Annotated in this window: 83 protein-coding genes, 3 rRNA genes and 5 pseudogenes (2 of these 91 only partly in view); 23 read left to right on the top strand and 68 right to left on the bottom strand. The window is 69.1% G+C overall.

Annotated features, from left to right (window positions below; translation table 11 throughout):
• On the top strand, positions 1–273 hold the 3' portion of the coding sequence (locus ACO0M4_RS05680) for an anthrone oxygenase family protein (RefSeq protein WP_399078736.1). The gene continues 174 nt to the left of window position 1, outside the view; 273 of the gene's 447 nt are visible here — the last part of the coding sequence; its start codon lies beyond the left edge, outside the window; its stop codon occupies positions 271–273.
• Positions 274–398: 125 nt separating this feature from the next.
• Here the strand turns inward: ACO0M4_RS05680 and ACO0M4_RS05675 are convergent.
• From ACO0M4_RS05675 to ACO0M4_RS05655, 5 genes and pseudogenes are all read right to left on the bottom strand, one after another.
• Positions 399–1,419, bottom strand: a pseudogene (locus ACO0M4_RS05675) (IS5 family transposase).
• Between the two features lie 815 nt (positions 1,420–2,234).
• Entirely contained in the window at positions 2,235–3,743 is a 1,509-nt protein-coding gene (locus ACO0M4_RS05670; protein ID WP_430368523.1) for an ABC transporter ATP-binding protein, read from the bottom strand.
• Entirely contained in the window at positions 3,740–4,585 is an 846-nt protein-coding gene (locus ACO0M4_RS05665; RefSeq protein WP_430368522.1) for an ABC transporter permease, read from the bottom strand. Before ACO0M4_RS05665 ends, ACO0M4_RS05670 begins: the two co-directional genes overlap by 4 nt.
• Positions 4,582–5,589, bottom strand: a complete 1,008-nt coding sequence (locus ACO0M4_RS05660) for an ABC transporter permease (protein ID WP_430368520.1) — start codon at positions 5,587–5,589, stop codon at positions 4,582–4,584. The genes ACO0M4_RS05665 and ACO0M4_RS05660 overlap by 4 nt, the downstream gene beginning before the upstream one ends.
• Positions 5,586–7,130, bottom strand: a complete 1,545-nt coding sequence (locus ACO0M4_RS05655; protein WP_430368519.1) for an ABC transporter substrate-binding protein — start codon at positions 7,128–7,130, stop codon at positions 5,586–5,588. The genes ACO0M4_RS05660 and ACO0M4_RS05655 overlap by 4 nt, the downstream gene beginning before the upstream one ends.
• 331 nt (positions 7,131–7,461) lie before the next feature.
• Here ACO0M4_RS05655 and ACO0M4_RS05650 point away from each other — a divergent pair, with 331 nt between their 5' ends.
• From ACO0M4_RS05650 to ACO0M4_RS05630, 5 genes are read left to right on the top strand one after another with little or no spacing between them, the layout of a single operon-like run.
• Positions 7,462–8,457, top strand: a complete 996-nt coding sequence (locus tag ACO0M4_RS05650; RefSeq protein WP_430368518.1) for a TauD/TfdA family dioxygenase — start codon at positions 7,462–7,464, stop codon at positions 8,455–8,457.
• Between the two features lie 21 nt (positions 8,458–8,478).
• Positions 8,479–9,504, top strand: coding sequence for an ornithine cyclodeaminase family protein (locus tag ACO0M4_RS05645; RefSeq protein WP_430368516.1), 1,026 nt, complete (start codon positions 8,479–8,481; stop codon positions 9,502–9,504).
• A gap of 20 nt (positions 9,505–9,524) precedes the next feature.
• A complete protein-coding gene (locus ACO0M4_RS05640; protein ID WP_430368515.1) occupies positions 9,525–10,886 on the top strand; it encodes a Y4yA family PLP-dependent enzyme in 1,362 nt (453 codons plus the stop codon).
• 26 nt (positions 10,887–10,912) lie between these two features.
• Positions 10,913–11,938, top strand: coding sequence for a cysteine synthase family protein (locus tag ACO0M4_RS05635; RefSeq protein ID WP_430368514.1), 1,026 nt, complete (start codon positions 10,913–10,915; stop codon positions 11,936–11,938).
• A gap of 8 nt (positions 11,939–11,946) precedes the next feature.
• Positions 11,947–13,368, top strand: a complete 1,422-nt coding sequence (locus ACO0M4_RS05630) for an MATE family efflux transporter (protein WP_430368512.1) — start codon at positions 11,947–11,949, stop codon at positions 13,366–13,368.
• Positions 13,369–14,157: 789 nt separating this feature from the next.
• On the opposite strand, the gene recD2 is transcribed toward ACO0M4_RS05630, so the two are convergent.
• The 8 genes from recD2 to ACO0M4_RS05590 form a co-directional block, all read right to left on the bottom strand.
• Positions 14,158–16,476 carry an SF1B family DNA helicase RecD2 gene (gene recD2 / locus ACO0M4_RS05625; RefSeq protein WP_430368511.1) on the bottom strand — a complete coding sequence of 773 codons (2,319 nt, stop codon included), beginning with the start codon at positions 16,474–16,476 and terminating at the stop codon, positions 14,158–14,160.
• A 234-nt stretch (positions 16,477–16,710) separates the two neighbouring features.
• On the bottom strand, positions 16,711–17,229 hold the full coding sequence (locus tag ACO0M4_RS05620; RefSeq protein ID WP_430368510.1) for a GNAT family N-acetyltransferase: 519 nt from the start codon (positions 17,227–17,229) through the stop codon (positions 16,711–16,713).
• Positions 17,226–18,479, bottom strand: coding sequence for an IS256 family transposase (locus ACO0M4_RS05615; RefSeq protein WP_430368509.1), 1,254 nt, complete (start codon positions 18,477–18,479; stop codon positions 17,226–17,228). The genes ACO0M4_RS05620 and ACO0M4_RS05615 overlap by 4 nt, the downstream gene beginning before the upstream one ends.
• A gap of 270 nt (positions 18,480–18,749) precedes the next feature.
• Positions 18,750–20,729 (bottom strand): collagenase, encoded by a 1,980-nt coding sequence (locus ACO0M4_RS05610; RefSeq protein WP_430368508.1) that lies wholly within the window; start codon positions 20,727–20,729, stop codon positions 18,750–18,752.
• A gap of 207 nt (positions 20,730–20,936) precedes the next feature.
• Positions 20,937–21,929, bottom strand: a complete 993-nt coding sequence (locus ACO0M4_RS05605) for a LysR family transcriptional regulator (RefSeq protein WP_430368507.1) — start codon at positions 21,927–21,929, stop codon at positions 20,937–20,939.
• 141 nt (positions 21,930–22,070) lie between these two features.
• The gene (locus ACO0M4_RS05600; RefSeq protein ID WP_430368506.1) at positions 22,071–23,096 is read right to left on the bottom strand and encodes a homoserine dehydrogenase; all 1,026 of its coding nucleotides are present in this window, start codon (positions 23,094–23,096) and stop codon (positions 22,071–22,073) included.
• 30 nt (positions 23,097–23,126) lie between these two features.
• The gene (locus tag ACO0M4_RS05595) at positions 23,127–24,476 is read right to left on the bottom strand and encodes an MFS transporter (RefSeq protein ID WP_430368504.1); all 1,350 of its coding nucleotides are present in this window, start codon (positions 24,474–24,476) and stop codon (positions 23,127–23,129) included.
• A 185-nt stretch (positions 24,477–24,661) separates the two neighbouring features.
• On the bottom strand, positions 24,662–26,317 hold the full coding sequence (locus ACO0M4_RS05590) for an alkaline phosphatase family protein (protein ID WP_430368503.1): 1,656 nt from the start codon (positions 26,315–26,317) through the stop codon (positions 24,662–24,664).
• Positions 26,318–26,802: 485 nt separating this feature from the next.
• Here ACO0M4_RS05590 and ACO0M4_RS05585 point away from each other — a divergent pair, with 485 nt between their 5' ends.
• Entirely contained in the window at positions 26,803–27,594 is a 792-nt protein-coding gene (locus ACO0M4_RS05585; protein ID WP_430368502.1) for an SDR family NAD(P)-dependent oxidoreductase, read from the top strand.
• 25 nt (positions 27,595–27,619) lie between these two features.
• Here ACO0M4_RS05585 and ACO0M4_RS05580 read toward each other — a convergent pair.
• The 20 genes and pseudogenes from ACO0M4_RS05580 to ACO0M4_RS05485 form a co-directional block, all read right to left on the bottom strand.
• Positions 27,620–28,585, bottom strand: a pseudogene (locus tag ACO0M4_RS05580) (IS256 family transposase); the annotation flags it as partial.
• 15 nt (positions 28,586–28,600) lie between these two features.
• The gene (locus ACO0M4_RS05575; RefSeq protein ID WP_430368501.1) at positions 28,601–29,803 is read right to left on the bottom strand and encodes an IS110 family transposase; all 1,203 of its coding nucleotides are present in this window, start codon (positions 29,801–29,803) and stop codon (positions 28,601–28,603) included.
• 203 nt (positions 29,804–30,006) lie between these two features.
• A pseudogene (locus tag ACO0M4_RS05570) lies at positions 30,007–30,296 on the bottom strand (transposase); the annotation flags it as partial.
• Between the two features lie 771 nt (positions 30,297–31,067).
• Entirely contained in the window at positions 31,068–32,318 is a 1,251-nt protein-coding gene (ectB, locus tag ACO0M4_RS05565) for a diaminobutyrate--2-oxoglutarate transaminase (protein ID WP_430368500.1), read from the bottom strand.
• A gap of 387 nt (positions 32,319–32,705) precedes the next feature.
• Positions 32,706–32,933: a hypothetical protein gene (locus tag ACO0M4_RS05560; protein WP_430368498.1), complete on the bottom strand. Its 228-nt coding sequence runs from the start codon at positions 32,931–32,933 to the stop codon at positions 32,706–32,708.
• A 3-nt stretch (positions 32,934–32,936) separates the two neighbouring features.
• The gene (locus ACO0M4_RS05555; RefSeq protein WP_430368497.1) at positions 32,937–34,193 is read right to left on the bottom strand and encodes an amino acid:polyamine antiporter; all 1,257 of its coding nucleotides are present in this window, start codon (positions 34,191–34,193) and stop codon (positions 32,937–32,939) included.
• Complete coding sequence (locus ACO0M4_RS05550; protein WP_430368495.1) at positions 34,193–35,494, bottom strand: SidA/IucD/PvdA family monooxygenase; 1,302 nt, start codon at positions 35,492–35,494, stop codon at positions 34,193–34,195. The genes ACO0M4_RS05555 and ACO0M4_RS05550 overlap by 1 nt, the downstream gene beginning before the upstream one ends.
• A complete protein-coding gene (locus tag ACO0M4_RS05545) occupies positions 35,491–35,856 on the bottom strand; it encodes a GNAT family N-acetyltransferase (RefSeq protein ID WP_430368494.1) in 366 nt (121 codons plus the stop codon). Before ACO0M4_RS05545 ends, ACO0M4_RS05550 begins: the two co-directional genes overlap by 4 nt.
• Before the next feature lie 65 nt (positions 35,857–35,921).
• On the bottom strand, positions 35,922–37,046 hold the full coding sequence (locus ACO0M4_RS05540; RefSeq protein ID WP_430368492.1) for an NAD(P)/FAD-dependent oxidoreductase: 1,125 nt from the start codon (positions 37,044–37,046) through the stop codon (positions 35,922–35,924).
• Positions 37,043–39,016 (bottom strand): class I tRNA ligase family protein, encoded by a 1,974-nt coding sequence (locus ACO0M4_RS05535; RefSeq protein WP_430368491.1) that lies wholly within the window; start codon positions 39,014–39,016, stop codon positions 37,043–37,045. Before ACO0M4_RS05535 ends, ACO0M4_RS05540 begins: the two co-directional genes overlap by 4 nt.
• 576 nt (positions 39,017–39,592) lie before the next feature.
• Positions 39,593–40,147: a DUF3291 domain-containing protein gene (locus ACO0M4_RS05530; RefSeq protein ID WP_430368489.1), complete on the bottom strand. Its 555-nt coding sequence runs from the start codon at positions 40,145–40,147 to the stop codon at positions 39,593–39,595.
• Between the two features lie 195 nt (positions 40,148–40,342).
• Entirely contained in the window at positions 40,343–41,326 is a 984-nt protein-coding gene (locus tag ACO0M4_RS05525; RefSeq protein WP_430368488.1) for a DMT family transporter, read from the bottom strand.
• Between the two features lie 46 nt (positions 41,327–41,372).
• Complete coding sequence (locus ACO0M4_RS05520) at positions 41,373–42,626, bottom strand: NAD(P)/FAD-dependent oxidoreductase (protein ID WP_430368486.1); 1,254 nt, start codon at positions 42,624–42,626, stop codon at positions 41,373–41,375.
• A gap of 46 nt (positions 42,627–42,672) precedes the next feature.
• Complete coding sequence (locus ACO0M4_RS05515; RefSeq protein WP_430368484.1) at positions 42,673–43,365, bottom strand: rhodanese-like domain-containing protein; 693 nt, start codon at positions 43,363–43,365, stop codon at positions 42,673–42,675.
• Positions 43,356–45,002 carry an AMP-binding protein gene (locus ACO0M4_RS05510; RefSeq protein WP_430368483.1) on the bottom strand — a complete coding sequence of 549 codons (1,647 nt, stop codon included), beginning with the start codon at positions 45,000–45,002 and terminating at the stop codon, positions 43,356–43,358. Before ACO0M4_RS05510 ends, ACO0M4_RS05515 begins: the two co-directional genes overlap by 10 nt.
• A 105-nt stretch (positions 45,003–45,107) precedes the next feature.
• Positions 45,108–46,022 (bottom strand): alpha/beta hydrolase fold domain-containing protein, encoded by a 915-nt coding sequence (locus ACO0M4_RS05505; protein WP_430368481.1) that lies wholly within the window; start codon positions 46,020–46,022, stop codon positions 45,108–45,110.
• The gene (locus tag ACO0M4_RS05500; protein WP_430371262.1) at positions 46,015–47,670 is read right to left on the bottom strand and encodes an amino acid adenylation domain-containing protein; all 1,656 of its coding nucleotides are present in this window, start codon (positions 47,668–47,670) and stop codon (positions 46,015–46,017) included. Before ACO0M4_RS05500 ends, ACO0M4_RS05505 begins: the two co-directional genes overlap by 8 nt.
• Positions 47,671–47,687: 17 nt before the next feature.
• On the bottom strand, positions 47,688–48,161 hold the full coding sequence (locus ACO0M4_RS05495) for an N-acetyltransferase family protein (protein ID WP_430368480.1): 474 nt from the start codon (positions 48,159–48,161) through the stop codon (positions 47,688–47,690).
• Positions 48,158–48,676 (bottom strand): hypothetical protein, encoded by a 519-nt coding sequence (locus ACO0M4_RS05490; RefSeq protein ID WP_430368479.1) that lies wholly within the window; start codon positions 48,674–48,676, stop codon positions 48,158–48,160. The genes ACO0M4_RS05495 and ACO0M4_RS05490 overlap by 4 nt, the downstream gene beginning before the upstream one ends.
• A gap of 1,439 nt (positions 48,677–50,115) precedes the next feature.
• The gene (locus ACO0M4_RS05485) at positions 50,116–51,285 is read right to left on the bottom strand and encodes an acyl-CoA dehydrogenase family protein (RefSeq protein ID WP_430368478.1); all 1,170 of its coding nucleotides are present in this window, start codon (positions 51,283–51,285) and stop codon (positions 50,116–50,118) included.
• Between the two features lie 192 nt (positions 51,286–51,477).
• On the opposite strand from ACO0M4_RS05485, the gene ACO0M4_RS05480 reads away from it, so the two are divergent.
• Both ACO0M4_RS05480 and ACO0M4_RS05475 read left to right on the top strand, forming a co-directional pair.
• Positions 51,478–53,085, top strand: a complete 1,608-nt coding sequence (locus ACO0M4_RS05480; protein ID WP_430368477.1) for an AMP-binding protein — start codon at positions 51,478–51,480, stop codon at positions 53,083–53,085.
• Positions 53,086–53,089: 4 nt separating this feature from the next.
• Positions 53,090–53,962, top strand: coding sequence for a PaaX family transcriptional regulator (locus ACO0M4_RS05475; RefSeq protein ID WP_430368476.1), 873 nt, complete (start codon positions 53,090–53,092; stop codon positions 53,960–53,962).
• A 125-nt stretch (positions 53,963–54,087) separates the two neighbouring features.
• Here the strand turns inward: ACO0M4_RS05475 and ACO0M4_RS05470 are convergent, their stop codons facing one another.
• Positions 54,088–54,864, bottom strand: coding sequence for an HAD family hydrolase (locus ACO0M4_RS05470; protein ID WP_430368474.1), 777 nt, complete (start codon positions 54,862–54,864; stop codon positions 54,088–54,090).
• Positions 54,865–55,351: 487 nt separating this feature from the next.
• On the opposite strand from ACO0M4_RS05470, the gene ACO0M4_RS05465 reads away from it, so the two are divergent.
• The gene (locus ACO0M4_RS05465; RefSeq protein WP_430368472.1) at positions 55,352–56,005 is read left to right on the top strand and encodes a TetR family transcriptional regulator; all 654 of its coding nucleotides are present in this window, start codon (positions 55,352–55,354) and stop codon (positions 56,003–56,005) included.
• 50 nt (positions 56,006–56,055) lie between these two features.
• Here the strand turns inward: ACO0M4_RS05465 and ACO0M4_RS05460 are convergent, their stop codons facing one another.
• Positions 56,056–57,087 (bottom strand): MDR family NADP-dependent oxidoreductase, encoded by a 1,032-nt coding sequence (locus ACO0M4_RS05460; RefSeq protein WP_430368470.1) that lies wholly within the window; start codon positions 57,085–57,087, stop codon positions 56,056–56,058.
• A gap of 195 nt (positions 57,088–57,282) precedes the next feature.
• Here ACO0M4_RS05460 and ACO0M4_RS05455 point away from each other — a divergent pair, with 195 nt between their 5' ends.
• Complete coding sequence (locus ACO0M4_RS05455) at positions 57,283–57,900, top strand: ScbR family autoregulator-binding transcription factor (protein WP_100602749.1); 618 nt, start codon at positions 57,283–57,285, stop codon at positions 57,898–57,900.
• 136 nt (positions 57,901–58,036) lie between these two features.
• Entirely contained in the window at positions 58,037–59,035 is a 999-nt protein-coding gene (locus tag ACO0M4_RS05450) for a ScbA/BarX family gamma-butyrolactone biosynthesis protein (protein WP_430368468.1), read from the top strand.
• A 61-nt stretch (positions 59,036–59,096) separates the two neighbouring features.
• Here the strand turns inward: ACO0M4_RS05450 and ACO0M4_RS05445 are convergent, their stop codons facing one another.
• Entirely contained in the window at positions 59,097–61,484 is a 2,388-nt protein-coding gene (locus ACO0M4_RS05445; RefSeq protein ID WP_430371261.1) for an FAD-dependent monooxygenase, read from the bottom strand.
• Complete coding sequence (locus ACO0M4_RS05440; RefSeq protein WP_430368467.1) at positions 61,481–62,308, bottom strand: enoyl-CoA hydratase family protein; 828 nt, start codon at positions 62,306–62,308, stop codon at positions 61,481–61,483. The genes ACO0M4_RS05445 and ACO0M4_RS05440 overlap by 4 nt, the downstream gene beginning before the upstream one ends.
• 316 nt (positions 62,309–62,624) lie before the next feature.
• Here ACO0M4_RS05440 and ACO0M4_RS05435 point away from each other — a divergent pair, with 316 nt between their 5' ends.
• Positions 62,625–63,152: an ATP-binding protein gene (locus ACO0M4_RS05435; protein ID WP_430368466.1), complete on the top strand. Its 528-nt coding sequence runs from the start codon at positions 62,625–62,627 to the stop codon at positions 63,150–63,152.
• Here ACO0M4_RS05435 and ACO0M4_RS05430 read toward each other — a convergent pair.
• The 4 genes from ACO0M4_RS05430 to ACO0M4_RS05415 form a co-directional block, all read right to left on the bottom strand.
• Positions 63,115–64,683: an amino acid permease gene (locus ACO0M4_RS05430; protein ID WP_430368464.1), complete on the bottom strand. Its 1,569-nt coding sequence runs from the start codon at positions 64,681–64,683 to the stop codon at positions 63,115–63,117. The two genes, ACO0M4_RS05435 and ACO0M4_RS05430, sit on opposite strands and share 38 nt — an antisense overlap.
• A 156-nt stretch (positions 64,684–64,839) precedes the next feature.
• A complete protein-coding gene (gene argF, locus ACO0M4_RS05425) occupies positions 64,840–65,844 on the bottom strand; it encodes an ornithine carbamoyltransferase (RefSeq protein ID WP_430368463.1) in 1,005 nt (334 codons plus the stop codon).
• A gap of 533 nt (positions 65,845–66,377) precedes the next feature.
• The gene (locus ACO0M4_RS05420) at positions 66,378–67,613 is read right to left on the bottom strand and encodes an arginine deiminase (protein ID WP_430368461.1); all 1,236 of its coding nucleotides are present in this window, start codon (positions 67,611–67,613) and stop codon (positions 66,378–66,380) included.
• A 298-nt stretch (positions 67,614–67,911) separates the two neighbouring features.
• Complete coding sequence (locus ACO0M4_RS05415) at positions 67,912–69,561, bottom strand: MFS transporter (RefSeq protein WP_430368459.1); 1,650 nt, start codon at positions 69,559–69,561, stop codon at positions 67,912–67,914.
• Between the two features lie 95 nt (positions 69,562–69,656).
• Between ACO0M4_RS05415 and ACO0M4_RS05410 the strand changes: the two genes are divergently transcribed.
• Positions 69,657–70,694, top strand: a complete 1,038-nt coding sequence (locus ACO0M4_RS05410; protein WP_430368457.1) for a GlxA family transcriptional regulator — start codon at positions 69,657–69,659, stop codon at positions 70,692–70,694.
• A gap of 46 nt (positions 70,695–70,740) precedes the next feature.
• On the opposite strand, the gene ACO0M4_RS05405 is transcribed toward ACO0M4_RS05410, so the two are convergent.
• From ACO0M4_RS05405 to ACO0M4_RS05350, 12 genes are all read right to left on the bottom strand, one after another.
• Positions 70,741–73,695, bottom strand: a complete 2,955-nt coding sequence (locus tag ACO0M4_RS05405; RefSeq protein ID WP_430368455.1) for a polynucleotide kinase-phosphatase — start codon at positions 73,693–73,695, stop codon at positions 70,741–70,743.
• Positions 73,692–75,482, bottom strand: coding sequence for a 3' terminal RNA ribose 2'-O-methyltransferase Hen1 (locus ACO0M4_RS05400; RefSeq protein ID WP_430368454.1), 1,791 nt, complete (start codon positions 75,480–75,482; stop codon positions 73,692–73,694). Before ACO0M4_RS05400 ends, ACO0M4_RS05405 begins: the two co-directional genes overlap by 4 nt.
• Before the next feature lie 133 nt (positions 75,483–75,615).
• Positions 75,616–76,077 carry an SRPBCC family protein gene (locus ACO0M4_RS05395; RefSeq protein ID WP_430368453.1) on the bottom strand — a complete coding sequence of 154 codons (462 nt, stop codon included), beginning with the start codon at positions 76,075–76,077 and terminating at the stop codon, positions 75,616–75,618.
• Between the two features lie 455 nt (positions 76,078–76,532).
• Positions 76,533–77,456 (bottom strand): LLM class F420-dependent oxidoreductase, encoded by a 924-nt coding sequence (locus tag ACO0M4_RS05390; protein WP_430368452.1) that lies wholly within the window; start codon positions 77,454–77,456, stop codon positions 76,533–76,535.
• 570 nt (positions 77,457–78,026) lie between these two features.
• Positions 78,027–78,482, bottom strand: a complete 456-nt coding sequence (locus ACO0M4_RS05385; protein WP_430371260.1) for a DUF6099 family protein — start codon at positions 78,480–78,482, stop codon at positions 78,027–78,029.
• Between the two features lie 506 nt (positions 78,483–78,988).
• Positions 78,989–79,345, bottom strand: coding sequence for a nucleotide pyrophosphohydrolase (locus ACO0M4_RS05380; RefSeq protein WP_430368450.1), 357 nt, complete (start codon positions 79,343–79,345; stop codon positions 78,989–78,991).
• Positions 79,342–80,781, bottom strand: a complete 1,440-nt coding sequence (locus ACO0M4_RS05375; RefSeq protein WP_430368449.1) for a biotin transporter BioY — start codon at positions 80,779–80,781, stop codon at positions 79,342–79,344. Before ACO0M4_RS05375 ends, ACO0M4_RS05380 begins: the two co-directional genes overlap by 4 nt.
• 55 nt (positions 80,782–80,836) lie before the next feature.
• Positions 80,837–81,226 (bottom strand): cell division protein SepF, encoded by a 390-nt coding sequence (locus tag ACO0M4_RS05370; RefSeq protein ID WP_430368448.1) that lies wholly within the window; start codon positions 81,224–81,226, stop codon positions 80,837–80,839.
• A gap of 760 nt (positions 81,227–81,986) precedes the next feature.
• On the bottom strand, positions 81,987–82,850 hold the full coding sequence (locus ACO0M4_RS05365) for an ABC transporter permease (protein WP_430368447.1): 864 nt from the start codon (positions 82,848–82,850) through the stop codon (positions 81,987–81,989).
• On the bottom strand, positions 82,810–83,817 hold the full coding sequence (locus ACO0M4_RS05360) for an ATP-binding cassette domain-containing protein (RefSeq protein ID WP_430371259.1): 1,008 nt from the start codon (positions 83,815–83,817) through the stop codon (positions 82,810–82,812). The genes ACO0M4_RS05365 and ACO0M4_RS05360 overlap by 41 nt, the downstream gene beginning before the upstream one ends.
• A gap of 83 nt (positions 83,818–83,900) precedes the next feature.
• Complete coding sequence (locus ACO0M4_RS05355) at positions 83,901–84,356, bottom strand: MarR family winged helix-turn-helix transcriptional regulator (RefSeq protein ID WP_430368445.1); 456 nt, start codon at positions 84,354–84,356, stop codon at positions 83,901–83,903.
• Entirely contained in the window at positions 84,296–84,772 is a 477-nt protein-coding gene (locus tag ACO0M4_RS05350) for a PTS sugar transporter subunit IIA (RefSeq protein WP_430368444.1), read from the bottom strand. Before ACO0M4_RS05350 ends, ACO0M4_RS05355 begins: the two co-directional genes overlap by 61 nt.
• Before the next feature lie 272 nt (positions 84,773–85,044).
• Here ACO0M4_RS05350 and ACO0M4_RS05345 point away from each other — a divergent pair, with 272 nt between their 5' ends.
• The 5 genes and pseudogenes from ACO0M4_RS05345 to ACO0M4_RS05325 form a co-directional block, all read left to right on the top strand.
• Entirely contained in the window at positions 85,045–85,578 is a 534-nt protein-coding gene (locus ACO0M4_RS05345) for a hypothetical protein (RefSeq protein ID WP_430368443.1), read from the top strand.
• A 507-nt stretch (positions 85,579–86,085) separates the two neighbouring features.
• Positions 86,086–87,297 carry a cytochrome P450 gene (locus ACO0M4_RS05340; RefSeq protein WP_430368441.1) on the top strand — a complete coding sequence of 404 codons (1,212 nt, stop codon included), beginning with the start codon at positions 86,086–86,088 and terminating at the stop codon, positions 87,295–87,297.
• A gap of 261 nt (positions 87,298–87,558) precedes the next feature.
• Positions 87,559–88,614, top strand: coding sequence for a type III polyketide synthase (locus ACO0M4_RS05335; protein WP_430368439.1), 1,056 nt, complete (start codon positions 87,559–87,561; stop codon positions 88,612–88,614).
• 199 nt (positions 88,615–88,813) lie between these two features.
• Positions 88,814–89,251, top strand: a complete 438-nt coding sequence (locus ACO0M4_RS05330) for a hypothetical protein (protein WP_430368437.1) — start codon at positions 88,814–88,816, stop codon at positions 89,249–89,251.
• Between the two features lie 448 nt (positions 89,252–89,699).
• Positions 89,700–90,543 (top strand): annotated as a pseudogene (locus ACO0M4_RS05325) (lantibiotic dehydratase); the annotation flags it as partial.
• Positions 90,544–90,759: 216 nt separating this feature from the next.
• Here the strand turns inward: ACO0M4_RS05325 and rrf are convergent.
• The 8 genes from rrf to ACO0M4_RS05285 form a co-directional block, all read right to left on the bottom strand.
• Positions 90,760–90,876: ribosomal RNA gene (gene rrf, locus ACO0M4_RS05320) — 5S ribosomal RNA — on the bottom strand.
• A gap of 74 nt (positions 90,877–90,950) precedes the next feature.
• Positions 90,951–94,072: ribosomal RNA gene (locus ACO0M4_RS05315) — 23S ribosomal RNA — on the bottom strand.
• 301 nt (positions 94,073–94,373) lie between these two features.
• Positions 94,374–95,902 (bottom strand): 16S ribosomal RNA (locus ACO0M4_RS05310).
• The 16S, 23S and 5S rRNA genes sit together here, the layout of an rRNA operon.
• A 1,086-nt stretch (positions 95,903–96,988) precedes the next feature.
• The gene (locus tag ACO0M4_RS05305; protein ID WP_430368436.1) at positions 96,989–98,161 is read right to left on the bottom strand and encodes an NAD(P)/FAD-dependent oxidoreductase; all 1,173 of its coding nucleotides are present in this window, start codon (positions 98,159–98,161) and stop codon (positions 96,989–96,991) included.
• A gap of 8 nt (positions 98,162–98,169) precedes the next feature.
• Positions 98,170–98,364: a ferredoxin gene (locus ACO0M4_RS05300; RefSeq protein WP_430368435.1), complete on the bottom strand. Its 195-nt coding sequence runs from the start codon at positions 98,362–98,364 to the stop codon at positions 98,170–98,172.
• Between the two features lie 101 nt (positions 98,365–98,465).
• Positions 98,466–99,557: a cytochrome P450 gene (locus ACO0M4_RS05295; RefSeq protein ID WP_430371257.1), complete on the bottom strand. Its 1,092-nt coding sequence runs from the start codon at positions 99,555–99,557 to the stop codon at positions 98,466–98,468.
• Positions 99,558–99,560: 3 nt separating this feature from the next.
• Entirely contained in the window at positions 99,561–99,698 is a 138-nt protein-coding gene (locus ACO0M4_RS05290) for a hypothetical protein (protein WP_430368434.1), read from the bottom strand.
• Positions 99,695–100,426, bottom strand: coding sequence for a DUF3159 domain-containing protein (locus tag ACO0M4_RS05285; protein ID WP_430368432.1), 732 nt, complete (start codon positions 100,424–100,426; stop codon positions 99,695–99,697). Before ACO0M4_RS05285 ends, ACO0M4_RS05290 begins: the two co-directional genes overlap by 4 nt.
• 218 nt (positions 100,427–100,644) lie before the next feature.
• Between ACO0M4_RS05285 and ACO0M4_RS05280 the strand changes: the two genes are divergently transcribed.
• The 4 genes from ACO0M4_RS05280 to ACO0M4_RS05265 all read left to right on the top strand — a co-directional run bounded on the left by ACO0M4_RS05280 (position 100,645) and on the right by ACO0M4_RS05265 (position 103,937).
• Positions 100,645–101,373, top strand: coding sequence for a response regulator transcription factor (locus tag ACO0M4_RS05280; RefSeq protein ID WP_430368431.1), 729 nt, complete (start codon positions 100,645–100,647; stop codon positions 101,371–101,373).
• A 1-nt stretch (position 101,374) separates the two neighbouring features.
• The gene (locus ACO0M4_RS05275) at positions 101,375–102,865 is read left to right on the top strand and encodes an ATP-binding protein (RefSeq protein ID WP_430368430.1); all 1,491 of its coding nucleotides are present in this window, start codon (positions 101,375–101,377) and stop codon (positions 102,863–102,865) included.
• A gap of 389 nt (positions 102,866–103,254) precedes the next feature.
• Entirely contained in the window at positions 103,255–103,542 is a 288-nt protein-coding gene (locus ACO0M4_RS05270) for a hypothetical protein (RefSeq protein ID WP_430368429.1), read from the top strand.
• On the top strand, positions 103,539–103,937 hold the full coding sequence (locus ACO0M4_RS05265) for a type II toxin-antitoxin system VapC family toxin (protein ID WP_430368428.1): 399 nt from the start codon (positions 103,539–103,541) through the stop codon (positions 103,935–103,937). Before ACO0M4_RS05270 ends, ACO0M4_RS05265 begins: the two co-directional genes overlap by 4 nt.
• A 247-nt stretch (positions 103,938–104,184) precedes the next feature.
• On the opposite strand, the gene ACO0M4_RS05260 is transcribed toward ACO0M4_RS05265, so the two are convergent.
• The 7 genes and pseudogenes from ACO0M4_RS05260 to ACO0M4_RS05230 form a co-directional block, all read right to left on the bottom strand.
• Positions 104,185–106,362 (bottom strand): hypothetical protein, encoded by a 2,178-nt coding sequence (locus ACO0M4_RS05260; protein WP_430368427.1) that lies wholly within the window; start codon positions 106,360–106,362, stop codon positions 104,185–104,187.
• A gap of 2 nt (positions 106,363–106,364) precedes the next feature.
• Positions 106,365–107,213: a hypothetical protein gene (locus tag ACO0M4_RS05255; RefSeq protein WP_430368426.1), complete on the bottom strand. Its 849-nt coding sequence runs from the start codon at positions 107,211–107,213 to the stop codon at positions 106,365–106,367.
• Complete coding sequence (locus ACO0M4_RS05250) at positions 107,210–108,046, bottom strand: vWA domain-containing protein (RefSeq protein ID WP_430368425.1); 837 nt, start codon at positions 108,044–108,046, stop codon at positions 107,210–107,212. Before ACO0M4_RS05250 ends, ACO0M4_RS05255 begins: the two co-directional genes overlap by 4 nt.
• Positions 108,047–108,227: 181 nt before the next feature.
• Positions 108,228–111,926 (bottom strand): caspase, EACC1-associated type, encoded by a 3,699-nt coding sequence (locus tag ACO0M4_RS05245; protein ID WP_430368423.1) that lies wholly within the window; start codon positions 111,924–111,926, stop codon positions 108,228–108,230.
• The gene (locus ACO0M4_RS05240) at positions 111,923–112,306 is read right to left on the bottom strand and encodes a hypothetical protein (protein ID WP_430368422.1); all 384 of its coding nucleotides are present in this window, start codon (positions 112,304–112,306) and stop codon (positions 111,923–111,925) included. The genes ACO0M4_RS05245 and ACO0M4_RS05240 overlap by 4 nt, the downstream gene beginning before the upstream one ends.
• Before the next feature lie 65 nt (positions 112,307–112,371).
• The gene (locus ACO0M4_RS05235) at positions 112,372–113,058 is read right to left on the bottom strand and encodes a restriction endonuclease (RefSeq protein WP_430368421.1); all 687 of its coding nucleotides are present in this window, start codon (positions 113,056–113,058) and stop codon (positions 112,372–112,374) included.
• Positions 113,059–114,815: 1,757 nt separating this feature from the next.
• Positions 114,816–115,343: pseudogene (locus ACO0M4_RS05230) on the bottom strand (IS630 family transposase) (it continues 576 nt past the right edge of the window).

Here is a 115,343-nt window from a genome sequence, read left to right as displayed (position 1 = left end):
ATCACCTCGCTCGTCCTCGTCGCGATCTGGGCCATCGCCGGATGGCACCACCCCGGCACCGGCCTCGTCGTCACCGCCGGCGCGCTGCTGATCCTCAGCGTGATCATGTCGATCCTGCTGCTCGTCCCGATCAACAACCGGGTCAAGACGTGGACCCCCGAGAACCGGCCCGCCGACTGGAAGCAGCAGATAAACCGCTGGGACCGCTTCCACTACGTCCGCGTCGCCGTCATCATCGCCGCCTTCGCCCTGCTGGTCGCCGCCCTCGCCTGACCCCGCGGACCGACACCGCGCTGGTGGCGCACGATCCCCACTCCCCGGGCGGCAGCGGGCCACCGAAATCCCGACATCCGGGAATGCAGCTGCCGCTGAGAGCCCGCAACTGCGATCCCGACAAACTACGCCCCTCGACGACCTGCGCGGCTCCCGGCTCTGGTTCGGGTGAGGTCTTTGATCCAGATCACCGAGGCACGCAGGTGAAGCCCGGCGAGGTAGCTTTCCCGGGTCTTGTCGTAGCGGGTCGCGATGCCCCGCCACGCCTTGAGCTTGTTGATCAGGCGCTCGACGGTGTTCCTCTCCTTGTAGAGCTCGGCGTCGTGGTCGACGGGGCGTCCCCCTTTGCGGCCCTCTTCCGGTTGGCGGCCTGGTCCCGTTTCTCCGGGATGACGGCCTTGATGCCGCGCCTGCGCAGGTGGGCGCGGTTGCCGCGGGACGAGTACGCCTTGTCCCCGGCGACCGCGTCCGGCCTGGTGCGAGGCCGCCCCACTGGGCCGCGGACCCGGATCTTCCCCAGCACCGGGATGAACTGAGGGCTGTCGGCCGCCTGTCCCGCGGTCAAGACGAACGCCAACGGCCGGCACTTGCGGTCGGCGGCGAGATGGACCTTTGACGTCTGCCCGCCCCGTGAGCGCCCCAGCAGAGCGGCCTTCAGCCGGAGCCGGCGCCGGACGCGTCGCCGCTCGCCCTGCTCGGGATCGGCACCATCATCCTGCCCGCTTCGTCCCTCGGGACCGCCCCCTTTGACCTGGCCTCCTCCTCTTCGGCGGCAGCCTTCTCCAAAGCGGCGAGCACGTGCTGGCTCGTGTGCATCCCGGCGGCATCGTGATGGGCCCGCACGGTGGTGGAGTCGATACTGACCAGCGACAGATCCACCTCACCCCGCTTTGCGGCCTCCGCGATCAGGCACTCCAGCAGGGCCTCGAACACGCCGGCGTCACGCCACTGCCGGAAACGATTGGACACCGTCGACCAGGCACCGAATTCCTGCGGCATCTCCCGCCACTGCCCGCCGGTCCTGAACCGCCAGACCACGCCCTCGAACTGCTGGCGCAACCGCTCGGGGTACGGGCCATAGTCGCCGATCGGCAGGTACGGCTCGATGAACTCCCACTCCACATCGGTCAGCTGCGTACGCGTCACGCAAGACGATCTACCGGATCGAAGATCAGCACGAGGGGAGAACCCGCTCATTGATCACGACCCGATACGCGCCCTAAGCGCCTGCCCTGACGGTCGCCAATGGCCACACGGTTCAACTCAGCCAAGAACTCTGTAATTCGGCGTGCATCGGCGTGCCGGCGACCTTCCCTCATGGGGCCAGCGAACTGGGCCGAGGCTGGCCGTGATATTTTGGCGAGGTGCCTCCTCACCACTGATTCACCAGCAAGCAAGCCGCAACGCGGGGGTCCAGTGCTTCAAGAGAACACGGCTGCGATTGGTTACTACGTCTACGCCAATTCATACCGGCGACCACTGACAACTGCCCACCCGGCAGGCCACCGCCCGCCGGTCCGATGCCGTATCGCGGACGGGCTTGGCTAAGAAGGTTTCTCGAAACCGAGTGTGGGGCTGGGGGTCCGTACGGGCGAGGTCAGGGCGGCGCAGCGGTTCGCCGGCAGCGACCGGTGGCGCATTCTCTCGATCACATCCGTCCTGGATCCGGAGAAGCTGAGGTCCATGTGCTGCCCAACCCGTTCAGCGCCCGTGGCCGCGGGGTCTACCGGGAGGAAAGGGGCGCGCTGCGCTCTCATACCGCATGTGACCGGGGCCTTCAGGGGTGGCTTGCACCAGATCGCAGGCTGGCCAGATGAGGTTGTAGCGACAGACGGGCTTGTCCCGGCGATCACATTCGGAGCCGTATGACGGTGGCGGTGGTGCGCTGCCGACCCGCGCCACCGGGAGGCCCGTCGCACAGGCTGTGGCGTAACGGATTTCGAAGCGCTCCGGTCCGCCCCCTATGTGGACTGGATGCCGATCCGTTCGATGTCTCTGGAGTGGGATGTGCGTCCTTGGTCCAGCACGTGCACGCTGTCGGTGTAGGTGGTGATGAGGTCGAGCTGGTGGCTGACGAGGACGAGGGTGAGTTGGCGTTCCGTGCGCAGGCGGGTGAGGAGTTCCAGGATTGCGACGGCTGTTGACGGGTCGAGGGCTGAGGTGACTTCGTCGCAGAGGAGGAGGTCGGGTTCGGTGGCCAGCGCGCGGGCTATGGAGGCGCGTTGGCGTTGGCCGCCGGAGAGTTCGTGGGGGTAGCGGTCGGCGAAGTCGGCGGGGAGGTCGACGTCGTTGAGGAGTTCGCGGACTCGGGTGGGCATGTGGGGCTTGCTGACGGTCCGGTGGAGTTGCAGCGGGCGGCTGAGGGAGGCGCCGATGGTGCGGGTGGGGTTGAGGGCGCCGAGCGGATTTTGCGGGATGAGCTGGATGGACCGCTGCTGTTCGCGACTGCGCTTGCGGACGTGCGCGGCGAGCGGGTGTCCGTGCCAGGTGAGGGTGCCGGCATCGGGTTTCCGGAGCCCGGCCAGTGTGCGCAGAAGGGTCGTCTTGCCGGATCCGGATGGGCCGGTGATGCCGGTGGCGGTGCCGACCGGAGCGTGGAGGTGCACGGAGTCCAGGGCCTGGTGCGTGTGGCCGCGGTGGGTGAAGGCGACCTGCAGCTCCGTGGCGCGCAGTCCGTCGCGGGTGGTGACGGTGGTATCGGGGGCGGGGGAGGAAATGGTCTTGGGGAGGGAGGCCGGCGGGGCCATTGCGGCGGGTGGGCTGAGGGTGGTGACGGTATCGGCGCAGGCGTCGACTACGTGGGGGTCGTGGCAGGCGAGGATGACGGCGATGCCACGGCTGGCGGCGAGGTGGCGTAGAAGTCCGGCGATCTCGTCGCGCAGGGCGGTGTCGAGCCCGGCGGTGGGTTCGTCGAGCAGGAGGATGTCGGGCTCCCGGGCCAGGGCGCGGGCCAACGCGAGTCGGCGTTGTTGCCCTCCGGACAGTGCACCGGGGCGGTGGTGAGCGAGCGCGTCGGGGAGGCGGCATTCGCTCATCAGCGCCATGACCGCATGGGGCAAGGGGTCGGTGGCGGCCTCCGTGATCAATTGCGCGGCGGTCATGCGGGGGTTGAGGGCGGAGCCAGGGTCCTGTCCGACGTAGGCGACGCGGTGACGGCGCAGGGCACGCAGGGCGTCAGAGGTGAGGGTGAAGACGTCCTGTCCGAGGATCTGGACGGTGCCTGAGGTGACGTCGGCACCGTTGGGGAGGTCTCCGACGAGGGCCCTTAGGAGGGTTGTTTTGCCTGATCCCGAGGGGCCGGTCAGGGCCGCGATCTGGCCTGCTTGGAGGCTCAGGCTGATGGCGTTCAGCAGGGTCGGGCCGTTGGTCAGGCGGATTTCGAGGTCGGTGACCGCGACGGGCGGCGTCGTGTGGGGCGAGTCCACGTGCATGTCCTGGGGTGTGGGTGCGGGGCGGCCGGTGGTGGTCATCGCAGGGCGGCCCTGCGGGCGGTGGCCGGTGCCAGCGCGTTGGCGGCGAGGTTGACGCTGATCGCGAGCAGACCGATGGCAAGGCCGGGGGCGACGACGGCCCAGGGGTTGAGGAGGATGCCGGGGCCGTTTTCGCGGATCATCAGGGCCCAGTCTGCTTCCGGGGGTTGGGGGCCGAGTTGGAGGAAGCCCGCCATGGAGATGACGTAGACGGCGTCGACGAAGCGGAGGCCGAACAGGGCCAGGATGGTGGCGCGGAGGTTGGGGAGGATTTCGCGCAGGGCCAGATGCGCGATGCCCTCGCCGCTGGCGATGGCCGCTTCGATGAACCCCGCACCGGCGAGCGGAGCGGCAGCACTGGCCACGATGCGCACCGCGTAGGGAGTGCCCAGAACGATGGCGGCGAGCGTGATGGCAAGTCGGCCGCCGCCGGGCCAGGCCAGTGCGAGGAGCATGATGCCCAGCACCGGTGGCAGGAGGATGGCGGTGTCCGCGATGCGTTCGACGAGCTGCCCGAGCCGGGGGCTGAGCACGGCAAAGCAGCCGAGCAGAGTGGCCAGCAGCGTGACGACGACCGCCACGGTCAGGGCGCTGCCGATCAGGGCGCTGCCGCCGTGCAGGAGTCGGCTCAGGACATCGCGTCCGAGCTGGTCACCCCCCAAGGCGGCGTCCGTGCCCGCGGCGCCGTAGGGAGCGGTTACGGGCTGGTCGACGGGATGCGCGGCCAGCAGCGGCCCGAGCACCGCCAGGAGGACGAGGAGGCCGGCGGGGATGACGGGAAGGAGGATCCGTGGCCAGGGGCGGCGTGCGGTCCGTTGGTCGAGGACCGCGGTGGTGGTCATGAGCGGGCTCCCAGCGTGCGGGCGCGGACAAGGTCGGCCAGGAGGAGGACGACGGTGATCAAGGTGGCTGCGCAGGCGACGACTGCGGCGATGACCGGGGTGTCACGGTCGGCAACGGCGCCGGCCAGCACGGTTCCGATTCCCGGGTAGTTGAAGAGGGTCTCCACCACAACCGTGCCGCCGAGCAGCATCCCGGTGGAGGTGGCGATGCCTGTGGCGATGGCCGGCCAGGCGCCCGGCAAGGCGTGGCGCAGCAGCACGCGTCGGACGGGCAGCCCGTCGAGGTGGGCGGCTTCGACGTGGGGGGTCGCGGCCTGATCGGCGAGGGCGGCGCGGACGATGCGGGTGTTCCACCCGGTCTGCGGGACGGCAAGGGCAAGCACCGGCATGATCAGCATGGTCCAGGTGGCCGGCGAACCGTCGGAGCCGGTGACGGTGGCGGCGGGCAGCCAGCCGGTCCACAGGGACAGCAGGAGCAACAGGCCGATGGACACGACGAATTCTGGGAGCGCGAAGGCGGCCGTGGAGGTCAGATCCACCACTCGGTCCACGATGCTCTTGGGGCGGGCGGCGGACCAGAGGCCGAGGGCGAGGGACGCGATGACGGTCAGGACGAAGGCGGTGGTGCCCAGCACGATGGTGTTGGGCAGGGGGGCGGCCAGCAGGTCGCTGATGTGTTCACCGCGGGCGGAGGTGCCGAGGTCGCCGGTGGGCAGCGCGGTGATCCAGTCCCAAAAGCGTTCCCATACCGGGCGGTCCAGGCCGAGCAGGTGCCGTCGGGCGGCGATGCCGGCGGCGCCCTCGCCGCGGTCCGAGGTGGCCGAGGCCGCGTCGCCGGGTAGCAGCTCGACCGCCGCGAAGACCACCGCGAGCAGGATCACCAGCATGAGGAGCCGTTTGCCCAGCACCGCGCCGATGCGCAGGGCGAGGATTCCCGACCGGCGCGCGGCCGAGGCCGCCACGGGCTGTGTGGCGGCCTCGGTGGGCGTAGTGGTGCCGGTCACTGTGCCAGCCAGACGTTTTCGAGCTGGACGCGTCCGTATCCGGGGAGTTTGGGCAGGCCGTTGACCTTGGGAGCGGCCAGGTCGATGCCGTCGGCCATGCCCCACAGCAGGTAGCCGGACCGGTCGTGTTCGATCTGCTGGAGGTCGCGCAGGGCGGAGGCTCGAGCCTTGGGATCGGCGGTGGCGATCACCTTGTGGTAGGCGTCGTCGAAGCCCTTGTCGGACCAGTCGGCTTCGTTCTGGCCGGCGCCGGTGGTCATGGTCTTGGAGGCGAAGAAGACCACCGAGTCGTTGGTGCCCCAGTAGTTGGTGTAGAAGTCGCCCTTGAGCCAGGTCTTGTCGTAGAAGGTGCCGGACTCCTGCTTGGTGACCTTGACCTTGATACCCGCCTCGCGGGCCTGGGAGGCGAACAGCGTCGCGGACTCGGCGAGCCCGGAGATGTCCTCGGTGGTGACCAGCTCGTAAGTCTGGGAGAAGTCGAACTTGGCTTCCGTCAGCAGCTGCTTGGCCCGGGCCAGATCGCGGTGGCGCTGGGGGATGCTCTTGGCATAGTCGGGGTCGGCAGTGCCGAGAATGTCGTTGGCGACGGTGCCGTATCCGGACAGGACCTGCTTGACCATCGCCTCCCGGTCGACGACGAGTTTCATCGCCTCGCGGACCCTGGGGTCGGTGAACGGGCCGCTGGAGGTGCGCATCACGATCGGCATGGCCATGTCGTTCGGGCGCCGGATGACATGGATGTCCTTGCGAGTGCCGGCGGTGCGCGCCGCGACGGCGCCGGCGTTGGAAGCCACGTCGATCTGACCGGACATCATCGCGTTCGCCATCGCCTGGGGGCTTTCGAACATGGTCACCTCGATCGCGTCGAGGTAGATCTGGCCGCCGTGCCAGTGCTCGTTACGCAGCAGCCGGGCGTTGCCGCCGCGATACCAGTCGAGCTTGAAGGGGCCGGTGCCCGGCGCCTTGGCGATCTCCTTGTCCGGGGTGTTCTTCTTCATGATGAACGTCGACAGCCGGGTGAGCATGGGGAGTTCGGCGTTGGCGAAATCGGAGACGAGGACGACGGTGCCCTTGCCCTCGGCGGTGATGTTCTCGGCCTTGATGCCGGGTAGCCGGGCCGCGCCGGCGGGGGTGTTGCGCAGGCGGCGCAACGACCACACCACGTCGTCGGCGGTGACCGGGGTGCCGTCGTGGAAGGTGGCGCCCTTGGCGAGACCGAAGCGCCAGGTCTTGAGGTCCTCGGACGGCTTCCAGGAGGTGGCGAGCCGGCCGACGGTGTTCGCCTTCAAGCCGGGTGCGGTGAGGGTGTCGTAGACGAGGGCGATGATGAGGTAGTCGCTCTCGTTGCCCTGATTGCCGTGCGGGTCGCGGGTGATGGCCGAGGCGTGGCCGAGTGCGCCGATGCGCAGCGTGCCGCCCCTTCTCGGCTTGCCTCCCGAGCCGGAGGGGGCCGCGTTGTCGCCGCCTCCGCAGGCGGCCAGCACAGCGGCCGCGCCTATGCCTCCTGTGGCCCACAGCACCTGTCGCCTGTTGACGTTCACGTCGCCTCGCTCCACTCGGTCCAGCTACTTAGGTTTGCCTACCCTAACGATAACCATTTCCGCAAGGCGTGTGACACCGATTGCCGCGATCCACCTGCCGTCAACTGGCCCTTTATGGTGCAGATTTCCGCAAAACCGGACACCGGGTCGGAAAATGAAGTTAGGTTTGCCTTACCTAAGAGTCGAGGGTACTTTCATCACCGTCCACGGGACACCGGCACGGGGCAAAACCCCCATACCGCTCCTTTGCCGATCCGTTCGGCGTGCTGCGCCATGGAAGCGCGGCATCGCACCGGACCTCCCCGCCCTCAACGGAACGGATTACATCGACATGAGCACGGGAGCCGCACCCGTCCGCCAGCTCGACGCCACCAGCGTTGGGGAACTGCGTCAGGCCGCCGAGAAGATCCTCGCCGAGTTCGGCACCTCTGCCACCTCCCCCGAACTCCTCGCCCGCGTCGCCGAATTCGCCGGCGACCTGAGCGAGCCGATCCGCCACGAGCTGCGTCCCGTCGACACCGACCACGGTCTGTTCGTTCTGCGCGGGTTGGACGTCGACGACAGCGAGATAGGCCCCACGCCCACCAGTTGGGCGACCGCCGGCGACAGTGCCGCCGTCTACGACATCGTGATGCTGCTGCTCGCCACCGTCATGGGCAACCCCATCGCCTGGGAAGGCCAGCAGGACGGCCGCTTCGTCCACAACATCGTCCCCGCCCCCGGCCACGAGACGGAGCAGACCGGCGCGTCCAGCACCGTGCTGCTCAGCCCGCACACCGAGGACGCCTTCCACCCCGGACGCGCCCACCTGCTGATGCTCGGCTGCATGCGCAACCACGACAACATCGCCACCACCGCGGCCAGCATCCGCAACGTCCGGCTCTCCGAGGCCGACATCGCGCTGCTGACGCGGCCCAAGCTGCAGATCCTGCCGGACGACGCCTACACCGAGGCGCAGGGCTTCGAGGGCGGCGAGCCGGCCCGCGTCCCCACCCTCTTCCACACCAAGGACGGGCTCACGCTCCGCTTCGACCCCGCCTACACGCCGCTCGACGATGCCTCCCCCGCGCACCGGGCCGCCTACGAGCGACTGGAGGCGGAACTCGCCCGCGTCTCGGGCGCGGTGAGTCTGAGCCCCGGCGAGGTCCTGGTCGTCGACAACGACCTCGTCGTCCACGGCCGCGTTCCCTTCCAGGCCCGCTACGACGGCACCGACCGGTGGCTCAAGCGTGCCTCCGTCCGTGTCCCCGGGCGCCGCACCCGCCCCCTGGCCGAGGCCGACGAGCACGGCTACGGCCAGGCCGCCATCGAAGCCCACGCCGCCTGAAGACCCGCACGGAGGACAGAGATGAGCGAGACCACCGTGGCCAACGCAGCCCACTCCATATCCGCCGACGACAAGACCCTGCGCGTGCTGTCCACCAGCGACCTCGCGGGGATCGACATCTCCCTGGCCGACGTCGTCGCCACCGTGGAGGGTGCCTACCGCACCCTCCACGCAGGAAAGTCGGACAACCCGCGCAAGCTGACCGTCAAGCCCGAGGACGGACACTCGGTCTCCTACGCGATGCTCGGCCGGGACGGCTCCCGCGATGTCGTGGCGATCAAGACCTCGTACAAGCACGGCCTCGACAAGGGCCGCGACGAGCAGCACTACTACACCGCGCTGACGCTCTACGACGACGTCACCGGCCTGCCCGTCGCCATGATGGACTGCAGCCGTATCGGCTCGCTGCGCACCCCGGCCGCCTCCGCGCTGCTCGCCCGTGAGTGTGCGCGGCCCGGTAGCCGCAGCGCCCTGGTCATCGGCACCGGCACCCAAGGGCGGCTCGCCCTGCCGTTCCTGCTGACGACGCTTCCGGACCTGGACCGGCTCATGCTGTTCGGCACCCACTCCGACGGCATTGCCGCCGTACGGCAAGAACTGCGCACCCACTTCCCCGAGCGGGACGTGGAGATCGTCACCGACCTGCGGGCCGCGGCGGCCGACGCCGACATCATCGTCGCCACCGCCGGCAGCCACACCCCGGCCGCTGTCGAGGCCGGCTGGCTCAAGCCCGGTGCGCTCTCGATCCTCGTGGGCCACGGGCTGGCGCCCTCAACCCTCCACCGGGCCGACCGTGTCGTGGCCACCAGCGAAGCGCAGATGAAGGTCACCGGCACCGACATGGCCGACGACAACGGCGAATTCCCCGCCGTCGACACCGAGTTCCCGCCCGTCATCGCCGGAATCACCGCAGGCCGCCGCGCGGCGAACGAACGCATCTTCGCCTACAACAGCGGACTCGTCGTCACCGACATCGCCCTGGGCCACCGCTTCGCCCAACTCGCCCTCGACCAGGGCCTGGGAGTGCAGGTGCCGCTGTGGCAGTGAGCGACCTACCGACCATGACCATGCCGACGCTCCCAGCCCACCCCGACCCGGACACCGACCGGATCCTGGACAGCGGCTTGCTGCACGAACTGTCCCACGCCTTCGGCGGCCCCTTCCACTTCCTGCTGCCGCACCGCTTCGACGCCAACCTCGCCGCCTTCCGCACCACGCTCGCCGACGCCGGCGTGGAGGGGCGGGTGTACTACGCGAAGAAGGCCAACAAGGCAGCCGTGTGGATCGAACGCTGCGCCGCTCACCATGCCGGCGTCGACGTGGCCAGCGTGGGGGAGCTGCGCGAAGCCCTCGGACACGGGGTGCGCGGCGAGAACATCGTCGTCACCGGCCCCGCCAAAAGCGCCGAACTGCTGCGCCTCGCCATCCTGCAGGGCTGCCTGGTCGCCGTCGACGCGCTCGACGAGTTGGACCTGCTCATCACCCTCGCCCTGACCGGCACGATCCTCCCGGCCCGACTGCTGCTGCGCCGACTGCCACCCGCCCAGCCCCACAGCCGCTTCGGCATGAACGACACCGAGCTGGAGACGGCACTGGACCGGTGCGTGCGCGCCGGAGACGCGGTGCGGATGGAGGGCTTCAGCTTCCACCTGTCCGGTTACGCCACCCAACCGCGGGCCGACCTCGCCGGCGAACTCATCGACCTGTGCCTCAAGTCCCGCGTCCTGGGCCTGCAGGCCGACCGGATCAGCATCGGCGGCGGCTTCGCCGTCGACTACAGCGCAGCCGACCACTGGCACACCTTTCTCGCCGAGCAGAAGCCCGAGCACTACCACGCGAAGAAGACGTTCCGGACGGGGGACTTCTACCCCTACCACTCTCCCGGCGCCGGCGCCGACGCACTGCGCACCATCCTGGCCAGCATCCCTGAAGGCGGACAGGACACTCTCGCGGCAAGGCTCAAGGACACCGGCACTCTGCTGATGATGGAGCCCGGCCGCGCCCTCCTGGCGGGAGCAGGCTCGACCGTCTTCTGCATCCAGGGCGTCAAGGAACGTGCCGGGTACCGCATCATCACCGTCGACGGGACCAGCCTGAGCCTGTCCGAGCAGTGGTTCAACAGCGAATACCTCCCCGACCCCCAGCTGGTGACGCCTTCCGGTCGCGTCCTCGGCGGTGACTCCGGTGACGTGCACCCGGCCTGTGTGGGCGGCGCGTCCTGCCTGGAGTCGGACATGGTCACCTGGCGCAAGGTCCCCTTCCCCGCCCGTCCCCGCGTCGGCGACCTCCTCGTCTATCCGAACACGGCCGGCTACCAGATGGACTCCAACGAGTCCCCCTTCCACGACCTGCCGCTGCCCCCCAAGGTCGTCATCGACCGCCTGGGCGAACGCCCGCGCTGGCGCCTTGACCGCCGCCCCGCATGCTGACCTTCAATCCGCCCAGGAGTCTTCCCGTGAACGAGGCCCTCGTGCGCCCCGCCGTGGTCTCCCGCATATCCGACCTCATCGGATACACCCCGCTACTGGAGTTGTGCCGCACCGAGACCGGCAGCCGCCTCCTGCTCAAACTGGAGATGTACAACCCCACCGGCACCGCCAAGATCCGGATGGCCCGGGCCATGGTCGACGCCGCCGAGGAATCCGGCGAGCTGCGGCCCGGCGGACGCATCATCGAATCGACCTCCGGCAACACCGGCCTGGGCCTGGCCGTCATCGCGGCCGAGCGCGGCTACGCGTTCACCGCCGTCGTCGACAACCATGCCGCCGCCGACAAACTGCGCGGCATGAAAGCCCTGGGCACCGAACTCGTCCACGTCGTCGACGACGGCACCGAGGAACTGGCCACCGCCGCCCGTGAGGAACTCGCCGAGGACATGGCTCGCGGCCAGGACAACACGATCTTCACCGAGCAGCACAACAACCCCGCCAACGGCGTCGGCTACTTCCCCGTCGCCCACGAGCTCCACCAGGCGCTCGACGGGAACATCGACATCCTCATCGGTGCGGTCGGCACCGGCGGAGCCCTGTGCGGCACCACCCGCGAACTGCGCAAACTCGTGCCCGATTTCACCACCATCGGCGTGGAACCCAAGGGATCCATCGCCTTCGGCGGCCCCGCCCACGACTACTACCAGTCCGGCACCGGCACCCCCGAAGGCGCCGAGATCGGCGCGCTCGTCGACTTCGACCTGATCGACGAGGGCGCCAAGGTAGGAGACATCGAAGCCTTCGCCACCGCGCGCGCCGTGGCCCGCACGGGTCTGCTGATCGGCGGTTCGGCAGGCGGAGTCGTCTACGAGGCCCTCACCCGCCTACCTTCCCTCCCGCCGGGCACCACTATGGTCGCCCTGGTCAACGACGGCGGCGAGAAGTACCTGGACACCGTCTTCAACGACGCCTGGATGGACGCCCGCAACCTCATCGACCTCGCCGTAGAGCGCGAGATCGACGAGAAGATCACCAAACTCCGCAGGATTTGATACCCACCATGCCGCTGACCACCCTCCTCCGCGACAGTCGCGCCCTGGCCACCCTCGCCGTGCCCTTGATCCTCACGCAGCTGGCACAAGTGGCACTGACCACCACCGACACCGTGATGATGGGCGCGCTCGGTCCCACCGACCTCGCGGCAGGAGGACTGGCCATCGTCATCTTCAACCAGCTGCGCACCATGGGCGTCGGCCTGGTCACCTCCGTCGGCAACCAGATCGCAGGCGCCTCCGCACGCGCCGAAACGGCACAAGAGACCGACGCGCCGGCCCGTGCCGAGCACGACAGCGACCACGAGGTGCGCCAAATCGTCCGCGCCAGCCTTGCCGTCGCCACCCTCGCCGGCATCGCCGGAGCCGGGCTCATGCTGCTGATCGGACAAGCCCTGACCTTCCTGGGCCAGGAAGCCGACGTAGTCGACCGCGCCCAGGCCATGCTGCTGGCCCTCGCACCCGGCCTGCTGCCCTGCCTGTGGTTCCAAGCTATCCGCCAGTTCACCGTCGGCATGCGCCACCCACAGGCCCTCCTCCAGATAACCATCGCCTCGGTCGCCGTCAACGCCGGAATCAACTGGGCCCTGATCCACGGCACCTGGGGCATGCCGAAACTGGGACTGCCCGGAGTGGGCGTGGCCACCTCCCTGGTCTACCTGCTTTCCTTCCTCGCCCTCTACCTGGCGGCGAAGAAGGACACCGTCCTCGGCCCCCTCCTGAGCCTCAACATCGCCCAGGCCGACCGCGTCACCGTCCGTCGCCTGATCCAGCTCGGCATACCCATCGCCGCGACCTACGGCTCCGAGGCGGGCTTCTTCTCCGTCACCGCCTTGATGGCCGGCACGTTCGGCAGCGCCGCGCTGGCCGCGCACACCGCCGTCAACCAACTCGTCTACATCGTCTTCCAAGTTGCCGTCGGCCTCTCCCACGCCGCGTCCATCAACGTCAGCCGGGAACTCGCGCTCGGCCGTCCCGAATCCGCCCTGCGCATCAAGAACACCGCACTGGCCTGCGCCGGCGCCGTCATGGTCGTTGTCGGCCTGATCTACGTCACACTGCCCAACCTCGTGCTCAGCCCCTTCTTCGACACCAACAGCGCTCGCGACGTGCAAGCCGTGTCGATCGCCACCCACCTGCTCCTCGTGATCATGGTGCTCCAGTTCTTCGACTGCGCCCAGAACATCGGCGTCGGACTCCTGCGCGGCCTGGACGACACCAAGAGCGGCTTCCGCATCACCCTCATCGGCTACTGGATCATCGGCCTCCCCGCCGCCTGGCTCCTGGGCTACGCCGCCGGACTCCACACCCTCGGCATCTGGCTCGGCCTGCTCACCGGCCTCGCCGCCACCGCCATCCTCCTCCTGCGCCGCTACAGCGCCGCCCTTGGCGCGAAGTTCACCGCGCAACAGCCGGTGCCTACGGCCTGATCGTCAGGCCGCTCACTTTTCACCGTCGGCGTCGATCGGGCCCGGACGCCACGTGCTGGCGTCCGGGCCCGATAGACGGTACGACTGCCTGCTGGCGCGGGTAGGGGAAGGGCTGGCCCCCATCCCTTCGTCACCCAGCTAGCCTTTGCGCCCGCACGCAACCACAGGGAGGCACGGATACCTGCGGCGGGCTGTTGTCTGCTCCAGGCTTGGCAGTTCTCACGTCCGAACACAGTGATGGCTGAGTACCGTGGACGGTCGCGGTGACCCGGGCGTCACCGACCTCGATCCCGGACACCGCGTCTGGGAACTGTCCGTCCTCCGGGGCCGTGAGCGCAGGTTCGAATCCTGCCGGGGGCACCGGAAATCAAGGCCCTGACCAGCGGAAACGATGGTCAGGGCCTTTCTTGCGCTGCCAAAACGCACACGGCCAACTTGGCCATGAGCACTCGGTCAGCAGGGCTTCAACCTGCGACTTTATGACGCCAGGTGGACGAAATCCCAAATGTCCGATCCCGCGGAATCGCTTCGCATGGGAAATATGCGGGACGGGAGAACCACAAGGTGGCGCCCTCACCGATCGACACTTGCTGTGACCTGCACCTTTACCGACGGGGACGGTCGGAAAACACACGGAAAAACAGGCCGTTCAACTTTCCCGCGCCCAGCGATCGGCTCTGCACGAGTGCGCGTAGGGACACGCTCCGGCGGCACGGAGCTGGTCGGATCCTGTGGCAGCCCGGAAGGGCCCCTCGGCCAATGTCGTAGCGCGGGAGATCGGCCGTCCGTTCAGTCCCAGGCGAGTTGGCCATTCGAGGGTTGGGATCGTGGTGCCGGGCTGGCGGCGTCGGTGTGCGTGGTGCGGTGGGTGAGGGCTGTGTTGCGACGCTGGGTGCGGTTGTTGGCGATCGCGCGCTCGACGGCCTCGGTTTGGCCGATGAGCATGACGCCGTCACGGGCGCGGGTGACGGCGGTGTAGAGCAAGTTGCGCTGGAGCAGCATCATCCCGGCTGCGCTGACCATGGGGACGATGACGTAGGGGTATTCGCTGCCCTGGGAGCGGTGGACGGTCAGCGCGTAGGCGTGGACGAGTTCGTCGAGGTCGGTGAAGGGGTAGGTGGCCGCCTCGCCGTCGTGCAAGGTGACGGTGAACTGGTGGGTCTCGGTGTCGACTGCGGTGATGGTGCCGCTGCTGCCGTTGAAGACTCCGTTTTCGCCGCGGTGGGGGTTGTTGCGGACCTGCTGGACGCGGTCGCCGAGCCGGAAGGCGGCCCCGCCGTGGTAGTGCTGGGGCTTGTCGTCGGACGGCGGATTGAGTCGCTGCTGGAGACGCAGGTTGAGGTCGGTCATGCCGGCGACGTTCTTCTTGCCCGGGCACAGCACCTGGATGCCCTCCGTGCGGGCTCCGAAGTGCTTCGGCATGAGCTCACAGACCAGATCCACCACCCGCTGGGCGATGTCCTCGGCGCTGGGGACGGGCCGGTTCCAGAAGACCTTGGGGTCCTCCCGGGGAAGTTCACCGCGCAGGATGCGGTGGGCGTTGAGGACGATGGCGGCGCTGTCGTCCTGCTGGCGGAAGACCTTGGTCAGCCGGGTGCGCGGGATGTCCTCGACGTCGAGGAGATCGCGCAGGACGCGGCCGGGGCCGACGCTGGGGAGCTGGTCGGTGTCGCCGACGAGCAACAGGTGGCAGCCGTCGCGGACGGCGGCGAAGAGCCTGCGGGCCAGGGCGAGGTCGAGCATTGACGCCTCGTCGATGATGACAAGATCCGCGGTCTCCAGCACGCCGGCGTGGTCGAAGAGGGAGTCGCCGTCGGGCGGCATGATCAGCCGGTGGACGGTCATCGCCGCCTGGCCGCAGGTCTCTTCCAGACGCTTGGCGGCCTTCCCGGTCGGGGCGGCCAGGGCGACAACCGCACCGGCCTCGTCGGCGAGGTCGACCAGGGTGCGCAGGGTGTGGGTCTTGCCGCAGCCGGGGCCGCCGGTCAGGACCGACAGGGGGCGGGTCAGGGCGGTGAGGATCGCCCGGTACTGCTCATCGGTCAGCCCGGCGGTCTCTGAGCCTCTCAGCGAGGCCAGAAGTTCCGCCCGCGGAGCCAGGCCGTCCAGCGCCGCGGTAGAGGCGAGAAGACGCCGTACGTGGAAGGCGAGTTGCGTCTCGTCGCGGTGCCGGTGCGGCAGCATGGCGATCACGGTGTCCGCCAGGGCGTCAGTGCCGTCCAGGACTGGCAGTGGCAGCGTCTCGGTGACCACCTCGCCCTGACCACGCAGCGCCTGAAGGGCGTGGCTCAGAACCGCGTCGTCGAGGATCTCGGCACTTGCCGGGTCGTCATCGGTCAAGAGCTGACGGGTACGGGCGATCAGAACGCGCACCGGAAGGTGGCAGTGGCCGCTTGCTCCGGCTTGGTCGAGTTCGTGCAGCAGGGCGGCCTGGAGTCGTGCGTCGCTATGCTTGGGGATACCGACGGCGAGGGCGATCTTGTCGGCGTTGACGAAGCCGACGCCGCGCACGTCCCGGCAGAGTCGGTAGGGGGTGCGGCGGACGATGCGCATCGGGTCGTCGTCGGTGTCGGCGTACGTCGTGTAGATCTTCACGGCGAGCGCCGGGGTGATCTGGAGTCCCTGCAGGAACACCATGATCTCGGCGATGGCCTTCTGCTCCTGCCAGGCCGCCGTGATCCGGCCCAGCCGGACCTGACCGATGCCGTGCACCTCAAGGAGCCGCAGCGGTTCGGTGTCGATGACCTTCAGCGTCTGCTCGCGGAAGACGTTCACGATCGCCGAGGCGAGATGCGGCCCGATCCCGCGGATCATGCCCGAGGCGAGGTAGAGGCGGATAGCCCGCTCGTCGGCGGGCATGGTCCGTTCGCACTGTTCGGCTTTGAACTGCCGCCCGTGGCGAGGGTGGTGGACCCACCTGCCGTGCAGCCGCAGGCTTTCGCCGGGCCGCGCGCCGAAGAGCGCCTTGCCGGCCGCCGTAATGCTCTCCTCGTCACCTGTTGTGGTGGTCAGCCGCAGCACCGTGCGCTCGTCGTAGCTGACGTGCAGCAGATGATCGACGACGCCCTCGATCACTTCGCGGGCGTCCAGGGGTGCTTGGTGGGGCACGGGCACCATCTCCAGGGGTAGGTGCGGCTGCGGGTCACGTGATGCTGCTGGGATACGGCAAGGTCAGCATGGGTCCCCGGACAGCCGTCTGTCGCGTCTTTGCGGGATTCCGCTCACTCCTGCGGGCGACATCACCGAAGGCCGGCGGTGCGGCCGACGGCGACGGCCGTGCGGGCCAGACAGAGCGCGTGTTGCCCACAGGGAGTAATAGTCAAGACCTGTGGATTGGTGAAGTTATCGCCTGATACTTCGGCGCCATTGGATCTCGCCTTCGTGCCATTCGTCGGTGGGCGTGAGCCCGGCGGCGGTGGCAACGGCGGCGGATGCCTGATGTGCGGGGTGGATGTGGGCGATGACGGTCTGCACCGGCTGCTGGCTGAGCCAGTCGATGAGTCCTCGGGCTGCTTCGGTGGCGATGCCTCTGCCCTGCCACGGAGTCCCGACCACCCAGGCGATCTCGGCGATGGGGCCGTGGCCGGAGGGGCTGATCGTCGCCTGGACTGTGCCCGTCAGGCAGGTCTCGTGACGAAGCCGGATTACCCAGTTCAGCCAGGAGACGGCCGGATCGGGAGAGCCTGCGGTTATGCGCTGGTAGCGCGAGCGCAGGACTTGCGGGGTGTCCGGACTGCCGCCGATGAAGGTGTGCAGAGCCGGATCGGACAGCACTGTGGCCATCTCCTCGGCATGCTCGACGTGAAGCGGCAGCAGGTCCAGCCGCCCGGTGCTGATGGCCTGGGCCGTGATGGTGTTCACGCCGCGACCGCCTCGGAGCGTTCGACGAGATGCCCGCGTTCAAAGCGGGCTCCGGCGCGGACGAGCGCGACGAGGTGCGGTGCGTTCACGGCCCGCCAGCGGGCCTGGGCGGACTCGATGAGCTTGAACACCATGGCGGGGGCGGCAGCGCGGGAGCCGGCGCCGCGGGTGACTTTCGTGCGCAAGCGGACGGTGGCGAAGGTCGACTCGATGGGATTGGTGGTCCGCAGGTGGATCCAGTGCTCGGCGGGGAAGTCGTAGAACGCCAGCAGCTGGTCCTGGTCGTCGGTGACCTTCTTGACGGCCTTGGGGAACTTCGCACCGTAGAGCTGGACGAACGTCTTGATCGCTTGGGCCGCGTGGTCTCGGTCCTCGGCGTTGTAGATGTCCTGGATCGCCTTCTTCGCACCAGGCTGGGCGGACTTCGGCATGGCGTCCAGGACGTTGGCCGTTTTGTGAACCCAGCACCTCTGTTCGCGGGTTTCGGGGAAAACCTCGGCCAGGGCCTTCCAGAATCCGAGGGCGCCGTCGCCGACCGCGAGGACGGGCGCGCGCATGCCGCGGCGGGCGCAGTCGCGCATCAAGTCGGCCCAGGACTCGCCCGATTCGCGGTAGCCGTCCTTGAGCGCGACCAGCTCCTTCGTGCCGTCGGCGCGCACGCCGACCAGGACTAGCACGCAGGCTTTGGCCTCTTCCAGACGGACGTTGAGGTGGATACCGTCGACCCACACGTACACAAAGTCGACCCCGGTGAGATCGCAGTCCATGAACGCGGCCTGGTCAGCTTGCCACTGCGCCGTCAGTCGGGTGACGGTCGCGGGCGAGAGCCCGGCCGAGCTGCCCAGGAACTGCTCCAGGGCGGGCACGAAGTCGCCGGAGGAGAGGCCGTGGAGGTAGAGCAGGGGCAGCACCTCGCTGATCTTCGGGGACTTGCGGCACCAGGGCGGCAGGATCGCCGAGGAGAACCGCTTGCGTTCGCCCGTGGTCTCATCGACGCGCTTGTCGTTCACCCGCGGGGCCTTGACCTCGACGTTCCCGGCGGCGGTGGTGACCTTCCGCGGCTGGTGGAAGCCGTTGCGCACGACCAGGCGCCGGCCATTCTCGTCCCGCTGATCCGCCAACTCAGCTATGTAGGCGTTGACCTCGGCCTCCAGGGCCGCGGCGAGCATGCGCCTGGCCCCCTCGCGGACAATCTCGTCGATCAGGGAGCCGTTCGGCGTGATGCCATCGGCGTTGACTACGCTGAGCACGGGCGTGCCTTCCCGACCCGCGCTGCGAACGCGGGCCTACTCGGTGACCATCAGGATCATTCGGGAAGGTACGCCCTTCGCATGCCGTCCCGAAGCCCGATCCACAAGACTTGAGCATTGCTCCTTGCCGCTCCGGAGTAATTGTCAATTCCTGTGGCGGCTGCTGGGCGACCTCCAGGACTGGTGGTGAGGGAACCGTACGCAGCAGCACGGGATCCCCGGGCGGACCGGCCGTGGTCTGCCCGGGGATCCCGGTTCGGTGTCGGAGGGTCAGCCCCGAGAGGTGGTGCCGGCGTGGCCGGATGCGGTGTGCCGGCCGGCCGCGTGCGCCTTGCAGCCACCTGATGCGCAGGCGTCGAGCCAGGCGGTGAAGTCGGCGTCGTAGCGGTTGCCGATCTGCTCGTTGTAGACCGCATAGCCGCCGGCGTAGTCGCCGGCCCGGAATTTCGCGAGCATGGCCTGGATGTCGTCGGGGTGCTTCTCGACCATGTACCGCACGGCCAGATAGCCCCATGGGTAGGTGCGGGTCGTGTTGCTGTTGGCGTAGGTGGTCTGCCACAGCGTGCTGAGCGGGTAGGTGTGCTTGCCGGCTTCGGCGACCGCCTCGGTGTCGGTGACACCGCGGTAGCTGTACGAGACGTACTCGGCGAGGCCCTCGATCCACCAGACGTCCGGGACGGTGGTCTCCTGGGCGAAGTCGCCCTTCATGTCGAAGCGGCCGTCGAGGTAGTGCGTGTACTCGTGGTTGAGGTTCCAGATCCGGGCCGGGAAGCCGTCGTCGGAGCCCTTCTGGTACATGATGGACTGGACCTTGTTGTCGGGCTTAGTCGGGTCGCCGGTGATGGTGATGCCGCCGTTGTTCGTGTCGACGCCGAATATCGGTCCCGCGTAGGTCTTGTAGTCGGTCTGGCTGCCGAAGACGACGACCTGGATGGTGTTCTCGTACTGGCCCGGGATCGCGCCGCTGTCCTTCGCCACGCCGTGGAAGAAGGCGTCCTCCTTCTGGAGGCTGGCACAGACGGCGTCGAGGTCCTGGGGGGTCAGCGCCTGCGCCCGGACGGTGCGCGTCTCGTCGCAGGTGTGGTTGGTCGGCAGCGCGGCCTTGGTGAGCTTGTCGGCCAGGTTGCAGGTGTCGAAATAGGAGCAGTTGGCCTTGTCGTAGGAGTCGGCCATGTTGGCCACGCCCACCCACAGCGGGGCGGTCCGACCGGTGATCTGCGAGCTGCCCAGCAGGTCCTTCATCAGGGGCCGCACCTTGTCCTGGAGCGCCCCGGCGTGCTGGACGAAGCGGCCCATCTCGGTGCCGGCGTTGGAGGTCAGGAAGGAGTTGTCGGTGCCCAGCAGATCGAGGTGGTTGCGGGCGAAGGAGTTGAGGGTGTCGATGATGCCGGGGTCGCTGGTGACCGCCTTCACGAAGGCGTCGTTCTGGTGGCCGCGGAACAGCGGGGTGTAGACGTTGTTCACCGCGTTCACCATGGCGGGGAACGCGTTGTACGAGCTGTTGTAGGCGTCCAGGACCTTCTTGTAGGTGCCGAGGTAGCGCCCCTGCTCGTCGGCGCTGTCGGTGAGGGTGATCGCCTCGCCGACGACGGCGCCGTTCGCGTCGCTGACGTCCATGAAGTGCGCGTTGCCGACGAACGCGTCCAGGGCGCCTTCGATGGCGGTGGCCAGGTCCTGGCCGTAGTTGCCGACGTCCTTGGAGTCGTTGTACTGGACGTAGTAGCCGGCGCGCAGGAAGAGGACCAGTTGCTGCACCTTGGTCGAGTCGTCGCCGGGATAGGACGCCGAGGCGCTCTGGAGCGCGTTGGCGACGGGGACCATCTGGGCTTCCCGGAAGACGTCGTGGGCGTCCTTGCCGGTCACGCTGAACAGCGTGTTGACGCAGTCGGCGGTCGCCGCCTTGATGAAGTCGACCAGTTCGGCACCGCTGCGGCTGCCGAAGTCGCCCGGTGCGCAGGATGCCGCACGGACGTGGTGCGCGGTTCTCAACTGCGGTTGCTGAGGCCGGAGTCGGTTGGCGGTGTGCGGCTTGCCCTGCACGTCGGGACGGTCCGTGGCGGTGGTGGCCGGGCCCGTGGGCGGCAGCGGTCGCACCGGGTCGTGGGATCGGGCGGCGGGCTTGGCGGAGGCCGGGCGGACGGCCGGTGAACCGTTCGCCGCGAGCGTCGGGGTGGCCATGAGGCCGATGGTGGTGGCGCAGGCGGCCAGCCCGATGGTCAGGAATCTGTGTGGGGGGTTGCGATGGCGCATTGCGGCTCCCTCGGTGAATTCATGCACCTTGTAGGGGATCAGCAGTTGCCTGAAGGACTGTGCCACTCCCGCGGACCGCAGACCATGGGCTGGGGGACAGCACCGTCCGCGGCTCCGCCACAACATCCGGCACGCCCTGACTACCCGCGCACAACTCGCCCTTCAGACCGGCGCTTTCAGACCAGCAGCACCTTCAGACCGGCGCTTTCAGACCTGCGCCGATCCCCAGCCCGGTGCGCCCTGCCCACCACCCGCCCCGTACGTCCGCGCCGCCCATGCCTGCAAGTGCGGTGAGTGGGCGATGAGTTCGCGGTAGGACGCGGCGGCCGAGCGGAACAGCGTCTCCGCGACCTCGTCGGTCACCCGGTCGCGCCGCCAGACGAGCAGATAGCGGCACCACAGCGGCGTTCCGGTCAGCGGTTTGACGAGCACTCCGGAGATCGGCCGGATCGTCGCCTGGACGACGGAGACCCCGAGCCCGTCGGCGATCATGTTCTGGAGCTGGAGCTGGTCGCCGAGGAATTCATGGACCGCCGCCGGGGTGAATCCGGCCGCCGCGCAGGCCGTGTAGAACACGCCCGGCCAGCCGGCCCCGTCGTCCGGGGTCAGGAACCAGGCGTCGTCGGCCAGATCGGCGAGCGCGACCTCCATGCGGTGCTTCACGCGGTGGTGCGCGGGGACGGCCACGAACGACGGCTCGACGACGATCCCGCGGTGCGCCATGACGGGGGAATGCGGCAGCTCCAGGCCGGGGTAGTCCACGGCGATCGCGGCGTCCAGCTCGCCCTTCTCCAGGCGTTCCACGATCTCCGAGGAGGCATAGACGCTGCTGACGGTCAGCGCCAGCTCCGGCAGCCGGCCGCGGACCCGGACGACCATGCCGGACAGCACCGGCGAGTTGGTCGCGGCCAGGCGGAGGACCTGGCGCACTCCCCCACCGCGGCCACCCCGGCGGCGCCCGATGGCATCGGCGCGGTTGAGCACCTCGCGCGCCTGGGCCAGCACCTCGGCACCGTACCGGGTCGGCTCCACGCCCGACGCCTGGCGCTCGAAGAGCGGTTCGCCGAAGTACCCCTCGATCCGCTGGAGTTGGGCGCTCATCGCCTGCTGCGAATACCTGAGCACCCGCGCGGCCCGGCCCAGGCTCCCGGCGTCGGCGATCGCACACAGGGCCCGCAGGTGCCGCAGCTCCAACTCCATCCGCTTCCGCTTCCCTCCACGTCGTACGCCGCCGGTCGTCCGGCTCCGGGCCGAACGACCCTCAGTACAATCGCACAGGTGTTTAGCCGCAAGATTGTCCTGCGCCGCGGCCGGCGGGATCGGGCCGTACGCCTCGGCGCCTCAGCCGAAGCCGAAGCGTCCGGCCGTCGCGACGTCGAGGGTGTCCTTGACCATGGCGAGCGCCGCGCCGACGGGGCTGGAACGGCCGCCGCTCACGGTGATGTCGCCGGCGGCCGGGCACCCGTACACCACGGCCTTCTCCGGGCCGGTCAGCGCGAACAGGGGGTCGCCCGGGGCCGTTTCCTCCAGCCGGACGCGGACCAGGAGCGGCCGATCCGCCCGTGCGGTTGCCACGGCCCGTAGCCGGCGCCCGTTGGCTGCCGCGGTCAGCGCCGCCCGCGCGGTGTGCCAGTCCACCGGTTCCGTCTGCGTCCGCACGTCCGACGGGTCCCAGCGCCACAGCAGGGCCGCCAGCAGCCGCACCTTCGTGGCCGCGTCGCCGCCGGACAGGTCGGCCGAGGGGGCGGCCTCCGCGATGCCCCGCCGCTGCGCCTCGCCGACCGCGGCGGCCAGGGAGTCGCCCGCGGCCAGGCGGTCCAGTACGAAGGTGGCGGTCCCGTTGGGGCAGGCCCGGATCGACCGGCAGCCGAGACCGCGCACGCCGGTTCTCGCCAGGTCCCCGGCCGGCAGTGCGGCGCCGGTGGCCCCGGAGATCCTGATCAGACTGCCACCGGCCTGCGCGGCGTCGCCGAGTGCGCGCCAGTGGCTGAGCAGATGACTCTTGGCCGCGGTGACGACATGGACCCCGCGGCGCAGCGCCAGGAGGGCCTCGTCGGCGGCCTGCTGACGTACCTGAGGAGAGGAGGGGAGCGCCTGTACCAGCACGCGTGCGCCGGTCTCGTCCAGCGTTTGCGCCAGCGGTGCCGACGGACCCCAGACCGCTCGCGGCGGCGGCTCTCCCCCGTGGGGCAGGCACTGGGCGGCGCCGACGCGGACGGCTCCCAGCCGCAGCCGGACCCCGTGGTCGCGGGCCATCTCGTCGCCCCGCGTGCGCAGTTGCCCGGCATAGGCGCGGCCGACCGGGCCGTAGCCCGACAGCACCACGGTGATGTCATCCGGTGATGGGGGCGCGGTGGCGGGTGCCATGGCCAGGTATCTCCAATTCAACGGCGGGCATTACCGGTTGGCGGACTCGTACGGTGTGGTGGGGGTGGGGCTCTGCGCTGCGGGGCGGGACGGGGGCGGAGCGGGCCGGGCGAGGATGCCGAGCCGCCGCGCGCACGCGCGCCACTGCCAGACCGACACACCGGCGGTGATCGCCCCAAGGGCCAGCCAGCCGGCCGGTCCGGCGGCGAGCACCGCGCCCGTCAGCAGCGGTGGCCCGGCGGACTTCTGGATGGACTGCGCCATGCCGGCCACCCCCAGATACCCGGCGCGCGCGTCCGCCGGGGCGAGCAGGACCGCCAGTTCCCACGAACTCACCGAACGCATCAGCTCCGCCAGTGTGACCAGAAGTGCCGCGGTCAGCAGTGCCGCTGTCGCCCACCCGGTCCCGCCCCGGGCGGACACCGCCACGACCACGCAGGACGCGCCCAGCACGACCCCGTACAGCAGTACCGCACGCGCGGCCCGGCGCGGCCCCTCGGCGCGCGCCGACACGCGTATCTGGAGGGCCACGACCAGCACCGTGTTGACGATGAGGAAGGTCGGGGCCAGGGCGTGCGGCGCCGAGGTTCGGGTGATCAGCCACAGCGGCAGGCCGACGTTGAGGACCGAGTCGTCGATGTTCATCACGATGTCGAGCAGGACGAACCGGAGGTACCCGGGGTCCCGCCAGGGACTCGCGGGCCGGGACGGCGGCGCGTCGCTCCCGCTGCCGGCCCGCGCCGACTCGGCGGCGGCGTCCCGTGGTTCGCGGGTGCGCCACACCAGCGCCGCGGCGACGACGAACGACAGCGCGTCACCCAGGATCAGGGCGGCGTACGCGGCGTGGGTGCCCACGGCGACGCCGATGGCCGCGATGCCGGTGCCGAAGGCGTAGCCCGCATTGGCCGCGCTGCGCGACAGTGCCTGGTAGGCGACGCGCCGCTCCCCCGCGGTCCGGGTGGCGAACAGCATCTCCAGCGTCTTGGCCGCCCGGTCTCCCAGGTAGGTCGCGGCCACGACGGGGAGCAGCGCGCCGAAGCCGGTGCACAGCAGCGTCAGGCTGAGGGTTACCAGGCGCAGCAGGTGACAGCCGATCAGCAGTCCCCGCACCGGGAAGCGGCCGGCGAGCCAACCGGCCAGCGGGGAGCCGAAGATGCCCGCCACTCCGGCCACGCCCAGGAGCACACCCACCTGTTGGGCGCTCAGGTGCGTCACGAACGTGAAGTACAGCACGGCTGCCGAGGTCCACAGCCCGGATCCGGTCCGGTCGAGGCAGAGCGCGAGCAGCATGATCCGGGCGTTCCGGCCGCCTGGCGGCCGGCGCAGCTGGGCGAACAGCCCCTGCCCCGCAGCGTGTTGGCCCTTCTTCTCGTACCGCATGGTGTCCCTGCCCCTCCCGTTCCCGCGCCGTGGTCGACGGCCGACAGGGGGAACCTTGCCGCGAGAATTCACTCGACGTCAAGATACTTGATGTCGATATAGTTTGCGGGGGCGCCCTCCACACCACAGGGGCCGCGCACCGTTCGGTGCGCGGCCCCTGGCGCGGACGCCCGGTGGTCTACCGGTCAGCGGACCGGCAGCACCGGGGTGTGCTCGCGCTGCACGGCCTGGAGTTGCTGCGGGTCGAGGCCGAGCAGCGCCAGGATCGTGGGCGCGATCTGGGCGGTGCGGACCGGCGTCGCGTTGCGCACGCCGGACGGGGTGGCCGCGCCGGAGACGACCAGCGGGACGTCGAGGTCGTCGGCGTGGGCGCCGCCGTGCTCGGCGATCTTCTTGGTGCCGCCGGTGTAGACGACGCCGTACTGGGCGGTGCCGAAGACGTCCGGGACACGGGCGTCCCCGGGCTTGACGCCGAAGTACCCGGCCGCGGCCCGGCCGGCGTAGACCGCGCTCAGGCCACCGTGGGTGAACGCCTTGGGCCGGGCGTTGATGTCGGTACCGTTGCCGCGCTGCGCCAGCAGGTACGTCTTCGCGAACTCGGCGGCCTGCTGGGAGCGGTCGTTCAGCCACAGCAGCATGCCGTCGTCGTCCACGGAGTGCGCGACGAGGGTGCCGGCCTTCGGGTGCAGCTTCTTCCAGGCGGCGTTGAGGCCGTCGAGCAGCGGGCCGTCGTCCACGCGGTTCAGCGCGGCCGGGTCGGTCGGCGACTGACCGTGCTTGGCGGACAGGACGACGGTGGTGCCGGCCTCCAGGTGCCGGTCCTTGATCTCCTTGACCAGCGAGGCGACTTCGCCGTTGACGAAGTCCAGGTTCCTGGCCAGCAGCGGGCCGGGCACGTTCTTCGCCGCGTAGCCGCCCTTGAGGCCGTCGGAAGTCGGCAGCTTCTGGGCGGTGGAGACGGACTGGAAGTTCAGGCCGAAGACCGCCGGGGTGCCGACCTTGTGGGTGCGGCTGTGGTCGTAGCCGTCGATCTCGTTGAGGACGGCCTGCGTCTTGTAGTGGTCGTACTGCTCGGTGGCCTTGTTGTCGGTGGTCCAGTCGCCGCCGGCCCGGTAGCCGGGAGCGGCACTGTTGATCTCCGGGGCGAACAGGTCCTGGATCCCGGTGCCGGACGGGCCGTTGAGGATGTCGTAGGCCGCGTGCTTGTCGGACCACGCGGTCCGCAGACCGGCCTGGCGGGCGACCTCGAAGACGGTGTTCACCTGGAGGTACGCGTGCGGGTGGACCGGCTTGCAGGTCTTCGGGTCGACCGGGAGCTTGCTCGGGTCGAGGAGGCTCTGCGGCTGACCGGTCATCTGCAGGATGCTGCCCGGCAGACCCTTGAGGCCCTGGCCGGCGTCCAGGGACGCCTTGTTCCTGTCCAGGTCCTCGGTGAGGTCCACCTCCACGCCGGGCCGGGCACCCTGGCAGTGGGTGGTACCGGCGGGGAGCAGGGCGTGGTCGTAGGTGTCGTCGTAGTAGACACCGGTGGTGCCCGGACCGCCGCCGGTGACCTGGGCGGCCATACCGGGGAAGGAGTCCGAGGGCGTGGTGGTCCTGGCGTGCGTGTACTGCACACCGCCGTGCACCAGGCGGGCCAGCGCCGACTGCGGGTGCTGGGCGATGTACCAGGCCAGGTCCGACTGGTGCAGGCCGTCGACGGAGACCAGCAGGACGTGCCGCGCGGCGGCCTGGTGGTGCGCGGCGGCATCGTCGGAGGCGGATGCCTGGGCGATGGTCACGCCGGCGAGGGTTCCGGCAGCGCAGAGCGCGGCAGCCAGTCGGACGGAGCGGCGGGTCACGGGTCTCCCCTGATGTTGTGAGTAGCGGAGGGGGGTGGATTAGCGCGCTCATGATGAACCGGGCCGCGTGTAGCAGCGGGATCCGGCACATGAACAACCAGGGAACGGTCGGTATGGCCCGCCTTTGCCGACACCGGCCGTACCGCGCATCGCCCCTACCGCGCATCGTCCGTACCGCTGCGGACGAATTTCCTTACAGGCGTTACTCAACCGTGCGGGAGGGCGGATCGGAACCGGAAAGCCGGTCCGGTAACGCGTCGGCATCCGCCCGCGATTGACGCACGCTTTTCGACCCGCATTCCGCAACGCCCGCCGCACTGCACAGGGGCGGAAGTGCCGCGGCGCCCTACCGATGCGCCCTGTCGCGCGCGGCTCCCCGAGCAGTACGGTATGTGACCGACGCAATCCCCGAACACGCCGCACCGGCCGGTCCGCTGGTTCGCGAGCGTGGATTTCCGCGTGCTTTCCGACAGGGGAGATCGCAGATGGCTGACCAACCCTATCCGTACCGGAGCGCACTGATCACCGGTGCCTCCAGCGGCATCGGTACGGCCCTGGCCCGGAATCTGGGGGCCCGGGGCGTCTCCCTCGTCCTCGTCGCCCGCCGGGAATCGCGGCTGCGGGACCTCGCCGAGGAATTGCGGACGGCGCACTCCGTCGAGGTGGACGTGCTGCCGGCCGACCTGACCGACGTCGCGCAGACCGCGCAGGTGGAGGCCCGCCTCACCGATGCGGCCAAACCGGTCGAACTGCTGGTCAACAATGCCGGTTCCAGCGCGGCCGGAGTCTTCGCCAACCTCCCCATGGACCGGGAGGAAGCCACGCTCCGGCTGAACAACGAGGCGGTGCTGCGGCTCACCCGCTCCGTCCTGCCACGGATGCGGATAGCGGGGCGGGGCGGAATCCTCAACGTCTCGTCCCTGGCGGGCGATTTCCCGTCGCCCTCTCTCGCCACCTACGCCGCAACGAAGGCTTTCCTCACCCATTTCTCCGAGGACCTGGCCATCGAGAACCGCGGCTCGGGCATCCATGTCACCGTGCTGCTGCCGGGCCTGACCAAGACCGGGTGCTTCGCGACGAACGCCTTCGGCCCCGCACCGGTGCCGCGGCTCTTCTGGCTGGAGGCCGACGCGGTCGCCGCCGCGGGGCTCGACGCCGTCGCCGCGGGGAAGCGCCGTTGCGTGCCCGGCGCCGCCTACAAGATCGTGAACACCCTCCTGCCCTTCACACCGCCCCCGCTGAAACGGGCGCTCGGACGCCATCTGTGGCGCCGGTGACGCCGACCGGTCCCGGCGGGGTTGTTCATGCCGCGAGGGGCTGTGGGCGTTCGATGAGCTGACCGCGTTCGAAGCGGGCTCCGGCGCGGACGAGGGCGACGAGGTGGGGTGCGTTCACGGCCCGCCAGCGCGCCTGGGCGGACTCGATGAGTTTGAAGACCATGGCGAGGGCGGCGGTGCGGGATCCGGCGCCGCGGGTGACCTTGGTCCGCAGTCGGACGGTGGAGAAGGTGGACTCGACGGGATTCGTGGTCCGCAGGTGGATCCAGTGCTCGGCGGGGAAGTCGTAGAACGCCAGCAGCTGGTCCTGGTCGTCGGTGATCTTCTTGACGGCCTTGGGGAACTTCGCGCCGTAGAGCTGGGCGAACGTTGTGACCGCCTGGGCGGCGTGATCGCGGTCCTCGGCGTTGTAGATGTCCTGGATCGCCTTCTTCGCGCCGGGTTGCGCGGACTTCGGCATGGAGTCGAGCACGTTTGCGGTTTTGTGAACCCAGCACCTTTGCTCGCGGGTCTGCGGGAATACCTCCGTGAGGGCTTTCCAGAACCCAAGTGCCCCGTCGCCGACCGCGAGAACGGGAGCGCGCATGCCACGGCGTGCGCAGTCGCGCATCAGATCCGCCCAGGACTCGGCGGACTCGCGGTAGCCGTCTTTGAGTGCGACCAGCTCCTTGCTGCCGTCGGCGCGCACCCCGACCAGGACCAGGACGCTGGCTTTGGCCTCTTCCAGGCGGACGTTGAGGTGGATGCCGTCGGCCCACATGTAGACGTAGTCGACCTGGGTGAGGTCGCGGTCCATGAACGCGGTGTGGTCGGCCTGCCACTGCTGGGTCAGCCGGGTGACGGTCGCCGGCGAGAGCCCGGCCGAGCTGCCGAGGAACTGCTCAAGGGCGGGCACGAAGTCCCCGGAGGACAAGCCGTGCAGGTAGAGCAGCGGCAGGACCTCGCTGATCTTCGGGGACTTGCGGCACCACGGCGGCAGGATCGCCGAGGAGTCTCAATGACGAAGTCAAGCCGCCTGCGCGAGCGGCGGGACGGGGGTGAACTCCCGGTTGTCGCGCAGAAGAGCCCAGAGCACGCTCGCTCGTCGGCGGGCCAGAGCGATGACGGCCTGGACGTGTTTGCAGCCTTCGCCGCGCTTCTTGAGGTAGAAGTCCCGGTTCGGTCCCTCGCGGATGATGCTGGTCTGGGCGGACATGTAGAACACCCGTCGCAGGCGGCGGCTGTAGCGCTTGGGCCGGTGAAGGTTGCCGGTCCGCCGGCCAGAGTCGCGCGGGACAGGCACCAGCCCGGCCGCCGAGGCCAGGTGGCCGGCATCCACGTAAGCGGACAAGTCACCGGCAGCGACCACGAATTCCGCTCCCAATATCGGGCCCATGCCGGGCAGGGACTCGATGATCTCCGCCTGCGGGTGACTGTGGAACGTGTCGCGGATCTGCCGGTCGATCCGCTTCAGGCGGTCGTCCAGGGCCAGGATCTGTGCCGCCAGGTCAGCGACGATCTGCGCGGCGACATCCTCTCCAGGCAGCGAGGTCTGCTGTGCCTGAGCCGCCTCCAAGGCCGTGGCCGCGACCGCGTCGGCGCCCCGGACGCTGCGGTTGGCCAGCCACGCCGTGAGCCGGGCCCGCCCGCGGCGCCGGATGGCGGCGGGGGTCTGGTAGCCGGTCAGCAGCACGAGCGCTCCCTTGTGGCTGCTGTAGTCGAAGGCCCGCTCCAGCGCGGGGAAGATGCCGGTCAGCACGTCACGGAGCCGGTTGATCATCCGTACCCGGTCGGCCACGAGGTCGGTGCGGTGGGCAGTCAGCAAGGCGAGGTCGGCGGCGAGCTGGGCGGGCATTTCGATGGTGGCGAAGTCCCGGCGGTGGCGGGCGGTTTCGGCGATGACGTAGGCGTCGCGGGCGTCGGTCTTGGCCTCGCCCCGGTAGGCGCCGGACATGCGGTTGACGGTGCGGCCGGGCACGTAGACGGCCTGCTGGCCGTGGGCCGCCAGCAGGGCCAGCAGCAGCGCGGAGGCCGTGCCGGAGATGTCCACCGCCCAGCGGACTTCGTCCGCCAGGTCCAGGATCTCGCCGAGCGCGGTCAGGATCGCCGACTCGTCGTTGTCGATCTTCTTCGACCATACGGTGGCGCCGGTGTCGTCGACCACGGCCGCCCAGTGGTGTCCCTTGCCTGCATCGATGCCGACCCAGACCTGGGCCCGTCGCTTACTCACTCGCCCCTCCTCGTTCCGCACAGCGTGCCGTCGGCCCGAGGAACACCCCGCTGTCATCTCCGTAAACAGCGACCGCGCAAGGCGCGCACATCTCAATCAGCAGCCAGGGCGCCCCGGAGAGCCGGACGGCCACTCCTCGGGAGCCACTGAAGGCAAGCCCGCATAAGCCACATCCGGCCCTCCCGGGCCGCCTAACAACTTACGGAGAACCGCATGCGCTCGCCCGTGGCCGCATCGACGCGCTTGTCGTTCACGCGCGGGGCTTTGACCTCGACCGTTCCGGCCACGGTGGTGACCTTCCGCGGCTGGTGGTAGCCGTTGCGCACGACCGGACGCCGTCCCGTCTCGTCCCGCTCATCGGTCAACTCGGCTATATAGCGTTGACTTCAGCTTCCAGGGCGGCAGCGAGCATGCGCCTTGCGCCCTCACGGACGATGTCGTCGATCAGGGAGCCGGTCTCGGTCGTTCCCTCGGCATTCACTACGCTCAGCACGGGCGTGCCTTCCCGGCCGACGCTGCAACGCCGGCCTACTCGATGACCAGAAGTCGATCACTCGGGAAGGTACGCCCTTCGCGTCCAACCCGAGGCCGATCCACAGGTCATGAGCATTGCTCCGGACTGCGCTTTCGAGCGGTCACTTCGCGCCGCGCTCCGTCCTTCGTCGACACCAAGGGTTTGACGCTACCGGAACGGCGTCGTCCGTAAAGGCCGGATCGTCGGGATGACGGCCTCGACACACCTAGAACCAGTCGGCTTCAGCGACCTCCACGTGGGCATGTGTCGCTCCTGCTGGCCGTCAACAGGCCGCGGTCCCGTGCGGCATAAGCCGAGCGCCATTCTTCAGGCGCCCAGGATCCGGGTTACGCACCAGCAGCGAGGCTCTGCAGAAGCGTGCGCCGCCGTTCATTCAAGGCGGACCACCGATGCACGAACCCCAGCCCACACCTCACCCCCGAACCCCGCATAGAGCCGAAAGAGTGGCCCTCCCCCTTGGGATCCCTCTGGGACTTCTCTGGGACTTCCGGCCGCATCAACGGGCATGACCGTGAAACGGCCGAAAGGCCATCAGCGCAGGTCAGCGCCCCAAAGCCACCCATCGCGCCAGGTCACGGGGCCGCCTGGTCTCTTCCGGGACATCTGAGAGGTGGATGCCGCCGCACCCTGGCTGACCTGCGCGGACGCGGGTCTGGAGGGGTGCGGCGGCATCTGCGGGATTTCCCTGGGACTTTGGGGTTCCTCCCGGCAGCGCTCCTGGGTGCGCGCTCAGCCGCCCACGGCTGCTGCCACCGCGTCCCGCAGGATGCCGAGGCCCTCGGCCAGTTCTTCGTCCGTGGAGGTCAGGGGCGGCATGAGCTTCACCACCTCGTCGCAGGAGCCCGACGTCTCCACCAGGAGCCCGCGGGCGAATGCCGCGTCAGCGACCTGCCTGGCCATGTGCGACTCCCGGAAGTCTAGGCCCCACACCAGGCCACGACCACGCGACGCCGCTACGTGCGCCGCGTGCCGATCGGCGAGCTCGCCCAGCGTCTCCGCGAACAGGACGCCCCGTGCTTCGGTCTGCTTCTCCAGGGTGCTGTCCGCCCAGAACTCCCGCAGGGCAGTGGCTGCCGTCACGAATGCCGGGTTGTTGCCGCGGAACGTGCCGTTGTGCTCGCCCGGTTGCCATACGTCCAACTCGGTGCGGAAGAGCGTGAGGGACATCGGCAGGCCGTATCCGCTGATGGACTTGGACAGGCAGACGATGTCCGGGGTGATGCCTGCGGCCTCGAAGCTGAAGAAGGGCCCCGTGCGGCCGCAGCCCATCTGAATGTCGTCGATGATCAAGAGGATGTCTCGGCGGCTGCACAGCTCCGCGAGGTCGGCGAGCCAGGCCGCGCCGGCCGGGTTGACGCCGCCCTCGCCCTGCACGGTCTCCACGATGACGGCTGCGGGGAGGTCCAGGCCGCTACTGCTGTCGGCGAGCATGCTGTCCAGCAGGTGCAGCCCGGACACCTGGTCCTGGGAGAACCCGTCGTAGGGGATGCGCAAGGTGTGGCCGAGCGGAATGCCGGCACCCGCGCGCTTGGCGGCGTTTCCCGTGACGGCCAGTGAACCCAGCGACATGCCGTGGAAGGCGCCGGTGAAGGCGACGATCGTCTGACGCCCCGTCACCTTGCGGGCCAGCTTGAGCGCGGCCTCCACGCTGTTGGTACCGGTGGGACCGGGGAACTGCACCCGGTAGTCCAGTCCGCGAGGGCCGAGCACCCGCGCCGCGAACTCGGTGAGGAAGTCCTCCTTGGCGACGGTCAGCATGTCCAGGCTGTGGGCAACCCCGTCCTGCTCCAGGTAGTCGAGCAACGCCCGTTTGAGCACGGGGTGGTTGTGACCGTAGTTCAGGGCGCCGGCGCCGGCGAAGAAGTCCAGATAGGCCCGGCCGTCGCGATCGAACATGCGGCTGCCGCGCGCCTGGTTGAACGCCACAGGCCAGTTCCGGCAGTAGCTGCGGACTTCGGACTCGATGGTGGGGGCGATCATGATGTCTCCTCGGAGGGGGAGCTGGATGAGGAAGGTGGGGTGAACGGAGAGGGCGCGCCGGGGTGCTCATCGCCGTCGTGGGCGTTGGCGGCGCGGGGCGGGGGGTGAGGGGTGAGGGCGTACCGGCCGGTTGCGGTGATCAACGGCACGGCTGCGCACGGCAGTTGGATGAACCGGTGGTTCTGGCCGGAGGCGGAGATGCCAGCCGCTGGGCCCACCGACGTGCCCACCGACTGGCACGGGCCCAGCAAGGACGGGGAGGAGGCGCCCTCGTCGGGCGGGCGGCCTCGTTCGCGTGTGCTGCCGCCACCGGTGCCGGCAGCAACTCGCCCCGTGTCCCGATCGGCGCACCGCGGACGAGCACGCCCACGCTGGTACCGAGCGCCTTCACGGCGTGGCCTCCGCAGACGCACGCGGCACCATGCCCGGGGCGATCCGCCGCTGCCATCGGCCGGTGCCCCTGCTCCTCGGTACCTCGAAGGGAGTGCCGGCGAGCGCGTTCAGCGTGAGCAGCCGTCCGTAGACGTGACCGTTCTCGCCTGAGCCGTGCCGGATCCCCACGAGGGCGACCGGGCGGACGAGACCCGCCGAAGCAGGTCGTAGGGGCTTGGCCATCGCTCATCCACCGAGCAGGAGGGGAGCGGCGAGGACCACCATGCCCACGAGCACGAGCAGTACCGAGCCTCCGGCGCACCGCAGTAGTGGGCCGCCGCGGCGCACGGCGGCAACGGCTGCCAGGCCGTAGCCGATCAGTGCGGCCGCGGCCGGCCCCAGCAGCAGGAGGGGGACAGTACCGTCCCAAGCCGCCCCCGCACAGGCGAAGGCGCAGCATGAGGCGCCGACGGACGCGATGACGGCCTTGGCGGGGGCCCGTTCGGAGGGGCCCTGCTCGGCGGGGCCCTGCTCGGCGGGGCGCAGCCGGGCGGGGCGCAGCCGGGCGGCGATCCGGGCGGCGGTGCGCACATTGGTGAAGCAGTAGGAGGTCAGCACGGCAGCCGTCGCCACGGCGAACACCCAGCGAAGCGGTGCGGACACCGGGTCCTGGGCTGCCGGCGCCCCGGCGGCCAGCCGCTGGACCGTGGCCAGCCCCAGGTAGACGACAGCCACCGAAGCCGCCCCCAAGGCCACGCCCGCGGCAGTGCGCCTGCGTCCGAGCGCGGCGACCGGGACCACGGCGGTGACGGCTTCCCATCCCACACCGGCGAAGAACAACGCCGCGAGGGCCAGCCACTGAGCACCGCCGGAAGTGAGGCCCGGCGGCGCAAGCGGCGTGTGCGCGCCCACCGCGGGTGCCGCGGGCCAGCCCCATGCAGCGCAGGCCAGCGCCAGCACCCCGGTGCCCCAGGGGCGCAGCCGGAGCACAACGGCCGGCAGCGACAGCGGACTGAGCGCCGCGAGCACGGCCGCCGCGAGCACGCCGAGGGCGAGAAGGAGGCCCTCCGTACCCGGACGCGGCAGCGAACCGTTGGCCGCCGTCAACAGGCAGGTCGCGGCGAACCAGGCGATCGCCGCCTGCCCGGCGGTGAAGGCGATGGCGAAGGCGCCGTTCACCGCCCGTTCCGCCCACGAGCCCAGCAGGGCCCCGACGGTGCCCGCCAACGAGGTCGGCCGCACCCTCGCGCGGACCACCATGGCCAGCATGAGGCTGACCGAACCACCGAGCAGGATGTGGGCCGGCCAGACACGGAGGCTGTGCCCGCCCGTCAAGGCCGCGACGACGGGAGGCATGATCACCATCCCGGCTCCGAGGACACCACCGGAGAGGCGGGTGGCGATCTCCAGTTCCGGCCTTCGCGCCGTGCGGCCGCCCGTATCCGTTCCCGGCCCGCCCGGCGCGACCGTCGCGCCGGGGACGGAGGTGCCTGCCGGCTCCATTACCGAAGACGCTTCCGGAGGCCCTCTGCAATGACCTTGGCCCTCAGCGACAGAAGGCTGAACGAACCGGCGTCACCGATTCCGTGGGAGGACTCGCACAAGCCGTTGAGGAAGAGCGTGGGCGTGCCGGCTCCCAACGGCTGCACTTCGTAGTCCGGGCCGACGGTCAGGTAACCGTGGTCGTCGAAGGCGAAGTCGTCGGCGATGCTGCGCATGAGCGCGGGGACGCGCTCCTGGTGGGCAGCCGGGCCGAGATCGCGGAATCCGGTGGCCAGGACGACGAAGTCGGACCGGTACTCCTCGGACTCCCCGGTGTTCAGCTCCTCCACATCGAGGTGGACGCCGTCCTCTCGCACCTCAAGGCCACGCACCTGGCGGCTGCCGGAGACGAACACCTTCTGGTCGCCGTCCAAGCGCTGCTCGTAGATGATCCGGTACAACTCGCGCAGCACATCGCCGTCGGCGGACGAGTAGTTCGTCAGGCGCATGAACGAGTCGAGGGCGTCCTTGCGCTCGCGGGAAGCGCGGTAGTAGTAGTCGGTGAAGTCGGGGAAGTACCCCTCCTCGCTGAACGGACTGGTGTCCTTCTGACGGAGCGTCAGCGAACGGACGAGGGTGTTCACCCGGGTGCGGGGAAAGCGCCGCGTGAGGTCGATCGTGAGTTCCACCGCGCTCTGGCTGCCCCCGATGACCGTCACGGCGCGCGGCGACCGGTCGCCTTCTCCGGCCACGCCCAGCTCCTCCAGCTGCCGCAGCGCCGGCAGGTAGCGCGTCAGGTGGAAGATCCGCGGGGAGTCCACCGCGTCGAACGGTTCCGGGATGAAGGGGGCCCGCCCGGTGCCGATCACCAGAGCGCGCGCCTGGAGGGTGTCTCCAGCGGAGGTGGTGACGGTGTAGACCGCACCGCCCTCGGCATCGCGGCCGACGGTGATGCCGGTGGCGTGCACGCCGTAGTCGACCAGGTGGCTGAAGTGGCCGGCGGCCCAGGTGACGTACTGCGCATACTCCTTGCGCAGCGGGAACTCCATCGGGACGTTGAGGTGCTCCAGCAACCGCTCGTTCTCAAAGAGGTAGTTGATGAAGCTGTAGCGGCTGCGCGGATTGCGCAGCGACACGAGGTCGCGCACGGGGTGGTTCTGGATGTCCGACCCGTCGAGCATCATGGCGCTCTGCCAGGACGGGCCCGGCCTGGCTTCCAGGAAGCGCATGTCGAGGTCGTGGCCCTCTTCCTCGAGGGCGATGGCCAGAGCCAGGTTGGCCGGACCGAAGCCTATGCCGAGCACATCGTGGCAGCGGGTCACTGTTCCCCCTTGATGGAAAGCGGATACGAGTAGTGGAACCAGGTCGAGGGCGCCCCGAGGTCGGCGGCCTCGCGCAGGAAGCGGGCGTACAGGTCGTTGAGGAGGGCCACGGTGGCGGCCCAGGTGGAGACGCACACCCAGAAGAGGGTGGCGAAGCCGATCGTGTGCGGCCCCTGACGGGCAGCCAGCTGGAGACCGTGGGGGGTGTCTCCCAGCAGCTCGCCGAAGAATCGCCGGTTTCTGGAGTCGTCGGGCCGTTGGCCGTAGAACCTCTGGTAGTCGGCGATGAGCGGCCAGATCGCCTCGAAAGGGGACGCGTCCACGCGCTCGATGAGGAAGCGTGGAGCGGCTGCGTCCGGCATGGAACACCTCGCTGCTGTGTTGAGGGGGTCCGAAGGGGGTGTGGGTGCCGCCGGGCGGGCGGCTGTCAGGCGACGTCGGAGAAGGCGTCGGTCACGCACGCGTCCGCGATGCGGCGGCCGGCTTCCGGGGCCGTCTTGACACCGCTGCCGTTCCAGCCCCGCACTGACCACACGTGCGGCACGCCCGTGCCCACCAGCAGCCCGGACGCCTGCCCGCCGGCCCCGGGCGAGCCGTAGGCGTCCGCGGCGCGCACCGTGCTGAGGTGCACCGCCGTGGTGAGCCACGGGAAATGGGCACTGAGCGCGGAAACGGTGGCCTGCGCATGCGCAGGGTCCGGCTGCGCGTCGAAGGGGGAGTCCCACACGAGGTGCGGCATACCGATCAGCGTCCGGTCCGCGCCGACCGGCTTGGCGTACAGCCCGGTGCGCAGGTCGACGAAGGTCGCGTGGGCCGGCGCGGGAGGGCGGCGCTCGACGACGCTCACCTGGATCGATCGCGAGCGGACCGGCGAAGCCGGCCGCAACCCGGGCACCGGGTCGGCCGCCCAGGGCCCGACCGCCGCGACCACGGCCCCGGCACTGATCACGCCCGCGTCCGTGCGCACCGCCGGGCGTCCGCCACGCGCCTCTACTGCCCGCACGCGAACTCCGTGGCACACCACGGCACCGTCGGCGCGTGCCTGTACCAGCCAGTCCGCGGTGACGTCCGCCGGAGCCACCCAGCCCGCCTCCGGCTCGACGAGGGCAACGCCGCCGGCCAGGCGTATCCCCGCCACCTCGTCGCACTCCGCCACCACGTGCGCCGAGGTACCCAGCGCGCCGTTGATCCGCCCGGCGGCCTGCCGGAGGGCGGGCTCCTCGGCAGGGTGGGCCGCGGTCACGGCGCCGACGGCGTGCAGCGGGGCTTGTCCCGATGCCCAGCGCCCGGGGTCCCGGTAGGTGGCCAGGCTCGGCAGCGCCAGTTCCCCGATCGCCGGATCGGGGTCGTAGGCACGCACCATGCCGCCGGAGCGGCCGGTGGCCCCCGTGCCCGACTGCGGCGACTGCTCGATCACGACGACGGACACCCCCCGGCGTGCCAGGTGGTGCGCGAGGGAGGCGCCGGTGATCCCGGCGCCCACCACCACGACGTCCGCACGGGCGGGTACGTCTCCGCTGCGAGGGGACGCCGTCGAGCCGACCTGGCTCACGATCGCTCGCCCGCAGCGGGGACGACAGCCACTGTGAGGTCAGGCGCAGTTGACGCGCACCGGGTGCCGGAAGGCAGGAAGGACCAGTCGGCCTCGCGAACCGGATGTGCGGGCTGGCCCAGCCAGTCCCAGACCTGCTGGGCCAGCTCGGGGGTGACCGGCCAGGCCAGCGCGGCGAACACCTTGGCCGCCAGGTACTCCAGGGCCAGGCTCGTGCGCGCCTCCTCCGCCAGTGACGGGACCCGGCGCAGCGCCTCCTCCGTCGCCCGGAACTCCACCGCGCGTGCCACGAAGGACTCCAGCAGGTGGACGTATCCCCGCGCGCTGAACGACTCCGGGAGCAGCAGACCATCGAGTTGACGGGTGGTCAGATTCAGATAGCGGTAGAACTCGCGGTGCGCGTCGGTCCAGGCACCGGTGCCCGGCACCTGGCCGTCGCTCTCCTCGGTCAGCGCCGCGAAGCCGCCCAACCACTCCCGAGCCTGGCGATACAGCGGGTCGTGCGCGAGCTCACCGGCGCGCTCCTGACTGATCCGCGTCACGCGTCCTTCCGGGGCGTTGCGCAACAGGGCCAGGCGTACGGCGTCCGGTCCCGCCGCGGCGAGCGCGTCGTCAGCCCAGACCGCGTGGCCCCGGCTGGTGGAGAACTTCGCGTCCTCCAAGTGCAGGAACTGGTTGGTGACGAACGCGGTGGGCAGGTGGTCGGCGAGGTCGGCCGCGAAGGCCAAGATCGGCAACAGGACGGCGTAGTAGAAGCTGTTGTCGTAGCCGAGGAAGAGCGTGATCTTCGCCGGCCCACCCTGCTCGGACTCGGCGCGGGCGGCGTCCAGGAAGGTCAGCGCGAGGTCCGCCCAGGCGTCGAGGGCCTGGCCGTCCCCCAGGGCGACGCCCCATTCGGTGGTGCGGCCGAGCCGGTAGGCGGGCAGCCCCTCGTCCAGCAGTCGCTCCACCAGTGCCTGAAGGTCGGGCGAGGTGTAGGAGCTCCGCAGGTAGTCCCGCAGCTGCTCGGCGTAGGCGTCGAGGTCCAGCCACAGCGCCCGCTCCGGGCGGGTGACGGCCGGGGTGCCGCAGATCCGGCACTGCAGATCGGTGAGCTCCCGGGCTTCGTTGGGCCGGCCGCATGCCTCGCAGATCTCCCCGTCGCTGGCCGCGCCGCAGTGCCCGCAGCACCCGCGCGCGAAAGCCTGGTGCAGCGACAGGTCGCACTTCGGGCAGTAGGCCGTCTCCCGCTCCTCCTCCGTGGCGGCGGGCGAGGAGGCCACCCGGGCGAGCAGCTCCCGGATCCGGTCGGCGTGCTCCGGGTCCGCTGCGGGACGGGTGAGCCGGTCGCCGCCGGCGCCGGCCGCGCGCAGGGTCGCCAGGATGGCGTCGCCTTCGGCCGTGGCCACGTCGGCCGGTTCCGTGCCGCGCAGTCGCGCGGCGGCGGCGACATACGACTGGTGGTCATCGGTGCCGGTGATGTACCGAGCGTCGCGGCCCATGCTGCGCAGCGCGCGCACCAGCATGTCGGCCCGGACGTACGGGCCCGCGAGGTGGCCCAGGTGCAAGCCGCCGTTGGGCGTGGGCGGCGGGCAGAAGACCAGCATCCGCTCGGGGAACCCGTCGCGCGGCGGGGCTTGTTCAAGGGCCTTGACCGCGCTCGGGATGTGTTCCCAGTAGATCGAGACGATGTCGAACGCCGCATCGGACTCGTTGCGGATCTCGTGGTAGCCGAAGGGCGACAGGTGGACGACCGAACCGGGTCCCAGCTCACGCTCCTCGTCCCCCAGCACCACGAAGGCCGTACCGGCCAGGACGATGAACATCTCGCCGTCCTGGTGGGCATGTCGCTTCGAGACGGTGTGCGCAGGGACGCTGCCGAAGACGGAGCCGAACGGCAGCCCCTCGATGTCGGCGGCGGACAGCATGGGTTGAAGGTGCATCTCGTAGGACCAGGTCATCGCCGACCTGTCGAAGGCACGCGTGATCACAGAAAACCCCTGGGTGGTGTGGGATGGATGAGGTAGCTCAGCGCGCTGGCGATGCGGGCCGCGGGCCCGCTGTGAAGCGGACGGCCTGTTCTGGACGGTCGAGTTGAGCCGTGCAGTCTTCGAGGCCAGCTCCTGCGGCGATGAGGTAGGCGAAGCGCGGCATGTGTGCGGCGGGTAGACGGCGCGGCTCGGTGCCCACCCGTGCCGGCGGCACCGCTTCGATCAGCACCGCGTCCTGGTCGGGGCGTGGCAGGTCGAGCCCGGTAACAGTGCAGTCCTCCTCAAGGCAGCAGCAGAAGCCCGCTGTGCCCGAGCCCTCGCGCCCGGCCGCGGCATCCGTTGCCCTCGATCGCCGCCGGTCCGCGCGAGGCGAACGTGGCCTCCGCGTGCGTCATGCCGTGGGGGAAACCGAGCGCCTCATGGCCACGGCCCAGGAGGTCGAGGGTGGCAGGGCCGCCGGGAAGACGGAGCTGGAGCGACTGCGCAAAGAAGGTCGTCCGGCTGGAGTCCGACCTGGCCAAGCACGACGCGGCGCTGACGGTCAGCGGAGAAGCGGCGCGGAACGGTCCGCACGCATCAGGCGCCTGCCTTGCGTTCCTCGGCCATACCGCGCACCCGAGTCGGAGTGCCGTCTGGGGTGAAAGCCTGACGGAAACTGAACGCGGTGGGACTGGGACCGTTGTCGTGCAGGTGCTCCAGCCGACTACAGGCGTCCGACCAGGTGGGGATGGTGTCATCGGCGACCCACCACATCGCGTAGCTGGGCCACTCGGGCTTGAGGAACCACTCGTGCCGCCTGCTCAACGTGCTGCGATGCAGGCCCGTGTAGACGAAGGAGAAGACGGACTCCAGATCGCTCCACAGCGACAGGGTGGAAGCACGGCTGTCGGTCTCGTTGCTCCGGCCGCCCGTGTAGAAGCGCGGAACGTCGAACTTGCCCCACTCCCCCCAGTCCCGCTCGAAGTTGGTGAGATGACTCTGGCCCGGGTCCTCTTTCGCCCGAGCGATGAATCCCGGGCTGCCTTCCGCTACTTCGAACGTGGGCGGCGTCAGGTCGTCGAACTCCTGAACCTCAGGATTCCCGTACGGCTTCTTCAGAATCGCGAAAGTCGTGAACGCAACGCGCGACATCGGTCTCTGTCCTCCCCTTATCTGTACCTTGCCAGGTGCCGGCCCCAAAGGTCGCTATTCGTCGTGGCAGTCCCCCCGGCGGTCAACCCCTCGGCTCTCCGCACTCAGCTGGTACACCGGTTGCCGCCAGTCCGGATCGCGCTCGGCGATCAACACGCCCGGGAGATGCCCTCCATGGAGCCGGCCGGATGCCACTTACGACGTCATCTCAGCTTTATCGGCGATTTTGACTTCGGGTGCCGGACGACTCTTGCGGGTACGCTGGATGGCCAACAGCACACCGCCGATGAGCAATGCGATTCCAGCCAGCTCCAACAGCGGTGGCATGCGGCGCGACCACGCGAAGACATAGATCAATCCAGAAATCATCTGGACAACGGCGAGCTGCCCCGCGATGGAAATCGGCACCAACCCCGAGGAACGGTTCCAGAGTACCGTTCCGACCCATGAAACGAGCACCCCGAGAACCAGACTTCCGATAATGATGGGGAGGATGCCCGCACGGTCGACGTGTATTCCGCCGGAGACCGTGGCGACCGGCAGGGCGACCAATGACAGCGCCAGCGCGCACACGCCCATGAGCGTGGACCAGTTGTACGACGAGATCTCCGGATGCCTTCTAAGGAAGCTGGCATTGGCCACTGCGTACCACGTCCACAAGCCGAGTGCCGTCAGTGTCGATGCGATACCGATCACCCAAGTCGTTCCGGTGTGACCGCTGAAGGCACTTCCCCAGTCGACCTCCTTGAGGTTGACCAGGACCAAACCGACCGTGATGAATCCGAGCGGCAGCAGCAGGCGCGAGAACGGGAACTCCTTGCGGACCCAGTTTCCCGTCAGCGCAACGGTCACCGGCAGCGTTCCGATGATCACTGTCGTGATGGGCGAGCCGGCGTGAGTGATCCCCTGCACCAGAAAGAAGTAGTAGCCCAGGTGACCGGCGAATGCGAACGCCAGGGCCGTGAGCCATACTTTCCGATCCAAGCCGCGCATCCCGGCGCCGCGCGTGAAGATCATGATGCCGACCGATACCACTCCGAAGCAGAGGTACCGTCCCAGCGCGAGTGCGACAGAGTCCGAGGTGGGGAGCAGCACTGGGATCAGAAATGCCAGACCCCAGACCAGGTTGGCACTAATGCCGCACAGTACCCCGATGAGAAGTGACGGAGTTTTAGTCATACGCGTATCACAGTTTCTTGACTCTACAGGCCGTATGGGGGGCGGGCTAGCGCTTGAGACCAGCGGCACCCCGGGTCATCAGCGCACGCATAAGGTCTCGTTGAAATTCTCCTGGCATCAGCATGCGGCCGGTGAGGGCCAGATATTTCTGGCTCAGCTCCTGATTGCCGCTGATGGCCTGGAACATCCTCCGCCGGGACGCCTCGTTCTTTTCGACGAGCGAGTCCCCGTATATGCCCTCGGCATGCGGGAGGATGACGTCTTCGAACCGCTTCCGATACTCGGCCAGTCCGTCTTCGAGATCAGTCTTGGCCAACGAGCGGTCGGCGAAGGAGCGAGCCAGTAGATCGGCCGACACCAACGCGAATCCACAACCGACGCCACTCATCGGATCCAGCGACAGGGCCGCGTCTCCGACGAAGGGGATCGAGCCCAACACCGGCTGACGAATCTGGCTCGGATAGTCGCTGTAGCCCAGCAGACCCGTCTCCGGGACCGCATCGGACACCGACGGTGCCTCCGGCAGGTCATTGAAGTAGTTCAGGAACTCCTGGAGCCGACCGTCCGCGCCGTGCCAACCCTCCACCCGCGACTTGTCCGCGAAGAGAACGAGCTGGGTCCTGCCCTCGACGAGCGGATAGACGCAGGCCAGGTCCCGCTCGTTCATGATGAAGACCGAGCGATTGTCCGGTCGAGTCTTGATCCCCGAGAAGTAACCGAAGAGCGCTGCGCGCTCGTTCGGGCGACTTTCGGTCGGGTTGCCGAGCTCCTTGGCCAGCCGCGAACGGCGCCCGTCCGCAGCCACCACCAGACGGGCCCGGAAGCGGTGGGATCCGGTCTCACTGCGGGTATCGAGGCTCCAGCCGGATTCGTCTTCTTCGATTTTCTCCACGGTGGTGGCGTCGAGGTACTGAACGCCTTGCTCCCGCACGGCTGCGCGCAGTGCGGGGTCGAGCACCCGCCGTTCCAGATTGAGCGCATAGGAATCCGGCTGCTCGGAGTCATAGCCCCCGGGCGCCTCGACCACACCCCCGGGCGTGACGAAGATGGCCTTGGTGGACACGGACCAGGCAGGCTCGTAGAGGTGGGCCAGCCCGAGCTCGGCCAGTAGCGGCACCGAGTGCGGCTGAATGAAATGGGTGCAGAGCCGCTTATGGGACTGGTCGTTCATGGCCTTCTTGTCGAAGACCGCTACCCGATATCCCATCTGACTGAAGCGGATTGCGGTGGCACAGCCGGCGATGCTCCCACCCACCACCGCGACATCCAACTGCGACTGGTCGAACTTCGAAGTACTCACAGGTCGACTACCATCTCTCTGCTCGGGCTGACTCTCTCCCTGCTACCTAGCCGGCACACCCGCAGTCGACGTGGGCGGAGGCACCGCATTGAGAGGCCCGTCCTTCGGTGGCATGGCCATCCCGCTTCCACCAATCCAGGCCGCCGATCAGCTCCTTGACCCGAAAGCCCAAGGTCGCCAGTTTGATCGCCGTCTTGGTGGAGGCGTTGCAGCCGATGCCATCGCAGTAGGCGACGTACAGCGGTGTTGTGGAGAGACTGGCCAGTGAGTCCTGGGAGATCGAGCGGTGCGGAATGCTGATCGCGCCGGGAATATGCTCGAGCTCGTAGGACTCGCTGCTCCGGCCGTCGACGACGACCAGCTCCTGGCCGTCTTCGAGAGCCGCCTTCAGATCCGCAGAGTCGATCTCATAGGCCAGTTTCTCCTGATAGAAGTCCAACTGCGAACGCTGTTCTCGGGACATGTCACTCTCATTCGAGGTCGATTCCTGGTCTCCCATGAACCGGTCGGCGATGGCAAAAAGATCGCCGAGGGTGCTCGGGGTGACCAGCGAGTCCGCATGCTCTCCCAGGTCGACGCCGCAGTCTTCCAGAAGCGTGACCAGGACACTGATGGTCAAGAGGGAGTCCAGACCAAGGGTGTTGAGCGCCGTATCGTCGGGCAGCGGGTCAAGGTCCACCGGCTTGCCCAGCGCCGCCTCCAGGTTTTCGGCGACCTTATCTTTCACCGCTACAGACATGGCTCCACCTTCTCAATAGGCTCGACGGCGCCATCGGCCGACAGTGCGAAATAGTTGGAGTTCGACTGCTGAGCTGCTTCCGTGACCCGTTCAATCAAGTGACGTTCATCGGTCTCCGCAGTCGATGTGGCGGATACAACAGGCGACCAGACCAACAGGGTTGGACGCATATAGTCGGGCAGCACACTGCGCAGGTGCGCTTCTGTGTCGGCTACCGCCTGTCGGGCCTCCGACATGACGACGAGAGCAACCACGTCGCGACGATTGCGCCGGATCACGGCCACCACCACCCGGTCGACGCCGGAACAACTCAAGGCAGCCCGGCGGATCTCCCCCAGGTGGGTACGGCGACCCGCCAACCACGCGATCTCCTCGTCGTCGTGACGATGGAACACGATGTTGCCGTCCGGCTGGTAGCTACAGATGTCCCCGGTCCGGAAATAGGGTGTCCCGTCCACATCGATGACAAGTCGGGCGGTTTCTTCGGGGTGGTCGAAGTAGCCGCGCATCACCTGTTCGCCGCCGACCCAGAGTTCCCCCTGCGCGCCGGGCTGATGGAGTTCCACCCCATCCTTCATGATCTTCGCGTCCATTCCCCGCAGCGGTCGGCCGATGGGATACGCGGTCCCGCGTTCCGCATTCTCGTGCCCGATCTCGTAGGTCAGGCAGAAGATCGTGGCCTCGGGCGGGCCGAAGGCGTGGAGGACGCGGGTATCCGGTAGTTGCTGTCGCCATATGTCCATGACAGCCGGGTCGCACACCTGGGCACCCGTCATCACCGTCTCCAGGGCGGGCAGCTTGGCCCGGGTGAGCTGACGCCCATCCCCGGTGATCATGGCCAGGAGCATCGAGACCGCGATCAGATGCGTGATGCGCTCACGGCCGAGTACGGCGCGCATGACGGCACCGGCGGGGAGATTGCGGAATTGATAGACGAACGCCCCCAGCGACAAGGGGAGCAGCGTGTCTTCCATCGACACATCGACATGGAAGGGAGACAGGCTCAGCACGCGAGAGTCCGACGTGAAGCGGAGCACCTGGTTGTGGTTGCCGAAATAGGCGCGGAGGCCGTCAGCGCTGTTCTCGACACCTTGCGGCTCACCAGTCGGACTGGAGGCGAAGATGATGTACGCGGCCTGCTCCGGTCGATGGGGCACGGTGGAATGGGTCGCCGCCGGCCCGGACAGGATCGCGGCCAGTTGTTCCCGGCCCAGCCAACAGCCGGTCGGGGCAATCGGATCCCGGTCATCCAGGGACACCACGACCACCGGCTGCAGACGCGTGAGCAGTCCGTGCAGTCGGGCCGCCGGCTCAGCGGCGTCGAGCGGGGCGTAGACGGCTCCGCACTTCCAGATGGCGAGGGCGAGTATCGGCATGACGGCGCGCTTCTCGGCCAGGATCGCCACGCGGTCCCCCGCACCGACCCCCTGCTCGGTCAGCCAGGCCGCAACCGCCAGGGCGGCCTGTTCAAGCTGGGCGAACGTGTAGCTGACGTCTCCGTCGTTGATCGCCGTGCGGTCCGGCCACTTGAGGGCCGGAGCCACCAGCAGATCACCGAGAGCTGGTGCCGGGCTGGTCGCGTCGGCAGGATCGATCGACCACGGTGGTAATGCCATCGGCTCAGCTTTGACTACCACTCTCAATCCTGCCCTTCGAGTCGTATTTCTCGTACCAAATTTAATGACGGCAATATCGACCGTCAAGACAATTGATAACTCCGTCGCCGCGAATTCGATGGGCGACTAGAAATGACTTTCCTCAAGCTGAAATGCGGTCCCGGCGATCTCGGCAACGGCACTCCTGGCTGAATCCAGTTTGCCGGCATACAGACAGAAGTCGTGCGGAAGATCCGGGAAGTGCTGATGCCGCAGTCTGACCGACCGATCGGCCAAGTGCCCCACCCAGGCGAGTCCTTCGTCGCGGAGTACGTCGCAGCCGGACGTCACGATCGAGCAGGCCGGCAGCTGCCCCAGATCGCTCTCCGACAGGGAAAACGGATCGAAGTCGCGCTCCGAGAAGAAAGGTTTCAGTAGCGACTTGAAGAGCCGCATGCTGCCGCTGTCGAGGAAGTAGCCCGCCCCGAACGTCCGGTAGGACGCGCGCTCCGTCTGAAGGTCGAGGACCGGGTAGATCAGCACGATGCGCGAGAAGGCCCCCGGCAGCACTCGCAGGCTGAGGTAGAGCGCGAGCAGTCCGCCGACGCTGTCACCGGCGATGACGAGTGGCCGGTCCCCCAACGTGCGGCATCGCGCCGCGATATGCCCTGCCAGCCGCTCCACCGACTGCTCAACGGTGTGTTCCGGCGCCTTCAGGTACTCGAACGCCTCCACGGGCGCGTGCAGGGTGTCCGCCAGCGTCCGCAGGAAGGGTCGGAAGACGGCCGTCGAGTAATAGACCATCCCGCCGCCGTGGATGTACAGGACATGGGGGCTGTCTGCGGCCTCCTGTGCCGGCCGGATGATCACCGACTGCTCCTCCGCGTCGAGCGACGCGCCGTCGTCCGGCTCGGCCACGCTGCCGAAGCGCGCGATCCACCGCTCGGCGTTCACCCGGTCGTCCGCGAGCGAGCCGGTGGACGCCCGCACCGCCATGATCTTCCTGGCGGCGGCCAGGCGGCCGAACTCGACGTGCAGGGACCGCGCTTCCGTGTCAGACATGGCCGTCCCCGTCGATGGGCTCGACGTCCCCACCGGGCGTGAGCGCGAAGTGGGTCGCGGTCGACCCCTGGGCTGCCTCGGCGAGCCGTCGCATCAGTCGGTTCTCGTCCGTCTTGCCCGTCGAGGACACGGTGAGCTCAGGCGACCAGGCGACGAGCGCCGGGCGCATGTACTCGGGCAGCAGGTCCACCAGTCGCTTCTCGACGTCCGCCACCACCGCCCGTTCCGGCGCCATCACCACGAGCGCGATCACGTCGTGGCCGTGGCGCGGGACCGTCGCGACGGCCGCCCGCTCGACGCCCGGGGAGCCCAGCGCGATCTGTCGGATCTCGCCCAGGTGGATCCGGCGGCCGGCCAGCTTCACCTCGTCGTCGTTCCGGCCGTGGAACACGATGTTGCCGTCCTGGTCGTAGCTGCACATGTCGCCCGTGCGGTAGTAACGGACGTCGTCCACCTCGACCACGCGGCGGGCGGTCTCCTCCGGTTGGCCGAAGTAGCCGCGCATCACCTGCTCGCCGCCGATCCACAACTCACCGGCCCGGCCGTGCTCGTGGACCTCGGCACCGTCTTCCATGATCCGCGCCGCCACGCCGCGCAGGGGGCGGCCGATCGGGTAGGAGCTCATCCGCTCCTCGTCGGCCCGTTCGATCTCATGGGTGAGGCAGACGATCGTCGCCTCGGTCGGCCCGTAGGCGTTGATGACGCGTACCTCGGGGAGGCCGGTCTTCCAGACGTTGATGACACCGGGGTCGCAGACCTCCGCGCCCGTCATCACCATCTGCAGACAGGGGAAGTTCTCCCTTGTGACGTGACGCCCGTTCTCCGTGATCATGGTCAGGAGCGTGGACACCGCGATCAGATGCGTGATCCGTTCGCGCTTGATGATCGCGCGCATGATGGCGCCGGCGTGGACGCCGCGGAACTGGTAGACGAACGCGCCCAGCGACAGGGGCAGCAGCGTGTCCTCGATCGACACGTCGAAGTGGAACGGGGACAGGCTGAAGACCCGTGAGTCCGGGGTGAACCGGAGCACCTCGTTGTGGTTCCCGAAGTACGCGACCAGGCTGGCGACGCTGATCTCGACGCCCTTGGGCTCTCCCGTCGACCCCGACGTGAAGATGATGTACGCCGTGTCCTCGGGCCGCTGCACCACGGCCGGCCGGTCCGGGGCCGGTCCCGACAGGACCGCGTCGAGCTGCGTCCGGCCCACCCAGCGGACGTCGGCGACCGCCGGCTCCCGGTCGTCCAGCGCGATCACGACACGCGGCTGCAGCCGACCGAGCAGACCGCGCAGGCGAGGGACCGGCTGCGCGGCGTCGAGCGGGACGTAGACGGCGCCGCACTTCCAGATCCCGAGGGCCAGGACGGGCATGATCGCGCGCTTCTCAGCCAGGATCGCGACCCGGTCCCCGGCGACGACGCCCTGTTCGCTCAGCCAGGCCGCGAGCGCTCGGGCCTGGCGTTCCAACTCGGCGAAGGTGAGGCCGATTTGCCCGTCGTGGAGCGCCGGGCGGTCCGGCCAGTTGCTCGCCGCCGCTCGAACGATGTCGCCGAGCGCCGGCGGCGGTAGGGCCCGGTCGGCGGCGTCAAGCGACCACGGGGGCAGCGGTGCCGGCGATGCGACGGGTATTGAAGGCTCCGATGTCACCGATAGCGAAGTCTCGGTCACGAGACGCCCCGCCCCTCAACGTCGTAGTGGAAGCGAACCTTGGGTTTGGCCGTGGCGCCCATGCGCTGGTAGAAGCCGATGCCGAGCTCGTTGTCCGGAGGGGTCTGCCACTCGACCCGGCCGCATCCCTGCGCGACGGAGAACTCCCGCAGCCGCTCGAAGAAGGTGCGGCCGAGCCCCCTCCCCCGGTACGGCTCCTGGAGGTACAGGCAGTCCATGTAGGCGAACGGTTCGGCGCCCCAGGTGGCGAAGTCGATGGTGACGGTCATGAAGCCGCAGGGCTCCCCGCCGTCCGTCGCGATCCAGCCGTACAGCGCCGGGTGCTCCGAGAACAACGCCGCACGCCAGCGCTCGACTTGGCCGTTCTCGCGGAACTCCGCCTTCTCGTACGCCGCGTGCTCGCGACACAGCGCCAGCAGCGCGTCCAGGTCGCCCGGCTCGATCGGCCGCACCTTGATGTCGCTGCTCATACCCACCCCGAGAAGGTCGTGGCCAGGTACGCGTCGAGCGAGGTCTGGTCGAGCCGGCCCTGCGCCAGCACGGTGTTGACCCACGCGTCGCGCTCGAACTTGATGACCTCAAGCTCCCAGACGCAGGCGATCAGATCGCGCTGGACGAGGGGACTGAGCGTGGCGTTCCCCTCGGCGTCGACCGCCGAGCCGCGCACCCAGTGCTTGAGCATGTTGGCGTCGTACCACTGGCTCACCAGCAGGTAGTCGCCTTCCGTTCCATAGTGCAGGATCAGGAAGCCGACGGGGTGGTCCCCCTGTTGTGGGGGTTCGCGCAGCACCGAGGCGGCCTGCTGTTGCAGCCACTGGGGCGTCGGGAGGGTGGCGGAGCGCTCCGGCTCCGCGAACATCGCGTACGCCTTCAGGGTCCGGCCGCGCACCTCCAGCGGCGGGAGCGCCTTGACCAGGCGCGGCGCGTACGTCAGCGGGTTCGCATGACGGCGTTCCTCGCCCTCGGATAATTGCCTCTCCACCATGCGCTCGTTCGCCTCCGAAATGCCTCAGATCGTCGCCACGGAAGATATCCATCCGCTTCACGACTCGTGCGGTATTCGATCCGGATCTCTCTGGTTGCACCCAGAGTGGTGATCCAGGAGAAAGCTGCTCTTCTGTCCGTGTCGACGCTGATGGCCGGGACGGTCAAAGCGTTTGGTCGCTATTGAACACGCAATCGTTCAGGCGTGTCGAGGTCTGGATTACCGATTGCTGGAGTCCGTTTTTCGACTTCATGGCTGTTTCCCCTGCCGGTCGGGGTACGCGGGCGTTCCCGGTGTGCCCGGGTGTGCACCGACTCCGACCGCGCCGGGGCGGTCCTCCTTCCTGTCGTTCATGTCCTTGCCGCAGGTCAGGCAGGCGCTGGCAGGACGGTGAGCCGCCGTCAGCAGGCCAGGTCGGCCTCGGCGGAAAGGCGCTTCAGAGGGCCTTGCAACGGCCATGGTGAGACATCAAACGAACCCAAAGGGCGGAACCCCTCGGGGAGAGTGCGGAATGAATGGCACTGCGAACTCTGATAGTCGACCCGGAGCGGATCAGCGTTCATTCCGGCGGGCAGCCCTACAGAGTCCAGCATCCAAGGGACACCGAGAGAGAACCGCGCCACACCCTCCGTTATTTAGTCGAGAATCCCAAACCCCTTCCGCGAGCGCGCTGTCAATAGTCTCGGCATCTGCCGCGAGACTCCTCATGACAGCCCCCTCCATCACTGCACTCCACGAAAGCCGACCACTCCTCACGGTGGAGAAGCTAGAGGTCGGACTGCCAGCACTCGCGTAACTGTAGTTCGGGGCCGATAGATCATGTCAAGCATTGGCCGGCGAGTTCCCAAGTAATGAGATCCGAAACGCCGGTTGGTCTGCGGATACGCCATCGCGTCCCATGGATTGGGCATTTTCGGGACCTCAACCTGCCCCAGGACCTTGCAGGTTGATTAAGTGCGTGTAAGGATCCACCTGCCCGCGAGAGGGCCCTGTGCATCACCCGTACTGATGCGTGCACGCAGGGTCCACTCCCGCGGGAATTAACACGATGTTTAACTTCGTCGGGCTTGATGCGCCTTGATCAATGCGGCGCGTTCGACCGTCTTGCCGACGTCATGAAGCGGGGCTCCGCGCTTGCCCTTCGAGCCGGGAGGTCGCCCCGGTCCCGGCCGCGACGGTCCGGGTGCGGCCACCGAACAGGCCGCGGTCGCACGGGCGTTGCGCAACCCCCTGACCCATCGGCGCAGGGGGGTCGGCGGGCAGGAGACACCGTCGGGAACGGGCGGCGCCTGCGCGCCGGGAACGGGAACCGCCGCGGCGGTGCCGGTACGGTTCGGCGCACAGCGCGGTGGGCTCGGGGCCACGACGCCACGCCGCGGCCCGTCGCCCCCTCCGCACGCCGGCTGCGGTTCCCGACCGCCCTTGTTCGGCCCCGCTGTTCAGCCCCGGTGTTCACCCCCGGAGCCGGCCGGTGGCCGAGCGGGGTTCCGATACAACTCCTTGGCGATGAGGGAGCGTTGGACCTCCGTGGCGCCCTCGTAGATACGGGGGGCGCGGACCTCGCGGTAGAGGTGTTCCAGGAGGTGGCCGCGGCGCAGGGCGCGGGCGCCGTGGATCTGGACGGCGGCGTCGACGACGTCCTGGGCGGTCTCGGTGGCGAGGAGTTTGGCCATCGCCGAGCGGCGGGCGATGTCCGGGGCGCCGCGGTCGTAGGCGGCCGCGGCCGCGTACACCAGCAGCCGGGCGGCCTCGACGTGGGTGGCCATTTCGGCGAGCCGGTGGCCGACGGACTGGAGGTCCTTGAGCGGTCCGCCGAATGCGGTGCGCGTACCGGCGTGCGCCAGCGCGGCGTCCAGCGCGGCTTGCGCCATGCCGACCGCGAAGGCGCCCACGCTCGGCCGGAAGAGGTTCAGGGTGCGCATCGCCACCCCGAACCCGCCGCCCACCTCGCCGAGCACGTCCGCCCCGGTCACCGGCGTGCCGTCGAAGACCAGGGTGCCGATCGGGTGCGGGCTGAGCATGTCCAGCCGTTCGCCGCCCAGGCCCGGGCGGTCGGCGGGGACGAGGAAGGCGGTGATGCCGCGGGCCCCGTCGGCGTCGCCGGTGCGGGCGAAGACGGTGGCGAAGTCGGCCTCGGGCGCGTTGGAGATCCAGCATTTCTCGCCGGTCAGCCGCCAGCGGCCGGGGCCGTCGGGCTCGGCGGCCAGGGCGAGCGCCGCGGCGTCCGAACCCGCACCCGGTTCGCTCAGCGCGAAGGCCGCGACCGCCCGGCCGGCCGTCACCTCCGGTAGCCAGCGGGCCCGTTGGGCGTCCGTCCCGGACTGGACGATCGGGCAGGCCCCCAGCCCTTGGAGCGCGAGGGCGGTCTCCGCCTCGGTGCACTCCTGGGCCAGCGACTCCCGCAGCAGGCACAGGTCCAGGGCCCGCGGGCTACCGCCGTCGGGGAAGAGCCGTTGCAGCAGGCCCAGTTCGCCGAGGGCGGCGACCAGGGGGCGGTTGACCCGGCCGGGTTCCCCCTTCTCCGCCAGGGGGCGCAGCCGTTCGGCCGTCCTGGCGCGCAGCTGGGCGCACCATTGCTGTTCCTCCGGTCCCAGTGCGAATGCGGTCACGAGCGGCTCCCCTGGTAGCGGTACCGGACGCGGCGACGGCCCGGCGGCCGGTTATCGCGGTCTGTTGACTGCCGTCACGAAGACGTTACGCTGACGAGGATCCGTACGGCAGTCCTCCCCGGTCCCCTCACCCCGACCTCCACCCCTCCCCGGCCGCCCGGCGGCCACCCGGCCCAAGGGGGCGCACCCCGCATGGAGCTACGGTCCTCGGCCCACACCGACACCTTCACGCGCGACCGGCTGCCACCGCCCGAGCAGTGGCCGCACCTCACCGACCTGGGCTATCCCGACCGACTGAACTGCGGCGCGGAACTCCTCGACGGCACCATCGCCCGGCTGGGCCCGGACCGGCCCGCGGTCCGCGACGCACACGGCCGGGTGTGGTCCTACGAGGAGTTGCGGGCGCGGGTCGATGCGATCGCCCACGCCCTCACCGGCCCACTCGGCGTCGTCCCGGGCAACCGCGTGCTGCTGCGCGGTCCCACCACGCCCTGGCTGGCCGCCTGCTGGCTCGCGGTCATGAAGGCCGGCGCGGTGGCGGTGACCGTCCTGGCCGCGCACCGGCCGGACGAACTCGCCACGATCTGCCGGCTCGCCCGGGTCCGGCACGCGCTGTGCGACGCCGGTGCGGTGGACGATCTGGTCCGGGCCGAGGTCCCGGGGTTGCGGATCACGACGTTCGGCGGGGAGGGCCCGGACGACCTGGCGCAGTGCGCGCGACCCGGTGGCGCGCCGTACCGCGCGGTGCCGACCGCCTCCGACGACGTCGCGCTGATCGCCTTCACCTCGGGCACCACCGGCCGCCCCAAGGGGTGTCTGCACTTCCACCGCGATGTGCTGGCCATCGCGGACACCTTCTCGACGCAGGTGCTGCGGCCGCGTCCGGACGACGTGTTCGCCGGCAGTCCGCCGCTCGGCTTCACCTTCGGGCTCGGCGGGCTGGTGGTCTTCCCGTTGCGGGTCGGGGCCTCGGCGTACCTGGCCGACTGGGGCGGGCCGGAGCGGCTGCTCGGCGATATCGCGTCCCACCGGATCTCGGTGCTGTTCACCGCGCCGACCGCTTACCGGGCGATGCTGCCCAAGCTCGCCGGGCACGATCTGACCTCGCTCCGCCGCTGCGTGTCGGCCGGTGAGAACCTGCCCGCCGCGACCTGGCGGTCCTGGCACGAGGCGACCGGCCTGCGGATCATCAACGGGATCGGCGCCACGGAGCTGCTGCACATCTTCCTGTCCGCCGCCGACGACGCGATCCGGCCGGGGACGACGGGGCTGCCGGTGCCCGGTTTCGAGGCGCGTGTGGTGGGTCCGGACGGCCGGCCGATTCCGGACGGCGAACCGGGGCTGCTCGCGGTCCGCGGCCCGACCGGCTGCCGCTATCTGGCCGACACCCGACAGACCGGCTACGTCCGCGACGGCTGGAACCTCACCGGCGACACCTACGTACGGGACCGGGACGGCTACTTCCGCTACGTGGCCCGCGCGGACGACATGATCATCTCGGCCGGGTACAACATCGCCGGCCCCGAGGTGGAGGACGCCCTGCTGCGACATCCGGACGTCACCGAGGCGGCGGTGGTCGGTCGGGCCGACGCGGACCGTGGCCAGGTGGTCGTCGCCCATGTGGTGCTGCGGGACGGCGTGCCGCCCGGGGCGGAGACCGTCGCGGCGCTGCGGGCGTTCGTCAAATCCCGGATCGCGCCCTACAAGTGCCCGCGCGAGGTGGTCTTCCACACCGCGCTGCCGCGCACCCCGACCGGCAAGCTCCAGCGCTTCCGACTGCGCGACCGGGATCTAGAGTGACCCGGTGAGCGACGAGCAAGCCCAGCACACCCCGCGGTCCCTGATCGTCACCTTCTACGGGGCCTACGGACGCGGCGCCGTGGACGGTTCCGGCGGCGCGCCCGGCCCGGTGCCGGTGGCCGCGCTGATCCGGCTGCTCGGGGTGCTCGGGGTGGATCCGCCGTCGGTGCGTTCCGCGGTCTCCCGGCTCAAGCGCCGTGGGCTGCTGGTCGCGGAGCGCACAGCCGCGGGCGCCGCCGCGTACGGCCTGTCCGACGCGGGCCGCCAGTTGCTGGAGGACGGCGACCGCCGGATATTCGGGCGGCCGGCCCGCCCGCCGGGTGAGGGCTGGGTGCTGGCCGTCTTCTCCGTCCCCGAGGAGGAGCGGCACAAGCGTCACCTCCTGCGCTCCCGGCTCGCCCGGCTGGGCTTCGGCACCGCCGCGCCCGGCGTCTGGATCGCCCCCGCGCACCTCTACGAGGAGACCCGTCACACCCTGGAGCGGCTCCAACTGGCTCCCTACGTCGACCTGTTCACCGGTACCCATGCCGGTTTCACGCCCACCGCGCAGGCCGTGGCGCGCTGGTGGGACCTGGACGCCCTCGCCGCGCGCCACCGCGCTTTCCTGGCCGCGCACGAACCGGTCCTGGAGCGCTGGACCCGGCGCCGCTCGCTTCCCCCCGAGGCGGCCTACCGCGACTACCTGCTCGCCCTGGACGCCTGGCGCCACCTGCCCTATGCGGATCCCGGGCTGCCCCCGGCCCTCCTGCCGGCGGACTGGCCGGGCGGTCGGGCGGCGGAGGTGTTCGGCCGGCTGCATGGCAAACTGCGGGCGGCCGGCGCCCCTTACGTGCAGGAGGCGACGGCCGGGTCGTTCCGCACCCAGGACGCCGGCTGAACCTCCCATTCTCGACTCCGCTCGAATGGGAGGCAGCCCGCGTCCTCGTACGCCCCGTGTCGTCGCCTCCGGCCCGCGGCCCCGGTGTTCCCCCTGGGCCGCGGGCACACCCCGTGCCCCCTGTTTCAGCGGCGCCGCTGCTGTGCCCCTACGGGGACGGCGGTGCGGCGCGGCCGGACGACCGGTCCGGCGGCGGCCGCCGCTGCCGGGCGCGGCCGGGCGGCGGCGATCACCGACACCACGTCCTTGAAGGAGCTGCACATCCGCGTGCCGGCGACCGCGGCGAGTTCACCGAACGTTCCGCTGCCGTAGGTGACCGCGACCGGCTCCATGCGCGCGGTCACCGCCATCCGCATGTCCCCGACGGTGTCCCCCACATATGCGCTCTGCCAGGCCGGGACCCCCAGCCGGCCGGCCGCGCGCAGCACCATCTCCGGGTGCGGTTTGCCACGCCGCACCATGTCCTGCCCGATGACCGGGCCGACCAGGTCGCGGATGCCCATCACATCGAGCAGGGCCTCGGCGCTGCGGGTGGTCTTGGAGGTGGCGACGGCGAGTTCGACGCCGTGGGCGCGCAGCGCGGACAGCCCGGCCGTCACTCCGGGGTAGAGCAGCTGCGGCCCCTGGCACAGGACCTCGTAGGCGAACAGTTCCCGGTAGCGGGAGATGGCGGCCTGCACCCGGCCGTCGTCCTCGGGCCGGCCCAGCAGCCGGCCGAACGCGGCGGCCGGAGGCTTGCCGATGGCCGCGGCCGCCTGCCGCGCGGTCACCGAACACCCCTGCTCCGCGGCCACCTTGGCCAGCAGCTTGCTGATCGCGGGCAGCGTGTTGGCGAGGGTGCCGTCCAGATCGAAGACGGCGGCCTTGAGGGTCTCGCCGCCGGCGCTCCGCGCGCCTCTCATCACAGGACGTTCGCCGACTTCCATTGATACGCGCATGGATGGGGACCTTTCCGGGTTCCGATGGGTGCGGGGGCTCGGGTGACTGTGCAGGCTCAGCTGGTCGGGCGGGCCTGCGGTCGACGACTGTGGCGGCAGAGGCGGTCTCGCCGTGGCGCACCACTGTCCAAGGGCGGTACGCGACCGTCGAGGTGGTGGCATCGGAAGGGATCGTCCCGTTTACCGCCTTCGGAGATTTAAAAACCGCCTGCGCTGTTTGTCAATGTGCCTTAGCCCGTCCCTGACAGTCGACAAGCGATCCAGGGCCGGCCACACTGGACATATACGCCGCCAACACCCGGTGCCAGGTCTGGACCACGGAGCGGAGCGATCACTTCCCGACAGAACGGGGAGGATCCGGCCATTCCCCACCACCATAGCGAACCGCATGGTTGGTTTTCTCTGTAGACTGCAAGCACGTTGCAGTCGTACGAGAGACGGGACGGACACCGTGCCCACGCAGCATCGCGCCATCCAGAGCCGCCAGGCGCTCATCCGCTCGGCCGCCGAGACCTTCCTGGAAAAGGGAGTGCCCGCCGCAGGCATGGTCGAGATCAGCCGGCGGGCCCGGCTCAGCAAGGGCGCCCTCTACTTCCACTTCACGTCCAAGGACGACCTGACCCTCGCCGTGCGGGACGCCGCCCTGGCCACCCTCAACGAGATCGAGGAGGGCTTCCTCCGCTCCCCCGAGCCGCTGACCGTGGCCGTCCGGGACTTCGCCGTCGAGCTGTTCGGCCGGGTGCAGTCGGACGCGGTGCTGCGCGCCGGGCTGCGGCTGCGCCCGGAGACCGCGCCCGGTCTGGACATCCACGCCTTGGAGCAGCGCTGGTACGCGCTCTTCCTCGACAAGGCGGTCACCTGCGGCACCGGTGAGCCGGTCCATATCGGGAACGGGCTCACCGGCCCGCACCCCACGGACGTCGAGCCCCGGCGCACCGCCCAGCTGCTGACGTCGATCGTGGTGGGGCTGCTGCACCTGGGCGGCGGCGACCGGACGTGGTGGGACGCGGAGGCGGTCACCGGGTTGTGGGGGCTGCTGCCGGCCGCGGCGGGTCGGGTCGCGGCCGCCGGGATTCCGGCGCCGGCGCAGGTCCCGGCCGGCTGACCGTCCGCGGCGACCGACGGCCCCTGGCCCGCTCCGGCCCCGCGCCGGTCTCACAACTCCACGAGTACCGCCCCGACATGGCGTCCCTGGGTGAGCTCGCAGAGCGCCCTCGGCGCCTGCTCGATCCCCGCCAGCAGGGCGTGCGGGAAGACGAGGGAACCATCCCGCAGCCCCCGGCCGAACTCCGCGATCCACTCCTCCGGCAGGTCGGGATGCACGTGCAGCCCGAAGCCGCGCAGCGCCACCCGGCGCGTGATGATCAGCGCCGAGTCCAGCTCGACCGGGCTGGCCACCCCACCACCCGCGCCCAACTGGCTGGAGAGCGCGCCGACCAGGGCGAACCGGGCCTCCGGGCGCGCCACCGCGAGCGCCGCGCGCAGTTGTTCACCACCCACGGTGTCCAGCAGCACGTCGATGCCGTCCGGCGCCGCCCGGCGCAGCTGCTCCTCGATCGGCCCGGCCCCGCGCACCACCGTGGCGTCGTACCCCAACTCGGTCCGCAGGCGGGCCGCCTTGACCTCCGAGCCGGTGCTGCCGATCACCCGGCCGGCTCCCAGTCGGCGGGCGAGCTGGCCAGCCAGGCTGCCCACACCGCCGGCCGCGCCGCTGACGAACACGGTGTCGCCCGGCCGGACCCCGGCGGCCCGGCGCAGCGCGCCCCAGGCAGTGGCGCCCTGGGAGAGGTGCGCGGCCAGGGAGGGCAGGGCGTCGAGGTCCAGTCGTCGGGCGTGCCGCTCGTCGACGGCCGCGAACTCCCGCCAGCCGTAGGGGTGGTGGACGAGGTCGCCGGGGACGAGGGTGCCGCCGGCGGCTGCCACGACCTCGCCGATCGCGGAGCCCCACAGCGGCCGGTCGAGCTCGAAGGAGGGCATCGGCAGCCGGGCCGCGGTCATCCGCGTCCGCATCGCCGCGGTGACCGCCATGAAGCGGGTGCGCACCAGCACCTGGCCCGGCCCCGGTTCGGGCAGCGGGACCTCGACCACCTCGAAGTGACGCTCCGTCAGTTGCGCGTCGTCGGCGCGGCGGGCCAGCCGCACCTCCCGGTGGACGGCGGGGAGGCCGGGCGCGGCGGGGACGGTCATCGGTCTGCTCCTTTGCGTGTTCGGCGGTACCACGCGGCACCGCATCGCCGGGGCAGGCGATCCGGCCATAATCGCCCCGCCGCCTATGAATACCGCACGGTTGGCTTCTTTATGATGCGGAAATAAACTGCGCGGCCACGGCAGCGGGTCGCGCCCAGGCACAACAACTCCACGAGAGCATACGGAGGATGATCGGTGGTCAAGCAGGAACGGGCGGTGCGTACCCGGCGCGCCGTCCTCGAAGCCGCGGCCCACGTCATCGGCACCCGCGGCTACCAGGCCGCCACGATGGCAGAGATCATCCAGCGCGCCGGAGTCACCAAGGGAGCCGTCTACTTCCACTTCCGCTCCAAGGACGCACTGGCGCGCGCGGTCATCCGGGAGCAGACCGAACCGTTCGTGCCACCGGTCAGCGACTCCCGCCTACAGGACGCCATCGACTTCACCCATCAGGTGGCGCTGGCCCTGCGCAGTGACCCGTTGTTGCAGGCCGGCACCCGGATCGCGGTCGAGACGACGTTCAGCGAGGAGCCGCTGGTCCCGTATCAGGCGTGGACCGACATCATCACCGCGATGTTCACCGACGCCCGGGACAAGGGCGAATTACTGCCCGCCGTCGCGCCGGACCGGGCCGCGGAGTTCTTCGTCGCCGCGTACATGGGCGTGCAGTTGTTCTCGCGGGCCGCGACCAATCGCGCCGATCTTCCCGAGCGGGTCACCGCGCTGTGGAAACACACCCTGCCGGGTCTGGCGTCGCCGGGTGCGCTGAGCCATCTGGACCCGCACGGCCGGTCCGTGAAGATCGCTGTCTGACCCTCCACCAGGAGTCGCCCCGGCGAGGAAACGGCCCGCTCAACACTGGAAAACAAACCGCATGGTTCGTATCTTGGAGCGGAGACCGGATCCCGTCCGTCGGAGCGCCGAGAGCCGCCCATCAGAAAGGACCATCATGGCCAGCGCCACCCTCACCCCGTCCGCACGCGATCACTCCGGCGGCGTCCACGGACGACGGGCGGACGGAAACCGACCGCGGGCGTTGACCATGACCGTGCCCCGTGAGTACGTGCACCGGGCTGCGGTGTCCGAGGTCTTTCTGACCAACTGGCAGCAGAGCGGGCCGGACGGCTGGTTGGTGTCCGCCCAGTGGCCCCGCGCGCACAGCTTCTACGGCCCGGCGGACGGGCTGCACGACCCGCTGCTGCTGATCGAGACGGTGCGGCAGGCGGGGATATTACTGAGCCACGTCGCGCACGACGTGCCGCTGGACCACCCGATCATCTGGCAGAAGGTCGGTTACGCCCTCCGACCGCAGGCGCTGCGCGCCGCCCTGAAACCAGCCGACATCGCGCTGCACATCACCGACCACGACGTGGTCCGCAGGCGGCAGCGGCTGGTCAGCGTCCGCCAGGAGTTCCGCATCGAGTGCGACGGCGCCGAGCTGGCCCGGGCGACGCTGGTGTACTCCTGCCACAGTGCGGCCGTCTACCGTCGGCTGCGCGGCGAGTACGGCGATCTGACGCTCGCCAACGCCCGGCGGCTGCCGCCGCCGGAGCCGGTCACGCCGCAGTCGGTGGGCCGGGACCGGACCGGCGACGTGGTCCTCTCCCCCACGGACCGCGCCGACCGCTGGCGGCTGCGGGTGGACACCTCGCATCCGGTGCTGTTCGACCACCCCGTGGACCACGTCCCGGGCATGCTGATGGTCGAGGCGGCCCGGCAGGCCGCGCGGGCGGCGGCGCCCGACTGGTCCCTGCCGGTCGCGCTGACCTGCTCCTTCGAGCGGTACGCCGAGTTGGACGCGCCGTGCTGGGTGCAGGCGCGGACCGCCGGGGTGTCCGACGACGGCCGCCGCGAGGTGGCGGTGCGCGTCGAGCAGCACGGTAAGCCGCTGTTCGACGCGCAGGTCACCGGCCTGCCGCTGCCGGAGGGCCTGCCCGACCCCTGTTGACGGCGCAGGCACGCTCCGCGCCCCAGATCGGCCCCGCCCCACGCTGCTTCCGGCCTCCCCGTCAGTGCAGCGTGAGGCGGGGCTTCGGCGCGTCGGTACGGCCGGCGGGCGGGGTGCGGCTGCCGGCCTGGTACGGCAGTGGCCAGGGGGCGCCCGGTCCGGTGTAGCCCTGTTCGGCGGCGGCGTGCAGGGTCCAGTGCGGGTCGTAGAGGTGTGGTCGGGCCAGTGCGCACAGGTCGGTGCGGCCGGCCAGGATCAGGGAGTTGACGTCGTCCCAGGAGGAGATGGCGCCGACCGCGATGACGGGGATGCCGAGGGTGTTGCGGATGCGGTCGGCGAACGGGGCCTGGTAGGAGCGGCCGAAGTCGGGGCGCTCGTGGGGCACGACCTGTCCGGTGGAGACGTCGATGGCGTCGGCACCGTGCTCGGCGAAGGCGGCCGCGATGGCCACCGCGTCGTCGGGGGTGGTGCCGCCCTCCGCCCAGTCGGTGGCGGAGATCCGGACAGTCATGGGGCGGTCTTTCGGCCATTGCTCGCGTACCGCGTCGAAGACTTCGAGGGGGAAGCGGAGGCGGCCGGCGAGGGAGCCGCCGTAGGCGTCGGTGCGGCGGTTGGTCAGCGGCGAGAGGAATGCGGAGAGGAGGTAGCCGTGGGCGCAGTGGAGTTCGAGGAGGTCGAAGCCGGCGCGTGCGGCAGCGGCGGCGGAGCGGGTGAACTGGTCGCGCACGGCGGTGAGTTCGGTGGTGGTCAGGGCGTGCGGGATCTGGTTGACGCCCGGGCGGTAGGGCAGTGCGGAGGGGGCGACGAGGGGCCAGTTGCCGTCCGGGAGCGGCTGGTCGATGCCCTCCCACATGCGGCGGGTCGAGCCCTTGCGGCCGGAGTGGCCCAGCTGGACGCCCACGGCCGTGCCGGGCGCCTGGGTGTGCACGAAGTCGGTGACGCGCCGCCAGGCCCGTTCGTGTTCCGGTGCGTACAGGCCGGTGCAGGCCGGGGTGATCCGCCCCTCGGGGCTGACGCACACCATTTCCGTCATCACCAGGCCGGCGCCGCCCAGGGCGCGGGCGCCGAGGTGGACGAGGTGGAAGTCGCCGGGGGTGCCGTCGCCGTCGGCTGCGTACATGTCCATCGGGGAGACCACGACCCGGTTGCGCAGGGTCAGTCCGCGGAGCCGGAAGGGGGTGAACATCGGCGGTGTCCCGGTGGGGACGCCCGCCTCCGCGGCCACCGCGTCGGTGAACTCGGCGTCCCGCAGGCGCAGGTTGTCGTGGGTGACCCGGCGGCTGCGGGTGAGCAGGTTGAAGGCGAACTGGTGCGGCGGCTGCTCGGTATAAGTGGCGAGGTCCTCGAACCACGCGAGGCTGGCGCGGGCGGCGCGCTGGGTGGAGGCGACGACGGGGCGACGCTCGGTCTCGTAGGCGGCGAGGGCGTCCGGCAGGGTGGGCTGTTCCCGGAGGCAGGCGGCGAGGGCGAGGGCGTCCTCGACGGCGAGTTTGGTGCCGGAGCCGATGGAGAAGTGGGCGGTGTGCGCGGCGTCGCCGAGCAGCACGATCCGGCCGTGCGACCAGCGCTCGTTGACGACCGTGCGGAAGGCGATCCAGCTGGAGTTGTTGGTGCGCAGGGGGCGGCCGCCCAAGGAGTCGGCGAAGAGTGCGGCGCACCAGGCGGCCGAGGCGGACTCGTCGTAGGTGTCGAGGCCGCCTGCGCGCCAGACCTCTTCGCGCATCTCGACGATGACGGTGCTGGCGCCGCCGCCGGGTTCGCCGGGGCGATCGGGTGCCGGGTGAGAGGGCCGCGGGGCGCCGGACGAAGTCCGGGGAGGCGTCGGTGAGGGGTGGGCGTACGGATAGGCGTGGAGCTGGGCGATGCCGTGGCCGGTGTCGGCGATCTCGAAGCGGAAGGCGTCCAGGGCGAAGTCGGCGGAGAGCCAGATGTAGCGGCAGCGGTGGGTGGTCAGCTGCGGACGGAAGGCGTCCGCGTGTGCAGTGCGGGTGGTGCTGTGCACGCCGTCGGCGGCGATCACCAGGTCGTGGTCGCGGGCGAGTTGGGCGGCCGGCGGGGCCTCGGTGCGGAAGACCAGCCGTACGCCCAGGGAGCGGCAGCGGTCGTGGAGGATCGCCAGCAGCCGGCGGCGGCCGAGGGCGGCGAAGCCGTGCCCGCCGGAGGTGAGGGTGCGGCCGCGGTGCACGATGTCGATGTCGTCCCAGCGCACGAACTCCGCTTGCAGGGCGCGGTAGACGACCGGGTCGGCGTGCTCGATGCCGCCGAGGGTCTCGTCGGAGAGGACGACGCCGAAGCCGAAGGTGTCGTCGGGGGCGTTGCGCTCCCAGACGGTGATCTCGCGGTCCGGGTCGAGCCGTTTGAGCAGGGCCGCGGCGTAGAGCCCGCCCGGGCCGCCGCCGAGGACGGCGACCTTCAGCGGCCGCGGGTCGGGGCCCGCGGACCCGGTCACTTTCCCTGCCACTCGGGGGGCCGCTTCTCGGTGAAGGCGGCGTGGAACTCGGCGTAGTCGGCGCTGTTCATCAGCAGCGCCTGGGTGGCGGCGTCCAGTTCGACGGCGGCGGCCAGTGGCATGTCGAGTTCGGCGGTGAGGAGGGCCTTGGTCTGGGCGTGGGCCAGCGCGGGGCCGTCGGCGAGCCGGCGGGCGAGGGCGGCGGCCCGTTCGTCGGCGCGGCCCTCCTCGGCGAGTTCGCTGATCAGGCCGAGGCGTTCGGCCTCGGGGGCGCGGACCGGGTCGCCGAGCATCAGCACCCGGGTGGCGTGGCCGAGGCCGATGACGCGCGGCAGGAGGTAGGCCGCGCCCATGTCGCCGCCGGAGAGGCCGACGCGGGTGAAGAGGAACGCGAAGCGGGCGGAGGGGTCGGCGACCCGGAAGTCGGCGGCCAGGGCGAGCACCGCGCCGGCGCCGGCGGCCACACCGTGCACGGCCGCGATGACCGGGAAGGGGCATTCCCTGATGGCCCGGACGACCTGCCCGGTCATCCGGTTGAAGTCCAGGAGTTGGGCGGTGTCCATGCCGAGGGTGACGCCGATGATCTCCTCGACATCGCCGCCGGAGCAGAAGCCGCGGCCCTCGCCGGCCAGGACCAGGGCGCGCACCGAGCGTTCCCGGGAGAGTTCGGCGAGCAGGTCGCGGAGGTCGGCGTAGGACTCGAAGGTGAGCGCATTGAGCTTCTCGGGGCGGGCGAGGGTGACGGTGGCGACGCCGTCCTCTCTGGTGACCCGGATGTGCTGCCAAGCGCCGGTGCTGCGGGCGGATCCTGCGAACGGGCTCATCGGTCTGCCTGCCCCCTTCAGCCGGATGGCTGGTGCGTGCGGTGGCCGCGGATGCGGTGGCGGTGCGGGACGCGCGAAATGCCCTTCGAAGCTATCACCCCTTTGTGACCGTCGTCATGAGGGCGCGATATCCCGTCGGATGTGCCGGGGCGGGCGGCGGAGCGCAGGACGGGCCGGAGGTCCTGCCGCTCGCGGGACGTAGGTCCTGGTCGGCCTGGTCTCCCGACCCTGCTGCCGGCGCCGGCGCGCGGCCTAGCGTGGAGGCGTCCCGCAGGGCCCGGACGTCGATCCCGGCCCTCCGCGAAGGGAGCGGCGCATGCCGGAACCGCAGACCACGGAACCGACCGCGCAGCACGCGCCCGGGCCGTCCGGCCCCACGTGCTGGCGGATCGAGCTGCCGCACGCCCCGTCCGCGGTGTCCCTGGCCCGCGCCCTGACCGGTGCCGCGCTGCGGGATCTGCGCGCCACCGCGGACCGTGCCACCGCCGTGCTGCTCACCGCCGAACTGGTCGCCAACGCCGTCGCGCACACCCCTGGCCCCGGACCCGTCGAGCTGGTGGTGCGGGCCCGGACGGCGGGCTGCGAGGTGGAGGTGCACGACGCGGATCCGACGCCGGTGGCGGGGCTGGCCGGGACGGTGGGCGCGGCGGGGCGGACGGGGCGCGGTGCGGCGGGGCCGGTCGCCACAGGGACCGGGGCCGGGGGCGGTCAGCGGTCGCCGGCGGTGGGGCGGGGGCTGCGGCTGGTCCGGGGGCTCAGTTCGGCCGCCGGTTGTCGCCGGACGCCGCGCGGCAAGGCGGTGTGGTTCACCCTTCCCGCGCTGCGGGAGCCGCGGCTGTCGTGACGGCGGACGTCCCGGTCGCCCCGGCGGGCTGCCCGCTGGGGGCGCAGGTGGCATCGGGGGCGTCCCCGAGGCGCGACTTTGGGAGGTGGTCCCCCACACCGTCCGGGGCGGAGCCGGGTGTTCCGGTCCCGAGGCGCGAGCGGCGGCGCCCGTAGAGCGAGTAGACCACCGCGCCGACGGCGAGGAAGCCGGCGAACTGGAGCCAGGTGGCCGGGCCGGTGCCGTAGACGAGGTAGCCGCAGAAGGCGACGCCGAGCAGGGGGCTGAGCGGGAACAGCGGGACGCGGAAGCGGCGCTGTAGGTCGGGCCGGGTGCGGCGGAGGACCAGCACGCTGATGTTGACCACCGCCATGACCGCCAGCGTGCCGACGCTGCTCAGGTTCATCACCATGTCCAGCGGGACGACCGCGGCCGGAACGGCGAAGACCCCGGCGACGATCCAGGTGTTGGCGACGGGCGTGGCGGTCCGCGGCGAGACCCGGGCGAAGACCCGCGGGACCAGGCCGTCCCGCGCCATCGACATCAGGATGCGGGTCTGGCCGTACATCACGGCGAGGACCACGGAGGCGATGGCAACGACCGCGCCGAAGGCGATCACCGAACCGCCGAGGCCGGAGTGGGTGACCCGGTCGACGATCAGCGACAGCGCCGCCGGGCGACCCGCGACCTGCCCGGAGGAGAGCGCGCCGATGGCGGCCAGCGCGACCAGGCAGTACAGGACGGTGACCACGCCGATGCAGACCATGATCGCGATGGGGATGTTGCGGCGCGGGTTGCGCGCCTCCTCACCGGCGGTGGTGATCGCGTCGAAGCCGATGTACGAGAAGAAGGCGACCGAGGCGCCGGAGGTGATCCCGGCGAGGCCCTCGGGGGCGAACGGGGAGAGGTTGCCGCTGCGGAACGCGCCGAAGCCGATCACGCAGAACAGCACCAGGACCGCCAACTTGAGCACCGCCATCGCCGCGGTGGCGCGGGCGCTCTCCCGGATGCCGCGGACCAGCAGCAGCGCGGCCAGCAGCACCACGACCACGGCCGGGAGGTTGACGACGCCGCCGTCGCCGGGCGGGTTGGCGAGCGCGGCGGGCAGCTGCCAGCCGGTGAGGCTGCCGAGCAGTTGGTTGAGGTACTGGCCCCAGCCGACGGCGACCGCCGAGACCGAGACGCCGTATTCGAGCAGCAGGCACCAGCCGACGAGGAAGGCGGTGCGCTCGCCGAGGGTGGCGTAGGCGTAGGAGTACGAGCTGCCGGAGACCGGGATCGCGCCGCCCAGCTCGGCGAAGGAGAAGGCGGTGAAGACGCAGGTGATGGCCGCCAGGACGAAGGAGACGACGACCGCGGGACCGGCCTGGGCAACGGTGTCGGAGAGCCCGACGAAGATGCCGGTGCCGACGACGGCGCCGACGCCGAAGCAGACGAGCTGGAAGAGGCCCATGCTGCGCCGCAGGCCGTGGCCGTGGAGGTCCGCTCCGGATTCGGCGATGAGGAGGTCGGGGGACTTGATGCGCAGTCCGGACGCGCCTGAGCGGGGCATGGGTGGTTCTCTCTCTGGTGGTGCGAGGCGCGCGGCGCGGGTGGGCCGGGCGCGCAGCGGGGTCCGGACCGGTGGGTCCGAACCCCGTGAGCGGCTCGATGGTAACCACCCGAGCGGCATCGTCGCTCAGGGGGCGTACGGCCATGCCCTGCTCGCCTAGCGTGCCAGCGTCGCCACCATCACGGCCTTGATGGTGTGCATCCGGTTCTCCGCCTCGTCGAAGACGACCGAGTGCGCGGACTCGAAGACCTCGTCGGTGACCTCCAGCGAGGTCAGGCCGTGGCGGGCGTGGATCTCCCGGCCGACCTCGGTACCGAGGTCGTGGTAGGCGGGCAGGCAGTGCAGGAACTTCACCCCGGGCTTGCCGGTGGCGCGCAGCACGTCCATCGTGACCGCGTACGGGGTGAGCAGCGCGATCCGCTCGTCCCAGACCTCCTTGGGCTCGCCCATGGAGACCCAGACGTCGGTGGCGACGAAGTCGGCGCCCCGCACGCCCTCGGCGACGTCCTCGGTGAGGGTGATCCGGGCCCCGCTGGTCTCCGCGAGCGACCGCGCCCGGGCGATGACGGCCTCCTCGGGCCACAGCTTGCGGGGCGCCACGATCCGTACGTCCATGCCGAGCAGGGCGCCGGTGACGAGGTAGGAGTTGCCCATGTTGTTGCGGGCGTCGCCGAGGTAGGCGAAGGCGGTCTCCTCCAGGGGGCGGCCGCCGCCGTGCTCGGTCATGGTCAGGACGTCGGCGAGCATCTGGGTCGGGTGCCAGTCGTCGGTGAGCCCGTTGTAGACGGGCACCCCGGCGTGCGCGGCGAGCTCTTCGACGTCGGTGTGGCTGCTGCCGCGGAACTCGATGGCGTCGAACATCCGGCCAAGGACGCGGGCGGTGTCCTTGACCGACTCCTTGTGCCCGATCTGCGAACCGGACGGGTCGAGGTAAGTGGTCGTGGCGCCCTGGTCCGCGGCCGCGACCTCGAAGGAACAGCGGGTCCGGGTCGAGGTCTTCTCGAAGATCAGGGCGATGTTGCGGCCGTTCAGGCGGCGGACCTCGGTACCGGCGTGCTTGGCCGCTTTCAGCTCGGCGGCCAGGTCGATCAGTCGGCGGAACTCCTCGGCGCTGAAGTCCAGCTCCTTGAGGAAGTGGCGGCCCGTGAGGTCTATCGCCATGGGTGGGCTCCTGGTTCGCGGCGGTCGGGACGGATGGGACGGGGTGGGGCGGGGGGCGGTGCCGGGTTCGGACCGTTACCGGGGTCGGGCCGACGCCGGAGTTGGACCGATACCGGAGTCGGACCGAGGGTTGGCTCGGCCCGAGGGGGATCAGCCCCGAGGGGTGGTTCGGACGGACCCGAGGGGTGGTTCGGATCGCGTTCGAACTCTGGAAGTCTATACGAGACGCCGTATCTCTATACAGAGCCTTCCCCGAGGGACGCACTCCAACCCGGTGGGGTGCGGGTCGGGAGGGTCGGTGGACCCCGTAGGGCCCGGTGGGGCTGGTCCGGCCGGACACCGCGGCCCGGCACCCCACCGTGCCACGGCCCCGGCGCACCCGCCCGCCCGGAACGTCCCACCGGCTCGGTCCAGACCGTCCCGGCTCGCCCCACTCCCGCCTCAGAGCACCCGGCTCAGAGCACCCGGCTCAGAGCACACCCGCCTCAGGCCGTGCCCCGCTCAGGCCACGCCCCGCTCAAGCAGGCCCCTCCTCAAGCCACCCCCGGCACGGCGTCCCTCGTCACCGGGCAGCTCATACAGCGCGGTCCGCCACGGCCCCGGCCCAGTTCGCTCCCGGGGATCGTGATCACCTCGATGCCGCGCTTGCGCAGGAAGGTGTTGGTGGTGACGTTCCGCTCGTAGGCCACCACCACGCCCGGCTCCACCGCCAACACGTTGCAGCCGTCGTCCCATTGCTCGCGCTCGGCTGAGTGCACGTCCTGGGTCGCGGTGAGCACCCGGATGTCGGAGAGGCCCAGGGAGGCCGCTATGGCGCGGTGCATGTGCTCCGGCGGATGGTCGGTGACCTTGAGGTCCTGGGCACCCGCGCCTGGTTCGATGGTGTACGAGCGGAGCATGCCCAGACCCGCGTACTGGGTGAAGGTGTCCCCGTCGATCATGGTCATCACGGTGTCCAGGTGCATGAACGCACGTCGCTTGGGCATGTCCAGCGCCACGATCGTCTGCGCGGAACCCGCCGCGAACAGCCCGCGGGCCAGGAGTTCCACCGCCTGCGGGGTGGTCCGCTCGCTCATGCCGATCAGCACCGCGCCGTTTCCCAGCACCAGCACGTCGCCGCCCTCGATCGTCGAGGGGTAGTCCGCCTGGCCCTCGGACCAGACGTGGAAGGGCTCGTCACGGAAGAGCGGGTGGTAGTGGTAGATGGCCTCGTAGTGCACGGTCTCGCGCTGCCGGGCGGGCCACCGCATCGAGTTGATCGACACCCCGTCGTAGATCCAGGCGGAGGTGTCGCGGGTGAAGAGGTGGTTGGGCAGCGGACCCAGCAGGAAGTCGTCCAGGTCCATCACGTGGAAGCGGACCGAGGTGGGTTCGGGGTGGCGTTCCAGGAACTCGCGCTTGGTCATCCCGCCGACCAGCGCCTCGACGAGTTCGGGCACCGGCAGTTCCTCGAAGGCCGCCCGCAAGTGGTCGGTCGCCAGCGGCCCGTACTCCTTCTCGTCGAAGACCCGGTCCAGGACCAGCGTCCGCGCCTCGGGGATCTGCAGGCTGTCGGCCAGCAGATCCCCGAAGAGGTGCACCTCGACACCCCGGTCGCGGAGCACGTCCGCGAACCCGTCGTGCTCGGCCCGGGCCCGACGTACCCACAGCACGTCGTCGAAGAGCAAGGTGTCCTTGTTGGAGGGGGTGAGCCGCTTCAGTTCCAGATCGGGGCGGTGCAGGATCACCCGGCGCAGCCGCCCGGCCTCTGAGTCGACATGGAATCCCATCTCCCCATCTTGTCGGCTCGGAGCGCACGACGTCGGGAGTCGAGGGATGTCGGGGTCGGTCGCGGGATGCCGGGGGCGCGGGATGTCGGGGGATGCTGATGGAGTGGCGGGGTGGTGGGTGGGGTTGGTGGGGTGTTGGCTCCGCCTCCCCCTCACGCCCCCGTCCACCACCCCGGCTCCTCGCCCCGCCCTAAGGTCAGCGCCAGCCGCAGCGACAGCCCCGTCTCAGCGGCAGCGCCACCGCGGGGTCAGCATGCAGCGGGGTCACCGCCGCCGTGGGGTCACCGCCGTCGTGGGGTCACCGCCGCCGTGGGATCAGCGCCGCCGCCACCGCGCCCGCCGACGTCACCGCCGCGATGATCCAGCCGCCGCGCAGCGCCCCGAACTCCGGGTGCTGCTGGCCGCCCATGGTGGCGACCAGTACGGCGACGCCGAGCGCGGTGCCGGCCTGACGGGAGACCATCAGGACGCCCGAGCCGAGGGAGAGTTGGCTACTGGGCAGCGATCCCGCGGCGGCGAACATCACCGGCTGGTACAGCCCGGTGCCGATCCCGGCGAAGATCAACCCCGGCAGGAACCGCGCCGCGTAGTGCGTGCCCCCGCTCCCGTCGCCGGCCAGGACGATCCACCACAGGGCGGCCGCCACGAAGCTCAGCGCGCCCATCACCGCCGTCACCCGGCCACCGACCGCCCCGACGATCCGGCCGGAGACCGCGGAGACCACCAGCACGGTCAGCGGCCAGGGCGCCATCGCCAGCCCGGCCGTCCGTACCGAGTAGTGCCAGACGTCGGTGAACAGCAGGCTCGCGGCGAGCATCATCGCCCCGTAGGCGACGAAGTAGCTGAGCAGCCCCAGGGTGGCCGGGGTGAATCCGGGGGTGCGGAAGAGCACCGGAGGCACGATGGGTTGCGCGGCCCGTCGGACGTGGCGCACGCCCAGCACACCGGCCAGTACGCCGGCGGCGAGGACGGCGAGCGTGGCCGGCGCGGTGTACCCCCACTCGGGGGCCTGGACGCACGCGGTCACCAGCGCACCGACGAAGACCAGCACCAACGCCGTCCCCGGCAGGTCGAGCGCCTGCCGGGGCCCACGCGCCGAGCGGGGCAGCAGCCGGACGCCCGCGCCGACCGCGAGCAGCACCACCGGGACGTTGATCAGGAAGATCAGCCGCCAGTCGGAGGCGGCGAGCAGCCCGCCGATCACCGGGCCGGAACTCGCTGCCACGGCGCTGACCGCCGTCCACGCGCCGACCGCGGTCGCCCGCTCGCGCGCCGGGAAGGCGGGCAGCGCGAGGGAGAGCGAGGTGGGGATCAGCACGGCGGCGGCCATGCCCTGCACCACGCGCGCCACGACGAGCAGGGTGAGCGTGGGCGCCGCCCCGCAGGCCGCCGACGCCAGGCCGAACAGCACCATGCCGATCAGGAAGCAGCGCCGCCGCCCGGCCTCGTCGGCGAGCCGCCCGGCGGGCACCAGGAGGGCGGCGAGCACGACGGTGTAGCCGTTGAGCACCCAGGAGAGCGCGGAGGCGGACGCCGGTGCGAAGTCCTGGCCGATCGCCGGGAACGCGATGGTGACCGCGATCAGATCGAGTACGGCGAGGAACTGCGCCGCGGAGGCGATCGCCAGGATCAGCCAGCGGCGGGGATCGGGCGCTTCGCCGGGGTCGGGCGCTTCGCCAGGGGCGGAGGCTGCGCTCGGCTCGGGGGCACGGCGCGGCTCGGGGGCTGCGCTCGGCCCGGGAGCTACGCGGGTTGTCGTGGGGTGGGTGGGGGCGTCGACCTGCCGGCCGGTGGCGCGGGCGGCTGACCGCGGGGCGGCCGTGGAGGTGCGGGACTGCGGGCCGGTGGCCGGAGCGCAGGGACGCTCGTTGTCGTCGGGTCGCCGGGGAGCGGGGGCAGCGCCGGTGGGCGCACCCGTCCCCGGGCTTCCCGGAGGAGGAGTGGTCATATCGCTCAAGCATCGGCGGTGCGCTCCCCCGTCACGAGTGGCAGCCCTGCCACCACCCGCTACATTTCTGCCAAGCGTTCTGCCACACTCGCGCCATGCCCTCGATCGCGATCGCCGTCACCGACGGCATGCCGTTCTTCGAACTCTCCGTCCCCTGCCACATCTTCGGCTTCGACCGGCTCCAGCCGCCTCCGGACTGGTACGACCTCCGGGTGTGCGTGATCGGTGGCACGGAGGGTGAAGTGCCGCTTGCCGGGCCGTGGTTCAGCACCCGGACCCCGCACGGCGTCGAGGACCTGATCTCCGCCGACACGGTCATCGTGCCGGCGTCCGCGGACGTCCACGGCGACCCGCCGGCCGAACTCGTCGCGGCGCTGCGCGAGGCCCACCGGCTCGGCGCGCGCCTGGTGTCGTTCTGTTCGGGCGCCTTCACCCTCGCCGCGACCGGACTGCTCGACGGCCGGACCGCCGCCACCCACTGGATGTACGCGCCCCTGCTCGCCGAGCGCTATCCGACACTCACCGTGGACCCTTCGGTCCTCTACGTCGACCACGGCGACGTGCTCACCGGCGCGGGCGCCACCGCCTCCATCGACGTCTGCCTGCACCTCATCCGCGAGGACTTCGGCACCGGCGTCGCCAACTCCCTCGCCCGGCAGTTGGTCGCACCCGCGCACCGTCCCGGCGGCCAGGCACAGTACATCGAGACACCGCTGCCACAGCGCCGCGACGACTCCCTGGCGCCGGTCCTGCACTGGGCCGCCGAACGGCTCCGCGAACCGCTGACCGTCGCCGACCTCGCGCGGTACGCGCACACCAGCCCGCGCACACTCGTCCGGCGCTTCCACGCCGCGACCGGGACCACGCCGATGCAGTGGCTCCAGTCCCAACGCCTCGCCCGGGCCCGGGAGTTGCTGGAGAGCACCGACCTGCCCGTGGACCGGGTGGCGGAGATCGCCGGCCTGGGAACGGCCGCCAACCTCCGCCGCCACTTCACACGGGCGATCGGCGTGCCCCCGGTCGACTACCGGCGGACGTACCGGGCCGCACGGGTGACACCGGTGGCACCGGTGGAGTCGATGACACCGGTGGCACCCGTGGAGTCGGTGGCATCGGTGGCATCGGTGGCGTGAACCACCGACGCCACCGCCCGGGACGCGGCGGGCCCACCGTGGCTGGTTACAGCCGTGGGTCCACCGGTTCCGACTCCAGCGCGAGCACCGCGAAGACCGCTTCGTGCACCCGCCAGAGCGGTTCCCCATCCGCCAGCCGGTCGAGCGCCTCCAGCCCCAGTGCGTACTCGCGCAGGGCCAGCGAACGCTTGTGGCCGAGGTGGCGGATGCGCAGCCGCCGCAGGTTCTCCGGGCGGGTGTACTCCGGACCGTAGATGATCCGCAGGTACTCCCGACCGCGGCACTTGATGCCCGGCTGGACGAGCCGGCCGTCCGGCTGCCGGACCAGCGCCCGGACCGGCTTGACGACCATGCCCTCACCGCCGTCGGCGGTCAGATCCAGCCACCACGCGACGCCGGCCGCGACCGACGCCTCGTCCTCCGTGTCGACGACCAGCCGCCGGGTCGGCGCGAGCAGTCGTATGCGGTCGGCGGCGGGCGCTGCGGCGCCAGGCACGGCGGGCCCGCCGGACGTCCCGGCAGCGCGGGCCGCCGCGTCCTCCCACGCCCCCGCCGGGAGCGCCTGCTCGGCCGCTATCAGCCGGTCGATCAGGGCCAGTTGCTCGGTGTGCGGTATGCCGGCCAGGCTGCGCCCCTCAACGGCGAGCACCTGGAAGGGCGCGAGCCGGATACCGGCCAACCCGGCGCTTCCCACCTGTCCGGCCAGCCCCGCGGGTCCAGTGGCTTCCGCCTGTCCGGTGACTCCCGGCAGCCCGGCAGGTCCCGGCAGCCCGGCAGGTGCCGCCGCGGCCGGTGCCGCTTCCCCCACCCGCCAGCAGTACCGCCGGTACGCATCGGTGAACGCCGCGGCATCGACGGCCCGCCCGCGCTGCCGGTCGAGCAGCGCCGCCACATCGACCCCACGGGCGGCCGCCGCCTCCAACACGCCGAGCGCCCCGGGGAACACCGCCCCGGACGCCGCGCCGACCGCCGCGTACTGCGTGCGCAACAGGCCCATCGCCTTGAGGGACCACGGCATCAACTCGGCGTCCAGCAGCAGCCATTCGGTGTCCAGCTCGACCCACAATCCGGCCTGGTCCACACAGTCGCGGACCCGCCGGAGTAGCTGCTCCGTCGTCCCCTGGTCGTCGAAGAACGGCCGGCCGGTGCGGGTGTACAGGGCACCCGACACACCTTCGCCCGTCACCCCGAACCGCTCGCGGGCCACCGCCTCGTCCCGGCAGACCAGCACCACCGCCCGGGAACCCATGTGCTTCTCCTCGCACACCACTTCACGGACGCCCGCCGCGCGGTACTCGGCGAACGCCTCCAGCGGGTGCTCCAGGAAACCTTCGTCGCGTGCGTCCGCCTCCTCGGACGACTTGGCGGTCGCGCAGGGCGCCATGGTCGGCGGGAGGTACGGCAGCAGCCGCGGGTCTATCGCGAAGCGGCTCATCACCTCCAGAGCGGCCGCGGTGTTCTCCTCCTTCACGGCGAGACGACCCATATGGCGGGTCTCCACGATCCGCCGACCGGCCACGTCGTCGAGATCCAGCGGGCGGCCGTCCGCCCCGCCCGGCGCTTCCGTGGCCAGCGGTTTGGCGGGCTCGTACCAGACGTGCTCGGCCGGTACGTCGACCAGTTCGCGCTCCGGCCAGCGCAGCGCGGTCAGCTTCCCACCGAAGACGCAACCGGTGTCCAGGCAGATGGTGTTGTTGAGCCAGCCGGCACGCGGGGTGGGCGTGTGGCCATAGACGACGGCGGCGCGGCCGCGGTACTCCTCCGCCCACGGGTACCGCACGGGCAGGCCGAACTCGTCGGTCTCGCCCGTGGTGTCGCCGTACAGCGCGAAGGACCGCACCCGGCCCGACGTACGGCCGTGGTACTTCTCCGGCAGCCCGGCATGGCATACCACCAATCCACCCCCGTCCAGGACGTAGTGGCTGACCAGTCCCCTGATGAACTCCGCGGCCCCGGCGCGGAACGCCTCGTCCTCCTTCTCCAGCTGCTCGACGGTTTCAGCGAGGCCGTGCGTGTGCTGCACCGCCCGCCCATGGAGATAACGCCCGAGCTTGTTCTCATGATTCCCGGATACGCACAGTGCGTGACCGGACGCCACCATTCCCGTCACCAGACGTAGTACGCCCGGGCTGTCCGGCCCCCGGTCGACGAGGTCACCGACGAAGACCGCCGTACGGCCCTCGGGGTGCACCGCGTCCACTGCCCGCCCTTGCCCGTCCCGGGCGAGCGCGTAGCCGAGCCGGCCGAGCAGGGTCTCCAGCTCGGAGCGGCAGCCGTGAATGTCGCCGACGATGTCGAACGGCCCCGCGAGGTGCCGCAGGTCGTTGAACCGCCGCTCCCTGACGACCTCCGCGGCCTCGATCTCCCGCTCGCCGCGCAGGTGGTGCACCTTACGGAAGCCCTCACGCTCCAACTTCCCCACCGAACGGTGCAGTTCACGCTGGTGCCGCTGGATGACGCGGCGCGGCAGCCCGACCCGGTCGGCGCGTGCCGCGTTCCGCTCAACGCAGACGTGCTCGGGCACGTCCAGCACGATCGCCACCGGCAGGACATCGTGCTCGCGTGCCAGCCGCACCAACTGGGCGCGCGACTCGGCCTGCACATTGGTGGCGTCCACCACCGTCAACCGCCCGGCAGCGAGCCGCTTGCCGACGATGAAGTGCAGCACCTCGAAGGCATCTCCGCTGGCGGCCTGGTCGTTCTCGTCATCGCTGACCAGCCCCCGGCAGACGTCAGACGAGATCACCTCGGTCGGCTTGAAGTGCCGGGCGGCGAAGGTCGACTTGCCGGAGCCGGTCGCGCCGATCAGCACCACCAGCGACAGATCGGGCACAGCCAGCGAACGCGCCACCGGGCGAGGCGCACGAGCCAACTGCCGCTCGACCGGCGACCCCGACCCCGACCCCGACCCTGACCCCGGCCGCGGCTGCGACTGCGGCTGCGGCTGCGGCTGCGGCTGCGGCCGTCCTTCCGCCTGCGACGTGCGGTTCCCGTCACTCATGCCGCTGCCCCCTTCCCACTGACCGGCCCGCCGCCGACACCACTCACACCGTCGACACTGCTGACGCCACCGACACCACCGACACCACTGACGTCACGGCCACTACGGACACCACCGGTGCCCCCTACGCCGCTCACGCCACCCATGCGGCTCCCCTCCGCCACACTCTCGACGCTTTCTCCCACACTCACACCATTACTACCTTCTACGCCTTCTACCCCTTCTACGCCTTCCTCGCCGCCCGGGCTCCCCTTACCGCCGCTCTCACGGTCCGCCCAGGTGTCACCGCCCCCACGGGAACCATGGGAACTATGGGAACCACGGGAGCCACGACCCCCACCAGCACCACCGTCCTCACGTGTGAAGCACGCAAGCTGAGTGGGCGCCCCGACCTCCGGGTCCTCCGGCCCCACCGGGCCGAACGTCACCGCATAGCCGTGCCGCGCGGCGACCTCCCCCGCCCAGCGCCGGAACTCCTCCCGCGTCCACTCGAACCGGTGGTCCGCGTGCCGCACTTGCCCGGCGGGCAACGATTCCCAGCGCACGTTGTACTCGACGTTGGGCGTGGTCACGACGACCGTCCGGGGCCTGGCCGCCCCGAAGACCGCGTATTCCAACGCCGGCAGCCGCTCCGGATCGACGTGCTCCACGACCTCGCTGAGCACCGCCGCGTCGTAGCCCTTGAGCCTGCTGTCCGTGTACGCCAACGACCCCTGGACGAGTCGTACGCGCTGCGCCTGCCGCTCGGAGATCCGGTCGAGGCGGAGTCTGCGCCGGGCCTCGTGGAGCGCCCGCATCGACACGTCCATCCCGACGACCTCGGTGAACTGCCCTTCCTTGAGCAGCTCGCCGATCAACTGCCCCTGCCCGCAGCCCAGATCGAGGACCCGAGCGGCCCCAGCCGAGCGCAGCACGTCGAGGACGGCCTCCCGTCGCCGCACGGCGAGCGGAACCGGCTTCTCCTCGGTGTCGGATTCCTCGTCCACCGCGTTGTCGATCTCCTCGACGGCGGTGTCGTCCGTCTCGGCGAGCCGCTCCAGTTCCAGCCGCGCCATCGCCTCACGGGCCAGCGACCAGCGGCGGGCCAGATAGCGGCCGACGATCAGCCGTTGCTCCGGGTGGTGCTCCAGCCAGCCCTCGCCGGCGCGCAGCAACTTGTCGACCTCATCGGGCGTCACCCAGTAGTGCTTGGCGTCGTCCAGGACCGGCAACAGCACATACAAATGCCGCAGTGCGGCGGCGAGTTCACACTCGCCCTCCAGGACCAGCCGTACGTAGCGCGAGTCGCCCCACTCGGGGAAGGTCTCGTCCAACGGCAGCGGCTCGGCCGACACCGACCAGCCGAGCGGCCCGAAGAGCTTCTCCACCAGCGCGGCACCGCCCCGGGCGGGCAGCACCGGCACCTCGATGCGCAGCGGGATCGGCCGCCCGGCCAGTTCCGGCCGGGCCGCGCACTGCCCCTTCATCGCACTCGCGAAAACGCTGCGCAGCGCCACCGCGAGCAATGACGACGCCGCGTAGGGCCGGTCGTTCACGTACCGCGCGCGGGCGGAATCCGGTGCCCCGCCGCGCCCTTTCCCCTGCCCACGGCGTACGAGGGCAACGGGATCGACCTCCAACAGCAACGCAGCCGTGCAGCGTTCCGCATCCGCCTCCGGGTAGAGGACGTGCGCGGTGCCGTGCGAGGTCGAGAACGGTTGCGCCTTGTCGGGATGCTTGTGCAACAGGAACCCGAGGTCGGTCGCGGGGCGGTCGGTCGTGCCGGTGGTGGTTATGGTCAGAAACACCCCTTGAGTATCGGTGTGTACGGTGCCACTCCCCCACCGAATTTCCGCGGGCCCTGCTCTTGGTGGGCAGCGTGCCAGTGCCTCAGCCCGGCGAAACCGTGCTCGCCGGCGGCCCGTTTCCCCGGCAAGGACATCAGGGGCGACGGGCTCGGTTCGTCGTGAGCGCCGCATCGGCAGCATCGAGGATCGCGCCGAAGACGTGGGTGAGGACGGGTTTGACGAGCACCCGAGTGACCGCGTCCGCGCCGAAGGGAGCGGGGATCTGGCAGATCGTCGTCCAGACGACCAGGGTGCCCTCGGCGACTTCGGTGAAGGTCATACGACCGAGCTCGTGCCGGGCCGGTGGGAAACTGCGGTCGACGACGTAGTCGAAGTCGTACGGCGCGTTGTAGGCAGTGATCCGTTCGCGGAACCAGCCGATGAGCCAGGTGTGCAACCGGACGGCGCCCACTCCGTAGGGCGCGCCCGCGCCCGGCCGGGCCAATCTCGCCTTGAGGACGAACGGGGAACGGGTGTAGTTGGTGCTCGTCGCGCACCAATCGAATACGTCGGCGATCGGCGCCGCTATGACGCGACGCACCGTCACGGTTTCCATGCCGTGTCCCTTCTCCTGGCGGGCAGGCACGGCACGACGGCCGCGCCTGACTCACCGGGGAGACGCCGCAGCACCCGAGATCGTGACGCCCTCGCTCGTGACGCGCGTCACCTCGCGAGCGAGGGCAGGTGTTCGTGCGCCGTGATCCCGACTCGTCGACCCAACCGAGCCGAGGTGCCGGGCAGCCGGCCCGGACACACCTCCACCAGCCAGCCGAGCCCAGCCGCTCCCGCCACCCCCACCCACACCACCTGACCCACTAACCAGCGAGGCGACGCTCCGGGTCATCCAGGCCGCCCGGGTTGCCCGGGTTGCCCGGGCCAACCAGGCCGTCCGAGGATCTGGGCAGGGCGACCGAGGGTCCGGGCAGGGCGTTCCCACGCTGACGCCCAGACATCCGATGCGCCCCGCCACGCGCCTCTCAACGCCCCTCCCCGCTTTCGACGGACCTGACGTCAGCCCAACTGCGACTGGACCTCCGCGGAGATCAGCTCCAGGTGGTCCAGATCATCCAGATCCAGCATCTGGAGATAGACCCGGGACGAGCCGATGGCGGCGTACCGGCCGAGCTTGTCCACGACCTCCGCAGGCGAGCCCGCCAGGCCGTTGGCCTTGAGCTCGCGCACCTCGCGGCCGATGGCCGCGGCCCGCCGCGCCACCTCGGCGTCGCTCTTGCCGACGCATGCGACCAGGGCGTTGGAGTACACCAGGTCGTCGCCCTTGCGCCCGGCGGCTTCGGCGGCCGCCCGCACCCGACCGAACTGGCGCTCACTGTCTTCGAGCGAGGCGAAGGGCATGTTGAACTCGTCGGCGTACTGCGCCGCCAGTCGCGGGGTGCGCGTCGCGCCGTGTCCCCCGATCAGCACCGGCACCTTGCCCTGAGCAGGCTTGGGCAGCGCGGGTGACTTCTCCAGCTGGTAGTAGCTCCCCTCGTAAGAGAACTCCTTTCCTACTTCCGTGCCCCACAGGCCGGTGATGATCGCCAGCTGTTCCTCCAACCGCGCGAGCTTCTCCTTGGGGAACGGGATGCCGTACGCCTTGTGCTCCTCCTCGAACCACCCGGCGCCCAGGCCGAGTTCGACCCGGCCACCGGACATCTGGTCCACCTGGGCGACCTGGATGGCCAGCACGCCCGGCAGCCGGAAGGTGCCGGCCGTCATGAGGGTGCCGAGCCGGATCCGCTTGGTCTCGCGGGCCAGACCGGCCAACGTGATCCAGGCGTCCGTCGGGCCGGGCAGCCCGTCGGCGTCCCCCATCCGCAGGTAGTGGTCGGAGCGGAAGAAGGCGTCGAACCCGAGGTCCTCGGTGGCCTTGGCGACCGTCAGAAGGGTGTCGTAGGAAGCCCCCTGCTGGGGCTCGGTGAAGATGCGTAGGTCCATACCTCCATCCTGCACGGTGCCCAACGAAACACTCGCCAGTGCCTGCCGTCGCACCGGGCGAGTCCGCTTCGCGTACGTGCGGTATGTGCGTGGTGGGTGCGATGAGCGGCGCCCCCCAGTCCCGTACTCGACCCAGCCCGGCTCCCCGACGCCCGCTCCGGGCTCCCGACTCCCGGCTCCCGGCCGGCTGCGCGACCTGACCGACCAGGGATTCACCAACGAGGAGAACGGATCTGACGGCGGCAATGACGGCGACGAGGGGTGTCGGCGAGGTCAGCACCCGCTACCGGTGGACGCAGAGGGCAGGAGAGAGAAGCGGCGAGGACGGGTGGAAGGAAAGAAGGAAGAGGACTGACCGGACGGAAGGGGTGGAGGGAAGCCGAAGGGACATGGGCGGTCGTGCTTCCTGCGGTCGCGCCTCGTGCGGTCGCGCTTCCGGCCGTGGCCGGCCAGGGGCGCGGGTTGCGTGCCTCTGCCCAGGCATGCCGGTTCACGTGGTCAGCCGGCATGGGGTGCCAGCCGGGCCGACCGTGCTTGCAGGGGGCAGGTCGGGAGGCGGCCCGCCCGCTGTCAGGCAAGGTGCCGGTCGCGTACCTCCAGTTTCTCCAGTATTCCGGCGACGTGGTCCCTCGATTCGTCTGCGGTGTCCATGGCTTCCACGCAGGTCCAGTACATCCCTTCCTCCTCGGCCGAGATCACCACTCCTACCAGCGCCTCGCACACCTCTCGGAGCAGTTGAGACAGGCCGATTAAAGCCGACTTGACGTCGCGTATCTCGGTCAACTGGACCGCCCGGAGCCCGCCGGTGGTCGCTGTCGAGCACAGCAGTCCCCCGCTGAACCGCCCGCCCGCGTCGCCCAACCCTCGGGCCCTGGACCGCACTTCGTACGGACCGAATATCGCGAGATGGCTGCCTATCGCCTCCGCCAAGGCTTGCGACTGCCACGCCTCGACGACCACGTCATGAACCGTGTTCGCCTGCGCCAGACCGCGCCGACTGGCCGCGATGATCCGCACCGCGTCCATCTGTGTCCCTCCTTCCTTCGTCATGCGCATTCACTCCGCCCTCCTTCCACTACCCAGAGTGAGGCCCAACAGCCAAAAACGCCAGAGGAATTCGCAAATCTGTGGACAACCAAGGCGCTGTGGAAAGATCCATGACTCCATAGAGTGACGAGAGGCGGATTCGGGGCGGTCGCGGCAGCGCTTGCGACCCTCGGGGTTCCCTCGTGCGCCTCGCCGTTCCCGTCCGTCACCCAGCATGAATCGGGCAACGTGCGACACTCAACGTTCTTTTGGCACACCAGCCCCTGCAATCCCTGTCTTTCGACTCGGCACCCAGGTCTCCCGGCGCACGCCGCGTGTCGGCGGGTGGTGATGGTGGCTGCGGCGGTGGCGCATGAACCGGCGCGCGGCCTCCAGCGCGAGCGGGCCCTCAAACCGGCGCGGAAAAGCCGGCGGGGCGGAGGCTCTCGCCCCGCCCCGCCGGCCTCAGCCTGTCGCTCGACGCCCGCTCCCCGTCCGACCGGCGACTACTCGCCGTCCCGCGGCCGGTCCGGCGGTGCCTGCCGGACCGCCGGGAACCGCGTCTCGTTGCGTTCGATCTTCGCGGCGAGCGCGGTCAACGGGTCGATCCCCAGCGCCTGACAGAACTGGAGCAGATACGCCAGGACGTCCGCGACCTCGTCCTCCACCCGGCCGGCCGCCTTCGGGTCGGCCATCACTTTCGCCGACTCCTCCGGCGTCAACCACTGGAAGATCTCAACCAGTTCCGCGGCCTCGACACTGAGCGCCGCGGCCAGGTTCTTGGGGGTGTGGTACTGCTGCCAGTCCCGGGCGGCCGCGAAGTCGGCCAGGCGTCGCTGCAGGGCATGAAGATCCTCACTCATACCCCTAGGTGTAGCACCTGCACCCCGGGCAGCCCCTCGGCGACCGACGGGTCCCACACCGTACCCAGCAGCCGGACGTGTCCCCGGTCGGCCATCCGTACGGCCAGCGACACCAGCTCCCGAGCCTGTCGGCGGTCCATACAGCGGTCCATGCCGTCCGCCATCACCGTCATCTGTTGCAACGCCGACGGGATCTCCCCGGCCGGATCCATGGCCAACACTCCAGGGCCGGTGAGGAGCACCAGAGCCAGCGCGAGGAACCGCAGCTCACCGTCGCCGAGCTGCTCGACGGGCATCTCCCCCAGGTCGCCGCGGTCGAGGACCGTCCTCACGGCCTGCGGATCCGGAACTCCCTGCCCGCCCGGCACCACACCGTCGCCGCCTTCCCCGGCGGCCGCGGCCTCCGCTGCCATCGTTGCGTCCGACTGCCAGGGCACCGCCCGCAGCCCGTCGACGGGCCCGGAACAGGCATCCCGTACGGCTGCGACCAAGATGGCGTGCCGGCGGGCGCATTCGCGGCTGGTGCGCTCCAGCACGGTGGCGAGGTTGTCGCAGGACGACCGCAGCCGCCCTTCGTCGCGCTCGTCGTCGTGGCCCCAACCGCTGGCCTCGCCGCCGCTCCGCGCGCCTTTGCGTCCACGCGGAGCCGCCGTCGGTCCGCCGGGACCACCGGTTGCGCCGCCTTTCCCGGGACGGCCCGGACCGCCACCCCGGCCGCCGCCGCGCGCCCCAGTGCCGCGCCCCGCACCTCCCCCACCGGACGCGCCGCCCGCGGTACGACCGTCGTCCGCGACGCCATCCGCCGTCTGGCCTCGCATGGCCTCCGGCCGCGGATCACACACGAAGGCTGAACGCAGTGCGACCACGACTTGTTCCGCGGCGGCCAGGACCAGGCGCTGCCCCTCCGTCTTGCCCGCCACCCGCAGCGGGAGGAGAGAGGTGGCCAGCCGATCGTCGGGCAGTGGAGCGCGCGTCACCGGGGTCGCGCCGGCGGTGTGCCAGGCCGCCTGGACGGCGGAGCGGGTGGGGTCGGTGAGGGCGGTGGTGAGCAGCGTCTCGCCACAGCCCGTCAACCGCTCACCGACGATGCGGAGTTCGGGTTCGGCCTGTACGGCGAGATCGAGGTGGACGGGGCCCACCGAGCCGTCGACCGTACAGCCGAGGCGGAACCCGCGCCGCCCCTGGTCGTCGGGGCGCGCGTTCGCCGGTACACAGGCGGAGGCCCCGCCCGCCACCACCCCCACGGCCCGTTCCAACGGGTCGCCGCTACCGAGCCGGGCGAGGATCTCGTAGGCCTGGAGCACGCTGGACTTGCCGCTTCCGCTGTCGCCACTGAGCAGCGTCAACGGGCCGAGCGGCAGGGTGACGCCACGATGGGACTTGAAGGCGGACAGCCGTAATTCGGTGACCGCCGGACGTGCGCTGTCGGTATCCATGCGGGGACGCTATGCAGTCGCCCGCGCGGAGAACCGTTACGCCCAACTGCTCTTCCTACGAACGGGGGACGGTACCCGCCGCCGGCTCCGCGACCTCGGTCCCGACCGGCGCCAGCAGGAACACGTTGGTGTCCACGCGGTGCATGCCACTGCCGAGGCCGAAAACGACCCCGCTGGCGAAGTCCAGGATGCGCTTGGCGACATCGGTGTCCGCGCTGCTGAGGTCCAGGAGGACCGGCAGCTGCGCCATCAGGTACTCGGCCACTTCCCGGGCGTCTGCGAAGGTCTGGACGCGGATGACGATGAACCGCCGCGTCTCCTCCGTCGGTTCATCGTCCGGGAGGGCGCGGTGGTCGGGCCAGGAGGGCCATTCGTTGCCGCCACGTAGCGGTACGACTTCGGCGAGCCCTTCCCACTGCTCGTCGGTGGCATCGGGGCCGTTCACCGAATCACCTCACCCAGTGGAGCGCTGGCTTTCTGCGGTATGTGCATCGCACGATTCTAGAGATAAACCTACAAACGTCGCCGACTGCGACACACGCGGTGGCGCAGCTCTCTCATCCTGCCTCATCGCCCTGACCAGTGCGGACACCTGGGCAGATCTGCCGGGTCGAGTTTCTGTATGCCTGTTCATCCTCTCTTGTGACGGAGGCCGGGCGTGCCATCCCGGCAGATCATGCACAAGTGCCTGACAGCAGCTCAGCATTGGGCAGCGCAGGTGTCCCTGAGTGCCTGTGACCTTCCGGCGGGCGGCGTACGCGCGTGCATGCCATGCCACTGCGTCAGGCGTGGGTTTCGTCACGGCAACGGCAACGGCAACGGCGGCGGGGAGGAGCGGCAGGTAGGCGGGGCGGCGGGGCCGAGGCACCCTGAACGCGGGAGCAAGTGTGGTGCGGTGATGCAGCGGCAGGGGGAGGGTGGGCGCGGGAAGGCGGCGGTCTCCCCTGGCTTCACCCAAGCCGCCATGCAGGCAAGGAGGCTTCCCCTTGCCTGCGCGTACCGCCGGCGGCTCCCGGGCTCGGTGCGAGGGCCGGGCGCGGTGCCGAGGTTCGGGCGTTTGCGCTGGTCGAGGGCGTTGTCAGTGGGGTCTCTTATGGTAGGTGCATGAGTACGGAGAGTGACTGTCGAGAGTGGGTGCGGACGGGGTCCGGACCCTCGGGCGCGAGGCGCGGCGGGTCGTTCGCCGGGGCGTGGTGGGCGAGGGATCAGCGGGCCAGGCGGCCGAGGAGTGAGGAGGCCGTGGCGATACCGGCGACCGCCGCGGCGGCGAGCACGACGAAGTCGAGGGCCAGATGGGAGGTGGTGCCCAGGAGCAGTCCGCGGAGGGCGTCGACCTGATAGCTGAGGGGGTTGATCTTGCTGACGGTCTGCAGCCAGCCAGGCATGACGGCAACGGGGTAGAGGGCGTTGGAGGCGAAGAAGAGCGGCATGGTGATGGCCTGCCCGATACCCATCAGGCGGTCGCGGGTCAGCACGATGCCGGCGATCGAAATCGACAGACAGGAGAAGAAGGCGGAGCCGAGGATCACGGCGACGGCCACGCCCAGGAGGCGCAGGGGGTTCCAGGTCATGGCCACCCCGAGCAGGGCGGCGATGACGATCACCACCACGGCCTGGAGCAATGCCTTCACCCCGGCGGCGAACGCCTTGCCCGCGATCAGAGCGGAGCGTGGTGTGGGGGTGACCAGCAGCTTGGTGAGGATGCCGGCATCCCGCTCCCAGATGATCATGATGCCGTAGAAGATCGCGATGAACATGGCGGACTGGGCGATGATCCCGGGCGCCAGATAGTCGATATAGGGGGTGCCACCAGTGGGGATGGCCTTGATACGGGTGAAGGTCTCGCCGAAGACCACGAGCCAGAGGGCAGGTTGGACGGCGCGGGTGTAGAGCTCCGTGCGGTCATGACGGAGTTTCTGCAACTCGACCACGCACATCGCGACGACTCTGGCGGGCAGCACCCGCCAGCCCGCGCGGGCACGCGGTGGGACCAGGAGGAGGTCCAAGTGGCGGGTGGCGGCAACGGCGTCAACCGACTCGGGCTGCGGTACGGCGGGTGCTCCGGACATCGCGGAAGTCTCCTGACTGCTCGTCGAGGCCGGCGCCGGCGACGTCCCGGAAGACGTCCTCCAGCGTCGGCTCCGCGTCGGACGAGGGCGAGAGTGAGGACGAGGGTGAGGACGAGGATGAGGACGAGGATGAGGACGAGGATGAGGACGAGGATGAGGGTGACGGCGAAAGAGGGGGCGACGGAGAAGTGAGGGGGGTGGACGGTGCGGTCGCGGCGCGTGCGCGGCGGGCGCGCAGGGCCGCGCGGAGTTCCCCGGGCGTGCCCAGGGCGCGGATCCGGCCGCGGTGCATCAGGGCGACACGGTCGCAGTACTGCTCGGCCTCATCCATGTAGTGGGTGGTGACCAGGACGGTCATTCCGGTGGCGGCGCGGACCGTGTTGATGTGCTCCCAGACGCTGGTGCGGGCGATCGGGTCGAGGCCGATCGTCGGTTCGTCGAGCATCAGCAGGCGGGGTGCGCTGACCAGCGCCTGGGCGAGTTCCAGGCGGCGAATCATGCCGCCGGAGTACGTGTTGGCGAGTCGGTCGGCGGCGTCGGTGAGGTGGACGGCGGCCAGTGCCTGGGTGACGCGGGCGGCGCGCTCGCGTCGGGGGACGTCGAAGACCCGGGCGAACAGTGCGACGTTCTCCCGGCCGGTCAGCCCGGCGTCGGCGGACAGTTGCTGCGGCACATAGCCCAGGAGGCGTCGGACGGCCATCCGCTCCCGCGCCGCGTCGTGGCCGAAGACCCGGACCATACCCACGGGGACGGGCAGGAGGGTGGTGATGCAGCGGATGGCGGTGGTCTTGCCCGCGCCATTCGGGCCGAGCAGACCGAAGACCTCGCCGGGGTGGACGGCCAGGTCCACTCCGTCCACGGCGCGGGTCTCACCGAAGGCGTAGCGGAGGGCGTGGCAGGTGAGGGCGTCGCCGCCCGGGGCGGGGGCCCGGTCCGGAGCGAGGGCCCGGTCCGGGGCCGGAGGCATCGGGCGGCCGGTCGGCGGCCCTTCGGTGTCCGGGGGTTCTCCGGGGGCGGTCCGCGGGGCCGTCCGGCCCGGGTCGTCGCTGGTCATGGTCCCTCCGTCTGCTGGTGCAGGTTGTGGGCGAGCTGGCGCAGCGCCGGAAGGGCAGCCGCCAGTGCCGTCCGGTCGGCCTCGGTGAGGCGCGTGACCTGTTCGCGGACGAGGGCACTGCGGCGGGTCTCCCAGTCGTGCAGCCGGGACCGGGCCTCCGGGGTGGGGAAGAGCTGGGCCGAGCGTCGGTCGGCGGGGTCGGTCTGGCGGCGTAGGTAGCCGGCCCGGCTGAGTTGGTTGACCAGGGTGGAGACCGAGTTGCCCGCGAGGTAGAGCTCTTTTGCGGCGGCGGAGACGCGGATGCCGGGCCGGGTGGCGACCAGTCGCAGGAGTTCGACCTGTGCGCCGCGCAGCCGGGGGGCGGGCAGGCCACGGCGGAGCCGCCGGCGGATCAGCCGTTGGATTCCGGCCAGTACGTCAGCCAGCTCGTCGGGGAGGTCCCCTGTGGCCATATGTCGACTTTAGCTCTGAGTGAGAGGCACGTCAGGTGGTGCATGGCAGGTGAGAAGAGGGTGTGCGCCCCGGCCGAAGACGGGGTGGTGGGACCCGGCCGCAGACGGGGTGGTGGGACCGGGCCGAAGACGGGGTGGTGGGGCCGGGCCACCGGCCGCGTAGGAGGGACCCAGGACAGCACGGTTCTCAGCACGGCGGGCAAGGGCCGGGCGTGGGCGAGGACGAAACCGGAGGCGATGCCGAGGTACGGGCCGTTCTCCACCACGTTGTCGATCATCTCGATGGTGTACGCGGTAGTGGTGGCCCCGGTGTCCACCAGCAGCCCGCCCGCCGTCCGGATCGCTGCCCGCCAATCCGGAACCGGCACGTCCAGGCGTACGGCCGCGGCGGGGAGGAGATCGCTAAGAGCTGCCAAGGCGGGACGCTAAGGAGAACGGGCGGGCAGCCGTGCACCGGTCCGTGGAGGGGGAGTTGGAGGTGGGCGCGGGGAGAGGCGGGGAGAGAGGCAGAGAGAGGCGGCGAGGGAGGTGGAGAGGGATTGGGGGGTTATCGGGGTGTTGTGAGGGGTGGGGGGCCGGGTTGGGGGGCCGGGTTGGGGTCACGGTCGGCTCACGGGTCGATCGGGGTTGGTGCCGGGGCCGGTGGGGCGGCGAACCGTGCGGCGCGTGATGGGTATTGTGACGCCATGTGGGCGACAGCACGGTGTGGACTCTGGCAATCGCGGCGCTGACGGGTGGTACGGCGGTACTGGCCAGCTGGGTGACCAGTCGCGGCAGTACGCAGGCGGCCAAAATCCAGGCGGAGACCGCGGCGCGCTCGCAGCGCGCGGAGAAGTTGCGGGAGAGCCGACGCACCGCATACCTGGATCTGATCGAGCAGACCCATCGGATCGGCGAGTTGTACTGGGAGATCTCCGCGGAACTACGGGAGTCCGCCTCGGACACGCGGACCGCCAGGCTCGACGCGCTGCTCGACCGCGAGACCGCGGAGTACGCGAAGATCCGCCGCTGCGCGCGGATCGTGGAGTTGGAGGGCCCGCCCTCCGCCGCAGCCGCGGCGCTCGCCCTCCAGAAAGCGACCGGGCCCTTCTACGAAACGCTACGGGCCGGCATGGTCGAGGAAACGGACTGCCGCGAGGAGTTCAACGCCGCGTACACCCCCTTCTGGAGGGCGCTGGAGAACTTCGTGGACACGGCCCGGGCGGCGCACCAGACGGACTGAGCACATCAGGCGGACTGAACGCATCAGCCGGACCGGGCGCATCAGCCGATCCGGGCACATCAGCCGGTCCGAGCGCCTGTGGGCTTCGCGCCGCCCCGGCGGCTCCCCCTCCCGCCCCCGGCGGCCCGCCTTTCCTTCCTCCCTACCTCCCCGCCCACCCGGGCAGCCGGCCTTTCGGTCACCCGTTCGGCGTAGGGGGTAGGTAAGGAAATGGTCGGCGGCGGCCGGCTATGGGGGCGCCCCGGAATTGACGGGTGACGGCGGGTAACGGCGGGTAAAGCAGGGCCGTCGTACGCCGCGGGCTCCGGGTGCGGGCGGAGACAGCCGAGGCGAGGCCGGAATCCGCTGCATACGCTATCCGGGATGAAATGGCGCCTTTGTGGCCCATGAGCGAAGGAAGGTGCTCCTTCCGACCGCCCCCGATACGGGGGCGGTAATTTGCTCATTGTTCTGGGGAATTCATCTTCCCGACGAAAACACCCGTCCTTCTCACTCCAGGAGTTCCGAATGGCACAGGAAGCCGACAGCACCGTCTGGAACTGCCCATTCGATTATGCCGAGGCGCTGGAGTTCGATCCGACGCTCAGGCGGATCATGACCGAAGAGCCGGTCGCACGTATTCGACTGCCCTATGGCGAGGGCGAGGCGTGGCTGGTCACGAAGTACGACGACGTGCGGATCGTGACGACGGACCGGCGGTTCAGCCGGCATGCGGTCGTCGGGCGGGACTTTCCGCGGATGACGCCGGAGCCGATCGTGCAGGCCGAGGCGATCAACGTGATGGACCCGCCCGCGAGCAGCCGGCTGCGGAGCCTGGTCGCGAAGGCGTTCGCCCCGAAGCAGGTGGAGCGCATGCGGACGCGCACGCAGCACGTCGTCGACGAGCTGCTGGACCGGATGGTCGAGGACGGGGCGCCGGGGGACCTGATGGAGAACCTCGCGTCGCCGCTGCCGCTGACGACGATCTGTGAGGTGCTCGACATCCCCGAGGACGAGCGCGCGCAGCTACGCGGGTACGCCCGGACGATGATGAACGTCAGCCTCGACAACAAGGACAACGCCGTCCGCGCCAAGGCCGACATGCGGGACTACTTCACGGAGCTGACCGCACGCCGCCGCCGGGACCCCGGGGACGACCTGATCAGCGCGCTGGCGACGGCCCGCGTCGGGGACGAGGTCCTGGACGAGAAGGAACTCACCGTCATGGCCATGGTGCTCCTCATCACCGGCCAGGACACCACGACCTACGAGATCGGCAACCTCTCGTACACGCTGCTGACCCGGCCCAAGGACCTGGCGATGCTGCGGGAGCGGCCCGAGGCGCTGCCGCAGGCGATGGAGGAGATGCTGCGGTTCATCCCGTTCCGCAAGGGAGTCGGCATCCCGCGGGTCGCGCTGGAGGACGTGGAGCTCAGCGGGGTGACGATCCGCGCCGGGGACATCGTGCACGTCTCGTACCTGACGGCCAACCGGGACGGCGCGAAGTTCGAGCGCCCCGACGAGTTGGACCTGACGCGGGAGGCGACCGGTCACATGACGTTCGGCTGGGGCGCGCACCACTGCCTGGGCGCCCCGCTGGCCCTCACGGAGCTCCAGGTCGCGCTCAGCACCCTGCTGAAGCGGTTCCCCGATCTGAAGCTGGCGAAGCCGGCCGAGGAAGTGCGCTGGAACACGACGGCGATCTGGCGTTACCCGCTGGCTTTGCCGGTGGTGTGGTGAGTTGCCGGGGCCGCGGTAAATCCGCGGCCCCGGCGGCGGCATGCGGAACCCACTCCGCTGGCGTACGGTCTTAGGAATGACCCATCTGCACGGGGAGAGTTCAGTCTTCGACGGATGGCCCGCTCGCGTCCTTCCTGGGGTCTGTGTCATCAGGTCGGCGGAATCACCGGAGATTCCTTCGGCCGACAACGGAAGCGCCAACGACGCGAATGCAGAGCGAAATCAGCACTGGGCGGACCACAGTCTGCAAGGAGTGCATCGATGGCCGTTTTGTGCAAACCGGCAATCGCGGTCCCTGAATACATCATCACCAGGGACGACACCCTCGAACTGGCACGAGAGCTGCATGCGAACCATGCACAGCTGAATCTCGTGCTGAGGCTGATCGAGCATACGGGCGTAGTACGGCGGCATCTGATCCAGCCGATCGACAAGGTGCTGGAGCATCCGGGGTTCGACGCCCGCAGTGCCATCTACGAAGAGGAGTCCAAGGCTCGCGTCCCCGCTGTGGTGCGCAAGGCACTCGACCAAGCGGAGCTGGAACCACGGGAGATCGACCTCATCATCTACGTGTCGTGCACCGGCTTCATGATGCCGGCACTGACGGCGTGGCTCATCAACCACATGGGGTTCCGGTCGGACACCCGGCAGATTCCGATCGCCCAACTCGGCTGCGCCGCGGGAGGTGCCGCGATCAATCGCGCGCACGACTTCTGCCGGGCGTATCCGGACGCCAACGTCCTGCTCGTCGCCTGCGAGTTCTGCTCGCTGTGCTACCAGCCCGACGACGTCGGGGTCGGATCGCTCCTGTCCAACGGCCTGTTCGGGGACGCGGTCGCGGCGGCCGTGATGCGCGGCAAGGGCGGTACGGGCGTCCATCTGGAGCGGAACGCCTCGTACCTGATCCCGCACACCGAGGACTGGATCTCCTACGCGGTGCGCTCCACGGGATTCCACTTCCAGTTGGACAAGCGGGTCCCGGGCACCATGGAGCCGCTCGCGCCGGCACTCCGCGGCCTCGCGGAGCAGCACCACTGGGACGCGGGGAACCTGGACTTCTACATCGTCCACGCGGGCGGTCCCCGGATCCTCGACGACCTGAGCCGGTTCCTTGAGGTGCCTGAGGAAGCGTTCCGGTTCAGTCGGGCGACGCTGACCGAGTACGGCAACATCGCCAGTGCGGTGGTGCTCGACGCCCTGGCCCGCATGTTCGACGAGGCGTCGGCGCAAGACGGACAGCGCGGCCTGTTGGCCGGCTTCGGCCCCGGCATCACCGCGGAGATGTCGTTGGGGACGTGGTCGTCGACACCAACCTGACACGCAGAGCAGTGATGTGACGAGCCGTCATCCGTGACGGCTCGTCACACATGTGCGCCTTGGGCGCCACCCCTGGCTCGAGCGCCTGAACGCCGCCCGCGCCATCGACAACGACGTCGACACCGATAGCGATACCGGCACTAACGGCCGCCCCACCTCACCCCCTCACTCCACCCCCACTCCTCGAAAGTGAACCGTCGTGGGCGGTCTGCTCATCGCGCTCAGCGCGTTCGCCTCCACCCAGGCGGACGCCCGTACCAGCGAAGTCCTGCTGGGTCTCTGCGCGTTCGTCGCCGGCGTGGGGCTGGGCTTCATCGGTGCGCCCACCATGGGCTCGCTGTACCGGACGCTGCCCGGGGACGCCATCGCGCAAGGCACCTCGGCTCTCTACATCGTCAACCAGCTCGGCGCCTCGCTCGGCACCGCCGTGGTCGCGCTGCTGCTGCAGAGCCGGACCGACGCCGGCAGCACGCAGGTGGTGGCCTTCCAGAGCGCCTCATGGTGGGTGTTCGCGGCGGCCGTCGCCGTCCTGGTCTCCGGCTGGTTCCTGCCCGGCAAGACGGCCACCGCGGCCGCCGCCGAGGAACGGCCGGCCACGCAGAACCACGCCCAGGACGCCGTCGCGGCCCAGGGCTAAGCACCGACCGGTCCAGCCGGATTCCCCCACCAGGGGCCGGCCGGACCGGGTGTGCGGGAAATCGCGCCCTGGCATGACCGCCCGGCCGCGCGCCAATGCTCCGGTCGTGGGACGACGGCCGGAGCCGGCGCCGCGGCGAACCCACCGGTCCGGGGGTAAGAAGCCCTTATCAGCCGGCTCAGAAACGGCTGTCAGGTAAGCCCCATTAGGAGAAACTGCACGTTCTCACCTACCGAAGCGGCACCCGCACCCCGCCCGCTCCTGAGCCGCAGGCTGCCGGAACGACCGCTGCTACATGCCCTTTTGACGAGCCGACAGACAAGGACGGACGAACTGCTGCGGTGCCCATGAGAGCTGACGACGTCGACTTCGAGGCCGCGGAGCTGACGCTGCTACGGGCCGCGGTCCTCCCGCTCCCGGCGGAGCGCCCTCACGGCTCGCCAGTCCGGCGCTGGCCCAGGAGACCGACATGGTGTTCGCGGGCGGGCCGATCAAGCCCAAGCGGCTGCGCCGCCTGCTGGTTTCCCTGACCAAGTACCACCTGCGGATGAGCCACCGGAACACACCGCTCAGGCTGTTCGCGGGGGTCGCCCTCACCGGATTCGGGGGACGAACCGGCGCTCACGGCAGGCGACGACGGGCCGTGAGACAGCCGGACGGGGCATGGCTGGCCGGCGTGGCCGGGAAACTGCACGAGGTGCCAGGCGTCCTGGCGCGGACCCGGCTGGTGGCGAGTCCGCGACGGCCGGCTGCTGCTGGTGGACGCCCACGACCACACGGGCAGCAAACGGCTGCCCCCTTCCGTCCGGCAGACCGGCCCGGTCCAGCGGGCACTGGAGCTGACCGCGGAGCCGGTCGCCTGGCCCGAGTTGATCGCCGGTATGCGGACCGCCTTCCCCGAGGCGGCGGACGGGGTGATCGAGCGCTGCCTCGAACAGCTGATGCGGTGCGGCTTCCTGCTCAACGACCTCACCCCGCAGCCCGACTGCACCGCACCGCACCGCTGGCACACGTACGGGCGCTGCACGATGACGCCGAGCACGTCATCCAGGTCGACACCGCGCTGGACGCCCGCCTGGTGCTGCCACGCGAGGTCCAGCCGCGAGGTGGAGCAGGCGGCGACCGTGCTGTGGCGGACCTCGCTGATCCGGCCGGGCAGTGCGCAACTGCGCGACTACCAGGAGCGGTTCCTGGAGCGGTACGGCACGGACCGGGCGGTGCCGGTGCTCGAACTCCTGGATCCGATCCGCGGGTTAGGGCTACGCCGGCGGTCCGGTGCCGCGGCCCGCGCCGCACCCCGGGACGGAGCGACGCGACCGGGTGTTGGCCGAACCGTTCATCAGCTCCCGAGCCAGCCTCGCTGGACTCATGACAGAAGCCGGCATACACCCAACAGCCTCGACCACTGGCGGATGACCTCCTACAACCGGTGGCAGGAAAGCGGTCGAAGAGACCCGCAACGCAGAAAGGCCCCGCACCATAAGGTGCGGGGCCTTCCCACAATAATTGTTCGGCGGCGTCCTACTCTCCCACAGGGTCCCCCCTGCAGTACCATCGGCGCTGAAAGGCTTAGCTTCCGGGTTCGAAATGTAACCGGGCGTTTCCCTAACGCTAAAACCACCGAAACACTATGAAGTTGAACTCCAGCCAACAAGGCGAGTTCGTTACTTCAGAACCTACACAGTGGACGCGAGCAACTGAGGACAAGCCCTCGGCCTATTAGTACCAGTCAACTCCACACCTTACGGCGCTTCCATATCTGGCCTATCAACCCAGTCATCTACTGGGAGCCTTACCCCATCAAGTGGGAGGGAGCCCTCATCTCGAAGCAGGCTTCCCGCTTAGATGCTTTCAGCGGTTATCCTTTCCGAACGTAGCCAACCAGCCATGCCCTTGGCAGAACAACTGGCACACCAGAGGTCCGTCCGTCCCGGTCCTCTCGTACTAGGGACAGCCCTTCTCAAGACTCCTACGCGCGCAGCGGATAGGGACCGAACTGTCTCACGACGTTCTAAACCCAGCTCGCGTACCGCTTTAATGGGCGAACAGCCCAACCCTTGGGACCGACTCCAGCCCCAGGATGCGACGAGCCGACATCGAGGTGCCAAACCATCCCGTCGATATGGACTCTTGGGGAAGATCAGCCTGTTATCCCCGGGGTACCTTTTATCCGTTGAGCGACGGCGCTTCCACAAGCCACCGCCGGATCACTAGTCCCTACTTTCGTACCTGCTCGACCCGTCAGTCTCACAGTCAAGCTCCCTTGTGCACTTACACTCAACACCTGATTACCAACCAGGCTGAGGGAACCTTTGGGCGCCTCCGTTACTCTTTAGGAGGCAACCGCCCCAGTTAAACTACCCACCAGACACTGTCCCTGATCCGGATCACGGACCCAGGTTAGACATCCAGCACGACCAGAGTGGTATTTCAACAACGACTCCACACCAACTGGCGTTGGCGCTTCAAAGTCTCCCACCTATCCTACACAAGCCGAACCGAACACCAATATCAAGCTATAGTAAAGGTCCCGGGGTCTTTCCGTCCTGCTGCGCGAAACGAGCATCTTTACTCGTAATGCAATTTCACCGGGCCTATGGTTGAGACAGTCGAGAAGTCGTTACGCCATTCGTGCAGGTCGGAACTTACCCGACAAGGAATTTCGCTACCTTAGGATGGTTATAGTTACCACCGCCGTTTACTGGCGCTTAAGTTCTCAGCTTCGCCCCACCGAAATGGAGCTAACCGGTCCCCTTAACGTTCCAGCACCGGGCAGGCGTCAGTCCGTATACATCGCCTTACGGCTTCGCACGGACCTGTGTTTTTAGTAAACAGTCGCTTCTCGCTGGTCTCTGCGGCCACCCCCAGCTCAGGAAGCAAGTTCCCTCACCAGAAATGGCCCCCCTTCTCCCGAAGTTACGGGGGCATTTTGCCGAGTTCCTTAACCATAGTTCACCCGAACGCCTCGGTATTCTCTACCTGACCACCTGAGTCGGTTTAGGGTACGGGCCGCCATGAAACTCGCTAGAGGCTTTTCTCGACAGCATAGGATCATCCACTTCACCACAATCGGCTCGGCATCAGGTCTCAGCCTTAACGTGTGACGGATTTACCTACCACACGGCCTACACCCTTACCCCGGGACAACCACCGCCCGGGCTGGACTACCTTCCTGCGTCACCCCATCGCTTACCTACTACCACCTTGGGTCAACGGCTCCACCACGTCCCTTTGTCCGAAGACTCCAGGCCGGCTTCACGGCTTTAGCATTAATGGATTCGATATTGGGCGTTTCAAAGCGGGTACCGGAATATCAACCGGTTGTCCATCGACTACGCCTGTCGGCCTCGCCTTAGGTCCCGACTTACCCTGGGCAGATCAGCTTGACCCAGGAACCCTTAGTCAATCGGCGCAAGAGTTTCCCACTCTTGTATCGCTACTCATGCCTGCATTCTCACTCGTGAACCGTCCACAACTCGTTTCCACGGCTGCTTCACCCGGCACACGACGCTCCCCTACCCATCACGATCCCCGTTGGGGGTAATATCGCAATGACACGACTTCGGCGGTGTACTTGAGCCCCGCTACATTGTCGGCGCGGAATCACTTGACCAGTGAGCTATTACGCACTCTTTCAAGGGTGGCTGCTTCTAAGCCAACCTCCTGGTTGTCTCTGCGACTCCACATCCTTTCCCACTTAGCACACGCTTAGGGGCCTTAGTCGATGCTCTGGGCTGTTTCCCTCTCGACCATGGAGCTTATCCCCCACAGTCTCACTGCCGCGCTCTCACTTACCGGCATTCGGAGTTTGGCTAAGGTCAGTAACCCGGTAGGGCCCATCGCCTATCCAGTGCTCTACCTCCGGCAAGAAACACACGACGCTGCACCTAAATGCATTTCGGGGAGAACCAGCTATCACGGAGTTTGATTGGCCTTTCACCCCTAACCACAGGTCATCCCCCAGGTTTTCAACCCTGGTGGGTTCGGTCCTCCACGAAGTCTTACCTCCGCTTCAACCTGCCCATGGCTAGATCACTCCGCTTCGGGTCTTGAGCATGCTACTCCACGCCCTATTCGGACTCGCTTTCGCTACGGCTTCCCCACACGGGTTAACCTCGCAACATACCGCAAACTCGCAGGCTCATTCTTCAAAAGGCACGCAGTCACGACGCACCAAGCAAGCTTGATGCGCGACGCTCCCACGGCTTGTAGGCACACGGTTTCAGGTACTATTTCACTCCGCTCCCGCGGTACTTTTCACCATTCCCTCACGGTACTATCCGCTATCGGTCACCAGGGAATATTTAGGCTTAACGGGTGGTCCCGCCAGATTCACACGGGATTTCTCGGGCCCCGTGCTACTTGGGTGGTTCTTAAGCAAGCCGCTAATGTTTCAGCTACGGGGGTCTTACCCTCTACGCCGGACCTTTCGCATGTCCTTCGCCTACATCAACGGTTTCTGACTCGCCGACCGGCCGGCAGACCGATCAAAAGAACTCCCACAACCCCAACCACGCAACCCCTGCCGGGTATCACACGTGACTGGTTTGGCCTCATCCAGTTTCGCTCGCCACTACTCCCGGAATCACGGTTGTTTTCTCTTCCTGCGGGTACTGAGATGTTTCACTTCCCCGCGTTCCCTCCACACTGCCTATGTGTTCAGCAGCGGGTGACAGCCCATGACGACTGCCGGGTTTCCCCATTCGGACACCCCCGGATCAAAGCTTGGTTGACAGCTCCCCGGGGCCTATCGTGGCCTCCCACGTCCTTCATCGGTTCCTGGTGCCAAGGCATCCACCGTGCGCCCTTAAAAACTTGGCCACAGATGCTCGCGTCCACTGTGCAGTTCTCAAGCAACGACCAGCCACCCGTCACACACCCACAAAGGATGCTTCACCGGGGCCGGCATCGCGAAGGTCCAGACCACAGTCCGTACCCTCAGACACCCAACAGCGCGCCCAACACGACCAGTCGAAAACTTGCGTTCCACGCCGAAGCAGTACTAACAAACCCAACCCATCGTGCCGAATAGTCAACGTTCCACCCATGAGCAACCAGCATCAGACACTCGCCGATGTACTGGCCTCTGACCAAGACAAGCTCGGTAAGAAGTGCTCCTTAGAAAGGAGGTGATCCAGCCGCACCTTCCGGTACGGCTACCTTGTTACGACTTCGTCCCAATCGCCAGTCCCACCTTCGACGATTCCCTCCCACAAGGGGTTGGGCCACCGGCTTCGGGTGTTACCGACTTTCGTGACGTGACGGGCGGTGTGTACAAGGCCCGGGAACGTATTCACCGCAGCAATGCTGATCTGCGATTACTAGCAACTCCGACTTCATGGGGTCGAGTTGCAGACCCCAATCCGAACTGAGACCGGCTTTTTGAGATTCGCTCCACCTCGCGGTATCGCAGCTCATTGTACCGGCCATTGTAGCACGTGTGCAGCCCAAGACATAAGGGGCATGATGACTTGACGTCGTCCCCACCTTCCTCCGAGTTGACCCCGGCAGTCTCCTGTGAGTCCCCATCACCCCGAAAGGCATGCTGGCAACACAGAACAAGGGTTGCGCTCGTTGCGGGACTTAACCCAACATCTCACGACACGAGCTGACGACAGCCATGCACCACCTGTACACCGACCACAAGGGGGGCACTATCTCTAGCGCTTTCCGGCGTATGTCAAGCCTTGGTAAGGTTCTTCGCGTTGCGTCGAATTAAGCCACATGCTCCGCTGCTTGTGCGGGCCCCCGTCAATTCCTTTGAGTTTTAGCCTTGCGGCCGTACTCCCCAGGCGGGGAACTTAATGCGTTAGCTGCGGCACGGACGACGTGGAATGTCGCCCACACCTAGTTCCCAACGTTTACGGCGTGGACTACCAGGGTATCTAATCCTGTTCGCTCCCCACGCTTTCGCTCCTCAGCGTCAGTATCGGCCCAGAGATCCGCCTTCGCCACCGGTGTTCCTCCTGATATCTGCGCATTTCACCGCTACACCAGGAATTCCGATCTCCCCTACCGAACTCTAGCCTGCCCGTATCGAATGCAGACCCGGGGTTAAGCCCCGGGCTTTCACATCCGACGTGACAAGCCGCCTACGAGCTCTTTACGCCCAATAATTCCGGACAACGCTCGCGCCCTACGTATTACCGCGGCTGCTGGCACGTAGTTAGCCGGCGCTTCTTCTGCAGGTACCGTCACTCTCGCTTCTTCCCTGCTGAAAGAGGTTTACAACCCGAAGGCCGTCATCCCTCACGCGGCGTCGCTGCATCAGGCTTTCGCCCATTGTGCAATATTCCCCACTGCTGCCTCCCGTAGGAGTCTGGGCCGTGTCTCAGTCCCAGTGTGGCCGGTCGCCCTCTCAGGCCGGCTACCCGTCGTCGCCTTGGTGAGCCATTACCTCACCAACAAGCTGATAGGCCGCGGGCTCATCCTTCACCGCCGGAGCTTTCCACACACAGAAGATGCCTCCGTGTGTCATATCCGGTATTAGACCCCGTTTCCAGGGCTTGTCCCAGAGTGAAGGGCAGATTGCCCACGTGTTACTCACCCGTTCGCCACTAATCCCCTCCCGAAAGAGGTTCATCGTTCGACTTGCATGTGTTAAGCACGCCGCCAGCGTTCGTCCTGAGCCAGGATCAAACTCTCCGTGAATGTTTTCCGGCCTGCGTTTAATGAAAAACTGCCGGTGTGACACTCGCGTTGAGCGGAACCACGAGGAGGAATAATCCTCACGGTTCACAGCGTCCTCGCTGTGCGCCTCCCAAAAACTTGGAAGGACTTTCAAAGGAACCTCATCTCCATGATGGAGACGGGGTATCAACATATCTGGCGTTGACTTTTGGCACGCTGTTGAGTTCTCAAGGAACGGACGCTTCCTTTGTGCCTGTTTCACCAGGCTCTCCGGGCGCTTCCCTTCGGTCTTGCGTTTCCGACCCTATCAGATCCTTTCGGCCCTGATTTTCGCCGGTGCGATTTGGCCTTTCGGCTTCTTCGCGGTTCCAACCTTACCAGATCCGTTTCCGTCTCTGGCCCCCTGCTGGAGCGGGGTCCGGCCGCTTCGCTTTCGCTTTTCGACCTTTCCGATTTCATCAGATCCTTTTTCGCTTCCGGCCCGCTTCTCAATGAGGCGCTACCGGTTCGAATTCGGTTCCGATTTCCCGTCGGAGGGGGTTTGCCTTTCGGCGTGGTCACTACTTTAGCGGAATCCCTCGGAGACTCATAATCGAGTCCCGGTCCAAATTCCGGCATGCCGAAATTGTTCCCGGTGAGGGACCGTGCAGCAGTGGTGTGCCGCTGTAGCGGCGGGATGGCTGCCGTGGGGCCTGTCGGCTCCGTGGCAACTCGAAGAACTTACACGATCATATGGGTGCGGCACGACTTGGGGGGCACATCCACAGCGGATCGAGCTATCCCGAGCCGCTGGGTCGCCTGACCACTGGGTCTCCGGGTCGTCGAGCCATCGAGTCACCGGCTCACCGGGTCGCCCACGAGATAGACGTTCCGACGAGCTACCCCGGGCCAAGCACCCTCTCAGTGGTGCAGCTGCCGGCGAGGGGAGTCGGGCCCCCGATGGACACACACCGTCTGCCAGGGTCACCACCCGAGAGGCCACAAGGGCCTTTCCCTATGAGTCAGGCCTAAGAGGCAGAGGGGTCCCCAGTGGGTGCGCTCGGCGACAGGCAGGTCTCGGGCGTGTGCTGGCGGTGTGTGCGTGGGGTGTGTGGTTGGTGGGCCGGGTTAGGCGGCGATGGGTGCGGTGATGTGGTCGTGGTAGGTGTGCAGGGTGCGTGCGTTGTTCCAGCCGAGTGCGCCTGTGACCTGACCGCCTGTGTGGTAGAGCGCGACGAATTTGCGTGTTTGTGGGTCGCCGTCGGCGTAGGTGATGCGTGCGTTGGTGGGGCACCAGCCGTGGAACTGGATCTTGGTGTTGAACTGGTCGGTCCATCCGAAGGGGACCGGCGCGTACGGGGTGGCTCGGGTGGGTCCGGCGAGGAGGTTTCGGGCGGCGGTGATGGCTTGTTGGGTGGCGTTGAGGCGCTGTTCGAGCCGGGTGCGTGCGCCGGTGAGGGGGTGTGGCCAGTTGGCGACGTCGCCTGCCGCGTAGATTCCGGGGGCGACCTGGCAGGTGCTGTCGCAGAGCACCCCGTCTCCTAGGGGGAGTCCGGAGTTGGTTAGCCAGTCGATGGCCGGTGTTGAGCCGATGGCGACCACGACCAGGTCGGCGGGGAGCGAGGTGCCGTCGTCGAGTTCCACCGCGGAGACCCGGCCTGCTGTGCCGCGTAGGCCGGTGACGCTGCGGCTCATGCGCAGGTGGACTCCGTGTTCCTGATGCGTATCCGCTACCAGGCTGCCTATCTGGGTGCCGAGTTGGCTGGCTAGCGGGGTGGGTTCGATGCCGATGAGGGTGACGTCCAGGCCGAGGCTGCGGGTGGTGGCGGTGATTTCGGTGCCGAGGAATCCGGCGCCGATCACGACGACGCGCGGCCCGGACAGCAACTGTGCGCGTAGTGACAGTGCTTCGTCGAGGGTGCGTAGCACGTGTACTCCGGCCAGGTCGTTGCCGAAGGGTAGGTGGCGGGGGCGCAGTCCGGTGGCGATGATCAGGCCGTCGTAGTCCAGCTGGTCTCCGTCGTCCAGTGTGATGGTGCGGGCCGCTGGGTCCAGGTGGGTTGCGCGGCGGCCCAGTTTCAGGTTCATCCGGAGCCGTTGGAGGTCGGGGTCCTGCCGCAGGGTGGTTTTGTGTGGTTCTAGTGTGCCGGCGAGGAGGTGTTTCGACAGTGGTGGGCGGTCGTACGGTGGGTGTAGTTCCTCGCCGACCATGGTCAGGGTGCCGGTGAAGCCTTCGAGTCGCAGGGTGTCGGCCGCGGTGAGGCTCGCGGCCGATGCGCCCACCAGGACGATGTGGTCCATGGCGGGCACTACTTCACCACCTCGATGGCCAGTGCGGGGCAGCGGGCGGCGGCGTCCTCGACCTGGGCGCTGAGGTCGTCCGGCGGCAGGGGGTTGAGCAGTACGACGATGCCGTCCTCGTCGCGTTGGTCGAAGACGTCGGCGGCAGCCAGCACGCACTGTCCTGCGCCAACGCACTTGTTCTCGTCAATGATGATCTTCATCGGGACGCTCCGCTCCGTATCAGTGGGGACTGCGTTCTGGTGGCAGCCGTGGCCTGCGGTCAGGCCACGGCTGCTGCTGACCGTTTCGTGGCTGCTGCCGGCTACCAGGTCACGGGGAGCGCGTGGACGCCGTAAACGAGCATGTCGTGACGCATCGGTACGTCCTCCAGCGGCACCGCGAGCCGCAGCGTGGGGAACCGGTCGAACAGCGCGCCCAGCGCCGCCTTCATCTCCACCCGGGCCAGCTGCTGCCCGAGGCACTGGTGGATGCCGTGGCCGAAGGCGAGGTGCGGGCTGTGCTTCCTCATCAGGTCCAGCCGGTCGGGGTCGTCGGAGAACTGCGCCGCGTCCCGGTTCCCCGAGGTCAGCGAGGCAACCACCGGGCTGCCGGCCTTGATCAGATGGCCGTGGAGTTCCACGTCCTCAAGAGCGATGCGGCGCGCGCCGTACTGAACGATGGTGAGATAACGCAGCAGTTCCTCGACGGCGCCGTCCATCAGCGTGGGGTCGGCGCGGAGCGCCGCCAACTGCTCGGGGTTGCGCAGCAGGCACAGGGCGCTCAGCGCGATCATGTTCGCGGTCGTCTCGTGCCCGGCGATCAGCAGCAGCGATCCCACGCCGGCCAGTTCCTCGTCGGTGAGCTCGCCGGCCTGCACCAGCTCACTGAGGATGTCGTCGGTGAGCTCGCCGGCCTGCACCAGCTCACTGAGGATGTCGTCGGTGGGCTCGGCGCGCTTGGCGAGCACCAGCCGGCGGAGGTGCGACCGCATCGCCTCCCGGGCCTCGTGGTTCGCTTCCAGACCCGCGGTGAGGCTGATCATCCTGGCCGAGTTCCGCTGGAACTCCTCGCGGTCGGCGTAGGGCACTCCGAGCAACTCGCAGATCACCAGTGAGGGAACCGGCAGCGCGAATTCCCGCACGAGGTCGATCGGGGACTCGGCCCGGGCCATCGCGTCCAGCCGCTCGGCGACGAACTGCTCTACCAATGGGGCCAGTTGCTGCATCCGGCGCACGGTGAACTTCCCGGTGAGCAGCCGCCGGAACCGGGTGTGCTCCGGCGGGTCCATGAAGATGAACATTCCCGGGGGCGGCGTATGGGGGGCGTCGGCCGGGGTGCCGTCCCCCAGCCGGGGGCCTCCGGCGCTGAACCGCGAGTCTGAGAGGACCGCCCGGACATCCTCGTACCGGGTGATCAGTCAGCCCGGCCGACCGTCGATAAGGGTCACTTGGGAGATCGGGGCCTGCTCGCGCAGTGTGCGGTACTCCTCCGGCGGGTCGAAGGGACAGGTCCGCATCGTGGGCTGGGGCTTGATGGTGGGCTGTGCTGCGGTCATGAGGGTGTCCTTTCCAAGGGGTGGGCTGTCTCGGCGCTCGGGTGGCTGTCGAGGCAGCGGTGCGTACCGACGACGCGTCGGTAGATGCGCCAGCCCAGCAGCGTGCTGAGCGCGAGAACGGCGGGGCCGAGGGTTTCGACCGCGCCGAGGGCGACGGCCTGGCCGGAGAGGAACAGCGGGAGCTGGATGGCGAGCAGCACGTAACTTCCGGCCATGATGGCCAAGTTGCCCCTGATGAAACCCCGCCGGCGTACCGGGCAGCGGCGCCAGCCGGTCCGCTCACCGGTGAGCAGGCCCACCGCCAGGCCCATCGGCGGCCATCCCAGGAGCAACATCACCGGGGTCGCCACGGCCATCACGGAGTGCATCACCAGGCTCGGGATGAAGAACGAGGTGGCCTGTCCGGTGAGTGCGGCCAGCGCACCGCCCACGCCGACGATGCCGATGACACCGAGCGTGCGCCGCACGGGTTCTCTGCGAACCAGCCGCACGACGCAACCACCGGCCCCGACCGTCAGAGCGACCGGCAACGCGACGGCGACCCGATGGGTCAACGACAGGCTCAGGGTGAATCCGAGGACCGGCGCAACGTCGATCACCCCGCTGCGCAGCCGACCGCGGATCGCGGCCCGGGCGGCGTCGTCACTGCCGGTTTCGGGGTGTGCTGCGCGGTCCACGGCTGCTCCTGGCGTCTCGGCGACGGTGGTCGTCGGGGTGTCCTGGCTCAAGAGAACCCACCCCGGCTGACCCGCCCCGGACGCCCACCTGACCATTGCCTGACAGTCGGCGATCCCCTGTGCGGTCACGGTGTCGTGGACACCGGGCGCCGGGGCGGCAGCCGGTCCGCGGCGCAGGGAACCCGTGGGCGCGACGGTGCGTTGTCGACGCAGACGCGGCACCCCCCAAGGGGTCGCCGCCGACGTGCCTCCCCCGATTGGTGACTGTCATGCACTCCGCCTCACCGGCCGATGGCCTGTCGTTGCCCCGGGGGACCGGGCAGCGAGTGCTGGTCGTGGACGACGACCCGAGGATGTTGGAGCTGCTGGAGACGACCCTGAGCCTGGCGGGGTACCAGGTGACGACCGCGGACCGCGGTGCCGCGGCCCTGTGCGCCTACGAATCCGACACCCCGGATCTGGTGGTGCTGGACGTGATGCTGCCCGATATGGACGGGTTCGCGGTGTGCCGGCACCTCGTCAGGAACGGGGCGCGGCTGCCGGTGTTGTTCCTGACCGCGCGGGACACGGTGGAGGACCGGGTGGCCGGATTCGCCATGGGCGCCGACGACTACCTCACCAAGCCCTTCAGCGTCCCCGAGCTGCTGGCCAGGGTGCACGCCTTGCTGCGCCGAGCCGGCACGACCGCAGAACCCAACCCGGTACTCGGCTTCGCGGACCTGACCGTGGACGAACGCAGCCGACGGGTCCACCGCCGGGGCCGCCTGATCGCCCTGTCACCGACCGAGTACAAGCTCCTGCGGTACCTGCTGGTCAACGCCGAGTACGTGGTCTCGAAGGAACAGATCATGGACCACGTATGGCAGCACCACTTCAGCCACGGCGTCGTCGAGAAGCTGGTCTCCCGCCTCCGGGCGAAAATCGACGCCCAAGCGCCGCCCCTGCTCCAGACCGTACGCGGATTCGGCTACAGCCTCCGGCTCCCCGGAGACGGCTGACATGGCCCGCGCACACCGTGGCTCCCTGCGGGCCCGCCTCATGGCAGGAGTCATGCTGCTGGCCGCCCTGGGCATGGTGACGGTCAACGCGGCCTCATTGGTCGCCCTGCGCACCTACCTCGTCGATGCCGCCGACGCCAAGCTCACCAACGCCCGCGACACCATCCGGCTCCACATCGTGAACCCGCCCGACCGTACGATCAAGGCCGACCTCCTTTCCCGGACCCCCGGAGGGGTCTACGCCGCGCTGCTCGACGAGCACGGCCGAGTGGTCGCACAGACACCGGCAAAGGACCTCAACGGCAAACCTGCGCCCCGGCCCGAACTCCCGGCACCGGTCCCGGACGGATTCGCCGAGCACCCCATCACCCTGCCGACCCAGGACACGCCCCTCCCTCCGTACCGCGCCCTCGCCTTCCCTGCCGGCCGGCACGCCACGGTCCAGCCAGCGCCCGGCGTCGCCCCCAAGCCGTTCAGCACCGTGGTGATCGCCGAGAGCCTCGGACCCACCGATGACGTGGTGTACGGGCTGATCGTCGCCGACGCCGTGGCCACCCTGGCCGCGCTCGGCGGCATCTCCCTCCTCAGCCGCGGTGTGCTGCGCGTAAGTCTGCGGCCGTTGCGCGACATGGCCACGACCGCGACCGCGATCGCCGAGGGCAACGTGGACCAGCGCATCGAAGTCGCCGACCGCCCCTCCGAGATCGGCGAGGTCGCCACCGCCCTCAACCGCGCGTTCGACGAGCGGCAGCACTCCGAGGAGCGGCTGCGCCAGTTCGTGGCCGACGCCTCGCACGAACTACGCACACCGCTGACCACGATCAGAGGCTGGGCCCAACTGCACCTGCACGGCCTGGCCCGGGACCCCGAACTGGTCGAGCGGGCGATGCTGCGCATCGAGGACGAGGCAGCCCGCATGCACTCCATGGTCGAGGAACTGCTGCTGCTCGCCCGGCTCGACCAGGGCCGCCCACTCGCCACCGCACCGGTCGACCTCGGCAGACTCGCCCAGGACGCCGTCGCCGACGCCCACGCCCTCGACCCCAGCAGGCCGATCACCGTCGAGGAACAGGGCGAGGCATGCGCGCACGGCGACGAGGACCGACTGCTCCAAGTGCTACGGAACCTCCTGGACAACGCACTGCGGTACACCCCACCCGGCACCCCGATATCCGTAACGGTGCGCGCACCGGACGGCGACAACGTCCAGCTGAACGTCACCGACCAGGGGCCCGGCATGGCCCCCGACACCGCCCGCCGGATCTTCGAGCGCTTCTACCGCGGCGACGCCTCCCGCACCCCCGGCACCGGCGGCACGGGACTCGGCCTGAGCATCGTCAAATCGATCACCGAAGCCCACGGCGGTACCGTGTCGGTACGCACCGCGCCAGACGAGGGCAGCACCTTCACCGTCACCCTGCCCGCCTGCACACCTCACGCCTCCCCGCCCATCCGCGAGGGGAAGCCCGTCACCGGCTCAACCGAATCCTGACCGGGCATGCGGTGTCCCCGTGCCTACGCGTCCGCGAATCCGAGGCGCCGGCAGGCGAGCCGTACCGCACGTTCCGCTGGCGGTACACCTGAGCTCATTCCCGCGTCGAGCTATCGCCCGCAACGCCCACACCACGCATCATGCGCACCCGTAAAGCCGCAGTTCAGGCGCCCTTGGTCGCCTTCTCCAGCACGACCACGCACTCCACCTGATGGGTCATCGGAATGATGTGAATCAAAAACATGTGGAAGAAAACCGCAGGTCAGGGATGGCTCGGCACCCGGAGTCGATGTGCACTGCGTGCTCCATGGGCACTACGTGCGATCTCTTGACGCACGCCCCAGCCCCAGAGAGTCGCCTTATGGCATTATAAATGCCATACTCGTGTCATGGCTGACGACGACACCGACTTCTTCCCCGGCGACGGACCGAGCAGTGGGATCTCCGTCTCACTCACCGCCGGCACCCTGCAGGCTATTCGGGAGCGGGTCGGCAAGCGCGGCGTATCCGCCTATCTGGAGAAGGCCGCGCAGCGGCAGATCGAGCGGGACAACTTGGACGAGTTGATCGCCGACTTCGACAAGGTCAACGGCCCCGCCGATCCGGATGTCGTGGCTGCCAAGCGGGCCAAGCTCACCGGGACTGCCTCCTCTTCCGGTGCCGGGGCGGCCGCGTGAGCGGCGCCCTCGTCCTCGACAGCGAGGGCCTGGCCAAGGCCGTTCAGCGCGACCGCGAGGTCCACGAGTGGCTCACCGCCGCCCGAGACGCCGACCTACCGGTCATCACCTCGGCCGCTGTACTCGTCGAGGTGATTCACCCCAGGATCAATGACGCCGCATTGAGATGGACCCTGTCCCGGCTGCGAGTCGAACCAGTCACCCAGGCCATCGCCCAGTCGGCCGCCACCCTGCTACGTACGGCAGGACTGCACGGCCACAAGTACGCCATCGACGCCATGCTCTGTGCCACAGCCCTCACCCAGCATGGCCGGGTCACCATCCTGACCTCGGACGTCGAGGACATCTCCATGCTCACCACCGGCCACGCCCGGATTGCCACCGCGAAGATCTGACACCGACTGGGCACGTTGGAGTCCCGCATCCGAATCTGGAGCCGTGGACCGCCCTGCCCATTGCGTAGCACCTCGCCGACTGCTCGCTCGGCTCTCTCCATCAGCGCCTCACGCCCGAACGACTGGTCCATTGAGCGACGAGCGGTCACCGAACTGATCGAAACAAGCGCGGAGCTGGGCAAGGTCGTCACGGCCCTGACCCGCAATCCGCCTCTTCACACTTCTGTCCCGGCAGCCGAACGTGCCGTCAGCGACCGAGGTAGAGGAATCGAAAGTAGCGCGCGAACGACAATCCGCGTTGCCGGAGCTGGGCCGCCTGGACTGAGGCGCTCAGCGTCGCGTGGAGCGCGCTGTTCTGTTGGAGTGCGACCGCTCGTCGGCTGAACTTCTGTCGCTGCTGTCGAGCCTGATCGCCCACAATGGTGTTCTCTCGCGTGAGACGCTTCTGGTCGTCCTCCAACTGCTTCCGTGCCTTCGCACGCAACGCATCGGTCTCGGACTCCACAGCATTACGCTGGGCGGCGAGCTGGACCCTACGGCTGGCGACGCCCTGCTCGATCGACTGTCGCTCTGACGCACCGAGGGCGGTCGGCTGCCGGGCTTCAGCGGCAGCGACCAGGTCTCGGCGCCACGCATCGAGGGCGATGGCTTTGGCCTCGCCGATGCCGTAGACGTCGATGGCACGGCCGCTGCTCAGCACGAGCACGGCGCCGGTGTTGTTGTACTGAACGTTCTGCACCGGCCGGTAGCCCGTGAAGTCGGCTGCCGTACGGATACCAGCCGCTGCCAGCCGCTCGGCGAGTTTCGGTCCGATGCCGTGCGGCGGGGATTGAGCGATCAACCGTCGACCGAGCTGATCCCGCACGTACGCAGACTGCTTGTCAGTGAGTGCCTTAGCCAGGACTCTACGGAGTTCTTCCGATAGTCCGTCGATCTTCTTGTCTATGTCACGCTGCTTGCGAACCTTCCGCTTCTCGGCCTCCTTGAGCGCGGCGTGGTACTGGGTTGTGAGCTTGTCTTGAGCTCGCGGGTAGGCAGCGGTCCGCTTCACCTCCGCCGCGTCGAACTTCGCGCGGTCCTTGCGCAGCTTCTCGGCAGCCTTGACCGGGTCATCGAGCTGGGCCAGTTCATTCGTCAGCTCTGTGAGGGCGGCCCGTGACTGTGCCCGCTCCGCACGACGACTTCTGGCGAACGCGGTGAGCGCAATAGCAGCGAGAACAGGCACGCCCGGCACGATCAGTGGCGCCGAGAACCCCGCGATGCCCATCAAGACGGTCACGACCAGCATGAGCGGCCAGAGCACAGCTGTGACGACATCCAGCGGCGTCCTCGTATGGAAGCCGTCCGGTGCAAGCGAAGGCACGTTCGGCGTCGGAGTGGCCTGCGGAGAGACGTGGCCGGCCATCCACCCTGGCAGTCCACCTGCACCAGGGGCGGCCGCTGTACCACCGCCAGATACCCCTGATGTTGTCGTCGCAGCGGCCCGTTGTCTGGGCACGGCCGCGGCGAGGGGAGGTAGAACGTCCAACGGCTGGAAAGCCAGGGCCCGCACCTGCTCGGCGAGACCACTCACCGTCCGGTCAGTGTGGGTCAGCAGCGTCTGCAGTCTCGTGGAGCCACTCGGATGCTTGAAATCGTCCTCGGTGAGCAGCAGGAACTCACCACTGGGCTCGTGCAGCTGACTCCAGAGGGCAGGGTCGGAGGCAATTGCCTTGAGGGACAAGAAGATGACCCAAGCGGAGAACCGGTCCAGCGCCGTCCCGAAGTCATCGTTCCCCCGCATGGGCGACTGGTAGTTGCGGTGTCCGCGCTCAGTGCCGCCCATGCCGGCCAACGCCGGTACGTACATTCCGTCGTAGTCGACCAGACGTAGCGTGTCATCGCTCGCGACGAGCAGGTTGCCGTGCTGAAGGTCACCGTGGGCTATCTCGTGGGTGGCCAGATCATGGGTCAGTGCCTCGAACCGGTCAGCCAAGCGGTCGACTGCGAATCGGTGGGCGTGGTTGTCGTCCAGCCAGGAGGACAGGGTGACGGCCTCGACCCAGTCCATCTTCAGGACCGGATAACGGTCCAGCCCGACACTTATGGCGTCGGACAGGTACTCGAATCCAAGGTTCCATGGTTGCGAGAGTTCCGCTGGGTCCAGCTGCGCGAGTCGGGAGCTGATGGCCTCGTAACGCCGTTCCTGGTCCGGGACATGACGGGTGAAGCATTTGATCGCGTACCGCTGGCTTGAGGAGGCCGAGGTCAGCGAGAAGACGCTCGCGAAGGCGCCGGATATGGCGCGAGGCAGACCGAGCTTGGTCAGTTCGGGCCGTGCGCCTTTGAGTTCGGGATGTCGGAAGCACAGCTGCGTGTGCTGCAGCGCCTCCGCGTAATCGGCGCCACTGGGAAACGATCGCTGCGAACCGGTGGCCGAGCCCACTTCTACCGCCCCTCAAAATCGATCCGAACGAGCGCCACATCGTCATTGCGCAGTTGCCGGCTGTCCCGCAGACCGTTCAGCCAGTTCTTGAATCCGGCCAGATCATCGGGACCGGCGAACTCCAGCAACTGGCTTACGGCTTCGCCCTGGTCCGGGACCGACAGAAACCATGCGGCCAGGGCGTCGGTCATCAGAAGCAACCGGTCGCCGGGTTGGCACCAGCCTTCGGTGAACCGCGCGCGGCGGGCCAGCAGGGCCACGTCGTGGTTGCGGCTGCCGAAGAGGTCGGGGGTTGTACCGAACTCCTCGACGGCTGCCACCGGGAAAGACTGGACCAGCCGGTCGTCGTGCAGGTGGAACAGACAACTGTCCCCAAGGGCCGCAGCGCTCCATCTCCAAGCCGGTTCACTTGTGCCGGGGCGAAAGTCGGAGTTCGGGTCGACGCGCACCGTCAGCAGAGTCGCGTAGGCGCCCTCTGTGAGCTTGGTGTGCTCGTACCACTTCAACGGACGCCCTTCCGCATGGCGCGTCTGTGTGTACTGCACGAGCCAGGGCTCCCATTGGGCCACCACCGACGACGCGAACTCTTCGAAGGCAGTGCCGCCTACCAGCAAGTCCGGCCGCCTCATGGCATGTTCGGCCGCCGCCTGTGACAGCAGACGGGCCCAGTCCTTGGCCAGCGCGCTCTCCGTTGCCCCGTCGCAGACGCCCGCGGTGAGTGGCTCCCGAAGCATGTAATCGTGTGGGCGGCCGGGAAGCACGGCGACGGCGTCTTCGCATTCCGCCTCCGTGCTTCCGTGCTTAGGGGCCACTAGGTGCGTGACGTACACGCACGAGGTGGAAATCGTCACCGCAACTCGGTGGCTCGGGTACCGATGTCGAGGAACTGCACGACCGTGGTGATGTCCGCGTTGTAGACGAAGCCGCGGGTGGTCTCGCTGACCCGCTGCCCCTGCGAGGCGGCGTACGAACGCATGTGACTGGGCAGCGGGCTCGACATGGCGAACAGAGTCTGGGCGTAGCTGTCCGGAAGGCCGTCGGCCGTGTCGGGGAATGCGGTGGGGGTTCCGCCTGCGGCAGACACGTGCAGGTTGAACAGCAGCGCCGCTCCGTCGGCCGTGGCGTGCGAGGTAATGGCCTCGGCGGCCGCGCTGGGGTCGCCGTCGGTCGACTCGCCGTCCGTCAGGTTGATGACGATGGGCGGGAAGCTGGCCGGGTAGCGCTCGGTCCACGCCGCGACAAGACTCTCAGCGTACTGAAGGGCGCGATTCATCGGCGTCCCACCGTGGGCGACCGGATCCATCCACAGCGGAAAGTTGACCACGGTCTCCACCAGACCGCCGGCACCGTCGGGTACTTTTTTGCTTCGCTCGTCGACGCGAGCCGGATTGTCTGCCACCTCACTGAGAGGGACGACGTCCCGGCCGGCGAGCGAACCCGCGAACGCCGAGCCGACGGTGGCTCCGTAACCGACGACCGCGACATGGAAGTAGTCGCGTACGCCTTCCTCCTTCGCGCACTTGACCGAGAGCTCGGTGAGGAGCCGATTGATCGCGTCGGCAACTACATCAGCCTTCTGCTTGGGGTCTTCACCGCCGATCGGATCGCTCATCGACGTTGACTGATCGACGAGGAAGATGATGCTCGTCGGGTTGCTGCGGCTGATCTCTGCCGTATACGGCACGTTGGGCTCCTGGCGGACTGTGAACGAAGTCGGTCGTGGGAGAAACTCATGGGACATGCTTACGTGCCGGTCACCAGCGCGCAGGCCAAGTCGCCGAGATCCCCCGGTCTTACGGTAGATCGAGGACCTCAGCGGTGGGGCGCACTTGACGCCCTCGACGAGGTCCTGTGTTTCGGCATCCTCACCCGCCACCGAGCCTGTCCGTCACTCGCTCCGCTCGATCGGCCCAGACATGCCACGCAGGCAGCCGGACACCGTTCGACAATAGGCCCGTGTGACTGAGGGCAAGCCTCAAGTGGCGTGCGTCCTCCGTATCAGAGGACGCTCCGTGGTCCAGCCGAACCTGAGCAGCGCGCGTGCCTCGGCGGATGTCGAAGTCGTAGGGGTAGCCGTCAGCCGTGACGTTCCGGTCGAGCAGCACTCCGGGAATCGCGTCCGTCAGGATGCGTTGAAGCCGGTCACCGTCAAGCTCGTCCTGCTGCCCGGAATGCACGCCCAAGGGAGACAGAGCGGCTTTGGCCTCGGCCGCGTCCAGCAGTGCGTGCGGCATTCCCGCCCGAACCGACCAGAAGTCGCGGTCGCCGAACACGATGAGATGCGAACGGGCGCGGGTGATGGCCACGTTCCACAGATTGACCTCGCGGCAGAGCCAGTTGACCGCGCTGGGGCGCATTGTCGCACCGGCTACGAGGGACAACAGGATCACGTCCTGCTGTCCGCCCTGAAACGTGTGCACTGTGCCGACCCGCACGCGGCCCTCGTGCTTCCAGCGCTCGGCGATCAGGTCCTTCTGGGCGCGGAAAGGGGTGACCACCCCTACCGTCGAACCTTCGGGCAACCGCATCAACAACCGCTCCACCGACAGATGAACGCGCTCTGCCTCCTCCTCGTTCATCCACGATCCGCTGCGGCCTCTGCGCGCCGTTCCCACCACATCGAGCCACTGCACCGCGGCGACTCCGTCGAGGCGTCGCAACGACCGCGGTTCGGTGAGCACGGTCAACCGATCGCCGTAGCAATGCCGGTTGGAAATGCCGACGATGTCCGGATGACAGCGGAAGTGCTCGTCCAGCAGCAGGGTTTCTCCGGCCGCATGGGCAGCCGCGTGGAACGCGGAGTAGCGGCGGTAGTCGAACCGGTGCTCGTCGAGCCAGCTCGACCGCAGCCCCACCCCACGGTGTGACTCCGCCTCCTGCCGGGGCGGGAGTGTGGTGATGTGTTGCAACTGCATGGGGTCACCGATCACGAGGGCTCGCCGTGCGCGGAAGAGCAGAGGCAGCACATCCGGCGTGGAGCATTGGCTCGCTTCATCGACGATGACCAAGTCGAAGAGGGCAGCGCGGTCCCGGAACCGTCGTGGGGACCTTGCGGTGACGGCCCAGCCGGGCACCTGCGGCAGTATCCGTTCCAAGGACGACCACTGCCCAGGGGATCGTGACTTCACCGCTTCGATACGGTCGTGGATGGCCGCACGCGCAGTCACTGCCTGCTCCGCCACCGATGCCTGTAGGAGTGCCGTAGACGTCTCTCGAACCTGTCGATCGGTCTCCCGGTGCGTCGTCAGGAGTTGGGCATCGTCGGGCGCCGCGTCGGCTTCGGCGCTCTTGCGTCGCCAGGCGGCTTCGGCCTCCGCGAAAGACAGCAGGTCGGCAAAGTCTTGGCGCCCTGCAACCTGTACGGCCAGCGGGGCAAGAGCGCGCAGGCATCGGCCCCGCAGCCACCCTCCGAAGATCCCGAGGCGGACCGCTGTGCGAGCCCGGCGCAGCCACCGGCCGAGCGAAACATCGTCGCCCAAGGCAGCGGCAAGCGTCCGAGCGTCGCCATGGTGTTGTTCTGCGTAGAAGAAGCGCAGCCGACCGAGCTCGGCCAGTTCCCGTTCGCGACCGGCGACCAGCGCGAGTTGACGACGTAACGCCGCTTGCTCCCGAAGGTGGTTCCGCAGTTCGCCCCGGTACATCTGGGAAGACTGGTGGGGCCGGACGCTGCGGGTGAGCTGCTCCAGCGTCCGCAACTCTTGCTCGACAGCTGTCTGATTGCCGGTCCGTACGAGGAGCCCCGAAGCCAGGGCTTCACAACGCTCCCAGACCTCGTCCACGGCCTTGTTGTTTGTCGAGGCTACGAGCACGGTCTGGCCGGCCGCTCTGGCCGTGGCGACCGCGTTGACGATGAGCTGGCTCTTCCCGGTTCCGGGCGGCCCGGTGGCGACTGTGAGCTTGCGGACCATGGCAGCCCGGATGACCGTTTCCTGCCCTTCGTTCAATTCCAGGGGAGCGACAACCTGCACTTCTCGCTCGGCGCTCTCGTCAGCTCCTGGTGCCGCCGACGCGGAAAATGCTCCGAGTGCGGTGCCTGCGAACTGCCCAACGCACTTTTGCAGCGTTCTGTAGTCCTTCATCAGCTGTGCGGTGGCCGCGGCATCCGACCGTGCGGCGAAGACGACCGCCACATTGCGGGCGCCCTCATGCGCGGCGTACAGCGAGCTGCCGTCACCGAGCGATCCGGGGTCGAGATGCTCCGTGTCGGGCAGTCCCAGTTCCTGCAACAGACTGCGCAGGTCGCGGATCATGTCCTCCCGGAATCCCGGCCGCCAGTTGGGCTGGTAGGCGGCTAGCAGTTCTTTGCCTTCGTCCTTGCCCAGACGGTCGAGGACGAGTTTGGGATGCAGGACGATCGGCCCTGTGGGTGTGACCACAGCGCGTCCCTGCGGACCGCGTTCGATCTCGATCTGGCGCATGGCGAGCGGCGCGCACACCTGCCGCTTGCCGTCGTAGAGGACAGCGACGGGGTATCCGTACCAGAGGTCCGCGCCGTCCTTGAGGGCACGCTCCGCGAGGTCCGCGACGCGTTCCGGTGCTTGGACCGTGGTTTCCGTGCCGGAGAGAAGTACTTCCTCCCCGGCCGGCCAGACCGCGCGTGGAGGGGCGCTTCCCACCAGTGGCAGCAGTTCTTCGGTGGCGCTCTCCGCCTCCAGACAGTGCTGGTAGTACGTCAGCAGCTGTGCCCATTCGACGTCCGTGAAGGCGGAGTCGTCGTGCAGTGCCTGGATGGCCTTGACCGGTGCCGGGGTCACCCCACCGGCTCCGTCGGTGACTGCGGTGTGCCCGGCAGGCAGCGGCTTGAGGGCGGGGATCTGACGGCCGGCGGCGGCACGGGCGAGATAGATGTCGCCCGTCACGTGAAGGCTGGACTGGGTCGGCGTCTGTCGGCGTCCGTCGGGCGCTTTCTGCAAGTCACGACTGATATGCCGAAACAGATCGTTCGCGGAGACCTGTCCGTCACCGTCCAGGTCCGCCTGACCTGAGTGCAGACCCTCGACTATCGCTCTGGTGAACTGCGAGGGCTGGTCCGCGTCAGTGGTGAATGCCTGTTCCCAGTGCTGTGACGCAGTGATGACATGCACTCCACCGGCCTCGACCACCGGTGCAGTGGTCGAGTGTGAGGCTCCCTTGCTACGGAAGCCCTGCACTGCGCTGCCGCTGAAACAGCAGTCGAGCAGCAGAACCTTCCGCCGAGCCGCGCATTTCTCCAACTGGGCGGTAACGAAAGAGGCTTCGAGGGCGGTCTGCTGTACTCGATCGGCCTCGGTGTCCGTGGTGACGTAGTACAGCTGACCGTCCTCGCGGTCGTACGCCCCGTGGCCGCTGAGATAGAGCACGACCAGTTCATCCGGCTCGCGCTCCCTCAGAAACCGTTCGACGGTCTGCTTGATGGCCCCCTTTGATGAGTCCTCAACCCGTACGCAAGGCTCGTACCCTCCGACCGCCGGCATGTCCAGCACCTGGCTCAGGTAGTGAACGTCTGCGCGCACGGAAGGCAGAGCGGGGAAGGCTGCGTCCTCATAGGCGGCCGTACCCACGAGTAAGGCGTGTTTGCGGCTCACCGCACGTCTCCCGACCCGTCGCCCGGGCCGTCCCGCAGTGCCTTCACCTCACGCCCGGATACTCCGCCCTGGAACTCCGTGACCGTTCCGTCGGAATGCACCAAGCGCACCTTGCGGCTTTTCCGGACCTCCACCCATGCTCTGATGGCTGTCCTCGCAAGCCCGAGAGTGCCCGTGGTGAGGATGAGCACGACCTCTGGGGTCAGCAGTGCGGGCCCTTTCGCGCCCTCCGTGGCCTGCGGCGCTTCAGGCGGGGCGAAACGCACTTCTGCGCCATCCAGCCGGTTCAGTACCTCACGGAGTTCCTTCGCTTCGAGCTCCGCATGCCGCGGGTCGGCACCGAAAACCTGGATGCGCGCGGACTCGATCTCGTCGGACATCATTCCCCCTCGTACCGTCAACTTGTCCGTACTTAAAGAGAGTTACTGGCACTGCCGATTCGCCGTCACCCTAGCGATTCACCCTGTCCCCCACGACCCAATGCCCAACGCCTGCGCCTTGTGCATTCGTCCGGAACTCGCAGGATCCCGTACAACGGCTCACCCAGGTCCGCCCACCTCTCCAGGGCGTCCCGGTCCACCAGGTGAATCCCATAGCGGGGTCCGCTGGACCGCGCGGCTGCCGTAAAGCCTCCGGTGGTGACGATCACGGCGAAGTGGGCGCCATGGTCGTGGCGGTACGTACCATTGACCCGCTGGACGTCCTGGTCCCCGACCCTTCGGTCCGGCCTCAGCCGCTTGCACTGCACGACGACCCGTCGGTGCGAATGATCGACGACTAGCACATCGGCGCCCTTGTCCCCCGCCTTGCCCACGTGTTCCGCGGTCAGGCCATCCCTGCGCAGCAAGGAGCAGACCGCCAGCTCGAACTCTTGGGGCTCCAGGGCATCGAGATGGGCCAACGAATAGCGCACGGGTCCCGCAGGAAGCGCCGAACGGCCGGCCCATCTCCGTACGGCCAGTCTCCCCGGCTTCAAGCCCAGCCCCACTGCCACGGTGGTCAGCACGATGCCTGTCCACAACGGCCACTGCTCGGCTGCCTGCCACAGGCCGCTGACCCCGGCCAGGGCACCTACGCCCCACACCCACCAGGGAACTGCAGCCCATCCTCCCTGGCTCCGTCGGCGTCGCATCAAACACCCGCCCCGAAGAGCGCCCACATGCCGAATGCAAGACCGAACAGCGCAAGTCCCGCCAAGTCGGTAATCGTGACCAAAGTGAAGGAATGGTCTCGGCAACGCGCGAACAGCCCCCTGCGGCTGCGGCGACACGGCCGGTGGAACGCTGTCGGCCCTCCGCAACGCGACACCAGCACGGACCCACCTATCACCAGTAATGCCATGACAAAAAGCAGCGGATCCCCCCTTTCCCCAAGCAAGTCTTCATGAGTATCGGGAAAGCCACCGTCGCAACCAGTACTTCTTCGGCCGAACCCAGGAACCGGAGGGCGCATGGGAGCGCTGTCGACGTTCATTCGCACCTCGCGCGCGCCGTCCTAGCACTCCGCAGGCCCGCCCAAAGCCTCGACTACCCCTGTGCCCCTTGCCGCTTGGTCCCTTTGCTTCGGCGAGCACCTGTTCCAGCCTGGTAGGAGCAGCAGTCGGACGGCCCTGGTGCGTCAGCGCGCCGAGCAGTGCGCGACCTCAGGGTCTCGCCATCCCCCCCGGCCTGGCCGTAGCCACGCTCGCGGCGAGACCGGCCGACTCCGACACCTCACGCGACTGGCCTGTCGGGACCGAAGCGCTTCTCGACGAGGCCGACGACCCGAGCGACTCTCGACCTGCACCAATCGCCAGGTGAAGTCAGCGTTGTGGGCCGTGTCCCTGCTCGCTTTGCTGCAAGAGATTGCGTGGCTGTTGACGCATGGCTCTCCAGGAGCCGTCCGCGCGGCTTGGACACCGGAGAAGCCTGCCTTGATCAAGAGAATGCGGCGTGGCAACGGGCACGTCACCGTTCTGGCCCCGGACGCCCCCTACTTCCTGAAGCACCGCAGGTAGCTCGCGAGGGGCAGGCGGAGCAGGTCTGGCCTTCGCGGTACCCAGCAGTCGTCCTCGCGCCGGCGACGAGCCCAGCTGATCTCCCGGTCGCTCTCGATTTTCGGGAACACCACGGCTCCAGATTCGGCTCGCCCTGCCAGCCGACCCATCGTCGCGATCACCCGTCCGAAAATCGCTGACTTCTGCCCACCCCATGCGCACCGTCGCCGAGTTGACCGCCCTGGATTGTCAGCGCCGGTCGCTATCGTCGAATGCCGAGCCGAGGAACGCCTGACCCCGCCCGCAGGGCACTAACCACCCTCTTCACCGCGAAGGACTGCCCGTGACCTACGTGCGCCCCCATTACCGCCGCGACGGCACCTACGTCAAAGGCCACAACCGCCGCAACCGGCCCCGCGTCATACAGCCCCAACAGACGTCCCGACGCACCACTCCGCGTCCCACCCATGTGCCGCGGCCCCGCCCAGTCTCCACCGGACCAACGGCCTACGTCCGTCCCTACTACCGTTCGGACGGTACCCGTGTACGCGGGCACCACCGGTCCATCAGCCCTCGCACCCTCGCCGTGGCGGCGGGCACGGGAGGAGTCGGTCTCCTGCTGTTCCTGTTACTGCTGGCCCTGGCCAGCGGGTCGGAAACAGACAAAGAGGCACCGGCTGGCACAACGCCATCGCACTCGGCATCGGTCTCGGCGACGCACTACCCGTAGGCCACGACCCACACGGTAGTGGCTCCATCGAGTTGACGGGGTCGAGAAGATCGGCACGGGCAACGGATGGCGCGAGCAGCCCCCCCATGCGACCAGCTGATCACTCCTCGCCGTGCGCCATCGAGCGCGACCAGCAAGAGCACGGCGGCCACTTCTATCCGCACGGGACCTCGTCGAGAACTACTCAGGTTGAACTCGTGATGTCCTGCTGTCTGAGCGGGTGATGATCCATGATCAGGCCGGTGGGCGGGAGGCAGCCGTCGACCAGATGGGGCCTGTACTGGATCTTCTTCAGTTTCCGCTTGATGACGCGGGTCAGGTGGGCGAGGTCCGCGGCGGCGAAGTCGGCCAGGTGTCGCTTGAGTAGGGACCAAATACCCTCGGCCGGGTTCAACTCCGGGGCGTAGGAGGGCATCTGGTAGATCCGTAACCAGTCCCTGTGCTCGGTGGCGAAGTCCGTCAGTTCCTTGACCAGGTGCACATTCAGGTTGTCCCAGCACCACACCACTGGGGTACCGGGTTGCAGGTGGGTCATAGTGATCAGGTCGCGGTACTGGCGCCAGGAGAACGTCTTCGGCTCGCCGCGACGGCCGTGCCCGATGTGCAGGGTGTAGAAGAAGCGGGAGCGGTGACCAGCGCGGTAGCAGACCACCCCGGCGATGTTGACCCGCCCGCTGCCCCGCCCGCGCACCCGCACCACCGGCCGGGCCCC

Origin of the sequence: Streptomyces sp. RGM 3693, assembly GCF_050471125.1 — a bacterium.
Classification (GTDB): domain Bacteria; phylum Actinomycetota; class Actinomycetes; order Streptomycetales; family Streptomycetaceae; genus Streptomyces.
This window is presented reverse-complemented; position numbering and strand designations above follow the sequence as displayed.

Excerpts from the sequence above, each read along its gene's own strand:
- ACO0M4_RS05355 (WP_430368445.1), bottom strand. The coding sequence starts at position 84,356 with ATGGCCACAGGGGACCTCCCCGACGAGCTGGCTGACGTACTGGCCGGA.
- ACO0M4_RS05365 (WP_430368447.1), bottom strand. The coding sequence starts at position 82,850 with ATGTCCGGAGCACCCGCCGTACCGCAGCCCGAGTCGGTTGACGCCGTT.
- ACO0M4_RS05385 (WP_430371260.1), bottom strand. The coding sequence starts at position 78,482 with ATGGACGCGGTGCGGATCATCGCGGCCAGTCGGCGCGGTCTGGCGCAG.
- ACO0M4_RS05235 (WP_430368421.1), bottom strand. The coding sequence starts at position 113,058 with ATGCGACGCCGACGGAGCCAGGGAGGATGGGCTGCAGTTCCCTGGTGG.
- ACO0M4_RS05240 (WP_430368422.1), bottom strand. The coding sequence starts at position 112,306 with ATGTCCGACGAGATCGAGTCCGCGCGCATCCAGGTTTTCGGTGCCGAC.
- ACO0M4_RS05280 (WP_430368431.1), top strand. The coding sequence starts at position 100,645 with ATGCACTCCGCCTCACCGGCCGATGGCCTGTCGTTGCCCCGGGGGACC.
- ACO0M4_RS05420 (WP_430368461.1), bottom strand. The coding sequence starts at position 67,613 with ATGGGATTCCATGTCGACTCAGAGGCCGGGCGGCTGCGCCGGGTGATC.
- ectB (WP_430368500.1), bottom strand. The coding sequence starts at position 32,318 with ATGATCGCCCCCACCATCGAGTCCGAAGTCCGCAGCTACTGCCGGAAC.
- ACO0M4_RS05340 (WP_430368441.1), top strand. The coding sequence starts at position 86,086 with ATGGCACAGGAAGCCGACAGCACCGTCTGGAACTGCCCATTCGATTAT.
- ACO0M4_RS05440 (WP_430368467.1), bottom strand. The coding sequence starts at position 62,308 with ATGAGCCCGTTCGCAGGATCCGCCCGCAGCACCGGCGCTTGGCAGCAC.
- ACO0M4_RS05380 (WP_430368450.1), bottom strand. The coding sequence starts at position 79,345 with ATGAGTGAGGATCTTCATGCCCTGCAGCGACGCCTGGCCGACTTCGCG.
- ACO0M4_RS05300 (WP_430368435.1), bottom strand. The coding sequence starts at position 98,364 with ATGAAGATCATCATTGACGAGAACAAGTGCGTTGGCGCAGGACAGTGC.
- ACO0M4_RS05335 (WP_430368439.1), top strand. The coding sequence starts at position 87,559 with ATGGCCGTTTTGTGCAAACCGGCAATCGCGGTCCCTGAATACATCATC.
- argF (WP_430368463.1), bottom strand. The coding sequence starts at position 65,844 with ATGGCGATAGACCTCACGGGCCGCCACTTCCTCAAGGAGCTGGACTTC.
- ACO0M4_RS05555 (WP_430368497.1), bottom strand. The coding sequence starts at position 34,193 with ATGGAGCCGGCAGGCACCTCCGTCCCCGGCGCGACGGTCGCGCCGGGC.
- ACO0M4_RS05650 (WP_430368518.1), top strand. The coding sequence starts at position 7,462 with ATGAGCACGGGAGCCGCACCCGTCCGCCAGCTCGACGCCACCAGCGTT.
- ACO0M4_RS05560 (WP_430368498.1), bottom strand. The coding sequence starts at position 32,933 with ATGGCCAAGCCCCTACGACCTGCTTCGGCGGGTCTCGTCCGCCCGGTC.
- ACO0M4_RS05430 (WP_430368464.1), bottom strand. The coding sequence starts at position 64,683 with ATGCCCCGCTCAGGCGCGTCCGGACTGCGCATCAAGTCCCCCGACCTC.
- ACO0M4_RS05360 (WP_430371259.1), bottom strand. The coding sequence starts at position 83,817 with ATGCCTCCGGCCCCGGACCGGGCCCTCGCTCCGGACCGGGCCCCCGCC.
- ACO0M4_RS05505 (WP_430368481.1), bottom strand. The coding sequence starts at position 46,022 with ATGTCTGACACGGAAGCGCGGTCCCTGCACGTCGAGTTCGGCCGCCTG.
- ACO0M4_RS05435 (WP_430368466.1), top strand. The coding sequence starts at position 62,625 with ATGCCGGAACCGCAGACCACGGAACCGACCGCGCAGCACGCGCCCGGG.
- ACO0M4_RS05630 (WP_430368512.1), top strand. The coding sequence starts at position 11,947 with ATGCCGCTGACCACCCTCCTCCGCGACAGTCGCGCCCTGGCCACCCTC.
- ACO0M4_RS05470 (WP_430368474.1), bottom strand. The coding sequence starts at position 54,864 with ATGAGAGGCGCGCGGAGCGCCGGCGGCGAGACCCTCAAGGCCGCCGTC.
- ACO0M4_RS05270 (WP_430368429.1), top strand. The coding sequence starts at position 103,255 with ATGGCTGACGACGACACCGACTTCTTCCCCGGCGACGGACCGAGCAGT.
- ACO0M4_RS05410 (WP_430368457.1), top strand. The coding sequence starts at position 69,657 with ATGCCCTCGATCGCGATCGCCGTCACCGACGGCATGCCGTTCTTCGAA.
- ACO0M4_RS05515 (WP_430368484.1), bottom strand. The coding sequence starts at position 43,365 with ATGTCTGTAGCGGTGAAAGATAAGGTCGCCGAAAACCTGGAGGCGGCG.
- ACO0M4_RS05305 (WP_430368436.1), bottom strand. The coding sequence starts at position 98,161 with ATGGACCACATCGTCCTGGTGGGCGCATCGGCCGCGAGCCTCACCGCG.
- ACO0M4_RS05670 (WP_430368523.1), bottom strand. The coding sequence starts at position 3,743 with ATGACCACCACCGGCCGCCCCGCACCCACACCCCAGGACATGCACGTG.
- ACO0M4_RS05395 (WP_430368453.1), bottom strand. The coding sequence starts at position 76,077 with ATGGAAACCGTGACGGTGCGTCGCGTCATAGCGGCGCCGATCGCCGAC.
- ACO0M4_RS05490 (WP_430368479.1), bottom strand. The coding sequence starts at position 48,676 with ATGGTGGAGAGGCAATTATCCGAGGGCGAGGAACGCCGTCATGCGAAC.
- ACO0M4_RS05530 (WP_430368489.1), bottom strand. The coding sequence starts at position 40,147 with ATGTCGCGCGTTGCGTTCACGACTTTCGCGATTCTGAAGAAGCCGTAC.
- ACO0M4_RS05640 (WP_430368515.1), top strand. The coding sequence starts at position 9,525 with ATGCCGACGCTCCCAGCCCACCCCGACCCGGACACCGACCGGATCCTG.
- ACO0M4_RS05495 (WP_430368480.1), bottom strand. The coding sequence starts at position 48,161 with ATGAGCAGCGACATCAAGGTGCGGCCGATCGAGCCGGGCGACCTGGAC.
- ACO0M4_RS05665 (WP_430368522.1), bottom strand. The coding sequence starts at position 4,585 with ATGACCACCACCGCGGTCCTCGACCAACGGACCGCACGCCGCCCCTGG.
- ACO0M4_RS05605 (WP_430368507.1), bottom strand. The coding sequence starts at position 21,929 with ATGGAGTTGGAGCTGCGGCACCTGCGGGCCCTGTGTGCGATCGCCGAC.
- ACO0M4_RS05275 (WP_430368430.1), top strand. The coding sequence starts at position 101,375 with ATGGCCCGCGCACACCGTGGCTCCCTGCGGGCCCGCCTCATGGCAGGA.
- ACO0M4_RS05415 (WP_430368459.1), bottom strand. The coding sequence starts at position 69,561 with ATGACCACTCCTCCTCCGGGAAGCCCGGGGACGGGTGCGCCCACCGGC.
- ACO0M4_RS05480 (WP_430368477.1), top strand. The coding sequence starts at position 51,478 with ATGGAGCTACGGTCCTCGGCCCACACCGACACCTTCACGCGCGACCGG.
- ACO0M4_RS05585 (WP_430368502.1), top strand. The coding sequence starts at position 26,803 with ATGGCTGACCAACCCTATCCGTACCGGAGCGCACTGATCACCGGTGCC.
- ACO0M4_RS05545 (WP_430368494.1), bottom strand. The coding sequence starts at position 35,856 with ATGCCGGACGCAGCCGCTCCACGCTTCCTCATCGAGCGCGTGGACGCG.
- ACO0M4_RS05375 (WP_430368449.1), bottom strand. The coding sequence starts at position 80,781 with ATGGATACCGACAGCGCACGTCCGGCGGTCACCGAATTACGGCTGTCC.
- ACO0M4_RS05595 (WP_430368504.1), bottom strand. The coding sequence starts at position 24,476 with ATGCGGTACGAGAAGAAGGGCCAACACGCTGCGGGGCAGGGGCTGTTC.
- ACO0M4_RS05610 (WP_430368508.1), bottom strand. The coding sequence starts at position 20,729 with ATGCGCCATCGCAACCCCCCACACAGATTCCTGACCATCGGGCTGGCC.
- ACO0M4_RS05405 (WP_430368455.1), bottom strand. The coding sequence starts at position 73,695 with ATGAGTGACGGGAACCGCACGTCGCAGGCGGAAGGACGGCCGCAGCCG.
- ACO0M4_RS05290 (WP_430368434.1), bottom strand. The coding sequence starts at position 99,698 with ATGACCGCAGCACAGCCCACCATCAAGCCCCAGCCCACGATGCGGACC.
- ACO0M4_RS05600 (WP_430368506.1), bottom strand. The coding sequence starts at position 23,096 with ATGGCACCCGCCACCGCGCCCCCATCACCGGATGACATCACCGTGGTG.
- ACO0M4_RS05390 (WP_430368452.1), bottom strand. The coding sequence starts at position 77,456 with ATGGACCTACGCATCTTCACCGAGCCCCAGCAGGGGGCTTCCTACGAC.
- ACO0M4_RS05450 (WP_430368468.1), top strand. The coding sequence starts at position 58,037 with ATGGCCAGCGCCACCCTCACCCCGTCCGCACGCGATCACTCCGGCGGC.
- ACO0M4_RS05460 (WP_430368470.1), bottom strand. The coding sequence starts at position 57,087 with ATGACCGTCCCCGCCGCGCCCGGCCTCCCCGCCGTCCACCGGGAGGTG.
- ACO0M4_RS05525 (WP_430368488.1), bottom strand. The coding sequence starts at position 41,326 with ATGACTAAAACTCCGTCACTTCTCATCGGGGTACTGTGCGGCATTAGT.
- ACO0M4_RS05645 (WP_430368516.1), top strand. The coding sequence starts at position 8,479 with ATGAGCGAGACCACCGTGGCCAACGCAGCCCACTCCATATCCGCCGAC.